The organism is Flavobacterium esculini (assembly GCF_048284325.1).
GTDB lineage: Bacteria > Bacteroidota > Bacteroidia > Flavobacteriales > Flavobacteriaceae > Flavobacterium.
The window spans coordinates 1-101,616 of record NZ_JBLVPI010000018.1 but is presented as its reverse complement, the minus strand read 5'-3'; the positions used below and the strand labels follow the sequence as shown (position 1 = coordinate 101,616).

Below are 101,616 nucleotides of genomic sequence, written 5' to 3'. Positions count from 1 at the left end.
AAATGTCATTTCCAACTGATGATGCTGTGCTAAAATCAGTATTTTTGGCCCTGAGAGAATCAACCAAAAAATGGTCAATGCCTATCAAAAATTGGGGAATTGTTTTAAACCAATTTAACCTTATATTTGAAAAAAGGCTCCGATTATAAAATCGAAGCCTTAACTTTTCAACTTACACACTTTATGGGATAGTGTCGTTTTTATAAAAGGATGAGTAGATAATATTCACTCTTAATTATTAAAAGATTACTTCTATAGTAGTTCCGTTCCCTATATCTGAATTAATTTTCAATTCTCCGTCTAATGATTTGGTCCTGTCTTTGATGTTTTTCAGTCCAATACCGTATTTTACTTTTTCGGGATTAAATCCGATACCGTTATCCCAAATTCGAATGGTTATTTTATTGGCGGTTTTCAATAGCATTATATAACATCTTTCTGCTTTTGAGTATTTATTGATATTCTGAATAGCTTCTTGTATGATGCGGTAAATATGTATTTTATTAGTACTTGAAACCAATGACCAGTCAATGTATTTATCCACTGATACGTCAAACTTTGTATTATATTGGTTTTTTTGGGACTCTACTAAAATTGTTATTATCTCCGGCAAACTTTTGTCTTCAAAAAGTAGGTTTTGCGTTAAATCATGCGAAACTCTTCTAATTTCGTTCTCCGCTTTTTCTAATTCTGTCACTAATTGCTGCTTTTTTTCGGCAGCATTGGGGTCTAATTGAATTAAATTAAAACGAGTCGTAAAAATGCTATTTACTATCCCATCATGCAATTCCATGGCTATTCTGTTTCTTTCCTCATTGCGCGCTTTTTCGGTTTCAGATTGTTGCGCTAACATTAGCTGATATATTCTTTCGTTAGCCGCTTGTTGTTCCTGAATAAAAAGCAGTTCTTTATTTTTTGATTTTAGACGGAATATTACAAAAAAGACTCCTAAAAAAAGAATGACAATTCCGGATCCAATAATAATATTGGTATTCCTCTTTGACAAAATTTCATTATTCTCTTCTATCTGATCCGTCTCATAGGCTATTCTGGCAAATTTATTTCTGGTTTGCCTTTCTACATTTTGAATACTATCATTAACCTTAAAGTATAAATTAGAATAAAAGGTTTTGTTTTTAGAATCATTTTCAGTCAATAATTTCAATGATTGAATAACATCGGAATTACTTTTAATTTTTTTGGATAAAATAAATCCTTCTTTAATGTAAGCTAATGCTTTAACGGTATCTTTTTTATAAAGATAATATTCTCCAATCCTTATTTTACTCGATACTATACCAGATAATATTTGAAGGCTGTCTCTGATTCTTAATGACTCAAACAGTAATTTTTCAATACCTTTGTTGCTTCCTAATTTCATTTTTGAATATCCCAGATTGTTCAGTAACATGGCATACAATTTCGGATAATTTAGCTTTAAATCTTTTGTATGCAATCCTTTGTTATACAAGTAGATTGCCTCTTGATAGTTACCCGATTTTTCATAAACTCTACCCATGTTATTATAACAGGATATTCTTGACTTTATAATTTTTTCTTTAGGATAATTTTCACTTTCCAGTTGTTTCAATTGCTTTAGAGCTAAACCAAAATATTCTAAAGATTTTTTACAGTTATTTAATTCTTTTAATGAAAGAGCCAGTAAATTATAGCTTTCGTAAATTAATCTTGCATTATTGATTTTTGAAAGTAATTTTAAAGCAGTTACAGTTTCTATTTCACTTTCGGTAAAGTTTCCTGCATCGAATAATATCCCCGCTTTATAGAATGCGGTTTTTCCTATATTCAAAGTGTCTTTAATCTTCCTGTACAATTTTTCTGACTGAGAATAGTAACTGAAAGCACTGTCCAATTGCGTTTTGTCATCATAATAATCACCTAAATAGTATAAAGATTTTGCTACGTGAGAGCTATCTTTATCTTTAACGGACAAACGATGAATCTTTCTTGTTATACTTAGATACTTATCAAGTGAATTAAGACCATAATATTTAACGGCAATTTTAAAATATAGATTTCTTGTAACTGAATCATTTTCTTGACTCTGCAATTTTTGTGATAATGTATCCAAATATTTTTCCTCTTCATTTGGTTCTAAAGACTTTGCCTCAACCTTTTTCAAAAAAGCTAAAACATCATTTTTTTTTTCAATCTCAAATTTATTTTTCTGGCAAGAAACCATCAATAGTAAGAAATTAACCAACAGAATTTTCTTGAATTTTGTTTTCAATTTTTAAGAAATTTATTAATCTCATCAAAAATAAAGATTAAAAACCAGACAAACTTATTTTTAAAAGTGATTGTCTGGTTTTATTATTATATTTTTTATGTTTTGGTCTTATCGATATTGTCATCGCCAGCGTCAAGAATAACAGGACTTGGGGTAGCTGTTTTTTGGATGTTATTATTATTTGTGTTTTCTTGTCCTTCAAGACTGTCTGTTGTACAGGATGAAGTTAAGATTACAGCCGCAACGCAGCCCATAGCAATTAATAGCTTTTTCATAAAAAAATGTTTAAAAATTAGAAAATTGTTTAACTGGCACTAATCCATAATGGAGTACCTTTTTTTTAAGAAAAGCTGGGAAATAGCTGTTCTAAAATATTGAGAATGACACTGCTTTAAAAGCAGATTTTCCCCATTCTCAATACTTGTTTAGAAGCTTCTGATGCATTATTATTGAGGCAAATTAACAGGTAAAAATGAGGGTATTTTTAAAACATCAAGAGGTTATAGTGAACGTATTGAGTACAGTAGTTTAAGAAGGAATCTAAATGGTGAAACCCTATATTTTGAATATTGTAAAGAATAGAATCAGGTTAAATATGGACTGGAAGATGGTATTTATGGGAACTAAATATTGATTTTTCGAATTATGGCGTCGATATTATCTCTGTAGGTAAGTGAGAACGGCAAGATTTCATTATAATTGAGATAACATTTTGATTTACTAAAATGGATGCGTGAAACATGATTAATGTTAACAATATAACTTTTATGGATCCTTAAAAAATAGAATGGTAAAGTATCTTCGAAATGCTTTAATGTTTTATAAGCATTCACTGTTTTACCATTGTACAATTGAATGTCTGTTGTGTTGTTATCTGCTTTTAAATAGGCAATGTCTTGTAGGGATACAAATTGATAGTCACTGTAGGATTTAATACAAATCGTTGTAATATTGTTTGGCGGGTTTCTTTTTTCAAATTTAAAAAGGCTTTTTCCTAATTCATGCAAATGCAAGGGAGCCATTGTATAATCGGAAAAACCGGATTGTATTGCCTTCAGCGCATAATCTGGTTCCGAAGCTAATGCTATGAAATAAGGCATAGGATCTACGTATTGAAATAAGTCATTAATCGTTGTGAAAAGAGAAGCTCTCTCATTAGATTTGATAGGAATTCTTATTATTATAAGTTGTGGTTTTAGTTTTATAATTTGATTTATTGCTGTTTGACTATCTTTGGCAATCCCAGCACAAAAATAATTAGGGAAATTTTCGAAGAGCTCTAAAGTTTCCTTAACAGCAGTGCTATTATCATCAATAATGAGAAAAGAAAAACGCATAGTATCATACTAAAAATAAGAGGAGTGCAATCTAGATAAGAGCCAATTTCTTTTGTTGCAGAAAAACTGCCTATTTTGTTAAAGTTAAATAGCCCAATTCATGAATATATTTATAGTAGACGATCATCCCATGACTGTAGAAGGATATGTTAATGCCCTTTTAGCAGCTCCTTTTGGATTATGTCAACCCATTTTCACAAAAGCAAAAAATTGTGAGGAAGCCTATACTGTCTTGTCAAGAGCATCTTCTCCCAAACAACTATTTGATATAGCCATCGTTGATAAAGGCTTACCGGGTTATGAGGTTAAATCTATTTTATCGGGTAGTGACTTAGCTATTTTGATACGAGAAAAGATGCCTAACTGTAAAATTATTATGATTACTGCACATACTGAAGTTATCATCGTGTATGACATCGCTAAGAAAATACGACCTGAAGGACTCATCATAAAAAATGATATTACTCCAGAGAAATTGCAGCAAGCTGTAATGGAGATAATGCAAGGCAACCAATACCAAAGCCCCACGGTAAAAAGCTGTATCAATGAAATATGGAAAAAGGAATTAATGATTGAAGATCACAATCGTCAAATCCTATTGTATTTATCAAAAGGATTTAAAATAAAGGAGTTGGAGGGAATTATTCACCTTACAACAAGCGCTATCCAAAAGCGCATCATCCGAATGAAAAAAGCTTTTGAGGTAACTGATGACTCAGGTCTAGTGAAAGAAGCCATTAAACAAGGATTTATTTAAAACCACTTTCGTAAATTTTAACATATTTTACTCAAAAACAACCTTCTTTGTTAAAGGTTGTTTTTGTTGTATCCCTATTTCATTTCTTCTTTATATGTTTGGTAAAAATTATCTTACATTGTTGTTTTCTAAATAAACTAAGTGCACGTAGTTGATGGAGGAATATGATCGTGATAATAATTTTTAAAATAAATGTTTAATAACTAAATTAAAATTATGAAAAAATTAGAAGATTTCGAATGCGAAAAAGTTGAAGTTAATACAATTTATGGAGGTCTATTGGCGGAGCCATCTTCCCAAACATGGACAGACGTTCCAGATCAATATGAGAATAAATTTGATCAAACTGATAAGTAGAGAATAAAATTGTAATTTAATTTACACCGAATATTTAGGCATATTTTATTGTGCCTAAATATTTTTTTATATAATAATAATATGATACTTATACTGAGTAAACCAGCAGAAAAAGACACCGATAGTGTGATTGAATGGTTAAAACATTACGAAACACCCTTTATTAGAGTTAATGATGATGAGCTCATGCAAGGTATTACGATATTTTCTTACAGCACAAATAGTACTGAAGATTCTTATTTTGAAATACCTTCCCAAAGAGTTTATTTAAAAGATATTACGGTTGTTTGGTATAGAAAATTTGGTTTTTTAACCGAATATGATTTAAAGCTAAATGAAGAGAGAGATTTATTGAATTTTCTTTATGATGAATTTAAAAGCATAAGAGAGTTAATATTAAACCTTTTAAAAGACAAAAAATGGCTATTTGATAGAAGTTTAAAAAAATCCAAATTAGAAGTTTTAGAAATTGCCAGAAAGTGTGGTTTAGAAATCCCAAATACAATTATAACCAGTGAAAAAAAGAAACTGAATCTTTTTTTAAGAGAAAATAATAACAATATAATAACAAAATCAATTGCAGAAGCAATGGTTGTTTATTTGAAAAAAAAATCAGTTGCACTAAGTACTACAAAAATTATAACAGTAAACGGATTGAATAAAAAATTTAGTCCCTCCTTATTTCAACAGTATATTGAAAAAGAGATTGAATTGAGAATTTTTTATATAATGGGCAAATGTTATACAATGGCAATTTTTTCTCAAAGTAATCCCAAAACGCAATTAGATTTTAGGGCATATGATACAGAGAAGCCAAATCGATTTATACCTTATGAGCTTCCTAGCGCATTGGAAAAAACAATTGATATATTCATGAAAACGCTCAAATTAAATACTGGGTCAATTGATATGATTAAATCATCTAAAAATGGAAATTATTATTTTTTAGAAGTAAATCCGTCAGGTCAATTTGGGATGACTGCTTTTCCTTGCAATTACCCTTTGCATAAAATTGTAGCTCAAAATCTTATATCATTAAAAAATGAAAATTAAAACAAGCCTACCAGTTATTGCTGATTTTATAAAAGGAGATTTAAATTTTACTAAGATTAAAAAAAGTAAATTTAAATTTATTGAGTCAACTTATTATCAGACAACAAAATCATTTTATGGAAATTATTATAAACCACTATTTTTAAAAAGGGAGAATGCTAAATAAAGAATTTAAGTTGTTTACAAATTGTATTCCAGTAAAAGGAATCAATAGAGGTATAATAATAGATATACAAAGGGATACTTATCATATTATACCTAATAGTATTATTGATTTAATAAATGAATATTCTGGGAAGAAAGTATATAGCTTATTTCAGGATTTTAAGAATGATAAATATATTCTAAAAAAATATATGAGGTATTTTTTAGCTAATGAATTAGTTATTTTGACAAATTGCAGTAACCAATTTCCATTAATTAGCTTAGATTATGAGAGACCAAATGTAATCGATACTCTAACCATAAATATAGATATGCCATTGCAAAACTTAATGGATATATTGGATGCGAATATAGATTATTTAGGTGTTTGTTGTTTAAGATTAGTTTCGCATAATTTTCAAACCAAAAAATTAATTCAGATATTAAAATTTTTACAATATTCTAAAATTATGTCAATTGTAGTTTATGTTAAATATACTGCAGAATTAGAATTGGAACTAAAAAAAATTAAATCAAAATTGAATAGAATTGAAGTTGTCTTTTTTGATTGTGATAAATTTGGCGTCAATTTCACACCTGTTCTTAACAATTTTTCTTATGAAGAAAAATCATTAGAAAAAATATTATCTATGAAAATTGAAAATTCAAATGATTTTGTGTTTTCAATTGAGGGATTCAGCGAGTCTTTAAAATTTAATAGTGTCTATAATAGAAGCCTCTATATTGATCAAACTGGAGACATTAAACGTTATATAGACGATGACTTAGTTTTTGGTAAAATTTTAGAAAGTAACATTAAAGACGTTATCTTCAATGTGGAAATTTTAAATTTTTGGACAATTTCAAAAGACAAAATTAAAGTATGCAATGATTGCGAGTTTAGATATATTTGCCCAGATGGTTCTATTCCATTTAAAGAGGAGCAAACAGATTTATTATATTCAACGATAACAAAATGTAATTATGACCCTTATAAAAACCTTTGGAATAATGACTAGATATTTTAATTTATTACTGTTGTTCCTACTCATTTCTTGTAGCTCAAATAAAAGTAAATTAGCTAAGGAAAATTATTTTAATAGAAATTATTTTTACAATGCTTCTTTGAAAGTTGGAATTGATTTTGATAAAAATATTCAATTCAGGGAAGGTCCTTTTGCTAAAGAAAAAGAACTAAAAAAATTATTAAAGAGCAATAAATTATCATCAAAAGATCTTTTTTTAGTTGCTGATTCGAAAGAAAATGGGACTGAAATCTATTTTTTCTATAAGAATATAAAAGCATTAAATGGTAATTTAACTAATTCTAAAATCATTGTTAATGACACCGTAAATAATATTTTATTTTTTGAAAAACAAAGAGGCACGAGAAAAATTTTAGGTTTGGTGAAAACCAATAAAACTAATCACAACTCTTCAATATTTGTTACTGATTTGTTGAATAAAATAACTCTTGACTCATTAAATACAAGTAAGATGTCATTCCCTGCCATATTTATCAATAATTTTCCATCTGTCCATCCGAATCCTCTCTATGCTAGCAAAAAAATATCAACTGCCCCTTTAAAATCTGAGGGAGAAAATGATGATAAATTTCAATTGTTATCTACTGTTAATTCTTTTATCTCTAATAATAAACTATATGATTCTTTAATTGTGGGTTACGAAAAACTCCGGAAGGAAGAATTTAAATCCTTGATTGATGATTTATCAAAAAAAGATGAAGTTTCTAAAGGCAATACAGTTTTTATGAAGATTGCCGAAATAGCGAAACAAAACCAAATTATTATGCTTAATGAAGATCACTACTATCCAAAACACAGATTGTTTGCGATGGAATTATTAGAAACTTTAAAAGCAAATGGATATAATTATTTGTCTTTAGAGGGGTTCAATATAAGTAAAAATAAAGAGTTAACTCCAAATTATCGTAATGGGCTATATACAGATGAACCCTATTTTGCACATTTCATCAGAAAGGCAATATCTTTAGGGTTTACTGTTTCAGGGCATGAAAACTTTGATAAAGGGATTGAAAGGGAAATTGGTCAGGCAAAAAATATTATAAATATTTTAGAGAAAGACTATAGTGCAAAAATTTTTGTATATGTTGGGCATTCTCATATAGAAAAGAAAAATGAAAGTAAAAAATGGATGGCTGAATATTTTAAAGAATTATCAGGAATAAACCCAATAACATTCAATCAAACTGTTATTTGTGCAGACACAAAAGAGGACTTAATTTTAGTGCCTCGCAAATATCTAACTGACACAACAAAAATAAAATCTTCTGCCGATTATTTTTTGGTTAATAACCTAAAACCAACTTTAAAAATAATATATCCGAATGCAATATTCAAAAAAACAATCATTAAAGACGCAAAATTTTCGGACTATAAAAGCAAAGAGGTTTTAGTTGAAATAGTTGATTTTAAAGAATTTGATTTAATAAAAAACTTAGCTATTCCAATTCATAGCTATTTAGCAATCCCCAAAAACAAAAAAATTAGTTTTGAACTACCAATTGGCAAATATCACATTTTTGTTAAAACTGACGATAATAAAACAATCTTTGATGATGATATAATTATAAATTAATGACAAGATTTCCATACTATCATCAACCCGACGAAAAAGATTGCGGTCCAACCTGCTTAAAAATAATAGCAAAGTATTACGGTAAAATAGCTAGCATCCAAGTCCTACGTAATTATAGCGAAACTATTAGAAATGGCAGTAATTTGGGGTTAATAAGTGATGCTGCTGAAAAACTTGGTTTTAGAACATTAGGAGTAAAGTTAAATTTAATAAAACTTAGCGAAGTACCTCTCCCGTCAATATTGCATTGGAATAAAAACCATTATGTTGTTTTATATAAAATAAAAAAAGGAAGATACTACATTTCTGATCCAGCATTTGGATTGATAGAATACACTACTGTAGAGTTTTTAAAGTTTTGGATTGGCAATAATGCAAATGAAAATACGGAAGAGGGAATTGCTTTATTATTGGAGCCTACTCCAAAATTTTTTCACAACGAATTTGAAAAGGAAGAGAATAATACATTTGGTTTTTCTCTTTTAGCTCAATATATTTTGCCTTATAAATCTTTTTTAACTCAATTGATTATTGGTTTATTTGCAGGCAGTATTTTACAGCTAATTTTTCCTTTCTTAACTCAAAGTATTGTGGATGTAGGTATACAAAACAGAAATATCCACTTTATTTATCTAGTTCTTTTTGCCCAATTATTTTTGTTTTTTGGAAAAACTGCTCTAGAATTAATACGGAGTTGGATTTTATTGCATCTTTCAGCTCGAATCAATATTTCGTTAATTTCTGATTTCTTTATCAAGTTAATGAACTTACCAATTTCGTTTTTTGATGTGCGAATGACAGGTGACATTATGCAGCGTATTAACGATCATCACCGCATAGAACGTATTTTGACTACATCATCTCTCAATGTTTTGTTTTCACTAATCAATATGGTGATTATGGGAGGGGTTTTGGCGTATTATAATATCCAAATTTTTATGGTTTTCTTTTTAGGAAGTATTTTCTATTTTTTTTGGGTAATACTTTTCTTGAAACGTAGAGAAAAACTCGATTACAAGAGGTTTACTGAGACTAGCCAAGAACAAAGTAAAGTGATGGAACTTATCAATGGAATGCAGGAAATAAAATTGCACAATGCCGAGAAGCAAAAACGTTGGGGTTGGGAGTACGCTCAGGCTCGACTGTTCAAAGTTTCTATGAAAGGATTAGTATTGGAACAAATTCAAACTGTAGGGTCTAATTTCATCAATGAATTAAAGAATATCATCATCATTTTTCTTTCGGCTAAGTTAGTTATTGATGGCGAGATAACTTTGGGTATGATGTTGGCTATAAGTAGTATTGTTGGAAGCTTGAATGGTCCAATTGTTCAATTAATTACTTTTATTCGCGAAGTACAAGATGCAAAAATATCGCTTGCTCGATTGTCTGAAATACATGAAAAAGAAGATGAAACACAACAAGAAGCAAATCAAAGACATGATATTCCCAAAGATTGTGATATCATCATTAGACATTTATCTTTTCGTTATATTGGTTCGGATATTCTAGTTCTTGAAAATTTAAGCCTTATTATTCCAGCACACAAAATAACAGCTATTGTAGGTACAAGCGGTAGTGGTAAAACGACTTTAATGAAATTGTTACTGAAGTTTTATGAACCTAATAGTGGAGAGGTTATCCTCACCCCCAGCCCCTCTCGAGAGGAGAGGGGAGCCAGCGTTGATTTGGGAAATCTTTCTCAAAAAACATGGCGTGCCAATATAGGAGCAGTAATGCAGGAAGGTTTTATTTTTAATGATACGATAGCCAATAATATTGCTCTCGGAGTTGACACTATTGATAAAAAGAGGTTGGCTTATGCTGCGGATGTAGCCAACATTAACGAATATATTAATGGTTTGCCTTTGGGTTATAACACAAAAATAGGAATGGAAGGTCTTGGAATGAGTACAGGACAAAAACAACGATTGCTTATTGCCAGAGCGGTTTATAAAAATCCAGAAATGTTGTTTTTTGATGAAGCTACATCAGCCTTAGATGCCAATAATGAAAAAGTTATTATGGAAAAACTAGATATTTTCTTCAAGAACAAAACCGTTGTGGTTATTGCACATCGATTAAGTACCGTTATGAATGCTGACCAAATTGTAGTTCTTGAGAAAGGTAAAATTATTGAAATAGGCGATCATCAAGAATTAGTAAAACAAAAAGGGAGTTATTATGAATTGGTGCGAAATCAGTTACAGTTAGGTAATTAGGATTATAGATTAACGAATTTAGAATTAAAAAAAATGAACAATGCCTAAAAATAAAGAACTAGAGCTCCGTAGCGAAGAAGTCCAAGAAATTCTTACTCGAATCCCCAATTGGATGATTCGCTGGGGTACGATAGTGGTTTCTGTTGTCATTTTTATGTTACTTTTTTCCACATGGTTCATCAAATATCCTGATATTGTTTCTGCCCCCATTGTAATAACGACCAACATTCCCCCCGAAAAAGTTATAACCAAAACCGCAGGTAAAATTGAAACTATTTTGGTACAGGATAAAGCTATGGTATTAGAAAATACCCCTCTTGCAGTTGTTCAAAATACAGCCAATTACCAGGATGTTTTTTTATTGAAAAAACTGTTGGAAACGCATGCCAATGGTACTAATTTTGATTTTAAACTACTCTCAACTGCCCAACTAGGAGATATTGAAAGTGCCTATGCAGGATTTCATGAAGCATATATCGCTAATGAATTAAACGCTGATTTACAGCCTTACAAGGTAGAGGGAAATGCCCAAAATTCTGAAAGTGTTCAAATCTCAGCTCGTTTAGCTATTTTGCAGCAACAAAAAAGTTTGAATGAAAGCGAATTGCTATTGCAAAAAAGTGATGTCAATCGATACGAAATCTTGTTCAATAAAGGAGTAATTTCAGCTCAGGATTTTGAGAATAAAAAACTAGGTTATCTTCAAGCGGAGAAAAGTTATAGAGGTTTGTTGAGTACTATTTCACAATTGAAATCTACTTTGATTGACAATTCTAAAAATAGTAAAAGCACTAAAATTAACGGAACCAAGGAAGAAATCAATTTGAAAAGTAACAAAACTCAAGCTTTTTATCAGTTGAAAAAAGTAATAAAAGATTGGGAATTAGCATATGTATTGCAATCTTCGGTTACAGGTAAAGTTTCTTTTTTACAAATCTGGACAGCCAATCAAACCATTACTGCAGGTGATGCTATTTTTGCTGTAATTCCAACGTTGGAAAAAGGGTATATTGGAAAGTTGAAAGCGCCAGCGCTGAATTCTGGAAAAATAAAAGTAGGTCAAGAGGTAAATATTCGATTAACTAATTTTCCGGACAGTCAATATGGAATGCTGAATGGTAAAATCAAGAATATATCATTAACACCCGATAAAGACGGGAATTTATGGATTGATGTAGTTTTACCAAAAAAACTGGAAACTTCTTATCATAAAACAATTCCATTTCAACAAGAAATGTCAGGAAGTGCTGAAATTGTTACTGAAGATTTAAGGTTGACTGAACGATTGTTATATCAGTTTCGTGATGTTTTTAGGAGGTAATTCGTTCGATAGTACTTTTTTTATTGGAGTTTAAATCAGAATTTTTAGCATCCAGTTTATATCGCAAAATCTACTTAACCTGACTTATTTTTTTAAGCTTAGTATGGAAATAATTTAAGATATTTGGTACTATCGCAATCCAAATTTTAACATAGTTTGTTGTTAAACTACCTCATTTGTTAAAGGTTGTTGCTGAAGTTTTTTTATTGATAGCTGACGTCCTACTTTCGGATAATTAATTCTCTAAATTAATTATTTGTGAAGAAAATACTCTTGGTGATAGCTATAATTATTGCTTTCCTTTTCGTTGACTTTGTTACACTAAATAAGACACAAACTAAAAAAGTTTCTAAAATTACGGAACAATTGCGTAAAGGAAAAATTGTGTGTTAAGCGATTTAACATCAGCTTACTGTTTCCAAAAAAAAAGGAAAAAAAATTATGTCGTGCCAATCTTATAGCGTATACGGAATATTCAGTTCTATCTAAACAGAGTTAAGGGGTTTTGAAGATGGAAAATTAAGGGAAAAAGAACTATAAAGACATTTGTTTTGAGATTACTTTGTTTTATGAGTTTGGCAATTTTTATAAAAATAATTTAAACAGGAATATGAAAGATTTTTTTAAACAATTGTTCAGATGGTCAGGTGATGAAATAGATAATTACGAATACAATAATGCTGAAGATATAATTTTAAAATGTTCTGAATTAAGAAGCGATAAAAGACATTCTGATGCGATAAGACTCTATGAGAAGTTTACTGATGAAATTATGGAAAGCGACTATGAAATTGTTGGTCTCACAACTATAATAAAAATTTGTCAAGAAAATTTCGACACACCAAGAATGGTTAGTTACGCAAACCGTTTAAAATCGGTAGCTCCCGACCACCCCTGGGTAATTGAATTAAGTAAATATTATTTAGTATAATGCTAAAAAAGAATAGTAGTTTATGAATTTAATATAACAGTAAAATTTTTAATGATTTATTTATGAATAACTTTCTTTAATGATTATTTGATATTGTACTTGCTTAAAGATTTAATCGAATAATAAAGATATTTATAAAATGAACAGGTTTTTTATTATTATCTCTATAGCATTGCAGTATTGTCATTTTTTTTGTTATGAGACTGCTAGAAACTAAATCAAAAGATATCTATTAACTGATATATGAATTTCCAACATTAATTTTGGACTGCTCTTTTTTGAGCTCCTGAATAAAAAAAGAGGTCGGCATCTCAGCTCTGGCAAGAAAAGCATTGGCAAACCGTTGCGTGCTACTAAAACCAGCTTCTTCAGCTAATGCTTTATTGGTATAATTTCTCATCATTTTATCCGTTTTCAATAATGAAATTAGATAATCGATCTTTAAATCATTGATGTACTCTGTAAATTTTTTATCTCTGTAATGGTAGATTATCTGTGACAGATATTTAGTATTAGAATCAAAAGCTACCGTGAGCTTTGCCAATGTTAAATCTTTTTCCAGAAATTTTTTATCCTTTTCAAATTTTTCCAATTGTTTCAAAAGAGAGGCAACGGTATCCTCATTTATGTTTAAAGCTCCTTTGTTTGTGTTTTTGGCTAGAACTTTAGGGACCTCGCTTTTTTTCATAAGCTCCTCAAATTTTTGTCTGTACATATTCTTGTTTCTAATATGGCTGTAGACAAGGAAAAGTATGGAGAAAAATAAAAAAGTGATTACGGTTATAAAAATGAAGTCATTGTATTTTCTTCTATCAAGAAGAGTTTTAATATTGTTTCTTTCTGAAATGATTTCTTTAGTATCATACTCTTTACGAATTCTACCGGATAAATATTCGAATTTAGTATCTAAAATATGGTCCGCTTTAAGTAATTTTTCGATGTAGTGAAGTTGTGCCTTGAGATTATTTTGGGACTTATAATACTTTATTATCAATTCGTAATTTTCCAAGAGATCTGGACGAATGTAACTTTTAGCATCAAAAATCTCATCTACTTTTCTGAAATACGGTAGGGCCATTTTAGGTTGCTTAAGCGCCCAGTAGCTTTTTCCGATATAAAAATACCCTACAGATTCATTTGCGAAATCTTCGTTCTCCCGAATGGCAGGTAGTGAATAGGTTATTTTTTTAATAGCCGTTGCATAATTGTTTTTGAAATACTGATTTATCCCTTCCGAGTGAATAAAGTAGGACTCCATTTCATTATTGGCAAGCCTTTTACCTTCTGTCAGACCCTTTTCGTTTGTTTCTGAACATAAACCGTAGTTACCTATTTTGTTATAGCAAAGACCCATTAAATGGAGTGAATTCAGATACGCTCTGGCATTTTCATCTTTAAAATAAGTAATGCATTCACGGAATAATGATATTGCTTCATCATAAAACCTCAGATAGTATTTTATATTGGCAATATTATATTTCACCTTATAAATTAAATAGTTATCGTTGGTTTTAGAAATGAAATTATTTGCTATTAGGAAATTGTCTAAGGCATAGTTATGTTTTTTCTGAGCATAATATACAATTCCCTTTGAAAGATAAGCGGAACCGATTAAGGCTTTATCCCTCGACTTTTTTGCAGTATAAACCATGCTGTCTGTATAGACCAGTTTTAAATTTTCGGGTGAGTGATGAACATAATTTTTATATCCGTTTATGATCTGTTCCGGATTTTTTTCTGATTTAGCTTTTTGCAAAAAGGATTGAAGATATAGTGACTGTTTTACACTTCCATCTTCTAATTCTTTTATGCGTTCAAACAGATAATCGTACTCCTTACTTCGAAGTGTATCTGGAATTTTAAATGCGCTTTCTTGTGCATAAGCTAGATATCCTAAGAATAGGAATAATAAAAACAGATATTTTTTAATCATAGGTTAAGTAAAAATTGGGAACTTTTCCTCTACAAAATCATTTTTGAGCATAGGGCAATGCTTTACAAAAAGGTCTGTGGGATATTTTGCAAGAAATCACCTCAAATGTAAGTTAAACAATTGATAATGATGAATTTTTAACAAAAAATAGGATGTGGATTTTCAGAAAATCCATAGCATAATTACTGGAAATCCATAGGCAATGTGTTGCAAGGTCGAAATTCGACTTCTAGCTTTGCCTTGAATTCAAAAGCAAAAACATTTGGCATCGTGCCAGATTAAAGTTCTGCTTACCCGGGTGAAATGAACTGAAGAATAAAAGTACTCAGTACCATTTAACACATTTTAATCATGAAAAATATTTCATTAAGATTAGTGATTTTACCATTGCTAATTATTTCCTGTACCTCTGAAACTATTTATACTGCTGACACTGGTGTTAGTAAAGTCAGCGGCAAGAAATCAGAAAAAGGGGCACGTCTGATGCAAACCTTGACCCCTGAAAACCCAGCAAACGTATATGACTACGTCGGTAAGTTACATAATGACCTACTGGAGACTTACTTGGCAGGGAACTATCAGTACACTACAATTTCGCAAATTAGCGAACAGATTGAATCCATCGCAGCTGCAAATAGCGATCTGACGCTTTTAAATTTGGAAAGGAGCATACCTGTTAATCTTGAAGAGATACAAGAGATTGTAAATAATCCGGAGGCTAAACTGGATGAGGCCATTGCAAATTCGTCCATGACAAGTGCTGCAAAAATTAGTCTTTCCAGTTTTATGAACGCTGCACTTTTATGGAATAACGAAGAGTATGGAGCGATCTATGAATCCATAATTTCGTATGAATCGGCTGTGATGACTAATATTAACTTTAGTGATGAGGATAAGAGAATAATCCTCACGACATCATCTATAGCCAGATATTCACTCTACTATGATAAGCAGCCGCCCTATGATGAAGATTGGGGTACATCTGTAGGTAATCGTGTTGGAGGAGTTAGTGGCGCTATCGATAATTCATTTACGGCGGTTAGTAGATCACTTGTAACAGGCATTATGATAAACAATGTTGTAGCTGACAGATGATGTATCGAATCCTATTGACTGAAAAGGAAATAATATATGCGTTTACAGTGTTTTTGATCCTTTTCAATCTAGTTAGCCTTTATTTCATCGTAGACTTATTGAGCTACGATGAAATAATTGGTTATCTCACAAATGGTGAGATAAAAAGTGGTAACCCACGGAATTTAGCATTTCTTTTTTTCGGGACTACTGTTTCAAATTTATTATTTGTTTCAGTCGTATTGTTAGCGAAATTACTTTCTCCTAATCCTGTGAAAACAGATGAAGTAGAGTAAGAGGTAATTCATTCATTCTATAAATTAAAATTGTAGCACAAAATATTATTTTGGGAAACAAGAATTCAAAATATAGTCCTTTAGGTTTGGTAGTCCATGTTTATGAAAATATTTCATCTAATATTTCATTCCATGAACTGGTTAAGGTAGACTGCTTTTCGATACTGATCGTAAACTCAGGTTCTTTAAGTATTCAAATAAAAGATGCAAAGATTTATCTTTCTGCAAATGAAATTATAGTAATTCCAACAAGGTCTTCTTGTGAAATTTTGGATAGGAGTGATAAGCTGCAGATTTCTTTAGTATCATTTCCCTCAGCGTTTATTTTTAAAAACAGTATAAGGAGGCCGTATGTAGGATATTTTGAATTTTTTATTACAAAAGTCCCTTCTAAGGTTTCTCTTAAAGGTAAAGATGCAGTACTACTAATTGATTTATTTAAATTGATAGATAGCAAAAGAAGACGCTCAGACAAGCATATTTTTAAAAATGAGGCAGTGCTCTTTAGTTTTAATCTATTACTATATGAGTTAGCAGGCATATACAGCATGTACTCGCGGCATATTAAAATAAGATACACCAGAAAAGAAACAATTGTTATGCAATTTTTTAGAATTTTAGAAAGTAATTGCAAGACACAACACGGCGTAAAGTTCTATGCTGATGCTTTGTTTATTACTACTGGTCACCTTACCAAAACGGTTAAGGAAGTGACTGAAAAAACAACAAAGCAATTTATTGAAGAAGCACTTATTTTGGAGGTAAAGATCTTACTTCAAAACGAAGATTTGACCATTTTGTATATTATGGAAGAATTACAATTTAGCAATATTTCTTTTTTTAGCAATTTTTTCAAAAAATACACTGCGATGTCTCCATCGGAATATCGCTTAAGGTTAAATACCTATTGAATAATTTAAAGTAAACAGGTTAGAAATATTCTCTAGCAATATTGATCAGAGTGCTTTTGATAATAAGTCAAAAGTACTATTTAGTAAATAAAAGTAAGAAGTATGAATCAGACCTATCTTTTAGAATGGCTAGATTTACTGGTAACTTTCACCCTGAATCCTAGCAAAACTGATGTAAATGAAATAACAACAGTCCAGTCAAAGGCAATTATTGAAAAGACAATAGAGCAAACATTATTTATTCAATCTGAATTTAAGATCAAAGTTTTTTCGCTTAATAAGGAAAAGCAAATTAAGATTATAGTCGGGAATTATCATTCCTCCTTAATAATTTTTTTAGATAATGTTATCGAGAGAAGCCATAATGTCGCGTTTGAAAGATTTGATTTAAAGCAAGTGATAAACACGTTAATCTCGTGTTTTGATGAGCTGTTATCTTTTATAGAAACTCGATTCTCTGATTACTTAAGTTTAGATCTGCGAGTTCCTGCAACCTATTTGGTGATATCAAAAAAGAAACTGAAACAGAAAATTGATAAATTGAAAAATAGCTCAACTTCTACTATAAATGATCAAAAGGTTACTACTATACTTTTTGATAGTTTGTATTCTTTCGTAAACTCCAAAGGAAATGAAAAGGTAACATTCCGACAAGTATTGTACAGGAAGCAATTGATCAAAGAATTAGAATTGCTAAAAGTTATGCAGAATAAAGACCATTCTAACTCAGCATTAGACGAGATCTTAATTTACATGAATTTTAATAGTAGGACATATATAAACTATTTTACAAATTGCGTGGCAGACAAAATAAATTGTTGTGAAAATGCAACTGGTAAGATGGAAACTCTTTTGTTTTATTTTAAAGAATTCAATCAGATTCATTGCAAGGACGGGGTAATCCTAAACCCGCATCATCAAGATTTGAAAACGGTCTTAAGCGATTGGTTTAAACATGAAATGATGTATCTAGAGAAGAAGTTACATTTCTCAGTTATTCCCCTAGTCAATGTTGATAAGAAACAGAATCAAACAACTGTAATTGGTAATATGAACGACAAAGTTTTATGCAAGCTCTCAACAGATCAGACGGCGTTACTATTGCGTGCCTCTGATGAATTAAAAATTCTCATTGCCAAATCAATGAACCATGTCTTTAAAACAATAGTCCCATTCTTATCAACGCCTAACAAAGTCGATCTTTCTTACGATTCAATGCGCAGTAAATCCTACGTCGCAGAAGAAAGAGATAAGAAAATCGTGATTGAAACATTAGAACGGATGATAAAGCAAATAAAAGAATATTAATTGAATGGCAATACATTTAAAATATAACAAATATGAAAAAACTATCTTACATTTTAACGGTTGTAATCATTACTATAACTAGTTGTACTAACAAGACTTTAGACGAGAAAACAGCTATCGAACTCATTAAGAAAGAATATCACTATCCTCGGGTTTTAGATTATGATATTTATCGCAGTGATCCGGAACATGCCCGAAAGGTGCTGAAGTCGGGATTGGAAGAGAAAGGAATGGTAACTGTGCAACGCACCCAAAAGCTAAAGGATATTGGAGAGCCTTTGATACACTTTACAGATGCAGCTAATCCTTATTTCTTACCCACTTCTGAAGATGATAAAAAAAGTAACATTCAAAAAGTAAAGATTGCGGTTGAGGGATTTGGCGCCATTAAGGAGATCATGATTTTGAATTCCGGTAAAATGGCAATTGTTGAATATAGTACAGTGCGAAATAATACTGTTTTTGGATCTTTATTAAGAAAAGGTTCGTCAAGAATAAAGCAACATAAAGCCCATTTTTTACTAATGGAAAACGGATGGCGGATTATGAGCAAGTCAGATGTTGATTTATTGATCCTTCAATAAGGAGCACACTTATTTTTATATGCTCGAACTACCTACTATAATTTTTCTGTTTCGGTTTATATTTTTTTAATTATACTGTTTATCAAGCCTCCTTTTTGGAGGTTTTTTTATTTTTTATATTTTTTTTTTTCTCTTTTTCCATTGGTTTTTCTGGGGTTACAAAGGGAACAACTCGGGTACAACAAAAAGTTGGACTTGTGGAGCTTTGCAGTCCATCGTTTCTTTGCCCTGTAATGATGAACATCCCGGATTTGGAATACTTTTCAATTATCCGTGTTGGAAAAACTAATGTAGAACGATAAAAATGATGAGCGTATGTTTACAAACATTTCATGGGGCAATTATATAGTTGTAGTTGTCCTGCTAGGAGTAAGTTGGTATTTATTTGTTGGGTTGCGATTTTACTTTGCAGATATTAAAGATATTGTATCAGGAAAACGGAAGTTTCAATTTCAAAGTTATCCGCAAATACCATCTGAATTAGCTTATCAGGAATCTCCTGATAATACTCCCTCTCCCTCTTATTTAACAGAATCCGACCAAACTTTTAAGGATGTAGATCATCTGGTAGAAAGATTGAAAAATGTTGTCGCAGATGCGGCTCAAAGAAAACTGGTCCAACAGGAATTTATCGATTATATCGGATTGGTTCTTACTGAATATCCATCTGTAAAAAATTCTCCGTTTCGCTCTTCAGTCAGCGAACTTATTGTCTCTGAATGTGACAAACTTGACTCTATCCATTTAACCCAACAAGAAGCGGAAGGGTTATGGAATAAAAAAAACTAATACAACATTGCGGAGGAAATGCCCCTGTCCGTCTCATGCGGTATGGTTTTATGTGACAGGAAAGAGGTATTGAGACAGCGGCTAAACCTCCGCTTTTTTATCTAATTATTTGAATTTTTAAAATAATGTGTTATGAAAAAGTGTCTCTCGAATTTTAGAAAATTTACTCAACAAAAAAAAGGAATTGTCACTACTGCTCTTATTGTGCTGGCAGTTAATTATCAAGCTTATGCCCAAGACGGTCTTGCCGGAATTAACGAGGCTAATGCGCAGGTGCGAAGCTATTTTGATGCCGGTACCGAACTGATGTATGCAATAGGTGCTCTTTTGGGCTTGATAGGTGCTGTCAAGGTATATCAAAAGTGGAATGCAGGAGACCCTGATACTGGAAAAGTGGCAGCAGCCTGGTTTGGAAGTTGCGTTTTTCTTGTTGTTGTGGCAACTGTAATTCAATCCTTCTTCGGAATTTAACGGTATTCGACATAGTATTATCTCGACTAAATAATAAAATATTTAGAATTCCTTTTGAGAAAGAGTATCGATTCCAATATCGCAATAAACCCTTTATTAAATATTTTAATCCTTTCCGATTGTTCCCCGTTTGATAGTGAGTTTTCGGAAATGTATTCTCAATTCAGGGAAAGTTTGGATTCAGTCATAAGAAGAAATCACTTGAATTATTGCCCCCTTCTTCTATCATCTTTAAAAGTATCAACTCTTAAAAACACTAACCATGGCAAACAGTGTGTATCAAATCAACAAAGGTATTAATCAGAGTATTGAATTCAAGGGGCTTAAAGCGCAGTATATATGGTATTTAGGAGGGGGTGTTATAGTTCTATTATTTCTTTTTTCTTTTATGTATATCATTGGTCTGCCATCACTTGCCTGCATTGGTATCATAGGTACTTCAGGAGCATTATTGGTCATGAAAGCTTATAAAATGAGCCATAAATACGGAGAACATGGCATGATGAAAGCTTTAGCCAAAAGACAAATACCTAAAGCCATTAGAACGCAGAGCAGGAAAATTTTCAAAATGGAAAAATAGCATTTGGCCAAAAATTATAAATATGTAAATAAAGGAAGATGGAAAAGATGATAGATGATATTTTACCGATTATGGATGTGGAACACGACTGCATCCTATCCAAACAAGGTGATGTGACTGTGGTGTTCAAGGTAGAACTTCCTGAGATATTTACCTTGTCGGATCAGGAATACGAAGCATTTCACCAAGCGTGGCTTAAAGCTATAAAATTGCTCCCAAAGTTCAGTGTATTCCATAAACAAGACTGGTTTATTGATAGCAAATTTGAAGCTGATTTCACTAATGAGGACACTAGTTTCCTTACACGAAGTAGCGAGCGTTTTTTTAACGAGCGTCCTTTTTTGGATCATTCCTGTTATATTTTACTGACCAAAAAACCAGCAGGCAGAAAAACATCCAGTTCCTTGTTCTCTAATTTACTTAGGAGTTCAATAGTTCCCGAAGAAGCATTAAATGAACAACTGCGTCAGGAATTTATAGATAGTACCGGGCAATTCAGACGAATATTGGAAGACAGTGGTTTTGTGAAATTAACCCGTCTGGGTAATGACGAACTCAGAAGTCATAGTAGAAAAATGGGTATTATAGAGCGTTACTGCTCGCTTTCTGAAAAAGAAGACTCTTTTATTTTTAAAGATATCGCTTTCAACGACGGCTTGCAGGTTGGAGATAAACATTGTCAAATTTATACGCTGGGTGATGCAGCTGACCTTCCTGCTCTTTGCGGTTCCAGAATCAACTATGACAGGTACTCGACTGATAAGACCAAATTCAGTATAGGCTTCGCATCTACCTTAGGACAGTTGCTTTCCTGCAGTCATATTTATAACCAGTACATTTTCATAGAGGATGCCCAAAAAATGTTACAGAAGCTAGAAAGTAAAAGATTACGATTGCAATCACTATCTGCTTATAGCAGGGCGAATCTAATTGCGCGTGATGCTACCAATGATTTCCTGAACGAAGCGATTAGCCAGCAGCGCTTACCAGTAAAGGCTCATTTTAATGTATTGGCGTGGACAGAAGATAAAGATGAACTGAAAAATATAAAAAACAAGGTTTCTTCAGCACTGGCACAAATGGATGCAGCTGCCAAGCAGGAAACCGTTGGAGCAGCCCAAATTTATTGGGCAGGTATTCCCGGAAATGCCGCAGACTTTCCCATGAATGACACTTTTGATACGTTTGCAGAACAAGCGGTTTGCTTCCTGAATATGGAAACGGGATACCGTTCGTCACTAAGCCCCATTGGAATACGTCTGGGAGACCGCCTGACTGGTAAGCCGGTGCATGTTGATATCAGCGATGAGCCTATAAAAATGGGAATATGTACCAATCGGAACAAGTTTATCCTCGGGCCTTCCGGAAGCGGTAAATCCTTTTTTACCAACCATATGGTGAGAAGCTACTATGAACAAGGGACTCATATTGTACTCGTTGATGTTGGACATAGTTACAAAGGACTCTGTGATATGGTGGGCGGTTATTATTTTACCTATGATGAAAAGAATCCTATTCGGTTTAACCCCTTCTATATCAGCGAAGGGGACAGCTTGGATACAGAGAAAAAGGAAAGCATAAAAACCTTACTGCTGGCGCTTTGGAAAAAAGACAATGAAACATTCAACCGAAGCGAATATGTTGCATTATCCAATGCATTACAGTTGTATTATGAAAAGCTCGAAGCAAACAAAGAACTGTTTCCTTGTTTTGACAGTTTTTACGATTTCCTGAAAGGTGATTTTGTCAGGGTGCTGGAAGGGGATAAGGTAAAGGAAAAGGATTTTGATATCAATAATTTCATGTATGTATTGCGACCCTATTATAAAGGAGGAGAATTTGACTACCTGCTTAATGCCACAGATAATCTTGAATTATTGAAAGAGCGGTTTATTGTATTTGAGTTGGATAATATCAAGGATCACCCGATACTTTTTCCTGTCGTGACGATCATCATTATGGAGGTCTTCATCAGTAAGATGCGTAAGCTCAAAGGGGTCCGGAAAATGATATTAATAGAGGAAGCTTGGAAAGCTATTGCTAAGGAAGGTATGGCAGAATATATAAAGTATTTATTTAAGACAGTGAGAAAGTTTTTTGGAGAGGCAATAGTGGTCACACAAGAAGTGGAGGATATTATTTCATCTCCTGTGGTTAAGCGAGCTATCATCAATAACAGCGATTGTAAAATATTGCTGGATCAGAGTAAATACCAAAATAAATTCGACCAAATTCAGGAATTGCTGGGACTTACGGAAAAGGAAAAAGCATTGGTTTTGTCGGTCAATAAGGCCAATGACCCCGATAAAAAATATAAGGAAGTATTTATCTCCTTGGGAGGAATGTTGTCTAAAGTGTATCGTACAGAAGTATCCCTCGAAGAATATTTGGCCTACACTACAGAAGAAACAGAAAAAGTAAAAGTACAGGCTTACGCCAAAAAATTTGATGGTGACATCAAAAAAGGGATAGCGGCACTGGCAAATGATTTGCGTGCGCAAGCTTGAGGACAAAAATTAAATAACACGCCCGATACATTAGTAATACAAACTAAAATAAACAATTATGAAAGCAAAGAAAAAAATCATGGTCGGCTTGCTATGCCTATTGCTTATAAGTACTCCTGCAAGACCGGCAGCAACTGTTGCGGCTTTTCCAATAATTGGATTGATTAAGGAAGCCGTAAAGAAAGTTATATTGGCAATTGACCTTCGGATCCAAAGGCTACAAAACAAAACAATATGGTTGCAGAATGCCCAGAAAAAATTAGAAAATACCCTCTCCAAATTAAAACTGGATGAGATATCGGAATGGACCCAGAAGCAAAAAGACTTGTATAAAAATTACTATGATGAACTGATGAAGGTCAAATCCATTATTACCTATTACCAGCGCATCAGGGATATCACCCAAAAGCAAGTTCGGCTTGTGAAGGATTACGAAAGGGCTTGGAGCCTATTCCAGCAAGACGGTCATTTTAATGCGGACGAATTAGACTATATGCAAAAAGTATACTCAGGTATACTGAATGAAAGTATGAAAAATATTGACCAAATCTTTTTAGTATTGGACTCTTTTACCACGCAGATGAGCGATGCCAAAAGGCTTGAAATCATCAATGCCGCAGCGGACAAGATTGACTCCAACTATAATGACCTTTCGCTGTTCAACAGGCAGAACATACTATTAAGCCTTCAGAGAGCAAAAACGAAAAAAGATGTGAATGCAGTAAAGAAATTTTACGGAATTCCCAATTAAAAACCCTAAAGTCATGAAAAAAATAGTGCTATTGCTACTCTTTGCAGGATTTTTAAATGGAAATAGTTACGCACAGGCAAAGCAAAGAAAAATGTTGATACAGCAGGTTGCTGCCCTTAAGGTGTATATCGGCTATGCTCAAAAAGGATATTCCATCGCTCAAAAAGGACTCAATACAATAGGTGATTTTAAACGAGGTGAATTTAATCTTCATGAGGATTATTTCAATTCACTAAAAAAGATTAATCCAAAAATAAAAAGCTATACCAGAGTGGGTGAGATTATATCACTTGAAGTAAAGATTTTGCAAAATTATAGCCGGACAATAAGACAAGTCCGGCAAAACGATTTATTTCACGGCGACGAAATAGCTTATATAAAAAGAGTATTGGAACGCTTAATTGAAAATTGTGAAAGTACTTTAGAGGAATTGATTGTAATAGTAACAGAGGGAAATCTTGAAATGAAAGATGACGAGCGAATGAAGCGAATTGATGTGCTGTATCAAAATATGCTGGAGAGTTATACTTTTTGCGAGGATTTTAGCAATCAAACCAGACTGATATCCTTATCAAGAGGGAAGGAGGCTACGGATGTTAAAACCAGCCGTGCGTTGCAGGGCTTTAATAACAATTTACCATGAAAAGGCTACTGATTTTAGGAATTATCCTGATGGGAATGGTATTCCCGCATAAAGTTTCTGCGCAATCACAGGAAATGCAGCAGTTGCTGTTGAATGTCGAAAAGCTAGCACAGTTCAAGCAGATTCTGAAAGATATGAAAAAGGGATATGAAATTCTTAATGGAGGCTACAACACTGTTAAAGATTTATCACAAGGAAATTTTAGCCTTCATGAAATATTCCTTGACGCGCTGATGAAGGTAAGTCCTACGGTAAGAAATTACAAGAGAGTTGGCGATATTGTCCATTATCAGATGCTTTTGGTAAAAGAATACAAGACCGCATTTACCCGTTTCAGAAACAGTGGCAATTTCAATGCGGAGGAAATTACTTATCTCGAAAATGTTTATGCTAAACTGTTTAAGCAAAGCCTAAGAAATCTGGATGAGTTGACCTCGGTGATTTCGGCTAATAAACTGCGAATGTCTGATGATGAAAGACTCGCAGCTATTGACAAGGTTTATGCTGATATGCAGGATAAGCTCTTGTTTCTACGAAGCTTTAATAATAATACGTCAGTATTGGCAATCCAAAGAGCAAAGGAACGCAATGATGTAAATGCAATGCGCAGCATCTACAAAGTAAATAACTAAATACGGAACGACATGATAAAGAGGAGCAAGGCTGCATTATTTGCAACCGCGGGGATGGTATTGCCTATTGTGAGCCGAGCACAGGGTTTGGCGAGTGATATGAACAGTTTGCATGTCGTGCTGGATCAATTATACGACGAGATGATGCCTTTATGCAACAACCTATTGGGAGTTGGGCAGGGAATCGCAGGATTTGGCGCTATCTGGTATACCGCCTCCAGAGTTTGGAGGCATATTGCCAGCGCTGAACCAATCGATTTTTATCCGCTTTTTCGTCCCTTTGTGATTGGATTCTGCATTATTAATTTCCCATTGGTACTGGATATGATTAATGGTGTTATGAAACCCACTGTTACGGCAACTGCCTCGATGGTAGAAGGTTCAAATAAAGCTATTGTACTATTGCTTCAACAAAAGGAAGAAGCGATTAAGGAGACAGATCCATGGAAGATGTATGTTGGTACAGATGGAAGCGGCAACCGGGACGAATGGTATAAGTACACGCATGATGATGCCGATCCTTCAAAAGAGGGCATCTTTGAAGGAATAGGAAATGATGTAAAGTTTGCCATGTCCAAGGCTTCCTACAATTTTCGTAATTCAGTTAAGGAATGGATGAGTGAAGTGTTGATGGTTCTTTTTGAAGCGGCCGCACTTTGTATTGATACCCTTCGGACTTTCCAGCTTGTAGTGCTTTCTATTTTGGGACCGTTGGTTTTCGGTATATCAGTTTTCGATGGTTTTCAACATACACTGACGGTGTGGTTGGCACGCTACATCAATATTTACCTATGGCTTCCGGTTGCCAATATTTTTGGCAGTATCATCGGAAAAATACAAGAAAAGATGCTTCAACTTGACATAGCACAGGCCAATGATTATGGGGATACTTTTTTTAGTAAAACCGATATGGCCTATCTGGTGTTCATGATTATTGGAATCGTAGGGTATTTTACTGTTCCCTCAGTCGCTAACTACATAGTACATGCAGGTGGTGGTGGCGCTTTAGGCCAAAAAGTGACTAGTATCTTCAGCAATTCTACCACTTCGGCTGTTAATACGGCATCTGCCGGTGCAGGGATGGTCGTGGATGCTATGGGCAATGCTGCAGGGCGCATGTCTCAAAGTATGTCTGGATCAGGTAGTTCAGCTCCTTATTTCAAAGACAAGGATAGTTATATGGGTGATAAATTAAAAGGCAATTCTTAACGGCTAAAAAAAACACATTATGTTTGGCAAAATGAAAAATATTGACACCGCCTTTCGGCATGTTCGCGGCTTCACAATGTTGGTGGTTGGAGGAACTATCATCATAAGCTGTTTTGCTCTTTACAAGAGTTTCAGTCTGGTATCGCAAATGCAAGATAAGGTCTATATACTGGCTAATGGTAAAGCATTAGAAGCGTATGCTTCGGACAGAAAAGACAATATACCGGTTGAGGCAAGGGATCATGTGATGACTTTTCACAAATTATTCTTTACTCTTGATCCCGATGATAAAGTGATAAGAAGTAATGTTACTAAGGCACTTTACCTCGCCGACGACAGCGCAAAACGAATTTATGATGACTTGAAAGAGAACGGGTATTATTCGGGTATAATTTCAGGAAATATCAGTCAAACCATAAAGGTGGATAGTGTTTCAGTTGACATCAATAAATATCCATACCATTTCCGATGTTATGCCACTCAAAATATTATCAGAACTACCAGTATTGCATACCGCAGCCTGATAACAGAAGGAAATCTTCGGAATGTTTCCCGCAGTGACAATAATCCGCATGGCTTTTTAGTCGAGCGATGGAATACGATCGAGAATCGGGATTTGAGTACTGAAAACCGTAAATAATTAACCCTACTGATATGCTATTTACATTTAAAAGAAACAATAAAAAAGAGCGCGCTAAAACGGATCGTTTAAAAGTAAATCTATTGCAAAAATTTGATGAAGCTAATCTTCGCTTGCAATACAAGTTCGCCAATTGGCTGAAACTTAAAACGGCACATTTATCACGTAAAAGTTGGATTGTGATCCTGATCTGTTTTATAGTATTTACGAGTGGCTGCAGTATTTACGTGATAGTGGACAGTTTTTCGCAGACCACAACCAGCACTATAACCATTTTACCGATTACAAAACCGGCAAATGCTAAAGAACCCGCGGGTAAAATGGTTAAGATTACTGCTTCTGTAAGTAAAATCGAATATGATAGAATCATTCGCTTTCGCAGGTACATGGATAGTTTGGGTCGCAGCCCTACTGGGAAAAAAACACAGGATAGCATCAGGCAATGCCGTCCTGGATTACTGGACAGTATTACAATAGTAGAAAATCAGTATCACTCACAATTTAAAAATTAATATCATGGAACAAAAAATGAAATCATTGAAAATGCTTAGACAGCGCAAGATACTTCTGGTAATGCCGCTATTGGTACTACCATTTGTCACCATTATGTTTTGGGCATTGGGCGGAGGAAAAATGGATGCTGCTAATGCGTCGTTCGTTGAAAAAGAAGGATTTAATATAAAGCTTCCGGATGCGAACCTGAAGGAAGGTACTGCGTTGGATAAAATGAATTACTATGAACAAGCAGCACTTGACTCTACTAAACTAGAGGAACTAATAAAAAAGGATCCAAACTATCTCAGTCCCTCTTTTCAGGAAGATTCAACAGAAATTGCTACTAGTACTTCTAATAATCGAAGCAGTTCTAGAAAAGGAAGTAGTGGCTTAAACTCGGCTATGTATCGTGATCCAAATGAAGAAAAAGTTCATGAAAAGTTGGAAGCACTTCAAAGAGCTATCAATAAGCCAATTACATCTCGAACACAAAGCCCCGATTTTAGTAACTATGCCAAGGGAAGTACTAACGAGGTACATTCAGAGGATGTTAACAAGTTGGAAGAGATGATGCAGTCTATGAATGTTCGGACTGATGTGCAGGATCCTGAATTAAAGCAGCTTAGCGGGATGCTCGAAAGCATACTGGATATTCAGCATCCCGACAGGGTACAGGAAAAACTGAGAAAGGTTTCCGAAGCGCAGCGAGGTCAGGTGTTTGCCATCACTACTAAAACAAAAGAAGATAATATTTCTTCCCTGCAAATTGCCCCAACAAATCATGCTGTATCTGATGGGCAATCGAAAGGTAATGGATTTTATTCCTTAAATGAGCCTACAATTACAGACCATAATCAAAATGCAACAGCAGCAGTTATCCATGAAACGCAGACTATTGTAAATGGTTCGACAGTAAAAATGAGGCTTGCCAATGCTATTTTTATTAATGGGGTTAAGATTCCAAAGGATAATTTCTTGTTTGGAACGGCTTCCTTAAAAGGGGAACGGCTCATTATCAAGATAAATAGCCTGCGCTATGATAACTCCTTATTCCCAGTTGACCTTTCGGTTTACGATATGGACGGACTCAATGGAATTTATATACCAGGAGCCATTAACCGAGATGTAGCTAAAGAATCTGCTGACCGTTCTATGCAGACTCTCGGTGTAACGTCTCTTGATGATTCATGGGGAGCACAAGCAGCAGGAGTAGGAATTGAGGCGGCTAAAAGCTTGCTCAGTAAGAAAGTGAAGCTTATTAAAGTGGTTGTAAAGGCCGGCTATCAGGTACTGCTTCGCGATGAAAAGCAAAAACAAAATGGTTCTAATTAAAACTAAAAATTATTAACTATGAAAAACTTCAATGTATTGGTTATGGCGTATGTATTACTCTTTACCATCGGTTTATCTGCACAGCAAATAAGTAAAAACAGTTTGTCGGAGATTGAGCCAGATTCTTTGGTGATTGGGTATTCAAAAACTACAAATATTGTATTCCCGTATGCCATTAAAAGTGTAGATCGGGGCAGTCAGGATGTACTCGTTCAGAAAGCTAAAGGACTTGTAAATATATTGCAGATTAAGGCCGCACAACGAGGGTTTATTCAAACCAATCTTACGGTGGTTACTGCTGATGGCAAACTGTATTCTTATGTTCTAAATTATGATGAGCAATCACCACAATTGAATCTCTCCATGAATAAGACAAAAGAGGAAGGGCAGGAAATTTACTTTTCATCTGAAAGCAATAACGAGCAGGAGCTACAGCAATATTCCAAGTTAGCTTTCTATAATAAGAAAAATATACGGGGTGAAAAAGAAAACAAGTATGCCATCAAATTTCACTTAAATGGAATTTTTATCCAAAATAATGTGATGTATTACAGAATATTGGTCTCAAACAACTCTAAAATAAATTATGATGTGGATCAGCTCCGTTTTTTTATTAGAGACAATAAAAAAGTAAAAAGAACCGCTTCACAGGAAATCGAAATTACGCCAATCTATATTCTTAATAATGTAGCTACAATTGACGGGGAATCAGAAAATACATTTGTGTTTGCGGTGCCAAAATTTACGATTCCTGAGAAAAAACACTTATCCATACAGCTAATGGAAAAGAATGGTGGAAGACATGTGGAATTGCATGTGAAGAACAAAAAGCTTGTAAAGGTTACTGTTTTGAACCAACTATAGTTATTAATCATTTAAATTAAATAGTCATGAACGAGAAAAATTTTGAATACTTAAAAGACCAGATTAAGTACACCGGTTTCGGTGAAGGACTGGAAAATGAATTGAAAGTCAAAATGCAAAAAGAGGAACCAAATTTCACTTTGAATCATAATGCTCAGTATGGTAACGATACTGCTGCCGCTACATTAAATTTCAAGAAGTCAAAAGAAAGTGATATGTATTTCTTTAATTCCTATAAAGTGGATTTACAAAAAGATAATTCTAAAGAATCATTGGAGCAGACTTTTTATATCAATAAGGGGAGTAATATTACCATGAAGGAAGCCTATAACCTTATGGAGGGAAGAGCAGTGAATAAGGATTTGACCAATAAAGAAGGAGAAGTATACAATGCCTGGGTGCAGATGGATTTTAAACAAGCCGATACTAACGGAAACTTCAAATTAAACCAGTACCATCAGAATTACGGTTACGATCTGGAAGCTGTATTGTCCAAACATCCAATCAAGGAACTGGAAAATGCCAAATTTAAAGAAGATCTGATGGATTCCATGAAAAAAGGAAACTTACAATCGGCCACTTTCTTAAAAGAGGGCAATGAGGTCAAGCACTATATTGAAGCGAATCCTCAATTCAAAACCATTAATGCATATGATGGTGCTATGAAGCGTATTGACAACCGTCAGTCTAAAGAGGAGAAGCAGTCTGAGGGAGAAAGTAAGTCAATGAAACAGGACAGTAAAAGACAAAGCCAGGGTAATGATGACGATGGGCCTGCAGTCCCACAGGAAGCAAAAAAGAGAAAAAAAAAGCAGTCTAATTCAATGTAGATTCTAATGGAAATATTAAAACCCTTATCCGATTTCTTCAAAGCAATAGAAAATGATTACCGAATTAGCATTACGCATATTGGGATTTATGTTGCGCTATTGCAGTTTAGAGCGGATAAGGGTTTTATTAATCCAATACAAGCTTTCAGGTATGAGATTATGGATATTGCCAAGATTTCTTCACCTAAAACGTATTATAAATGTATGCGAGAATTAAACGAGTACGGCTATATTAAGTACGAGCCAACTCGTAAGAGAAATCAGGGGAGTAAAATTTATTTTCTTGATAAAGGAAGTTAATTATATCTATTTATAATTAGTAAAAGCCCGTTATCGGGCTTTTTTTATTTTAAAATCTTGAAATTATGAAAAATGGAAAAGAAAAATGCAAGGATGTCGATGAATTAATTTCTGAAAATTTTGTGCTTATAGAACAGGAAAAGGAGCAAAAAATTGTAAATTTATTCATTGAAATAATAGTGTCAATGACCTTAAAAGAATATTATGAAAAGAGCGATACGATATCTGAGATACAGTCAATTGGGACAGAGTAATGGCTCCATTGAAAGGCAAGAGCTTTATACTGATCAATGGATAAAAACAAATAACATTGAGCTGGTGGATACTTTTATTGATAGGGGTAAGAGTGCTAAAACATTTGACCGTCCTGATTTTATCAAGCTTCAAGAATTTATTTCTATTCATTTTAAAAATGTAGATTATCTTTTAGTGGATCAGTTGGATAGATTCAGTAGAAACGCGGGTGAAGCAATGAGCATGGTAAAAACACTACAAACGAAATATGGAATACAAGTTGTAAGTGTGACCGAGGGAATTACTTTTGATTACGATACTCCAGGAAGTTTCTTTAGAGCTGGTTTGCAATTACTTCTTGCAGAAGAGGACAATATAAATCGAAGTGTTAAAATTAGAGGCGGACTATATACCGCACGAGCTAAAGAAGGGAGATTTGTTCATAATTCACCACCATTTGGATATCGTAAGGAGGGTGAAAGAAAAGAACGTGGTCTGGTAGTGGAAGAGAAAGAAGCAAAAATCGTAAAATTCATCTTTGATATCTATTTAAGAGATACTCCGCTCTATATGATTAAAGAGAAAGCAAGAGAATTAGGTTTTAACAGGAGTGGTAATAGCGCAATTGAAAGAATACTTGTAAACCCTACTTATGCAGGGCTATTACATGTTACGGCTTTTAAAGAACACCCAGGAGGGCTTTTTCCGGGGATACATGAGCCAATAATTGATATTGCAACGTGGCAAATGGTACAGAGTAAAATGAAAAAGCCTGAAAAAGTGAAAACGGTATTAGATGACCGGATTCCTTTAAGAGGAATATTAAAATGCCATTGTGGTAATATTTTAACTGGTGCTCCTTCTCGCGGTAAATCGGGAAAATATTTCTATTATTATAAATGTAGATGTCCCAAACATAATAATATAAGTGCACTTAAAGCGCATACTCAATTATTAGGTGCTTTGAAATTGATGAGCATTTCAGATAAAATGCTAAAGGACATTAAGAATGGCTGTACTTTATCAGTAGAAAAAGAAATTAAAAGTAATCGAGAAAAGTTGATACTTAAAAAAGAAGAATTAGTAGATACAGAAGCAAAGTTATACACACTTGAAGAAAAGTGGATCAGTAACGAGATTTCAAGAGAAACATACGACAGATGGTACGCTACCTATAATTACTCTTCTTTAAATCTAAAAGGAGCGATTCAACGCCTGACTAGTAATGTAGGGGACGTATATAAAATTTTGCAGAAAAATATGGATTTTCTTACCGACATACCTGATGTTTATTCGAGATCAACAACTCTTCAAAAAAGAGAATTTATAAGTATGGTGTTCGACACGAACTTATACTATGAAAAGGGGGTGTATCGAACACCCACAATGCCGAGTATATTTTCTCATAATCAGCTATTAATGAGGGATAAAGGGTATCTTATTTATGAAAAAAAACGGGATGATTTTTCAATCATCCCGTCGAGTGGAGTCGCCGGGAATCGAACCCGGGTCCAAACAAGCAACTAAAAGGCTTTCTACGCGTTTATTTCCTGATTAGATTTTCGATCTTGCGTTTGACCAGAAACAGTCGCGCAAGACTTATCTTCTTAATTTCGAAATCCACCCGAAGCTCATGGAAATCTAGGTTTAAATTTACGATTCACCTTTATCGACCGCTATAAACCAAAGCTTTCGAGGTAAATCCTGCTTTCCTATCTGATAGGAACGAGGCTAATCTTACTATGATTCAGATTATGCAGCAAGAGCGTAGTTTCCTTCGCCGTGTATGTGTTTTGAAACCTTTTATTAACGAGAATTGTCCCAGTTCTCGACGTGCTTACTTTTCAATTCGACTTGCTGTCAAAACCAGTCGACCCCTTCTATTTTGAGTTTGCAAAGATACAATTTAAAACCTGAATTACTATTGTAAAACTTTTAACTCTATAACAAAAATCATTCCTCTTTTTCACCTTTGTCAAGATGAAATGGATAATCGCCAAATAGCATAGCTAATTTTCTGACTTTGTACGTTTTTGTTGTAAACTTATTCGATAAAGCAATTATTGTAACCTTCTCTTTTGGCAAAGTGACATAAGATGACGTATTACCATGCCACCAACCGTTATGAAAATAGAAATTTTGTCCGGTTTCCCAATTGATCATACGAATGCCAAGACCATAATTTTTTTCTCCTTTACGCTCATTGCTGTATCCTATAAAAACCTTTTGAAACAACTTTGAATTTAAAAAAGCAGTAGAGTTTCTTGCTCTGTCAAACTTTAGTAAATCCCTAGGGGTAGAATAAATATTTTTGTCACCGTAAACAGCATCCAAATAATCTTTGCCGATCTCAACACCATTTCCCTTATAAGAAGGAGCTATGCTATCTTTATCTTTTTCATAATCAAAAACAAAAGTGTTTTTCATACCCAGTGGCTTGAAAATAATTTGTTTCATCGCTTCTTTATAGGAAAGTTTAGTTGTTTTTTCAATTATCAATGCCAACATGGCATAGTTAGTATTGCAGTAGCTAAATCTTGTATCAGTTTTAGATTCTAATCCAATATTTTTAGTTGCCATAATGGTTAATATATCTTGATTGGTTAACCTGTTGTGTCTGTCCCAAACAGTTTTATCCCGATCCGTAAAATAAGCATAATTACGCATGCCACTTCTATGGTTTAGCAGTGTTTTTATAGTAACTTCCGGAAAAGGGAATTCTTTTAGAATAGTATTAACCTTTTGGTCTAAATCTATTCTTTTGGCATTTATTAACTTCAGTACGGCAGTTGCAGTTAATACTTTACTCACAGAGGCCAAATGAAGCGGAGTTGTACTTGTTATTAATCTTTTCTCTCTAAAATTTGCGTAGCCTTCATAATTTTCATAAATGATTTGTCCATTTTGAGCTACTAGAAAACTTCCGTTAGCGCTGTGATTGGGCCAAGTTCTATTATAAAAAGACTCAATGGATCTTTTTTTAGAATCGATGTATTCCGCAGTTAGTTTAGGCCTTTCATTCGTTAAAGGTTTCATTTTAGGCAATGTACTCTTTGGGAGTTGAGCGTCACTTAATGCTATTTTCTTTTTCTCTTTGGTACAGGAACTCAAAACTATTATCAGGACGAGTAATTGTAGTATATTTGCTTTTTTTATAAATATCATTTTCATAGTACTAGAACGACAAATATATAGAATCAATCCCTTTTGATTCCTCTTTTTTCCGAAACCTTAACACTATTTTATCAACGTTTTATAATTGCTGTTTTGTATCATTTTGGACATCAGCTTTTAATTGGTTTTAGACTTGTAAATTTATTTTAAAAAGAAAGTCAATTTATTTAAAAATGTTATATTTGTAACAAATAAATATAAATAAGTTATATTAAATCAATATAAAAACGTAGAAAATGAGATTCGGAATCATAAAAGAAAGAAAAAACCCACCAGATAGAAGAGTCGTTTTTTCTCCAAATGAATTAGCGAGAATAAAACAAATGTATCAAGGCGTATCTATAAAAGTAGAAAGCTCCGATATTCGAATTTTTACAGATGAACAATATAAAAATTTAGGAATCGAAGTTACTAATGACATCAGTGATTGTGATGTTTTATTTGGAGTAAAAGAAGTTCCTGTTGAAGACCTAATTCCTAATAAAGTGTATTTCTTTTTTTCTCATACCATAAAAAAACAACCTTACAACAGAAAACTGCTGCAAGCAATTTTAGAAAAAAATATTGTTTTATATGATCATGAAACTATCGTAGATGCTAATAATCGCAGGTTAATTGGTTTTGGAAAATATGCGGGAATTGTTGGTGTTTACAATAGTATTCGTGCTTTTGGAATAAAATTCGAATTGTTCAAATTGCCAAAAGCAGATACACTTTCCGGTAAAGAGGCACTAATCGCTAATTTAAAGCGATTGGTATTGCCACCTTTGAAATTTGTAATTACTGGTGCAGGAAAAGTGGGTAATGGTGCAAAAGAAGTTTTGGATGCAATGAAAGTTAAGGAAGTTTCCGTCGTAAATTACTTGACAAAGAATTATGCACAGCCCGTTTATACTCAAGTTGATGTATTGGAATACAACAAACGTAAAGACGGAAAAATATTAGATTTTACCGATTTTTATGAAAATCCGCAAGATTATGTATCCGATTTTGAACGATTTACTAAAGTCTCAGATATCTATATTACGGGACATTTTCATGCCAATGAAGCTCCGGTAATTCTTACAAGTGAAATGCTACAGTCGAAAGATTGCAAAATAAAAGTTGTTGCGGATATTTCTTGTGATGTCAATGGTCCAATAGCTTGTACGTTAAGATCATCAACAATTGCGGAGCCTTTATATGGGTATTGGCCAAATGAAAATAAAGAAGTAGATGTTTTTCACCCTGCAGCAATTGTAGTTATGGCAGTGGATAATTTACCTTGCGAATTGCCAAAGGATGCCAGTGAAGGTTTTGGTGAAATGTTTATGGAACATGTAATTCCTGCATTTTTCAACGAAGACAAAGACGGGATTTTACAAAGAGCTAAAATTACTGAAAATGGAAAATTGACCCCAAGATTCAGCTATTTACAGGATTATGTTGATGGTAAATAAAGAATATAATTTTTGAAATTAATAAACCGAGTAAAGAGGCATTGCAATGTTTATCTACTCGGTTTTTTTGTGAAATTTTGTAATTGAAACATGATTTATCTCATAAAACGGATGATTATTTCGACTTATCTTTGTTTTTTCAAAATAATAAATAAAAAAGAGAGTTTTATTTTAGAAATATCAAAAGTAAGGAGAACCAATATTTTTGTAAAAGTTTTTCGTAATATTACTATATAAATGAGTTGGAATGAGAAAAATTAAATACAAGAAAGGCAGGAAACTTCAGCCCTATAACCTTGAATATACAGGAGTTCATAAAACTCAAGAGTCCGAGATGCAATTGTTTGTTTTTGACAATTTTGATTTGGTTGAATACGAAGATTTTAAGGTTTCAGACTTAGATAAATATATCAATCCGCAAAAAACCAATTGGTTGAATTTACACGGTTTAAATAATATCGAATTGGTAAAGTCTATTGGAAACTACTTTAAAATCGATAATTTTATGCTTGCTGATATTTTGAATACGACAAGGAGAACTAAATTAGAGGAGTCGTCAGATGTTCTGTTTTTTAATATAAAGTCATTATTGCCAGCCGGAGATACAGATAACATCAGCGTAGAACAAATTAGTTTTCTGATAAAAGATGGAATCTTGATTTCTTTTCAGGAAAAGCGAAGTGATTTTTTTACTCATATTCGGGAACGTATTCGAACACATTCGGGAATTGTAAGAACAAAAAAAGCCGATTACCTTCTGTATATATTGCTTGACTCCGTTATGCAAAATTTCTATATAACCATAGAGAATGAAGAAGATAAAGTGGAAGAACTGATTAATCTTTCTAAAAATAGTGCCGATCCAATAATTTTGGAAAGAATTGAAAAGCATCGCGATAATTTTAATTTTCTCAAACGATCCATTATTCCGCTACGGGATTCTTTGTATGATATAAAAAGTATAAAAGATGACAATGTCTTTAATGCAATGGAAATGGAAAACTTTAGTTTTTTTACACGATTGCATCAAAAGAGTTTAGAGCTCTTAGAACAAATTGAATCTGATATGGGTTCATTGGAAAGTGCTTCTAATTTCTTTTTTTCGGCACAAACGCATAAGATGAATGAGATAATGAAAACGCTGACCATAGTTTCAGCTATATTTATTCCACTAACATTTATAGTAGGTGTTTACGGAATGAATTTTGAAAATATGCCGGAACTTAAACGTCAATATGGCTATCATAGCGTTATGGGAGCTATGTTTTTAATAGTAATTGGAATGATTATTTATTTTAGAAAGCGTCGTTGGTTTTAAAAATAAAAGCGAGTCTTCTCCAGCGGATAACAAAAAGTACATTCAATTGATATTGGATTAAATATAAAGACAAAAAGATGAATAAAGCCATATACATTGCAACAAGCGAACAAAATAGTGGTAAGTCTATTATAACTTTAGGGTTAATGAGCATGCTTATTGGCAAGACTGCCAAAGTAGGTTATTTTAGACCAATTGTCGAAGATTTTGAAGAAGGTGGATTTGACAATCACATTGAAACGGTGATTGGTCATTTTGGATTAGATATTCAATTCGAAGATGCTTTTGCCATTACAAAAAGTAAATTAATCAAAAAGAAGAATAAAGGAAAAATTGGGGAGGTTCTCGATTTAATTATTGAAAAATATAAGAAATTAGAAGAACGTTTCGATTTTGTTTTGGTTGAAGGAACCAGTTTTACGGGAGAAGGAACTGTTATAGAATTGGATATGAATGTTTTGATTGCCAAAAATCTAGGGATTCCAACCATTATTGTGGGCTCTGGTGTAGGGAAAACATTAGAAGAATTGATTGATAGCCTTTATCTTGCGTACGATTCATTCAAAGTAAAAGATGTGGAAGTTTTGGCTGTAATCGCCAATAAAGTGCAACCAGAAAATATTGAATTAGTAACTACTGGTTTGAAAAAAAGTCTACCAGAAAGTATATTGGTGAATTCAATTCCTTTAATTTCTAATTTGAATAATCCCACAATTCAGGAAATTGTAAATAAATTAGATGCTAAAGTTTTATTTGGCGCCGCTTATTTAAACAATCAAACGGGGAATTTTAGTGTGGGAGCGATGCAGCTTTGTAATTATTTATTGCATTTGAAAGAAAATAGTCTGGTGATAACTCCAGGAGATAGAGCTGATATTATTCTTGGTGCGCTTCAGGCGAATGAATCCGTTAATTATCCAACAATTTCAGGAATACTGCTTACGGGAAATATATTGCCTGAACAGAGTATTCTAAAATTAATTGAAGGACTTTCTCCAGTTGTTCCCATTTTTGCAGTAGAGGAAGGGACGTATTACATTACCAATAAAATAGGTTCCATTAAATCTAAAATTTATGCCAACAACAAACAAAAGATTGAAACTTCGATACATACTTTCGAAAAATACGTTGACTTAGATAATTTGGCTGAAAAGCTGATTACTTTTGAAGCGGAAGGAATGACGCCAAAAATGTTTCAATATAATTTGGTAAAAAGAGCCAGAAAACATAGAAAACACATTGTTTTACCCGAAGGAAATGATGAAAGAATTATTATTGCAGCTTCACGCTTATTAGCGATGGATGTGGTTGATATTTCAATTATTGGAAACAAAAAACAAATAGAAAGCAAAGTTTCGGAATTGGGGTTAGATTTTGATTTTTCTAAAATTAAAATTATTAATCCAATAGAATCCGAAAATTATGAGGACTATGTAAATACCTATTATGAGCTGCGAAAGGCAAAAAACGTAACACTGGGTATGGCTAAAGATTTAATGGAAGATGTTTCTTATTTTGGAACTATGATGGTGTATAAAGGTCATGCTGACGGAATGGTTTCCGGCGCAGCACACACTACCCAACAGACTATTTTACCGGCTTTGCAATTCATTAAAACAAAACCAAACTCATCGGTGGTTTCCTCAATATTTTTCATGTGTCTGGAAGATAGGGTTTCTGTTTTTGGGGATTGTGCCATCAATCCAAATCCTACCGCAGAGCAACTGGCAGAAATAGCCATTTCATCCGCTGATTCCAGTTTAGCTTTTGGAATTGAACCAAAAATTGCGATGCTTTCCTATTCGTCCGGTTCTTCTGGAAAAGGGGATGAAGTAGATAAAGTGAGAACAGCCACAGAAATTGTGAGAAAGAAACGTCCCGACTTAAAAATTGAAGGGCCCATTCAATATGACGCAGCAGTTGATATGGCTGTCGGGAAAAGCAAAATGCCAAATTCGGAAGTGGCAGGACAAGCCAGCGTTTTGATTTTTCCGGATTTAAATACAGGGAATAATACGTATAAAGCGGTGCAAAGGGAAACTGGCGCATTGGCAATTGGTCCCATGTTGCAAGGGTTGAACAAGCCTGTAAATGACTTAAGCCGTGGTTGCACGGTAGATGATATTATAAATACAGTCGTGATTACAGCTATTCAAGCACAAGGATTATAAAAAATTTAAAGGGTTAATCGTTTAATTGGTTAACGGTTTAAAAATTTGAAAAAATTTAAAAAAACAGAAAAAATATATACAACTTATATCTACCTAGTCTCCCTCTCCTTTACAGAGGGTCGTGGAGAGGAAAAATAATAAATAATGAAAATAGTAATTATAAACTCGGGAAGTTCATCCATAAAATACCAATTAATTATTATGCCAGCTAATGAAGTCATTTGTTCGGGGATGATTGACAGAATAGGATTGGAAACTTCAAATCTCACCTATATAACCGATAACACTAAATTAGAAGAAACGTTGCCAATTGCGAACCATAAAATTGGTTTGGAAAAAATTGCCAAATTACTGATGGATGAAAAAGTGGGGGTAATTAAAAGTACGGATGAGATTGAAGCTGTCGGGCATCGCGTGGTACATGGCGGAAGTGCTTTTTCGAATACTGTAATTATTACCAGCGAAGTAAAAGATAAAATCAGGCAGCTTTTTGATCTAGCTCCTTTACACAATCCAGCGAATTTAGAAGGGATAAATGTGGCTGAGGAAATTTTCAATTCGGCAAAACAAGTGGCTGTTTTTGATACTGCTTTTCATCAAACGATTCCCGTGGTGGCGCACAAATATGCGTTGCCAAATTACCTTTTGACACAAAATAAAATACGCGTATACGGTTTTCATGGAACGAGTCATAAATACGTTTCGGAAAATGCGATTCATTATTTGAAAGAAAATTCTATAAATAAAGGCTCGAAAATGATTACGATACATTTAGGAAATGGATGTAGTATGACCGCTATAAAAGATGGGAAAAGTATTGATCATACATTAGGTTTTGGTCCAATGAATGGTTTGATTATGGGAACCCGAAGCGGTGATGTGGATCAATCCGTAATTTTTTATCTGGTTAATTCGTTAGGGTATTCGCTTGAAGCGGTGAATACGATGTTGCAGAAACAAAGCGGAATGTTGGGACTTACCGGCTATAGCGATTTGAGAGATATTGAAGCGAATGCGGAGAAAGGAAATGTTGATTGCCAGTTGGCATTAGCTATGAATGCCTATCGGATTAAAAAATATATTGGTTCGTATACAGCAGTTTTAAACGGACTCGATGCAATTGTTTTTACAGCAGGAATCGGAGAGAATTCCTCTTATATTCGAAAATTAGTTTGTACGGATATGGGCTATTTCGGAATTGAATTAGAGGATTCTAAAAATGAAATCCGTTCGAAGGAAATCCGAGAAATTAATACACCTGATTCCAAAACTAAAATATTGGTTATTCCAACCAATGAAGAAATTGAAATTGCAAATCAGGTATTTGAATTACTGACCAATTAAAAAACGTCCTTTTCTAAAAAAGCTTCTCAATAGGGAAGCTTTTTTTATACTTTTTATTTAAGAAATCTCTTTATATTTGGACATAAAACGCCACATTTTGAAAGCAAGAATTTCATTCATAATCCTATTGTATTTTTTTTCCTTCCACCTTTATTCTCAAGAGTTACTTCCTTTTGTAGAAAACTACAACAAGTCTAATTATCAGGGAGATAACCAGATTTGGAATGTAGCACAAGGAAATGATGATGCCATGTATTTTGCCAATAATTATTATTTGGTACGATATGATGGCGTAAAATGGGAAAAATACACGTTGCCTAACAAGACAATCATTCGTTCCATAATGGTCGACAGCGACAAGATTTATTCTGGTTCTTATAAAGAATTTGGGTATTGGTTTCGAAAAGAAGGAAAGATGCACTATGTTTCGATTTCCAAAGGCAATAAGGTTTTTGATGAAAATAACAATGAAGAAATCTGGAAGATATTTAAGTTCAATAACAACATCTATTTTCAGTCCTTTAATGGGGTTTTTGTATTTGATGGAAAAGTCATAAAAGAAATAAAGTTTCCTTTTCTTATTTCCTATTGTTTTATTGTAGACAATGAACTGTTGATTGCTTCAGTCGAGAAAGGAATTTATAAAATGAATAATGGCCATATAGAAAAAGTAAAGGGATGGGATGTTTTAGAAAACAATGTTATTCATGCCATTCAAAAATACCAAGACAAAACGTATTTTTTTACTAAAAAGAATGGAGTTTATGTTCTGGAAAATGGTGTTTTGGCTCCTTGGAAAAATCCATTAAATGATATTTTAAAAGCCGCAAACATCAATGTTGCCCAGTTTATAAAAAGCAATAAACTCGTAGTAGGAACAGCAAATAAAGGGGTTTATGTTTTAGATTTAAATGATGGTTCTTATAAAAACATCAATAGAAATAACGTCTTGATGAACAATTCTATTCTAAGTATCGGTCAGGACAAAGAGAATGATTTATGGTTGGGATTGGATAATGGGATTGCTCATATTGAAGTTAATTCTCCTATTTCTATATTTTATGACAGCTCAGGAATTTTAGGTTCTGTTTATTCTGTTGCGAGTACTCCAAAAGGCTATTTAATGGCTTCTAATCATGGTATTTTTAAATATGAGGATAAGCAATTTTCATTGATTCCAAATACACAAGGGCAAGCCTGGAATATCAGTAAAATAAATAATAAATACCTTATAGGTCACAACGAAGGAACTTTTATCTATGATAACGGATTGTTCTATAAATTAAGTACTATTAACGGCGGTTGGAATTTGGCAAAAAGCGGCATTAATAATTCTTATTTGCAAGCAACATACAGCGGTGTAATTATTTATAATGATGGTAATGACTTGAAGCAAAACATTGTTATAAAAAAAATTCTGAAACCCATAAAATATGTTGCCCAAAATAGGAGAAATGAGATTTGGGCGGCTGATAATAACAGAGGTTTGTATCGAATTCTTTATAATGATACATATGAAACTATAAGTGTTGATAATGTTACGCAACGCAGTAAAATAAGTAATGATTTTGGCGTGAAAATATTTGAGTTCAGAAATGAAATCCTTTTTTTAATAAATAGATCTTGGTATACCTATAATTCAATCACCAATCAGTTAGAAGGAAATGAATTGTTTAACGCCAATTTCAAAAACGTTTCAGATATTGTTGCTATTGATGAAAATAACTTCATAGTACTTCAAGAAGGACTTTTGTATCATGTTTATGCTAATGATAATAAATTCATTAAGAACAGTATTCAAGAGAAATATTATAAAGGAAAAATAATCAATGATAACTTGAAAGTGTTTAAGAATAATGATAGCTATCTTTTGAATCTGGATGATGGTTTTATTTCACTTCAATTAAAATATAAAAACAAGCAAACAAGCAATATAAAGATTGAAGCTTTCAATGATGGTGTTTTAGTTGAAAATACATCAAAAATTAAGCATAATTCAGAACTTAGAATACATGTAATATCCGGAATTTATGGAGCGACAAAACCGGACTTATTTTATAAAATAGATGGTAAAAAAGAATTCATTCCTATAAATGAAGGATTGATTATTTTGAATAACCTTATTAGTGGTTCTCACGATGTGACTATTTATAGTAACGATGGTTTGCATTATAATAAAGTTTCGAGTTTTCAATTCATAGTGGCAAAGGCATGGTATTTCTCTTTGTGGATGATTTTGGTGTACCTGATTGTTATCGGTCTAATACTATATCTTTATTATAAATGGAATAAGATGAAATATATTCAGAAACTGAAATTGCAGGAAGAAGAGTTAAAGCATCAAAAGAAAATCCTGGAAATGGAATTAAAAGCCGAAAACGAGTTGAATGTTCAAGAATATGAAAAACACATTCTTGAATTGGAATTGCAATCTAAATCATCAGAAGTTGCTGGTAAATCACTTTCTATTGCCAAGCAAAGTGAAATGATAGAGAATATTCAAGGAATTTTAGATTCCGAAAGCGATTTCAACAAACTAAAAAGCGAGATAAAAAAAGCCATAAAAATCAATGCGGTCAACAAGCATGAATGGGAAACATTTGAAACAAATTTGAATCAAATCCATAATGAGTTTATAATTAGCCTTTCTAAAAAATTTCCAATCCTTACTTCAAAGGATATTAAGCTTTGCATTTACCTAAAAATGAATCTTTCCTCCAAAGAAATTGCACCAATGATGAATATTTCTTTTAGAGGTGTTGAATTGCATCGCTATCGATTAAGAAAGAAATTAAATCTTACTCAAGAAGAAAACCTTTCTAAATTTTTATTAACGATATAAAACAAGGTGTATTTTTATAGATACTATATTATTTAAACTATTTTTTTACGAAATTACAATACATCATTACTACATCATACCGATGTAGTACAGTACCTCGTTACCTTTCTTAGGTGCTTTAAAACATAGAATTTTTATCATTTTTAAATATTTTGATGTATTCATGTAGTAACTCCATTATGGTTACTATAACGTTGTAATTATCTAATTTGGTCCCACTAACTTTAACAAATTATTAATATATGAGAAATTTTATTTTTAGCTTTTTAGCACTCATTCTACTTCCGGCGTACATGTCTGGTCAAGTAATTAAGGGAAAAGTATTGGATAAGAGTGGAATTGGAATTCCTGGAGCAATGATTTTTGCTGTTGATTCTAAGACTTCGGCTGATACTGATTTTGACGGTAATTTTAATATCAATGCCAAAGTTGGTGAGGTATTAAAAATAAGTATGGTCGGTTTTGATGCCATATCAGTGAATGCAACGTCAGGTGCTATGGACATCACTTTGAAAGAAGCCAAAGATACTGAACTAAAAGAAGTAGTTGTCATAGGATATGGAACCAGAAAAAAGATTGATAATACTACCGCTATTACGTCATTAAAAGCAGAGGAAATATCTAAAACTAAAGTTTTGAATGCTTCACAAGCCATACAAGGTAAAGCTGCCGGTGTTCAGGTAATTTCTTCAGACCTGCCGGGAAGTACGCCATCAGTAGTTATTAGAGGTTTAGGAACTGCATTAGGAGGAAGAACTCCTTTATTTATTGTGGATGGGATGCCTACAGAGAACATTAACAACATCAATACTAATGATATTACATCATATGAGATATTGAAAGATGCTTCTTCATTAGCAATTTATGGAACAAGAGCTGCAAATGGGGTTATCATTATTACTACCAAAAAAGGTAAAGGAGACAAGGTTTCTGTAGAATTTGAAAGCTTTGCAGGTTTTAGAGAGCCTTTGAAAAAAGTAAAAATGGCGGGAAGTAATAAATATTCCCACTATTCGAATGCAGCCTTACAAACGACTACTTTTTCACAAGATCAACCGGTTAATACGGATTGGTTTGATGCTATTACAAGAAAAGGAGCGTATACTCAAAATAACGTTTCGGTTTCTGGGGCAACGGAGAATATAAAATATTTCTTTAGTATTGGAAATTATCAGGAGAAAGCAATTCTTAATGGTTTAGATTACAGTCGTACTACTTTTAGAAATAATAACGAATACAAAATTTCTAAAAAACTGACTTTAAATCAAAACTTCAGTTTTGGTTCAACAAATTCTACTCCAAAACCATTGAGTGCCTTTACAAATGCGTACAAGCAATCTCCAATAGTTCCTGTTCGTTTTTCTAATGGACAATATGGAGTGTCATATGTTGGGAACGATGGTTTTGCAGGAACAGCAGGTTCTTCCTTTAATAATGTTGGTAATCCTGTTGCTCAATTAGACTATTTTGATGAACAACAACGCAGTATAACATTGCAAGGTGGTTTAAAATTAGATTATGAAATTGTAAAATCGTTAAAATTCACTTCACAGTTTAACGGAGAATATTATACTTGGAAAAATTACAATTTTGAAGATACAAAGGCTATTTGGCAAACTAATAATAATCCAGGTCAGCTAGCTACAATTATGTATCCTGCAGATAAGAATATTAACTTATTGACAAAAGGCAGAAATCAGTATTTCAATTGGAATCTATCCAATTACCTGACTTATAATAAGGTTTTTGCAGATATCCATGATATTGAAGTAACCGGAGGTATTGAAACTTCTATCAAAGGAGCAAGAGAACAATTGACCGTTGCCAGAAAAAATGTAAATGCAAATGCTAATTATTGGTCTTTAAAAGACGTTGATTATGTAGGAACGGTTACTAGTTATAAAGATGAAGTTTTCAATGAAAATAAAATAGCGTCTTATTTCGGTCGTTTCCAATATAAATTAATGGACAGGTACTTGTTTACAGGTACAATTAGACGTGATGGTTCATCAAATTTCGGTAAAGACTATCGTTGGGGAACTTTTCCTGCCTTTGGTTTAGGTTGGGTTGTTACCAAAGAAGATTTTATGGCTAATGTAAAGGGAATCAATTTATTAAAATTAAGAGGAGGTTGGGGTAAATTAGGAAACCAAAATGTTCCACTTAATAATCAAGCGTATAGTTCTGGTCTTAGTTATTATTTAGGAGGTTCTATACTGAATGAAGGTACGACTATCAATTCTCAAGTTGATCCAAGTTTATCATGGGAAATTACCGAGGAAACTTCTGGTGGTATCGATTTTGAATTGTTGAACAACAGATTGAAAGGTTCATTTGACGTGTATGATAAAACAACAACCAATGTTATTTTGAATACAAAACCTTATATGACTTCAGGTATAAGTAATTCTTCACCAGCACATGTTGGGGAGGTATCTAATAAAGGATATGAAATTTCTTTGCGTTGGGATGATAAACTAACTGACAATTTGAGTTACTGGGTTGGAGGTAATTTTTCTAATAACAAAAATGAATTGACAGGTTTGAAAGATGCTACGCTTGCGCCAATTACTGGTGGAGATTTAGCAAATGGGCAATGGACAAAACTATTAGATAATACTTCAGTAGGAAGACCATTAGGCAGTTTTTATATATATGAATATGCTGGTTTTGATGCTGCAAATGGTAAGATGTTATATTATACTGCAACAGGTGCCAAAGTGACTCAAGATGCTTTGGATGCTAATAAAGACAAAAAATATGTTGGTTCAATTTTACCTAATTCTACGTATGGTGTAACTTTAGGATTGAACTATAAAAACTTTGATTTCTCAGTGGACGGATACGGTACTTCTGGTGCTAAAGTATACAATGGTAAAAAAGCACAACGCTTTAGCGGAGAAAATGTGGAAGAATCATTGGCTACCAATTTCTGGACTGCAAATAATACTACGGCAGCAAATCCTGGACCTTTTAATTTAGTTCCTGTAGCTTCTACTTATTATTTAGAATCAGGCGATTTCTTTAGAATTAACAATATTTCGCTTGGATACAAAATTCCATTAAAAGGAGAATTTTTGAATTCTTGCAGAGTATATGTGAATGCAATAAATCCATTTATTACTCAAAAATTCTCAGGTTTTTCTCCTGAATTAAATGGTAATGGCGATCCTTATGGAACACAAGGTATTGAGTTGGATGCATACCCAACATTAAGATCATTCGTTATCGGTGCTAATTTAAAATTTTAATACAATGAAAAAGATATATATATCAATTTTTGCGCTATCCGCATACTTTTTCTCTGGATGTTCAAACGACTATTTAGATGCAGATCAAACAGAATCTATTTCTACAAAAGATATAGCATTGTTCAACAATGATGCAGGAGCAGCCACTTTTGTAACGGCAATCTATAGTAAGTTTTTAGATTGGAACATGACTTCATTTTCTTGGATTGGGTTGTCAAGTATTGCCTCTGATGATGCTGACAAAGGATCTTCTCCGGGGGATACAGGTTCAGATAAAGATTTAATGGACGCCTTAACGTACAATGCTTCAACTCCATCAACAAGTGAGATTTTTGCAGCTAATTATGAGGGGATTAACAGGTGCAATCAAGCATTAAGTATTGTTCCGCAATTAGACCAAGCTAATCCAGCTTTACGCACCAGATTATTAGGTGAAGCTAAATTTTTAAGAGCTTTTATGTATTTTACTTTGGTAAAAACGTACGGTGGTGTGCCAATTGTAGATCATTTGCCAAATCCATCTTCTGATGAAGACAGAATCATGCAATTAACACGTAAAACAAGTGCTGAAGTGTATGCTTTTATTGAAAGTGATTTGACTGATGCTATTGCGGCATTGCCAAACAAATCAGAATATGCTGCTGCTGAAAAAGGTAGAGCTTCAAAAGGAGCTGCTTATGCACTGTTAGCAAAAATAAATTTATACCAAAAAAACTGGCAGAAAGTAGTGGACAACTGTAATTTGATTACAGGATATGCTATTGTTCCAAATTATGCTTCTATGTTTAGACTAGCTGGAGAAAATGATGCCGAATCTATTTTTGAAATTCAAGGTACGGGTTCAGTTCCTGCTAAAGGAATCTCAGGATATTCTAATACACAAGGTGCTCGTGGTAATGGTGGCTGGGGTTGGGGTTTCAATACACCATCTCAAAGTTTAGTAAATGCTTATGAGACTGGTGATGTTAGAAAAAATGCAACAATCATTTTTGCAGGAACCACTTTATACGATGGTAGAGTTGTACCAACAACTGTTGAAAATCCTAGATACAATTTTAAAGCGTATTCTTCTGCTTTCACAGATGGTTGGGAAACTGATGTGAACATCAAATATTTGAGATATGCTGAAGTAATACTAATGAAAGCGGAAGCATTGAACGAATTAAACCAGACTACTGCTGCTATTCCTTTGTTGAACCAAATTAGAGCGAGAGCTGGATTAGGGAATACAACTGCAGTATCTCAAGCAGCTGTTAGAACAGCAATCTGGAAAGAAAGAAGAGTTGAAATGGCATTCGAACATGATAGATTCTTTGATTTAGTAAGAACTGGTCAAGCAGTTGCTGCGTTTGCTATTGATGGTAAAACATTTGTTGCCGGTAAACATGAATTGTTTCCATTACCGCAAGCATTCATTACGCAAGCAAACGGATTATCAATACAAAATCTGGGTTATTAATTTAAAAAAACAGTAAAATGAAAAAAAATAAATATATTTTCTTATTTGCTTTTGTTCTAGCTTCTCAATTTTTTGTGAGCTGTAATGAGGACAGTATAGATAAAGTAAACAGCCCAATTCCCTATGAGTCAATTGGAGGTTATGAAAACTCAGATGATGTTGCTGCCAGTAATTTGATTGCTAAATTTAGTTTTGAGAATACTATTTCGGATTCAAAAAATGGAATAACTGGTGGAGTTGGAACAAATGTGACTTATGGAACTGGAATCAAAGGGCAAGCCTATAAAGGATCTTCAAATTCTTTTATCGCTTATAGTACAGTAGCAAGTTCTTTGGTAGATGTAAAAAGTATTACCGTTTCTATGTGGATTAATACAAATCCGCATACAGGAGGAGCACAATCGTTATTTATGTTACCAAAAACTACAGATTTTTGGGGAAATATTTTCTCATTGATTGAAGGTACAGGTCCGGCAACTACTATGTTAATGAAAAATCATCTTCAAAAAGATGTGACACCTAGTATTGCTTGGTCAGGTCAGTTTATAGAACACAGTGGTACCAACGTTTTAGCTAATATGTTTGGAACCTGGAAACATGTACTATGGACGTACAGTGGAACGAGTTCTACTTACAGTATGTACATTGATGGAAAAAAGCTTGATTTGCCTGCTTCAATAGCAAAACGATATGCAAGCGATCCTCTTACTGGTGGAGTTGGGTATGGTGAACTTGCTAATTCGAATGTTTCTAAATTCATTATTGGTGGATTTCAACAACATTTAGGGACTCCTTGGGGTGCTGCTGATGGTTGGATGCTGAATTATACAGGTTTAATGGACGAGTTTAGAATTTATAAAACGGCACTTTCTGACAATGAAGTTGTTGCTTTATATAAATTGGAAAAAGATAACAGATAAAGATTTATTGACACACCTAGTTTGCATAAAACTAGGTGTGTATTTTTTAACTATTAATCCTATTATTTTTATAAAGATGAAAAACGGTTTATACATAATGTTTTTTTTAATTTTTTTAAATTCTTGTTCGTCTTCATCACCTGGAGGAAATAATGGTACTGGAACGCCATTACCAACGACTCCTACAACTCCTGTAACTGTTTTAACAGATACTGAAGCTATGGATCAGGTTCAAAAAGATGCTATCAAATATTTTTGGGATTATGCTGAAACTAATTCAAAATTAGCAAGAGAGCGTTATTTAACTGATGATCCAAGTTTTGAAGCTAATATAGTTACAACTGGAGGTTCAGGTTTTGGGTTAATGTCAATAGTCGTTGGTGTAGAGCGCGGATTTGTTAATAGAACTGAAGCTGTTTCCAGACTTACAACTGCTTTGACTTTTCTTGAAAATGCGGAACGTTTTCACGGGGCATGGCCACATTGGATAAATGGGACAACAGGTAAAGTAATTCCTTTTGGAACGAAAGACAATGGAGGGGATTTAGTGGAAACCTCTTTTTTATGTCAGGGTTTGTTAACCGTTAGAGAATATTTCAAAAACGGAACTACGGCAGAACAGGCACTTGCCATCAAAGCAGATAATTTATGGAAAGGTGTAGAGTGGGATTGGTATACCAAAGGCGAAAATGCGTTATACTGGCATTGGTCACCTACTTACGGTTGGGAAATGAATTTTAAATTGGAAGGATACAATGAGTGTTTGATTACCTATATAATGGGTGCAGCGTCTCCTACACATCCTATTCCGGCTGCAGCGTATCATCAAGCTTGGGCAAGAAATGGCGCAATTGTAAATGGTAGTTCACAATACGGAATCCCAGTAGTATTTAATTATAATGGAGCAACAGGAAACGTAGGTCCTATGTTTTGGGCACATTATTCTTATTTAGGTTTAGATCCCACTAACTTAACGGATCAATATGCGGATTATTGGGCATTGACTCAAAATCATGCTAAAATCATGAACAAATATTGTATTGCTAATCCACGTCAATGGAAGGATTATTCTGATAAATGTTGGGGATTGACGGCAAGTTATTCTCGTAATACTGATGGATCTACAGGATATTCAGCGCATCAGCCCAATAATGATTTAGGAGTGATTTCACCAACAGCAGCATTATCTTCTTTTCCTTATACGCCAGCAGAATCAATGAAATTTCTACATTATTTATATGATGAGAAAAGGAGTTCTTTAGTTGGAATTGCGGGACCTTATGATGCTTTTTCTCCACATTATAATTGGGTAACACCACGATATTTAGCAATCGATCAAGGTACAATTGCACCAATGGTTGAAAATTATCGTACAGGTTTATTATGGAAATTATTTATGAATGCGCCAGAAGTAAAACAAGGTTTAGTGAAACTTGGTTTTCATTCCGGAAAATATAATTTTTAGGCAAATATGAAACATACAGTTATAGCAATTGCCTTTTTATTTTCATGAAACTCATTTGATGATGTGGGACACAAAAGTTGGTCAAGAGTGTATGACAACCAAGAAATTTATGATTGGATGTTTAAACAAATAAAAACAGATAAAAAATGAAAATTAAATTAATACTACTACTTTTTGGCTTTTCGCTTTTTGGCTACAGCCAAAAAAAGACTGTTAAAAAGACGGTTGAAATTAAACCCAAAACCGAATTTGTATCCGAATTATTGTCTAAAATGACTTTGGACGAGAAAATAGGGCAATTGAATTTGCCTACTTCGGGCGATATTACAACTGGAGCTGCCAATAGTTCTAATGTGGCTAAAAATATTGAAGAAGGTAAAGTTGGCGGTTTATTCAATATCAAGTCTGTTCAGAAAATTAAAGAAGTACAAAAGATTGCCGTCGAAAAAAGCCGATTGAAAATACCGTTGCTTTTTGGAATGGATGTTATTCATGGTTATGAAACGACTTTTCCTATTCCACTTGGATTATCTTGTACTTGGGATATGAAACTAATCGAAAGAAGCGCTCAAATTGCAGCACAAGAAGCCAGCGCCGATGGAATCAACTGGACTTTTTCTCCCATGGTTGATATTTCTCGTGATCCGCGTTGGGGAAGAGTTTCTGAAGGTTCCGGTGAAGATCCGTTTTTGGGAAGCCAAATTGCCAAAGCAATGGTGCATGGATACCAACAAGATGATTTATCAAAGAATAATACCATTTTATCCTGTGTAAAACATTTTGCATTGTATGGTGCGCCGGAAGCAGGACGTGATTACAATACGGTTGATATGAGCAGAATAAAAATGTACAATGATTATTTTCCTCCATACAAAGCGGCTGTTGATGCTGGTGTTGGTTCAGTTATGGCATCGTTTAATGAAATTGATGGAATTCCTGCAACGGGAAACAAATGGTTAATGACCGACGTGTTGAGAAAACAATGGGGGTTTAAAGGTTTTGTGGTTACTGATTTTACAGGAATTCCTGAAATGATAGCGCACGGGATGGGTGATTTGCAAACGGTATCTGCGTTGGCTCTAAATGCCGGAGTTGAGATGGATATGGTGGGCGAAGGTTTCCTTAGCACTTTAAAAAAATCATTGGAGGAGAAAAAGGTAAGCATAGAACAAATCGATAATGCCGTTCGACTTATTTTGAATGCCAAATATGATCTGGGATTATTTAATGATCCTTATAAATATTGTGATGAAAAACGGGCAAAAACAGAAATTTTCACAAGCAGTAATAGAGCTGAAGCCAGAAAAATTGCTGCTCAATCATTGGTTTTACTTAAAAACCAAAACCAGTTGCTTCCTTTGAAAAAATCAGGAACTGTTGCCGTGATTGGGCCATTGGCTGATGCCAAAGAAAATATGGCGGGTACTTGGAGTGTTGCAACTAACATGCAAAAGTCTATTTCATTAGTGGCCGGAATCAATGAAGTTGTGGGAAATTCATCTAAAGTGCTTTATGCCAAAGGAAGTAATCTGGATTATGATGCGGCTTTCGAAGAAAAAGCAACCATGTTTGGTAAAAACTTGCACCGCGACAGTAGAACTAAAGAAGAATTATTGGCAGAAGCTTTAAAAATTGCCAATCAATCCGATGTGATTATTGCAGCACTTGGTGAATCTGCGGAAATGAGTGGAGAAAGCAGTAGCCGAACCAATTTAGAAATTCCACAGGCTCAAAAAGATTTATTACAGGAATTATTGAAAACAGGAAAACCAGTGGTTTTGGTTTTATTCACGGGTCGTCCATTAGTTTTAGTTCAGGAAAATGCAACTGTTCCAGCGATACTGAATACATGGTTTGCAGGAAGTGAAGCTGGAAGTGCTATTGCTGACGTTTTGTTTGGAAATGAAAACCCTTCGGGAAAATTGACGGCTACTTTCCCTAGAAGTGTAGGGCAAGTACCTATTTATTACAATCAAAAAAATACAGGTAGACCATTAGAGAACAAAGAAGGAAAGTTCGAAAAATTCAGATCTAATTACATAGACGAAAGAAATGAGCCTTTATTTCCTTTTGGTTTTGGATTGAGTTATACCACATTCGACTATTCGAACCTGAAAATTTCATCGGATAAAATGAATTTCAACGAAAAAGTAAATGTTACCGTTGATGTTACAAATACCGGAAATTATGATGGTAAGGAAGTTGTCCAGTTGTATATAAGAGATTTAGTGGGGTCTGTTACAAGACCTATAAAAGAGCTGAAAGGGTTTCAAAAAATCGTTGTTAAAAAAGGAGAAAAACAAACGGTAACTTTTGAAATTTCCGTTGAAGAGTTGAAGTTTTATAATTCTGATTTACAATTTATTGCGGAACCGGGTGCGTTTCAAATTTTTGTTGGCACTGATTCTAATGCAGAGAAGAAAGTTAGTTTGGAGTTGATTAAATAAATGTGGTTTGTTTATTTAGTGACGACCCTTCGGTATTTATATCGAAGGGTTTTTTTTAACCAAAATAAAAACATCAAAATCAATTAGGAAAAAGTAATGTTCTCTCAATCTTTAAAAGAAATGGTAAACTTTACACCTTCATTAATTTTGCTTTCCACTTCAATACGACCGCCTAAATTAGTGATGTGATTATAAATTAGGTAAAGTCCTATACCGTTACTATCAATATGATCGTGGAACTTTTGATGTAGTCCAAAAATTTTATCTTTAACTTTTTCCATATCAAAACCCAATCCGTTATCAGAATAAATTAATTGACTGATTCCGTTTACTTTTTTAGAAACAAGAGAAATAGAAGGTACTGTGCTTGGTTTCGAGTATTTTATTGAATTGGTAATTAAGTTTAAAAATATACTTTTCAAGTATTCTTTATTAAAATTAATTTGAGCAAGCTCTGAAAAATCGATATTAATTATGATTTTTGAATTTCCTATTAAAGAATTTATAGAAAGTAGCACTTCATTTAAATTTTCTTTCAAACTTAATTGTTCAATAGGAGCATTTAATTCCTCTTTATGAATTAATTCGTCCACTGATTTTTTTAAAGTTTGTCTTAAACTCTCTGTTGTTGTTTTTAGAATACTTATAAATTCAAGGGTTTCTTCATCATTAATTTTAGAAATATCAATAAGATCGAATACGGATAGTAAATTATTTACCGGAGACTTTAAGTCATGCGAAGTAGTGTATGATAAATGCTTGAGGTCTTTATTGATTTTTGTCAGATTTGCAAGGAGTAAATTCCGTTCTTCTTCAATTCTTTTTTTATGTGTGATGTTTTTAGCAATAGCATACACTAATTTTTCATCTTCAACGGGCATTGATGTCCAAGATAACCATACAATCTCGCCACTTTTAGTTAAATATCGATTTTCAAAATTTAAAAGCGGTTTGTTTTTATATACTTGTTCTCTAGTTTCGATAGTAATTTTAAGGTCTGATGCATAAACAAAACTACTTATAGGGTTAGCATACAATTCCTCGTCTGAATAACCTAATAATTTTGAAACAGCGGGATTTATTCTCTTAAAATAGCCATCAAATCCTGCAATACAAATAAAATCAGCTGAGATCTTAAAAAAATTATCGAAGTGGTATTCCCCATCTGAATCAGGATTTTTTTTCTTTATTGTCATTGAGTTTAACAGTTATTTGTTATTCGGATTTTAGATAAATACAAATTCTATAAATTGTTTAATTTATTGTTTTAAAAGAAACCTTAATATCCAAATTTAGCTAATAATTATTTATAATAAAAGCAATGGTAGGTACAAATTCATAAATTAAAATAAGTGAATTGCCATTATTTAAATAAAGTAGCGGTTAAACAAAACGAGGCTGTCATTTTACAGACAACCTCGTTTTGTATTAGTTAGAAATTACTTATATTTTGAATATTCCTCCAAAAGCAATTATTCTCTGGAGAAAGAAAAAATCTTGAGAGGCACTATCTTCGGTACTTTGAGTAGTTCTAATATCCTGCATGTTGATATAGCCACCTTTTAATTCTCCTTGAACATAAAAATGTTTAAAGAAAGTAATATTCAAACCAGCTTTCAAAGAAGTCCCATAACCAGAAACATGAAAGTCGTCATGACGTGGTTTTCCTAAAAGCGTCGTATTCGTTTTTGGATATAATAGACCAATACCAGCGCCTTCGGTTAAATTAATTTGGATTTTATCTGTATTTCTAATTTTGAATAATGACGAAATGTCATCATGTCTTGAAAATTCAGTATTTACATAATTTAGTCCGTCTGTATGCTCATAAAGCAAGAAGCTTTCAGTCATGACAGTAGATGTATTGTTGTAAATACCGTCATATGGGGCATTTCCTGTAATCGTTCCGGTTATGTTCAGCGTTTGATTTTGTGTCATCACGTATTTCATGTGATCCACTCCAATGGCAATACTGTAATGGTCATTTATAAAATACCCCATTCTAAAATTAGTCTGCGGAATAGTTATTTTTGACGGATTGATATAATCTACATGCCAACCTTTTGGCTTGTCATGAGCAATCATATCATCGAGAGTGAAATTATAGTCTTTACCGCGAAAAGTCACATCAGATTTGGTGTAATTATCTCTGTTTCCTCCCCACGATACAAAGATTTTTCCTTTGTTATGAGCGGTATATTTATCTTGTAATTTAATTTGTTCTTGAGCAGATGCGTTTGTTGAAAAAAATATGATTGAGAATGCGGAATAAAAAAAGAAATGTTTCAATGAATTGGGGGGAACTAAGTTTTAAAATGTATTTATCGTTTTTCTTATGGCGACTAATTTGGTCATTAGACCTTCAAAATAATCTAAATGTAGCATATTAGCTCCATCACTTTTAGCGTTAGCCGGATCAAAATGAGTTTCGATAAAAATTCCATCTACACCTACAACAATTCCTGCTTTGGCAATAGTTTCAATCATATCAGGTCTTCCACCAGTAACTCCAGCCGTTTGGTTGGGTTGTTGTAGCGAATGCGTAACATCAAGAACTGTAGTTGCATATTGTTGCATCGTAGGAATACCTCTAAAATCAACAATCATATCTTGGTAGCCAAACATTGTTCCACGATCCGTTACCATTACGTTTTGATTGTTACAATCCAAAACCTTCTGTACAGCGTGTTTCATGCTTTCGGGACTCATAAATTGTCCTTTCTTCAAGTTTACAACCTTTCCGGTATTGGCAGCAGCCATGACCAAATCAGTTTGGCGAACAAGGAAAGCAGGAATTTGCAACACATCTACATATTGCGCGGCCATTTCGGCATCTTCATTAGTATGGATATCAGTTACGGTAGGGACATCAAAAGTTTCAGAGACTTTTCTAAGGATTTTCAATGCTTTTTCGTCTCCAATTCCTGAGAAACTGTCAATTCTAGAGCGATTGGCTTTCTTAAAAGAACCTTTAAATACAAATGGAATCTCCAGTTTATCTGTAATGCCAATTAATTTTTCGGCAATACGCATTGCCATTTCTTCGCCTTCAATGGCGCAAGGACCGGCAAGAAGAAAGAAATTACCACTTTCAGTATGTTTGATCAGTGGAATATGTTGTATGTTCATAAAAATTTATTTTTTGAAAGTGCAAAGATAATTAGAAATAATGATTTAGTGTTTTTTTGAAGCTATTTCCTGCTATTTGTTACAAAATAAAATTCACTGAACTCCAATAAAAATAAAACTTTGTGAAGTAACTTTTTCTTTTTTGGAAGAAAAAAGAAAAGGATTTTCACTGTTAGCAGAGCTAAGGCAGTCGTGTTTTACTTAATTCTTTTTTAAACTAAGACCAACGGGGATCATTAAAATTCCTTTTTCGTAAATATTCAAATAGAGTTTTACAGGTTTTTTTTGTCCAGCCCATTTTATTTCATATACATCCAGGAAACCAGCACCTAAATCTGTTCTTTTTGTTGGAAAAGGGCAGCAGCTTTCTAATTTTACATAAGTGATTTTTTCTCCTTTAGGTCCAGCCAAAGCATTCAGAAAACGTTCCTGATTGATCATCTCGTTTGCCGTATTTCTATAAAATATATTGATAGGATAATCTTCATTATAACCATATTTTTTGTCTTTGCTGTATGCTGTTATTACAAAAGTATTTTCATTTGTAAGTGAGAGCGCAGGTGCATTGTCGTCTACGTTTTTTAAGGTAGATTTTGTGCTGACACAAGAAGCACTAAGTATTAATAAAGCGATAAAAGAAAGTGTTTTTTTCATGTTTTAATTAATTTTTTGGTAATACTTACAGCAATTATAATACGATTACCCGTTTAAAGCGGTACAAATATAAACAGAACTTTAAAGCCTATTACAATAACAAATATTAATTTATTGCACAGTTTTTTACGATTGTAACTTTTCTCACATAGATTGAATAATTTGCTTTATATATTTGTATAAAATTTATTAACTATGGATATTATTTTTCAAACATGGTCTTGGTATGTTTCCGGGTTTTTGATAGGCATGATTATGCTTTGTCTGATTTATTTTGGAAAAACTTTTGGTATGTCTTCTAATTTGCGCTCGCTATGTTCTATGGCTGGCTTGGGTAACCGAGTGGCATTTTTTGATTTTGATTGGAAAGCACAACGTTGGAATTTAGTTGTGGTTTTAGGTGCAATGTTAGGCGGTTTTGTAGCTGTGCATTATATGAGTGATTCCTCTAATGTGTCAATTAACTCTAAAACTATCGCGCAATTAGCACAATTGGGAATAGATGCACCAAACGGGAAATTAATGCCAGATGCACTTTTTGGCACGCAGATTTGGCACTCTCCCAAAAGTATTTTTAGTCTTATAATAGGTGGGATTTTAATAGGTTTTGGCTCCCGATATGCTGGAGGCTGCACCTCAGGACATGCTATATCGGGTTTAAGTAATTTACAACTTCCATCTTTGAAAGCCGTTATAGGATTTTTTATTGGCGGATTGATTATGGCTCATTTTTTATTACCCTTAATTTTTTAGAATATGAACGTATTAAAATATTTATTAGTTGGATTTGTTTTCGGAATTGTACTTACAAAATCGGAAGCCGTTTCTTGGTATCGCATTTATGAAATGTTTCAATTTCAATCTTTTCACATGTACGGAATTATTGCAGTGGCTGTTTTGACAGGTGTAATTGGGATTCAAATAATAAAAAAGAATAAACTAAAAGATATAAAAGGACAGCCCATAGAAATTCTGGATAAAGAAGCTGGTTCTTTTCGTTACTGGATTGGCGGATTATTTTTTGGATTGGGTTGGGCACTAGTTGGTTCTTGTCCGGGGCCTATATTTATTCTTCTTGGAGCTGGTTTCTGGAGTGTACTTTTAGTTCTTTTTGGAGCTTTGTTAGGTACCTTTATTTATGGATTATTAAAAGCTAAACTGCCTCATTAATTCTATTAAAACTTGAATAGCATTTTCTGAAAAAGGAAATGCTATTTTTTTCTGTTTAATTTCAAAATACCAACTGCAATCAAGTATTGTGCTAGTAGATACGTTGCCATTATCAGAAATGAACTTAATCGGATGGGTTCATAAAATTTATTGAAAGCCAGAATACTGTCCGAACATACAAAAACAACCGCTCCAAGTAATATATACGCCCCAGCAGGTTTACTCCATTTTAAATACCCTTTAATGGCAAATAGAAGCATAGTTGACAGTATTATGGCATAAACAAAAACTGGAATTTTTAAATCACCTAAAGTTGGTAATAATATTGATAACATCAGTATAAGATAGACTATGATAGCTGTGATTCCCACCCAGAAAACAGCTTTGTTTCTGGACGAATTTATCCTTAATTGTTTATTGAATAAAGCAATATAAGCGCAATGAGAAATTAGGAATGCGACCAATCCAATTATGAAATAGATTTCAGCTTTGTAAGTAAAAAGTAAAACGACATCTCCCATCCAAGAAAAAGTCAAGGCTATTAAAAGGAATTTCTTAGAAGGAAAATTTCCGCAGGAATAAACTGCAAGAAAAAGAAAAGGAATTAAAAAAGGTTTTATAAACCATGAAATGTCTTCTCTTCCCAAAATAATAAATAAAAGATAAGCGAAACTGATTCCAATATAGGCTTTAAAAGATAAGGTACTTCTCATGAATTGTATTTAAGATTATGCCGGTGCTACTTTTTCTTTTTCGAAATTTACACTTACAAAGTAGACTGTGGCTATTAAAGATAACGTAAGATATCCAATAATGATATAATTTGCATAAGGGAAAAGTTGATTCATTGAAAACCAGTCCCCAAAATAAGTAATAATGGCTATTCCAAAAACAAATCGGAGGATTTCCCAAAAGAGTGAAATTTTCCGGGTATCCATTAATTCAGTATAGCTATAAATTGTTACAAAAATAAATGCGCCATATACAAATACATTTGGTACACCAATTATTGCAATGGAGTTGTATAAATAGCTGATAAATAATAAAGTGATTATGGCTTGTATAATAGACCAAAACATCAGTTTTTTGGAATGCTGGGTACCATATTTTTCAAAAGCATAAACATCTTTAATCTTGTGTACGGGATATTTTTCTTCGAAATTTTCTGGACGCCATCCTGTTGGTTTAAACCAAATGGTAAATTTATCGTTCCAGTTTTCAGCACGCCAAGCATCTTTTATCAGCAGCCAAAGATGTTGAAAGTTAATACGAATAGGATTCCAAGTTTGTGCGGGTCTTGTAATTCCAAAAACTGGTGGCACTAAAGCTAATTCTTCTTGAAATGTCCCGAAAATTTTATCCCAAATTATAAATATTTGGGAATGGTTTTTATCCATATATTCTGGATTAATAGCATGATGCACCCGGTGATGAGAAGGCGAAACTAAGATGTTTTCCAGAAAACCAATTTTTTTAATGTGCTTGGTATGATACCAAAATTGAAGAAATAAATGAATAGGAAGGGTAATCGCAATGACTTTTGACGGAACTCCTAACAAAGCCGCAGGAATAAGCAAAAAGGTAAATAAATTAACAAAACTGGATATGGGTTGGCGTAAAGCGCAAGCTAAATTAAACTCTTCGCTACTGTGATGAATAGCATACTTGTTCCACAAAAAATTGATTTGGTGCGAAAAACGATGACTCCAATAACCATAAAAATCTATCGCTATAAAACCAATGATATACGCAAGAACGGTGGGTTCTAAATGAAAAATCGCAATTTTTGAAGCGATCCAATCGTAAGAAATAAGGGTAATACTAAGTCCTAAAACATCCTTCACGGAGTTCACCATACCTGAACTTACGCTCGAAACAGAGTCCATATTAGGAGCAGTATCTTCTCCTTTATAATGACCATACATTTTTTCTATTATGATTAATAGTAAAAAAATAGGCATTACAAATATTAATATTTTTCCGTATTCTTCCATAAAAGCCTGTTGTGTTGTTCAAATATATAATAAAAGTATATATTTTTTGAATTATTTGTAATAATTCTATAACAGGCTATTTGATTTAAATACCGCTAAATTATTTCAGCACTTAACCCAGCTTCCAAGAGTTGGCTGCACTGAGGTTTTAGCTTGTTATAAGGGCCTGTCTTTACGGTGCATTTTCCATTGTAATGAACAATCAACGAACATTGTTCAGCTTGTTCAGCAGTGTGATTACAAACACGTATTAAAGTTTCTATGACATGGTCAAAAGTATTCACATCATCATTATAGACAATAATTTCGTTATCAATGGATATAACTTCTTTTACACTGACTCTTTCTCTTACTTTTTCTTTAGTACTCATTTTGTAGGTTTTTTGTACTTGTATTATTAATAAAAAAAATAAAGTTCTAATTTACATATTTTAATGAAACCCAGTTGTTTCTTTCGAATTTTTTAACATAATTTAAACCTTTTTCTGTGCATGAGGCGTCAATAAAAGGGATGTCTTCGACATAGAAACCACTTAATAGCAAGGTTCCTTTTGGATTCAAACAGTCTACATAACTTTGCATATCGTTCAACAAAATGTTTCTATTGATGTTGGCAATTATTAAATCATATTTTTTGTCTTTCAACAAAGCTGCATCACCTTCATAAACTGTAATGTGTTCACAATTATTGCGTTCCGCATTTTCAATAGAATTTAAATAACACCAATTGTCAATATCAATGGCATCAATTGGTTGGGCTCCTTTCATTTCGGCAAGAATAGCCAAAATTGCTGTCCCGCAACCCATATCAAGTGTTTTTAAACCAGTAACATCAATTTCCAGTAAATGTTGAATCATCATATGAGTAGTTTCGTGATGACCAGTTCCAAAACTCATTTTTGGTTCAATTATAATATCAAATTCGGCATCCGTTTTTGGATGAAATGGCGCACGTACATGACAATTTCCATCTACATCAATCGGTTCAAAATTCTTTTCCCATTCTTCATTCCAGTTCACTTGCTCTATTTCTTCGAAACGGTAGTCAATATTAAATTCCTCAGATTGTAAAATTTGAATTTCATCAAGAATCATTTCGTCCCATAAATCTTTTTGTACAAAAGCAGAAATACCCGTTTCAGTTTCAGTAAAACTTTCAAAAGCTTTTTCTCCTAATTGGGCAATTAATATTTCGGACCCTAATTGCTTCGCCTGTTCGCTATCGCTCGAGTCTTTTGGTTCTATGGTAAAATGATATCCGATATAAATGTTTGACATTGTATTTTTTTTTTTGCAAAGGTAAGGAAATATTCAAGTAAATTTTAAATGAGTCATTATAAACCATAAGTCTAAACGCAATAAATTATTACAAATAGCAGGAGAAAAAGACGCTGTTTGATTTTTTTACATGAAATTGTTGATCGCAATTTTAAGGTCATGAATTGGTTTTAAGGAAATCTCTGTTCCACTCTCACCGTTTTGGGAATAATCGAATGGATTATCAAGGTCTTTTATTAACATGAACATATAAGAAATTAAAAATGTAACTACTAATGTAAAAAATAGTGAGGCATAAAAGGGTTCAATTTTTATAATTAGAAGACAGCATCCAATTAAAAAGCCCATTGCTTCAAGAATTGCATAAGCTGAACCAATGAATTCAGTGTCTCTGATGGTATCGATCCTCAATATCATTTTTCGAAGATTATTTTGTTCATTCTTCATTTTGATGATATAACCCGCTTGAACTCCTTCTTGATCAAGCTCAATAAAATAATGATTCATATCGCTTATTTTTTCTAATATTGATACGGTTTTTTCATTTTTGTAAAACCAATCAACAAGCGAATTGTAAAAGGTTTTTTGGGATTCTATAAATTCTAAAGCTGTTGGAGTATTTTTGCTTTTATAAATAGTGTAAGTGTCATCAAACAATGATTTCATAGATGCCGAAAGTTCACTTGGCAATTTTTCACTCTCTTTATAATCGGATAGCACACCGCTAATTAAAAAACCTATAAGGAATATGGTACCAGCCACTAAACTTGTAAAAAGGGCATTTAATTCAATTACTTCTAATCCATAATTATGGGAAAGGATTTTTAATGTTGCTGTTAAAATGAGTAAAGGGATTATTCGGATTGCAATAGACCATTTTTTCCAAATTTTCCTTCCTGATTTTTTAATTAAACCTTCTGATTCCATTTTTTTGTGTTGTATTTTTGAATTATTATTTGTAACTATTCTACAACTAAATAGAAACCATTTTGTTGTTACCAAGTCAAAAAAATGGCTTAGTTATAAAGATAAGATTGGAATAGTTTTGTTATTTCTAAGTGGGATAAAAAGAATCCCCAACTGCATTAGACTGCCCCAAATAGTGTTCAAAATTTTGGGGGCAGTCTAGAATTATTTCTCAGCAGGGATTCTTTAATTGTATAAAGACGATTTAGTCAATCGCTCTTTTTGTAATATCGCCAAAAGCATCAATTCTTCTGTCTCTAAAGAACGGCCAGTTCTGACGCACATTTTCTTGTAAGTCCAAGTCTACTTCGGCAATCAGGATTTCTTCTTTGTCGTGTGAGGCTTGCGCCAAAATTTCGCCTTGTGGTCCCGCAATAAACGAAGATCCCCAAAACTGAATTCCTGCAGTATCAGGTAAATATTGTTCTAGTCCGATTCTGTTTGCTGCTGCAACATATACGCCATTTGCAACTGCATGCCCTTTCATTACACTCATCCAAGCCCCATGTTGGTTTTCACCGTATTGCTCTTTTTCTTGTGGATGCCATCCAATTGCTGTTGGGTAAAACAGCACTTCTGCCCCTTGTAAAGCGGTCAAACGAGCTGCTTCAGGATACCATTGATCCCAACAAATTAAGGTTCCAATTTTTCCTTTTTGAGTCGGAATCGTTTTAAAACCTAAATCACCGGGCGTGAAATAGAATTTTTCATAAAAATGCGGATCATCCGGAATGTGCATTTTACGGTACAATCCCGCTTCTGAGCCATCGGTGTCAATGATGTATGCGCTATTGTGGTAAATTCCTGCCATTCTTTTTTCGAAGAAAGGAACAATAATTACCACGCCTAATTCTTTTGCCAAAGCACTAAAAGCAATAAATGAAGTGCTGTATAACGGTTCTGCCAAGGCAAAATTATCTACATCCTCGCTTTGACAAAAATAATGACTGCTGTATAATTCCGGCAACGAAATAACTTCGGCACCAAGGTTAGCGGCGTCACGAACCCAACTGATACATTTTTTCAGGTTATTTTCGGCAATATCATTAAGATTCAATTGTATGACTGCTATTTTATATTTCTTGTTTGGCATTACTAAAAATTTTAGAGTGCAAAAATAGTGAATTTTATAAAGATTAGAAAATAGCGATATGGTGTTTTTTGGTTATAATTTTACTGCTCCTTTTGGAACGGTATCGCCAATGCTCGTTTTTTTGGAATAATCAAACTTAGGAGAAGAAACCAATTCTATATTCTCAGAAGCAGGTCCATTGATAGTAACTGCTTGTGGTGAAGCCGAATTAAATTCAATATTTTTTAAGGACATGTTTTTACCATTATAAATGTCAAATACAGTACTTTCTTTTATGTCCAGTTTGATATTGTTAAGTTTGATTCCTTTGGCATCAATGATTGAAAAGCCTTTTTCAGCTTTTGCAGTCAAATTAGAGATTTCGATGTTTTCAAGGTTCATTTCAGGCAATCCTTGTAAAAATACGGCTTGATACGCTCCTGCAATGGTTATGTTTTTGATAGAAATATTTTTGAATTGTGGCGTTTTTTCATCAACAGGAACCATTTTGGTACTAATTTTATTTCCTCCTTCAGCCAAAGTTTCTGCAATGGATTTTCCGCCGTAATAAAGGTCGAAAGAAATCGCCTGTGAAGGAATATCGGTCATGAAAATATCCGAGATAAAGATGTTTTCGACAACACCGCCACGTCCACGGTTGCTTTTAAAACGCAATCCAACGTCAGTTCCCATAAAAGAACAATTCGATACGTGCATGTTTTTTACTCCGCTAGACATTTCGCTACCTACCGTAACGCCACCGTGTCCATGATAAACGATATTGTTTCTTATAATAATATTTTCGCAAGGAACCCCACGATCACGACCATCTTTGTCTTTTCCTGATTTGATGCAAATCGCATCGTCGCCCACATCAAAACTTGAATTTTCAATAAGTACATTTTTACACGATTCTACATCAAGACCGTCCCCGTTTTGAGAAAACCAAGGATTACGAACGGATACATTACGAACAATTAAATCTTCCACCATTAAGGGATGAATATTCCAAGCAGGAGAATTTTGAAATACAGGCCCGTCAAATAATACTCTTTTACTGTTTTGAATACTGACCATTACCGGACGAAGAAAATCATGAATGGCTTCAAATTCTTCTTTTGTTTTTAAATCTAGGCGTACATTTTGGTCGGCACCTTTAGAAGCATTCATAAACGTTTCTGAGGGATACCAGCTGTCTTTTTTATCATTGAGTACTCCGCCGGAAGCAACAAATTTTTTCCATTGACTTTCGGTAAGTTTGCTCTTTTTGACTTGTCTCCAAACTTCTCCTGAACCGTCCCAAACTCCTTTTCCAGTAAAAGCTACGTTTTCTAGGTTTTTTCCATAAATAGGGGAGATGCAACGCCACGTATTTAATCCTTCAAAACTGGTTTCGATTAGCGGATATAAACTTTTATCCGTTGAAAATTTTATTAACGCGCCAGTTTCGGCGTGCAATTCGATGTTACTTTTCAAAATGATGGGACCAGTGAGCCAAATTCCGGGAGGGATAATCACTTTTCCACCTCCTTTTTTGGAAACTGCAGCAATGGCATCAGCAAAAGCCTTGGTATTTAAAACAGTTCCTCCATTTACAGCACCGAAATCTTTTATGTTTACGGTATTGTTCGGGATTATGGGTTCTTTGACTTTTGCCATTTTGAATTCAATGCCTTTATACGTTTCATTGGGCTTTGAATTTTGGGCAACGCTATTTTTCGACCAGCTTGTTATTAAAACTGTCAAAGCGATGCATAATAGATTAATTGGTTTCGTTTTCATTCTATTTAATTTGATTTAATAATTCGGTGTCATTTTATAAAAAAAGCGTCTCTTTAAAACTCAAGGACTACAATGTAATCGATTACTCAAATGTATCTAATAAATGAGTATTTACAAATTAATTTCGATTAAAAATAGGTACTATCTGATTTTAAGCGGTATAATCGCACTATTCATAATAAGTTGGCGGTAGAAGCTACCCGTTGGAACATTTCCCAATTGTATAATGACTTTAAGCTGGAGAAAAAATTAATATAAAATTGGCATTAACAAAGTTAACGAGGCTTTATTTTTGTATATAGTATTATAGCTAACAAAATGAGTAAGTTTTTGTTTTGCCAGAATACTATATTTTATAATTCATTAAATTTTAAAATTATGACAGAAGAATTCAAAATCATCGATAAAGAAGACATAGCTCTTCTTAAATTCCCCACAACAGATGTTCTTGACGATGTTGATGAAATAAAAACTAGAATAAGCGATATCAATAGGGCTTTATCATTGGGTAATTTAGAGCATTCAAAAATTAAAATTTTCTTTGAGGATATCGAATCCAAAAAAATAGTAGATACTACAGTTTGGGGTGTTACAGATAAAAATGTTATGTTAAAGCAAGGTGTGATGATTCCAATTCACAGGATATATAAGTTGTTTTAGTGTATCGTATTTTTTAATTATTTGGAGCGGTTCTTTTCACAATTAGCAGTAACGGTAATAGTTGTTTTTTTATGGATTATTTATCCATTTTATTCGCCGAGCCAATTAGCGTAACATCTACAAGTTCCAAACATTTGACCATATCTTTAACAGTCTCCTTGTATTTTTTAAAATGAGTTGTTTCTATGTGTAATTTGTATGCCGTTGTATCAGCATATATTTCAAGTATTGTGATGTGTGATGGTTCGGTTTTGTCCGCAACGGCGTAATACGTTAATACCCCTGATTCAAGACGAACTGCAGTAGTCATTTGTTCTTTTAATGCATTATTATATTTGTCCAATTGCAATGGATCAACTTTAATTTTTGCCAATCTTACCATTTGAATTTTTTCCTGAGCAACAGTATTTGTACTAAAGGCAAGTATAAAGAAAGTGACTATTGCAGTCAGTAATTTATGGGTTGGTTTAAATGTTTTCATATTTACTGTGTTGAAGTTAAAATTATAATAATCAATAGTCCTTTTGATATTTGTCAATAAGTTGCTTGCTTTTGTTTGTTCACGAGCGGTTAGGTTTTTAAATAGTCTGTGGATATTTTTATTTGAGTTTCTCATGACGACTCCGAAGTCAGGAGACTTTGGAGAGTGGGTGTGTGTTATCAGCAGTTTTTGTTTTTAGTTTTCTCTTTTACTTATTAATATATCGTCTTCAATTTTTAGAAGAATTAATATAAAAATTTTCAAAAGTACATTGTAATCATTTTCTTGAACATCTTTTGATTCAGAGTTTGAGCCGTGAATGTATTTATTGCGTAAATCTAAACCGTTGGAAAATTCTTTTTTATTTAAATTATAGTTTAAATAGCGTATTTCTTCTCGAGTAAACAAACAATTTTCAAATATTACTTCATTCTGCTTTTCTAAATCAATTAAAATATTTCTTATTTCTAAAGGAAAATGCCAAAAACTAATAACCTCTTGATAATGAAATGAACTAAAAATAAGAGACATAATTCGATCAACTCTAATAAAGTTTTCGATATCAAAAAAGATGATTTTTTTCTCTAATAGATAATCAATTTCTCGTTGTTGAAAACCTTCAAATAAATCATAAGTGACATTTTCTTTTAAAAGGAGTTCATACAGATGACTATATTTATTCTTAAATGGTTCAATATAGGTTAAAGATGATTGTGTCGAAAACAAACCATTTTTTATGCGATAAATATTTTCGCCTTTAGCATATACATATTTAATCTCTACTTTGCTTTTTAGTTTGCTGAAATAGATAGGAGATGAGTTAAACCGTAATAATTCAAAATCTATCTCTCCGTCTTCTATAAATGCATTATATTGTTTTAGTAGAAATTCTAATTCAGGTGCTAGAATACGTACCTTTTCAAAAAATTCAGTTTCTTTTGAGGGTAGTGATATTTTTAGTTTTCCAATTCCATAGACTTTTTGTAGTGTCTCTACAACTACAAAAGAAATAATATCTTCAATGTCAATATTGTTATTTTTTAAATAATACTTATATATAGCAAATTGTCCATTAGAGAGAAGTTCTTTTTGATTAAATTTTATATATTTTAAATATTCTCCTTTTGAACGCATAAAAATCCTATCCATAGTGTCCATCTCGCAATTTCGTTGGACTAAATTCATACAACCTTGAAAGTTGACATATTCAAATAAGAAAGTGAAGTTTTTGAATATCGAAAAAAAATCTCTTGTGTTATCAAGATGATTTTCACTATAAGTGTAAGCTAATCTATTGTTTTCTTCATTGTATTTTAATGATTTAGGTTCTAATTGTTCTCCAGAAATTCCAATTTTAACACCATATGATATTCCATTGTTTTCCTTGAAAAATGATTTTGTAATTTCACGCTCTTTTTTAGAAGCCCTAAATTTAGTTTTATAATCAAGTTTTAAATTTTGAGAATTTACAATAAGATTAATGTAATTTAAGTTCGGTTCCGAAAGTGAAATATATCGGTTGATCAATATTTCAATTTTATCAATAGAAAATATTTTAGGTATGTAAATTTTTTTCTTCTCATGTAATGAAATTTCCTCGTAGTGAGATAAAATTATTTCAGCAGTTTCGGGATTTTTTTCAAAATGCTCTAGAATTACCTTTGAATAGTAATTTACTAATTCTTGGTTATATAAAACTTCTTGGAATATATATATTTTAGAAGTCAATAAAGCTGCTATTAAACTAGAATCAATTTTTTTAAATATATTTAATTTGTTGAATAATTCCCAAAAATTATGAGTATACTGGAAATTTATTTCTGTAAAAACTTGAGTGAAATTTGAGTTTTCAATTAATAAAAAAAATTTTTTTATTAACTCCCAAAACCCGCTTGCTATAGTTTTATATTTTTGGTATTGTTCATCAGACCAAGTAGGTAAGCGAAGATTATTTTTAAAGTATAATTGAATGTTATACAATTCTAGTAAATCATTTATCGCAAAGGAATTATTCTTATCGAATAATTGAATTATTTTTTCTGCATTTTCTAAATTTATTCCACTACTTAAATCATCATTTGAATAATAAACAACCCTTCTTAAATCATCTGACATTTTCTGCTATTTTGATTATAAATTTACGTTAGATTTTTGATTCTGAGGTAAAATTGCTGGTAACTTGCATATACTCGCTATAAAGTAGCGACTATACAACCGTAATTTGGTAGATTGTCGCTATTATATAGCGATATAGTAAACAAATATATTAAAATTTTCTTACAAATTATTAATCAAATCTTTTATTCCAATATGATTTATAACAGAATCTAACTTTAATAAAACACTTTTTTCGAAAACTTTATTCTGGAAAAAACGCGTTGTCAAATAGCCCCGATGGGAGCAAGTATCCTTTTTATAAATGTAACCCGATAGGGTTGCGTTTATAAAAAGATACTGCGGACAGCGGGACAACTCGTTTTGAAAAAACAAAGTCGTCTGCTCCTAAAAAAAGACATAAAAAAACACCAGCCTTTCGACTGATGTTCTGCTGGTTTTTAAATTATGTATACGGCTAAAATATTCAATTGCTGCTTATTTTTTGCCAATGATCTTTTTGAACAGGGTTACAATTCCCAAAACAATTCCCCCGATTAGAAGTCCGATTAAAAATTCGGTTATGATGGCCGGTAATTGCGGTAACACATGGTGTAAGAAATCAATGTTGTGTACAAATATCCCGCCTGCCACTAATATCAAGGCGATAGTGCCTATAACGGATAAACTTTTGATGACCTTTGGCAACGCTTGTACCAGAATGTTGCCTACCGTTTTTGTAAAACTTCCTTCCTTGGAACTCAGCTGAATCAGTTTTAAACCTGCTTCATCCATTCGGACGATTAAGGCTACAATGCCGTAAACACCCACGGTTGCTATTATTGCAATGATGGAAACAACAAGAATCTGCGATAAAATAGGTTTTCCAATAACGGTGCCCAGCGCAATAATCACGATTTCTACGGATAAAATAAAATCGGTTACGATGGCTGATTTTATTTTTCCTTTTTCGAAAGCTAAAATTTGCTCTTCGGTCATCGGTTCCAACGAAATTTCGTGCTTTGCATGTTCGTGCGGAAAGAAGTATTCGTATATTTTTTCGGCACCTTCATAGGCTAAATAAAGTCCGCCAAGCACTAAGATTATGATTACAGCTACAGGAAAAAAAGCACTCAGCAGAAAGGCGATGGGTAAAATGATTACCTTGTTTATGAAAGAACCTTTTGCAATTGCCCATAATACGGGGAGTTCTCTTGAGGAGATAAATCCGGAAGCTTTCTCGGCATTTACGGCTAAATCATCGCCTAAAATACCAGCCGTTTTTTTGGCTGCAAATTTACTCATTACTGCAACATCATCCATAATTGCTGCGATATCATCTAATAGTGCGAAAAAACCTGATGCCATTTTGATTGTTTTTTTAACTGCGTTGCTTTTGGAATTGCCTTGCCAAAATTTGATTAACGCGTTTTGTTTGTTTATTGATGCGAAGCTAAAACTTTTTTATTTACCCTATTTATAAAACGGGTGAATTTTTAGTTAATATTCACCCAAAACCTTTCGGTATTAGCAGTGCTGTTTTTAATTACTTTTGAAATAAAAATAAGTATGGGATTCAAACATGTATTTAAAGCCAAATTAGATTGGTTTTTTTCTAAAAAGGAAGCGGCGACGTTTACTAAAAGCCATACCATAACGATTGACGGTAAGGCCGTTTTAAATGTTTCGGCTGCTAAAGCTTTCAAAGGAGATGCTGCTTTGTACAATCCAGAAGACCTTTTATTGAGCAGTGTGGTTTCCTGTCACATGATGTCGTATTTATATGTTTGTGAACAAAACGGTGTCGATGTGGTGACTTATACGGACGAAGCGGAGGCAACTCTCGTGGTTTCGGCTGACGGTAGCGGTCGTTTTATTGCAATTAAACTAAATCCTAAAGTGCGTATCAGCAACAAAGAAAAAATTGCGGAGGCACTTAGCTTGCATAAAAAAGCAAACCAACTCTGTTTTATAGCCAATTCGTGTAATTTTCCAATTGTTCATTTTCCAACTTGTGAAATTGCAGCTACAAACTAAAGGGATTCCGCATTTTATTTTTTTGGATTAATTACAAAATAGCAATTAAATCAGCCGGTTGGTTTAATACATATTTTGCTCCATTTGAAAGTAATTCTTCTTCTGGTCTATAGCCCCATGAAACCCCTACGGCACACATATTAGCATTCGTTGCCGTTTGCATATCAATACCGGAATCCCCTATGAAAAGGATTTCTTCGGCTTTTAGTCCAAAGTGTTTACTTATTTCCACTGTTTTAAATGGATTTGGTTTTTTTAGTGATTCTGTCGTCAAACCCAATATTGGATTAAAATAATCAGGAAATAGCGTTGCTGTAATTTCTTTTGTCAGGTCATCTGCTTTATTCGAGAACACGCTTAGTTTTATATTGCGTGATTTTAATTCGTCTAATAATTCGAAAATCCCATCATAGGCTTTTGTTTTATGCGTACAATTATTACGATATACTCCAACCATCAACTGGTAACACTGATCAATTTGTGTTTCATTATTATGGGTTGCCGGCAAGGCTTTACTGACCAAATTTCTAAGGCCGCTGCCAATGAAATATTGATAAGCATCATAACTGTGAGTAGGGAAGTTGAGGCCTTGAAGAACACTGTTCATCGCATCAGCAATGTCTTCCAATGAATTCACTAATGTTCCGTCTAAATCAAAAATAATTCCTTTAAATTTCATTTTTTATTTTTATAGGAATCGAAAAATTCAGCATTTCGATTCTTGTTTGGATATCATGCCCAAAGATAGGGATATTGTTTTTTATCTTAAAAGGTTGAACTGGTTTAACCGTTTTTGTTAAATAGTTTCAATTACACTCTCTTGTAATCTCCTGGATTTTGGTGTTATTTCAATTCGGTTGAAATCATCTTCCGAACCGTAGCCTACTGCCATTGCAAATAATGGTTTGTATGCTGCCATGTTAAGAATGTCCCTGTATTTATCCGATTCGATACCTTCCATGGCTGTCGAATCCAGACCTAACGAAACACTAGCCGTCAAACCAACTCCCAAGGCGATATACACTTGTTTGGACAGCCATATTTTCAAATCGGCTTCGGGCATACTTGCTTTCATTTGATTGTACCAATCCCTCCGGGCTGGCGGTAATTCGTTGTCTACTACTTTTTGAAAAGCATCTAAATCATCCGCTACACTAAATACAACCAATAGTTGCGCTTGATTTATTTTTTCTTCATTATGCATGGAAACCGAAGCTAATTTTGCTTTAATTTCTGGATTTTGTACAAATGTAAATTTCCAAGGTTGAATATTTATGGAAGAAGGAGTGAGCCGTAAAACCTCTTTCAAATCTTCAATTTTTTCTTGAGGTATGGCTTTGTCAGCGTTGTATTTCTTTGCTGTATATCTTTTTTTTATTAATTCTAAAATATTCATGGTTGTGTTTTTTAAACGGTTGTAATAGGATTAAACAGTGATGCAAAGTTAAGCTAATAGTAGGATTATACAATTTGATTGAGTTGGTAGCGAACGGTATTTTGTGATGGGTACTGAGTTTCTGAGGACACCCTTAGAATCCTCCCGACTTCGTACTGGGGCATATCAGATGTTCAAAAATATACCTTTCATCAAACGGCACTTCAAACGTATCTAAAAACGCCAAATATTCCTCTTTGAAGGTTTGTTTCTTATGATGCTCTTCTTGATTGGTAATGTATTTATAAACAGTATCAACTTGGGAATGGCTATACGAAAAAACACCATAACCTTCTTGCCATTCAAATCTTGATTTTGTCAATTGATGGTCATTGATATATTTGGAGGATTTTGCTTTAACGGTTTTCATCAATTCTGAAATAGAAACTACTGGTTTCAATCCCAAGAAACAATGCACGTGATCTTCAACACCATTAATAATAATGGTTTTGCACCCAGTTTCATTAATCAAATTACCAATTACGCCCATTAGGATAGATTTCCATTCCTTACTAATTACGGCTTCTCGATACTTTACTGCAAAAACTGCTTGAATGTAAACTTGATGATAGGTATTTGCCATTTTTATATTTTAGATGAATCTTTATTCGGTTTTATTTAAATCAATGGATTAAAATCCGTTGCTACAATATGTACCGTTCCTGTGGAACTTTTGCATGCGTTTTGTTTTTGATACCAACGGATTAAAATCCGTTGCTACAATATGTGCCGTTCCTATGGAACTTTTACATACGTTTTGTTTTGTTTTGTTTTTAACACCAACGGATTAAAATCCGTTGCTACAATAGGTACCGTTCCTATGGAACTTTTGCATGCGTTTTGTTTTGTTTTTAACACCAACGGATTAAAATCCGTTGCTACAATATGTATCGTTCCTATGGAACTTTTATAGACTTCTCAGAGCCATCGGCTCGATGCATTTTGTAAGGCTGGACTTTAGTCCAGTTGACATAGGAAGTCCAGCATCACAAAGAGCCATCGGCTCGGCACATATCATTACTACACCATAATTAGCTTTTTTATAGTTTCGCTAAGATATAAACAATATACTACAAATTATTACATTACTTCTTGATTCGGAAAGGGTTGATAAAAGATTTAAATGGTTGCCAAAGAGTTTGTTTTTCAAAATATTCTTCTGGAAAAAGGTTGTTATCACTTAGCCCCGATGGAAGCAAGTATCCTTTTTTATAAACGCTTTTAACCTTTCAGAATTCTGAACAATGATAGGGTTGCGTTTAAAAAAAGATATTGCGGACAGCGGGACAACTCGTGATGAAAATCTACAACTGTGCTGCTACTAAAAAAGCAGCATAAAAAAACACCAGCCTTTCGACTAGTGTTTTTATCTGCTTTATCAAAGCTCAAAACTTTGGAATTTTTTTTATAGGAACTATCTAGTTCACCAATTCGCTTTGATTTCTAAAAACCAGTTTTCCATCAAACGCATCGATCAAAACGATGCTGTCTGTAGTTATTTTTCCGGATAGAATTTCTTTGGATAATTCATTGAGAACATCTCTTTGAATCACTCTTTTCACGGGTCTGGCTCCAAATTGCGGATCATATCCCTTCTCGGATAAATAAGCAATAGCTTCCGGAGTCGCGTCCATCGTAATACCTTGTTGCGCCAGCATTTTGGTTACATTTTTCAGTTGTAGCCCTACGATTTGAGCAATATTTTCATTAGTCAATGGCGTGAACATCACGATTTCATCAATACGATTGATGAATTCCGGGCGCACCGTTTGTTTCAATAATCCCAGTACTTCCACTTTGGCGAGTTCGGTTGCGGCTTCCACGCTTCCTTTTATCCCGAAGTCTCGGGATTCGAATTTCTCCTGAATAATCTGGCTCCCCATATTAGAAGTCATGATGATAATCGTGTTTTTAAAATCGGCCAAACGCCCTTTGTTATCTGTCAAACGTCCTTCGTCTAAGACTTGTAGCAAGATATTAAACGTGTCTGGATGCGCTTTTTCAATCTCATCCAATAAAATTACGGAATAGGGTTTTCTACGTACGGCTTCGGTCAATTGTCCGCCTTCATCATAGCCCACATATCCCGGAGGCGCCCCCACCAAACGACTTACGCTGTGGCGTTCTTGGTACTCGCTCATGTCGATACGGGTCATCGCATTTTCATCATCAAACAGGTATTCGGCCAAGGCTTTCGCCAATTCTGTTTTACCAACTCCCGTTGTACCGAGGAAAAGAAAGGTTCCCACCGGTTTTTTCATATCCTGCAATCCGGCACGGCTTCTGCGCACCGCATCGCTCACGGCCTGAATGGCTTCTTCCTGTCCTACCACTCTGTGATGCAATTCATCTTCCAGTTTCAATAGTTTTTCTCGTTCACCCTGAAGCATTTTCATCACTGGAATTCCAGTCCATTTGGCTACGACTTCGGCGATATCTTCGCGGGTAACTTCTTCTTTTATCAACGAAGTTCCCGATTGGTTTTCCTGTAATTCCTTGAGTAAAATGGCTAAACGTTCTTGCGCTTCCTTGATTTTACCATACCGAATTTCGGCTACTTTTCCATAATCACCATCACGTTCGGCACGTTCGGCTTCGTATTTGAAATCCTCTATCTCTGTTTTTACCGCTTGAATGTTATCGACTACATCTTTCTCTGATTTCCATTTGGCGTAGATTTCGTTGCGATCTTCTTTGAGATTGGCCAAATCCATGCCCAAAACTTTGAGTTTGCTTTCGTCTTTTTCTCGTTTAATGGCTTCAATTTCAATTTCCAACTGCATGATTTTTCGATCTAAAACATCGAGTTCCTCTGGTTTTGAATTGATTTCCATACGCAGTTTGGAAGCGGCTTCATCCATTAAATCAATCGCTTTGTCCGGAAGAAAACGGTTCGTGATATACCGTTGCGATAATTCGACAGCGGCAATAATCGCGTCGTCTTTGATTTGAACTTTATGATGCGTTTCGTACTTTTCTTTGATACCACGCAAAATCGAAATGGCACTTTCGGTATCTGGTTCTTCTACCATTATTTTTTGAAAACGTCTTTCGAGTGCTTTGTCTTTTTCGAAATATTTTTGATATTCGTCCAATGTTGTGGCTCCAATAGCACGTAGTTCTCCCCGAGCCAACGCCGGTTTCAGAATATTAGCCGCATCCATAGCACCTTCGCCACCGCCGGCTCCCACAAGCGTATGGATTTCGTCTATGAATAAAACAATATCGCCTTCGGCAGAAGTGACCTCTTTTACGACTGATTTTAATCGTTCTTCAAATTCCCCTTTGTATTTTGCACCGGCAATCAAGGCTCCCATATCAAGGGAATACACGATTTTATCTTTCAAATTATCAGGAACATCTCCATCTACAATTCGGTGGGCTAATCCTTCGGCGATGGCTGTTTTCCCAACACCGGGTTCTCCCACGAGCATTGGGTTATTTTTAGTTCTACGGGTAAGAATTTGTAATACCCTGCGAATTTCCTCGTCACGACCAATTACGGGATCGAGTTTACCGTTACGAGCCAATTCGTTTAGATTTTTCGCATATTTATTCAAGGAATTATAGGTTTCTTCGGCAGAGGCCGAAGTCACTCGTTCTCCTTTTCGTAATTCGTCGATAGCGGCTTTTAGTCCCTTTTCGGTAACGCCTTGGTCTTTCAGGATTTGGGCAACTTTACTTTTGGAACCAAATATGGCTAAAATTAAATGCTCCACAGAAACGAATTCATCATTCATTTTTTTGGCAATAATCTCGGCTTCGTTTAATGTTGAGTTTGCGGTTCTGGAAAGCATAATTTCGCCACCGGAAACTTTTGGAAAGCTTTGAATCGTGCTGTCTATTATTTGTTCCAATAAACTCACATTTACGTTCAGTTTCTTCAATAGAAAAGGTGCCACATTTTCATCTACTTCAAAAATGGCCTTGAAAATATGTTCGTTTTCTATCTGTTGTTGCCCGTTGCTTTGCGCCAATTGTTGGGAAAGCTGAATGGCCTCCTGAGATTTGATGGTAAATTTATTTATGTTCATGATGGTATATTGTTTTGTTGTTATTTGACTAACTTTGCGAATTATATTCAATATATATTCCAATACAATAATACAGACAAATTGACGGAAATTTCATGATTTTTATCATATTATAAAGTCAAAATGTCTTAAAATAAGACAATTATGAGTTTTTTTCAAAATATATTTAATAGTTCAGAAGACAAGGATTTAAAAGAAAACAGAATCAACTGGAATGAACTAACCGATTTAGGACAATTGAATGAAATTATCTTCATTTCGAATGAAAAACCGGTAGCCATTTTTAAACACAGTACCCGATGCAGCGTAAGTAGGATGGCGCTGAAACAGTTTGAAAATGAGTTTAATAGCGCAGATAAAGTTACGCCTTATTTTTTAGATTTAATAGCGCATCGCGATATTTCTAATGCTATTGCGGATCAATTTGGAGTAACCCATCAGTCCCCGCAATTGATAGTAATTAAAGACGGAAAAGCTGTTTACAATGTTTCGCATAGTGATATTGATGCGGAAGAGTTAGGAAAAAAGGTTTAATAGTCAATAGTTTAAATTTAAAATATAAAAAAATCCATTCGCTTCAACGAATGGATTTTTTTGCAACAACTATTTTGGGTTTTGAATTAATAAGAATCCCTCATTTTCCTTTTTATTTCCTTTAAACACAGATTATTAATACTTCCTTCGTGTGTATGTTTGGTTTCTTTTGGTGATTTGAAAGTACCATTTTCTAGTTGTTCTGCCACCGCTTTATACGCATCTCTAAATGGCATCCCTGCAAGAACCATTTCATTCAAGGTATCCACTGTGAACAGATAATTGTATTTGGGATCGTCTAATATGTGTTCTTTTACTTTGATATCTTTTATAGCGAAAATAGCAATATCCAAACAGGCCTTCAGGTTTTGAATGGCCGGAAACAAACCTTCTTTCAATAATTGTAAATCTCTGTGATAGCCACTTGGAAGGTTATTCGTAATTAGCGTAATTTCATAAGGTAATGCCTGAATTTTGTTACATTTTCCACGGATCAGCTCAAAAACATCTGGGTTTTTCTTGTGTGGCATAATGCTGGAACCTGTTGTAAGATGAGCAGGCAAACTGATGAAATCAAAATTCTGGCTCATATACAAACAAACGTCCATAGAAAACTTCGCCAAAGTAGCAGCAACACTACTCATTGCAAAAGCAACCGTTTTTTCCGATTTTCCACGGCTCATTTGTGCCGCAACCGAATTGAATTTTAAGGTTTCAAAACCCAATTCGGCTGTGGTGAATGTTCTGTTGATAGGGAAGGAACTTCCATAACCTGCAGCCGAACCCAAAGGGTTTTGGTCTACTATTTTCAAAGCCGCATTCAACATCGTTATATCATCAATCAAAGTTTCGGCGTAAGCGGAAAACCACATTCCAAAAGAAGACGGCATTGCAATTTGAAGGTGTGTGTATCCGGGCAACAAAATATTTTGATGTTTTTCTGCTGATTCCATCAGCAAATCAAACAATGTTTTTACTTGTTCCTTTAGTTCTTTGACTACGTCTTTAAGATACAAATTAACGTCTACTAAAACTTGGTCGTTACGGGAACGGGCAGTATGGATTTTTTTTCCGGCATCGCCTAATTTTGCCGTTAAAAGATACTCGATTTTTGAATGTACGTCTTCAAAACTGTCTTCGATTTCGAAATGCCCTTTTTCTGCATCAGTAATAATATCTTCTAAAGCTAGCACTAAAGAATCCGTTTCGGAAGTTGTCAAAAGTCCGATTTGATGCAACATTTTGGCGTGAGCTATAGAGCCTAAAGCATCGTATTTGGCCAGAACTAAATCCAGTTCTCTGTCGTTTCCAACGGTGAAATGTTCGATTTGCTTATCTGTTGGTATTCCTTTTTCCCAAAGTTTCATATATGGATAATTAGATTTTTAGACTGTTATATTTTAGCCCCGATAGCAGTGGAAATCCTTTTATTTTTTTCTTTAAAAAATAAAAGATTGCAACGAATAGCGGGATTAGCTCCAAATTATTTTATTGATTGAAAAAATCAGTTAGTATTTTGATATACAATTGAATTCCTTCTTCTATTTCGTTTATAAATATAAATTCGTCCGCCGAGTGTGACCGCAGGGTTTCACCAGGCCCTAATTTTAAGGATTTACAACTCAAAACGGATTGATCCGAAAGGGTAGGCGAGCCGTATGTTGTTCTTCCCAGTGCGATTCCTGCTTGTACTAATCCATGTGCAACGGGAATAGATGACGCATTCAAATGCATGGAACGCGGATTGACTTCGGCGATCAAATGTCTTTTTACGGTTTCTAAAATTTCGGGATTGCTGTAACAATCATTCACGCGAATATCGACAACCAAATGACATTCCGCAGGAACTACATTGTGTTGTTTTCCAGCAGCTACTTGTGTTACAGTCATTTTTACGGGACCTAAAACCTCCGATATTTTTTCGAATTGATAGCTGTTCAACCATTCTATAACAGGTATCGCATTGTAAATGGGATTGTCCGGATTGTTGTGTGCGGCGTGACTGGCTGTACCTTTTACGATGACATCGAGTACCAATAACCCTTTTTCGGCTACGGCCAATTGCATCAAAGTAGGTTCTCCCACAATGGCACATTCCAGTTCCGGTAAATGTTTTAATACGCTGTTTAATCCATTTTTTCCGCTGCTTTCTTCCTCGGCTGAAGCGACCATTACAATATTATAAGGCAGCGTTTCATTCGAATAAAAATGAACAAAAGTGGCTAAAAGCGAAACCAAACAACCACCCGCATCATTACTTCCCAATCCAAATAATTTTCCCTCTTTCACGATCGCTTCAAAAGGATCGTTGGTGTAGCCTTGGTTTGGTTTTACGGTATCGTGGTGTGAATTCAGTAATAGTGTTGGTTTGGTTTTATTAAAATGTTTATTGAAAGCCCAAATGTTATTATTTTCTCTTTCGAAAGGGATATTATTTTGTGTAAACCAATTTTCGATTAAAAGTGCTGTTTGGTCTTCTTCACTTGAAAAGGAAGGTGTTTCAATCAGTGCTTTCAATAGCGTAATCGCTTCTTGTGTAAGGATTTCTATACTCTTCATAGTGTAATTGTAGTGTACAATGCCGTTTTATCTTGTAACATCCTGTGATGGCCAATTTTTATTTTTTGAACTCCTTTGGACAAACTGTTGAAACAATTGTCTAATTTAGGAATCATACCGGAATGTATCGCTTTTTCGGCTTTTAATTTGGAATATAATTCTTGATTTATGTTCTCAATTACGGATGCATCATCTTCGGCATCATATAAAACGCCCGGTTTTTCGAAGCAATAGTTCAAAGTGACATCAAAAACTTCCGATAAAGCAATCGCTAATTCGCTGGCAATGGTATCGGCATTCGTGTTTAATAATTGTCCTTTTCCATCGTGTGTTATTGCGCAAAATACAGGAACTATTCCACTAGAAAGTAACGTTTGTAATAAGTTTGTATTCACTTTTTTTACATCACCAACAAAACCATAATTGATTGTAGGATGGTTTCTTTTATCCGATTGAATTAAATTCCCATCAGCACCGGAAAAACCCATTGCATTGGTTGAATTTGATTGCAATTGAGCAACGATATTTTTGTTGATTTGACCTGCATAAATCATCACAACTACATCAAGCATAGTGGCATCGGTAATGCGTCTTCCATCAATCATTTGAGGAACTAAACCAATACTTTCCGCCATTTTGGTAGCTGATTTTCCACCGCCATGAACGAGTACTTTATAGCCTTCAATCTGAGAAAAATCAATTAAAAATTGTGATAATTCCGTTGGGTTGTCAATAATGTTTCCTCCAATTTTTATTAGCGTTACCGGTTTTTTATTTTCCATTTTCCAATATTTTTTGCAACACTAATTGTGCAGCATAGGTTCTATTGTTGGCTTGTTCGATAACAATTGAATTTTCGCTGTCAATCACTTCATCCGTTACAATTACGTTACGTCTTACTGGCAAACAGTGCATAAATTTCGCATTGTTGGTCAGTTTCATTTTATCTGCAGTTACAGTCCAATTTGGGTCGGAATTTGTAATCTGACCATACTCGTTATAATTACTCCAGTTTTTGGCATAAATAAAATCGGCGTTTTCGAAAGCTTTGTCTTGGTCGTATTCAATCTTGGAGTCTTTCGTTATTTCAGGATTCAATTCGTACCCTTCAGGATGCGTAATGACAAAGTCTGCATCTTGTAACTGCATCATTTCCACAAACGAATTAGGGACTGCTTGAGGTAAAGCTTTAGGGTGTGGCGCCCAAGTCAAAACTACTTTTGGTCTGTGTTTTGTTTTATGCTCAGCCATGGTTATGGCATCAGCTAGGGATTGCAAAGGATGTCCCGTAGCACTTTCCATATTTACAATTGGTACAGTGGCGTATTTTAAGAAACCCATAAGAACGGTTTCTGCATTGTCTTTTTCTTTGTCTAAAAGTCCTGCAAAAGCTCTGATGGCAATAATATCACAATATTGAGAAACGACAGCTGCCGCTTCTTTAATATGTTCCGAAGCACCGGAGTTCATGATGGCACCATCTTCAAATTCTAATGTCCAACCTTCACTGGTAAAATTCATTACCATGACGTTCATTCCTAAATTCAAAGCTGCTTTTTGCGTACTCAAACGCGTTCTCAAACTGGAATTAAAAAACAACATCCCTAAGGTTTTGTTCTTACCCAGTTTTTTGTTTTTAAGGGGTTTTTTCTTGATTTTTAATGCTTCTTTGACCCATTTGTTAAGCGAATCTATGTTTTGTATGGAAATGTAGTTCATTGTCTTAATTATTTAATCGGTTATTTGCTTAATTGATTAACCGAATTAACGATTAACCGAATTAACATTTTATAGAATTTTAGTAAAAGGTATTTCGTTTTTTAAGGCTTTCAAAATAAAATTGTCTTCCAAGCCATTGACAATCCAGGTTTCGATATTGGCGGCTTTGGCAATTGCCGAAGCTTCTATTTTAGATTGCATTCCACCTGTTCCATGAGAAGATTTAGAATCGCCAATTTCTTTTTCCAATAGTTGCAAATCGGTTACCAAAGAAATGGTTTCAGGAATGGCATCATGGATGGATGCTTTGGTGTAAATCCCGTTCGTATTGGTAGCAATAATCAGAATGTCAACATTTAATAAAACGGCAGTTAAAGCAGCTAATTTATCATTGTCTCCAAACTGAATCTCATCCGTTGCCACAGTATCGTTTTCATTGATAATAGGAATATAATTATTTTTGACCAAAACATTGATGGTGTTTACGATATTTACTTTGGCTTGCTCTTTTTCGAAATCAGAATACGAAAGCAAACATTGCGAAATTAAGAGTCCTAAATCGCTGAAATTTTCATGATAAATCCGCATCAAATGAGGCTGACCAATTGATGCCAACGCTTGTTTTACAAAAACATCTTTGTCTTGACTTTCCAGTTTAACAAATTGTTTGGCAGCAGCAATCGCACCAGAACTGACAATTACAAATTCATAATCATCTTTCAGCGCCGCTATTTGCATTCCAATATCTTCAATCTTTCCTCTCGAAATGTGATTGGTTTCTTTGGTTAAGGTATTGCTTCCTAACTTTAATAAAATTCTTTTTTTACCTGATTTGTCCATTTCCGTAAATATACCACTTATTAGTAACTAAATGTTGCAATCCAATTGGTCCACGTTGGTGTAATTTGTCCGTGCTTATTGCCAACTCTCCTCCTAAACCAAATTGTCCTCCATCAGTGAATCGGGTAGAGGCATTTTGATATACCGCTGCAGTATCTACATTTTCCATGAATTCCTGGGCAATTGCATCATTTTTTGTGATTATGGAAGCCGAATGTCCGCCACAATATTTATTTATTTTGTCAATCGCTTCTTGGTCCGAGTTGGTTGTTCCAATAACAATTTTATAATCTAAAAACTCTTCGTACCAAATTAAATCTGATTCGATTTGAGGAACGTTTGTGACTCTGGAAATACTTTCATCTCCTAAAACGGTTACGTTTCTTTGTTGTAATTCCTGAACTATAGTTGCAGCAAAAGCTTCCCAATTTTCAAGATTAGTATCAATTAAAACTTTATCTAAAGCATTGCAAACTGATATGTTTGAGGTTTTTCCGTTAATAATAATATCAAGCGCTTTTTTTAAATCGGCTTCCTTATTTACATATACAAAATTATTCCCTCGGCCACTTATAATCACTGGACAAGTGGCATGTTTTTTTACAAAAGCGATCAGTTTCTCCCCACCACGAGGAACGATTAAATCCACTTTTTGTGTCGGTTTCTCTAAAAATGCCTGCGTTTCTTCCCGATTGTAATTCAAGTATTCCACCCATTCTCTAGCAACATTGTTTGCTTTTAAAGCTTGATGCCACAATTCCACAATTTTCAAGTTGGATAGTGTCGATTCTTTTCCGCCTTTCAATAGAATTTTATTTCCGGATTTAAAAGCGATTCCACCTGCTTCAACAGTAACATCAGGTCTGGATTCATAAATGATCATTATGGTTCCAAAAGCCGCTGTTTTATTGATAATTTTCATTCCGTTTTCATGGTCGAAATTAAAACGCTCCACGCCAATAGGATCTTCTTGACTTGCTAATTGCTGCAGGGATAAAATCATCCCGTCAATTTTGGCATCATCAACCAATAAACGTTTTTCCATGGCCAAATCATCCCCAGAATAATTATTTAAATCCTGTTGATTTATAGTCTTAAGAATGGCTCTTTCTTGTTCAAGAAGTTCGGCCATGCGACTCAAAACTAAATTTCGTTTTTCTATTGGTAATAAGTGGTTCATTAGTTTTTGGTTTTACTATTTTAGAAAAAAATCTAAACATATAAGTCATATAAGTTTAAGAGCTTATATGGCTTATATGTTAAAAAACTATTTTAATTCCGCCAATGTTTCCTTTAAAGCGATAATAAAGGTATCAATTGCTTCCTTATTGATTGTCAATGGAGGAAGAATTCTTAATAAGCTTTTATTATTTGCATTTCCTGTAAAAATATGTTTGTCAAGAATCATTTTTTTACGAAGTGTACTTACGTCAAAATCAAATTCTACACCGAGCATTAATCCTCTTCCTTTTACTTGGATAACTTCAGGAACTTGTTTGATTGCTTCTAAAAAATAGGCGTAAACATCATTTACGTTATCCATTAATTTTTGGCTTTCAATCACATCCAAAACAGCAATTCCAGCAGCACAAGCCAAATGGTTTCCACCGAAAGTAGTTCCCAATAATCCATAACTCGCTGTGAATTTTGGAGAAATCAATATTCCGCCAATAGGAAATCCGTTGCCCATTCCTTTCGCCAGACAAATAATATCTGCTTTGATGTTATGATGTTGGTGTGCAAAAAACTTTCCGCTTCTTCCGTATCCTGATTGCACTTCGTCCAAAATCAAAACGACATCGTATGCTGCACATATTTTTTCTAATGCCTGGAAAAATTCAGTTGTTCCTTGGTCTAAACCGCCAACTCCTTGAATTCCTTCGATGATAACAGAAGAAACATCTCCTTTTTTCAATTCATTTTCTACCAACTCGATGTTATTCAAGGGTAAAAAAGTAACAATTTGTTGTGCATTGATTGGCGCAACAATTTTTTTATTATCTGTAACTGCAACTGCCGCCGAAGTTCTTCCATGAAAGGAATTATCAAAAGCAATTACTCTCGTTTTATTGTTATGAAATGACGCTAATTTCAAAGCATTTTCATTGGCTTCGGCTCCAGAACTGCACAAGAATAAAGTGTAGTCTTCCAATCCGGAGAGTTTCCCTAATTTCTCTGCTAATTCTACTTGTAATGGATTCTGAATCGCATTCGAATAAAAACCAATATTATCCAATTGATTTTTTAATTTGGCAACATAATCCGGTTGGGTGTGTCCAATGGAAATTACTCCATGACCGCCATATAAATCTAAATATTCCACTCCTTTTTCATCTGTAATAGTACAATCCAGTGCTTTTACAGGAGTGATGTTGTATAATGGGTAAACGTCAAATAAATTCATTTTTTTAAAGTTTAATCGGTTAATGGGTTGTTTGTTTAATCGATTAACCGAATTAACGATTAACCAAATAAACATCTAGAACCCGCTTGGTTTCAAATGCAATCCTGTAGTTTCATCCAATCCAAACATTAAATTCATGTTTTGTATGGCTTGTCCTGAGGCTCCTTTTGTTAAATTATCAATTACTGAAGTAATCAATAACCGGTTTCCTTTTTTCATTAAACTAATAATACACTTGTTCGTTTGAACCACTTGTTTCATATTGATTCCAGTGGTCGTAACGGTTACGAAAGGTTGGTCTTTGTAAAAAGCCTTATATTTGGCCACTATATCTTCCAGATTTTCTTCGATTGTTGTGTATAATGTTGCGAAAATTCCTCTTGTAAAATCACCTCTGTTAGGTACAAAAATCAATTCGTTTGTATAATCCGCTTGCAATTGGTTGACACTTTGGTTTATTTCTCCCAAATGTTGGTGCTCAAAAGCTTTGTAATGCGACATATTGTTCGATCTCCAGCTAAAATGCGTCGTTTCCGAAGGGGAAACTCCAGCTCCCGTGCTTCCGGTTGTGGCATTAATATGAACGTCGGTCGTAAGCATTTCATTTTTAGCCAATGGCAATAATGCCAATTGAATCGCTGTTGCAAAACAACCTGGATTAGCGATAAATTGAGCATTTTTGATAACCGTTTTATTCAATTCAGGCAAACCGTAAACGAAAGTTTTGCTGTCAAAATCTTTGTCTTTTGTCAATCTGAAATCATTTCCTAAATCGATGATTTTGGTATGACTCGCAAATTGATTTTGCTCTAAAAACGATTTTGATTTACCATGACCTAAACACAAGAAAACAACATTCACATTTGGATTTACAGTATCGGTAAAATTCATTTCGATATCGCCCATCAAATCATGATGCGCAACCGAAAGTGGTTTTCCAGCGTTTGTCGTACTGTAAACAAAATCAAGTGTAGCATTGGGATGAAACATCAATATTCTGATAAGTTCCCCCGCTGTGTAACCTGAACCGCCAATTATTCCAATATTAATCATGTGTCAGTTTATTTACAGATGAAAATATGTTTTGGGCATTTCCAAGAATTTTAATAAATCCTTTGGCATCGTCAGATGTCCAGGCGTTGTTCATTTCTCCATATTGGCCAAAACCGGTATTCATTAAATCATTTTCAGATTCAATTCCGTCCAATGTAAAGTGATATGGTTTTAGCGAAACGATAACGGTTCCGTTTACAGTCGTTTGAGTGTCTTCCAGGAAAGCCTCGATGTTTCTCATTACAGGATCTAGAAATTGCCCTTCATGAAACAACATTCCGTACCAGTTTCCTAGTTGTTCTTTCCAGTATTGTTGCCATTTACCCAGCGTGTGTTTCTCTAATAAATGGTGTGCTTTGATGATGATTAAAGGTGCAGCGGCTTCAAAACCAACTCTTCCTTTAATTCCGATAATAGTATCGCCAACATGGATATCTCTACCAATTGCATATGCGCTGGCTAATTTTTCAAGCGCAACAATGTTTTTTGTTGGTGTGTCCAATGTCCCGTTGATGCCTACTAATTGTCCTTTTTCAAATTGTAGCGTCACTTTCTCTTCTCCAGTTTTTTGCAATTGAGAAGGGTACGCTTCACTTGGTAAAGATTGATTTGAGGTCAATGTTTCTTTACCACCTACGCTTGTTCCCCACAATCCTTTATTAATGGAATATTGTGCTTTTTCCCAAGAATAATGAACTCCATTTTTAGATAAATAATCCACTTCTTCCTGTCTGGATAATTTTAAATCTCTGATTGGAGTGATGATTTCAATTTCGGGAGCAATGGTTTGGAAAATTAAATCAAAACGAATTTGGTCATTTCCTGCACCGGTACTTCCGTGAGCAATCGCTTCTGCACCAACAGATTTTGCATATTTAATCGCTTCGATAGCTTGAAAAACACGTTCGGCACTTACTGATAATGGGTAGGTATTGTTTTTTAATACATTTCCATAAATCAAATATTTAATGGCTTTGTCATAATATTTATCTACAATAGTAAGATTTGCATGTTGCGCACTTCCTAATTCGTAGGCTCTTTCTTCAATAGCGGCTAGTTCAGCTTCATCAAATCCGCCTGTATTTATAAGAACGGTATGAACTTCATATCCTTTTTCGTTTTTTAAATATTTTAGGCAATATGAGGTATCTAATCCTCCACTATAAGCTAATACAACTTTTTTCATGATATTATTTTTTTAAGAACAATGCTTCTTTAATTGATTTTAATCTGTTTAACACTCTGACATTAAATGGATGTTTAGGTGGATCTTTAGGTTTTTCCTTTGGATCATAAAGCATTCCGGTGCACAAACACATTTTGTTGTCTTTGCTTTTTAGGATTTCATAATTGGTACACGTTTGACATCCTTTCCAAAAACTTGGATCGCTGGTCAATTCTGAAAAAGGAACAGGTTTGTATCCTAAATCTGAATTGATTTTCATAACAGCTAAACCAGTTGTGATTCCAAAAACCTTAGCTTCTGGATATTTTTCCAATGAATAATCAAAAACAAATGATTTGATTTTTTTTGCTAAACCTAAATTTCTGTAATCTGGATGTACAATCAACCCGGAATGTGCTACAAACTTCCCGTGTTGCCAACTTTCGATATAGCAAAAACCAGCAAATTTACCATTGTCTAATGCAATGACAGCATCTTTGCTTTCCATCTTTTTTTGGATGTATTCAGGAGTTCTTTTAGCAATCCCAGTACCTCTCAATAAGGCGGACGATTCAATAGTATCGCATATTTCTTGCGAATACTTATAATGTTCTTCCTGAGTTACAATGATAGAAATGTTCATTTCAAGAGATTATTTTGAGTTAAAAAATGAGTTGGATTCAAGTTTTGAAAAACAAGAGTTATGCCAATCAGTTAAAATAGATACATAAAAAGACATTGATCCTGAACATAGCGTTGTGTGGGCTAATGAACAAGAAAATATAGTTTTTTTAGGATATATTAATCCAATGGTTAACTGGGATAATTTCAAAACGGTATAAATGAGAAATGAATAAAAAACAAAAACAAAACACGTTGTGGGTACTATATTATAGCATCCGTACTTCGGGAGAAGCCGTAGGTCTGTTTGTCCGTGATATAGAAGTTATATGTATACTTGTATTATTCATGGGTGCAAAAATACAATTATTTTTTAAATACACGGGTTGTTTTGTTTTTTGTAACAAAAAATTAATACAATGTTTGTTTTCTGTAAATTAAAAACTCCCTGAAATAATTTATTTTCAGGGAGTCGTTCTTTTTGTATTGATTTAACCAATTAATTTCGAAATCTATTGCGACTGATAATATCTTTTAATTTGGCCTTCAAATCTTCTCCCGTGTCATAAATCATTTGTTCACTGCTAGGAAAAGCGACTGCTCTTTTATCAAAATTAGCGTAATAATTATCATCAGATGCGCGTCGGTCTCCTTTATAGGTTGAATAGATGTTTTCGAAAGTAAACTCACTTGTCACAGGAAAGGACTGTAGGAGTTGATTGTTTCTTAGGTTTACATAATCTACTTTTGCGGTAATTTGGCAGGATTTAAATTGTCTCGATTCATAAATACGGGCATTTACGGTTCTAAGATTATCAACCATAACGACTTTTCCTTTTTCATCTACAACTTCTTTACCATTCGCATCAATCAGTTTTTTTACCCCATCTTTTATGATGCGTTCTTTTACGAATTCTCTTTCTTTGATTTGCTCCGGTGAAATATAAATTTGGCGAAAATTAATCATCATACCATAATCATAATCAATTCCTCTTTGTTTGTTACTGTGATAAACGGTCCATTTATCATTTAATCCATAGGTGCTAAAATCCAATAAATCATTTTGCAGACGAGCCGGAATAATCATATTGGTTTCATTTTTGGTGTAAACTGAAACATAATCAGAGCCTTTGAATTTGGCTTCATCCATAAGTTGCAAAACATTCTTGTAATTTGGATTTATCTGATTCAAGTAATCCAAATCATCATACCCCTTGCGGAAATTCATCTTGTCTGAAGTGAGCATTAACTTTTTTGCATTAGCATACAAATAAGCTGACAGGGCATTTTTGCTGTCGACAATTTGGTCATTATAATTGTCAAACGGGAAAATGGCGTTTCTGCCTTCTTTAATTAATTTTAAAGGAAGCAATGGTTTGATTTTTTCCTGACGGTTATTCAATTGTATGTAGGTGGTGTACATTTTTTCCAATTGCGCCGGATTTGCCTCTTTTGTCAATATGTTTATCGCATTCAAATCACGCTCTTTGGCTTTGGCGAAAGCCTCTTCCAGCAAATAAACATATTCCTGTTTTCCTTTTTTGTCTTTATTGGTTCGCAAATTAGAAATGGCATTGTCAATTGCGGGATCGTAATTTCCGGAGCTTAATAAGTTTTGAGTTTGCTTTACGCCACAAGACGAGATAAATACAAACAGGAATAATAGAAGAGTAATTTTTTTCATAAGCAAAAAGTAAGTAGTTGTTTATTTGAAGCTGTAATCCTATTTTAATATTCAAATTTCAAAAATAATGCCACAAAAAAACCTAACAAAAATAGAATAAATGTTAGGTTTTGAAAAGTATATTGTTAATTTTTATTGTCTCACAAAAGGAGGCAGCAACTTACTGGAAACTTCGCCAAAACCAATGCGAACTTGTCCATTTTGACAAAATCCTTTCATGATTACAGTATCGTTATCATTGATGAATTTACGTTCGGTTCCGTTATTCATTTTTATTGGATTTTTTCCTCCCCAAGTTAATTCTAACATGGAACCAAAACTATCTTCAGTTGGTCCTGAGATTGTTCCTGATCCCATCATGTCACCCGAATTTACGCGACAACCGTTAGAGGTATGATGCGCTAACTGTTGGCACATTGACCAGTATATATATTTAAAATTAGAATGAGAAACAACTGTTTCTTCGGCATTTTCAGGTTGAATTGCCACTTCTAAATTGATGTCGAAAGAATGCTTTCCTTTTTGTTGTAAATAAGGTAGCGGAGTAGGCTCTTGTTTTGGACCTTTGGTTCTAAATGGTTCCAGCGCATCCATAGTTACTATCCAAGGAGAGATTGAAGTGGCAAAGTTTTTTGATAAGAAGGGTCCAAGTGGCACATATTCCCATTTTTGAATATCGCGAGCGCTCCAGTCATTCAATAAAACCATTCCAAAAATATAATCTTCGGCTTCATTTATAGGAATATTTTCTCCCATAATATTGACGTCGGTTGTAATAAAAGCAGTTTCCAGTTCAAAATCGACGGAACGGGAAGGACCAAAGACGGGTGTAGTTTCGCCATTTGGCAACGTTTGTCCCATTGGTCTGTGTACTGGAATCCCAGAAGGAACAATAGTAGAACTTCTTCCATGATACCCTACAGGGATGTGAAGCCAGTTGGGTAATAACGCGTTTTCTGGGTCGCGGAACATTTTTCCTACATTAGTTGCGTGCTCTTTACTGGAATAGAAGTCGGTATAATCGCCTATTAGTACTGGTAATTGCATTTCTACATCTTCCATTTTGAAGATGACAATATCTCTGTCTTTTGTGTTATCTCTTAATTTTGGATTTTTTTCGTCAAAAATTTCGGCGATACGATTTCGAACCAATCGCCATGTTTTTTTGCCATCCGAAATAAAATCATTTAAGGTATCTTGCATGAACATATCATCCGTCAGCTCAATACCTTCAAAATAATTTAATTGTTGTAAAGCTCCCAAATCAATAGCGAAATCTCCAATTCTAGTCCCTACAGTCACTATGTTTTCTTTAGTAAGAAAAACACCAAAAGGAATGTTTTGAATAGGAAAATCGCTGTTTGGAGCTACTTCTAACCATGATTTTCTTTTAGTATTGTTGGCTGTTATAGGCATATTGATGTTAATTATTTTGTTGAAAATTACTCATCAAATATATTATAATCTAACTATTAACCAAACGTTTTTTTGTATTTTTGCAACATATTAACGAAAATCAAAGAAATGCAACGCGACGAACAAATTTTTGACCTTATTCTAGAAGAACAAGAAAGACAAATACACGGATTAGAACTTATCGCTTCGGAAAACTTCGTAAGTGACGAAGTAATGGAAGCAGCTGGTTCTGTTTTAACCAATAAATATGCAGAAGGATATCCTGGCAAAAGATACTACGGCGGTTGCGAAGTAGTTGATGTTATTGAACAAATTGCTATTGATAGAGCCAAAGAATTATTTGGTGCTGCTTACGCAAATGTGCAGCCACACTCTGGTTCACAAGCGAATACTGCAGTTTATCACGCTTGTATCAAACCAGGAGATAAAATTTTAGGTTTTGATTTGTCACATGGTGGACACTTAACGCACGGTTCTCCAGTAAACTTTTCAGGACGTTTATACACACCTTCATTCTATGGTGTAGATAAGGAAACAGGAAGATTAGATTACGATAAAATTCAAGAAATTGCAACAAAAGAACAACCAAAATTAATTATCGCAGGAGCTTCGGCTTATTCTCGTGATATGGATTTTGAGCGTTTCAGAGTAATTGCTGATAGTGTTGGTGCTATTTTACTAGCTGACATTTCTCATCCTGCAGGTCTTATTGCAAAAGGATTGATGAACGATCCATTGCCTCATTGTCATATTGTAACGACTACAACACACAAAACATTACGTGGTCCTCGTGGAGGTTTAATTTTAATGGGTAAAGATTTCGAAAACCCATTTGGTTTAACTACTCCAAAAGGAGAAATCAGAATGATGTCTTCATTATTAGACTTAGCTGTTTTTCCTGGAAATCAAGGTGGTCCATTAATGCACATTATTGCTGCAAAAGCAGTAGCATTTGGTGAAGCATTGAATGATGAATTTTTTACTTATGCTTTGCAATTGCAAAAAAATGCTAACGCAATGGCGGATGCTTTTGTAAAAAGAGGATATGAAATCATTTCTGGGGGTACAGATAACCACATGATGTTGATTGATTTAAGAAACAAAAATATTTCTGGAAAAGATGCTGAAAACGCATTAGTAAAAGCAGAAATTACGGTAAATAAAAACATGGTTCCATTTGATGATAAATCACCATTTGTAACTTCAGGAATTCGTGTAGGAACTGCAGCAATTACCACTCGTGGTCTGGTTGAAGAAGACATGGAAACTATTGTTGCTTTAATTGATAGAGTGTTAGTGGATCATACTAACGAAGATGTTATCGAAGCAGTAGCTGCTGAAGTAAACGAAATGATGAGCGAAAGAGCTATTTTCGTATATTAATTTTTTCAAGTTTAAAGTTTAAAGGTTTAAAGTTTAAAGTTTTGTGTTTCGAAAAGGTATCACAAAATTTTGAACTTTAAACTTTTTTCATTTTTAATGAAACTTTAAACCTTATTTTTTCAAACTTTAAACAAATTTTGTAATGTCTGTACTAAGATTAAAATTGCCAACCGATCCGAGATGGGTGAATATTGTAGAGAAAAATATCGAGGAAATCTTGACGGATCATGCTTGGTGCGAACAAAAAGCTGCTACAAATGCCATAACAATTATCACTAACAACTCGGAACACCAGGATTTAGTGAAGGATTTATTGGCTTTGGCCAAAGAAGAAATTGACCATTTTGAGCAGGTACACAACATTATCATCAAGCGTGGTTTGAAGTTAGGACGCGAACGAAAAGATGATTATGTCAATGAATTGTATTTGTACATGAAAAAAAGTGGAAACGGAAGTAGAGTTTCAAGTTTAGTGGAACGGTTGTTGTTTTCAGCTATGATAGAAGCCAGAAGTTGTGAACGTTTCAAAGTACTTTCGGAAAATATCCAGGACGAAGAATTAGCTGTTTTCTATAGAGATTTGATGGAAAGTGAAGCGGGTCATTATACTACTTTTATAACTTATGCCCGAAAATATGGAGTAGGAATTGATGTGGAAAAACGTTGGAAAGAATGGCTTGAATTTGAGGAAAATATTATAACAAATTACGGTAAAAGTGAAACGATTCATGGATAACTTTAATTGTAGTATTTTTGATTTTTATTTAAAATGCGCCTGATTCATTCAAGAGTATTAATAATCAGGTTTTTATGTTTTTTGTGTTTTAAAGAAATCAATGTTTAACATTTAAATTAAATTATTTGTTATGGATTAATAATTTTTGATTTACTTTTAGCGTTTAATTTTAACTTTAACGATTGTTTATTGCTATGAAGCTCAATTTTAATTATGATGGAAATATTGCTTGCAGGGCGATATTGCAAGATCAATTAGAAAAATTAGATATTAAATATCAACTTTTAGATCTAGGACAAATTGAAATCGGTGATGATGTTTCAGAAGATAGCTTTACAGCGCTTCAGGACAGTTTAAAGAAGTATGCGATTCATATTATAGATAACCCAAAAGGGCAATTAATTCAAAAAATTAAAGATGCAATAATTGAAATTGTCTATGAAAAGGATAAATTTCCTAATATAACAATATCTCAGTATCTATCGGATAAATTGAACTTTAGATATGGTTATATTACAAATGTTTTTTCAGAATATACGCATACGTCAATTGAGAATTTTATTATTATTCAAAAGATTGAAAGAGCAAAGAAATTAATAATTGAAGAGAAGCTCACTTTAACTGAGATTTCTCATGAACTGAATTATAGCAGCGTCGCTTATTTATCAACTCAATTTAAAAAAGTAACAGGATTAACACCTTCCATGTTTAAAAGAATTGTAGGTAAAAGAAGAGAGTTAGCTAATAATGAATAAATAAAAACACAAAATAACCCCCGATATTTTATGATTTCACACCAGGATTCAATGCATATTCTTTTAGCTGACGATGATGAAGATGATCGCACATTTTTTAGTGAAGCTATACAGGAGCTTAAAATGAATAATAAGTTGACTCTATTTAAAGATGGTAAAGATCTAATGGATTATTTAGTACATCCTGATATTAGGTTGCCGCATGTTTTATTTCTCGATTTAAATATGCCAGGAAAAACCGGAATAGATTGTCTGAAAGAAATAAGAGCCAATATTCGTTTTAAAGATGTTTCTATTGCCATATATTCTACTTCTTCATCCGAAAAAGATATTGAGGATACGTTTATAGAGGGCGCTAATATTTATATAAAAAAGCCAAACGATTTTTCAATGTTGAAAAAAGTGATTAAGGAAGTGGTAAATATGAATTGGCAATTTCATACCTCAGGCTTAAATATAGAAACCTTTTTCTTCAGCATATAAAAAAGAGGGTAAATGAAAATTCTAGGACTATATAAAAACGCACAAGTGTTTAAGATAGCTTTAGCTATTGCAATTGTTGTGGTTTGCTATATAGCCTCAATGTTTTATTCCCAAATGAAAAAGCTTGATTCAACGGTTGAGTTAATTGCAAATTCTAATGAAACGCAACTTGAATTAGAAAAATTGTTATCCGTAATCAGTAGTTACGAAACGAATTTGCGAAGTTATATTATCACAAAAGATGAATCGTATATAGAAGACCGGTTTTTGAGCAGAGGTAAAATTGAAGAAAACTTAAATAAATTAAAGAAGTTAACTTCAAATAATCCAGTCAGAAATAAGGATATTGACGGACTTAAAAAAATTATTGATTACAGATTTAAGCTGTTCCGACAAACATTAATTATTGCTAAAAGTAAAAATTCAGGACCTTTATACTTAAACGCTAAGCTACTGGAAAGTAGTGAGGTTACCGATAGGATGAAATCTTTTGTCACTAAAATAATTTTTTCTGAAAGTGCAAAAACAAAATTTCAAAATGACAATCATCAATTTGAATTACGAGATTCCATTATAACCGCCTTTTTATTGGTTATAATTTCTCTTTTAATATTGTTGTTATCATTCAATAAAATGAATGTGGATATTGAAGAGCTCAAAAAAGCAAATGACAAATTAAAATTGCTTAATGAGTCGTATAATACCGCTGAAATGACTGCTGGTTTTGGACATTGGATGGTTAATCTCGAAACGAATATCTATACTTTTTCAGATAATTTGTTTCGTCTAATGGGGGTTGAACCCAATGAATTTGAACCCAATATAAAAAATACAATTAAATATATCCATCCGGATGATTTAGATTATGTAACGAAAGTGCATAAAGATTCTTTAATAAATCACCAGTCCACTTCGATGATATTTAGATTTTTAACTCCAAAAGGAGAGGTGAAATACATTTTGGGTGTAGGAAGTTTTACTAATGATGTAAATGGAAATTTAATTAAAATAGGTGTGAATTGTGATATTACAAACCAATACAAAAAAACACTTGAATTAGAGGAAAATAACAAAGAGCTCAAATATATCAATAAAGAACTCGAAGCTTTCAATAACATAGTGAGTCATGATTTGCAGGAACCGCTTCGTAAGATTCAAATGTTTATTTCCAGATTAGAAGAAAAAGAATTGGATTTGCTTACCCAACAAGGAAAAGATTATTTTTCTAAAATTCGGGTTACGGCTAATAGAATGCAGACCTTATTAATCGATTTAGTAGATTATTCCAGAACAATAAAAGGAGATAAAGTTTTTGTAGAAACAGATTTAAATAAAGTGGTAGGTGAAACGCTTCAAGATTTAGCCTCTAATATAGAAGAGAAAAAAGCAACCATTCAAATTGGAAATTTACCAACGATCAAAGTGATCCCGTTTCAGATGAAGCAGCTTTTTATAAACTTAATTTCTAATTCTCTTAAATACAGTAAAGACGATATGCCTCCTCAAATAAGTATCACTTCTAAAGAGATTACTGAAAAAGAAGCAGAGGATTATAAAATAGCGAATGCAGCAGATTATTATAAAATTGCCATTGAAGATAACGGAATTGGTTTCAAACAGGAGTATGCCGAAAAAATATTTCTGTTGTTTAAACGTTTAGAAACAGATCCTAAATACACGGGAACTGGTCTTGGCCTTGCCATTTGCAATAGAATTGTAGAGAACCACAAAGGTTTCATAAAAGTAAAAGGAGAACCTGGAACAGGGGCTACATTCTATGTTTTTATTCCCAAGGGAAATTTACTTTAATTTCGATAAATAAACTACAATGATTACAATAAAAGAAGCTTCAATAGCTGACTTAAATATAATTCAGGAAATTGCTTATAAATCTTGGCCCGATACATATGGCCCGATACTTTCACAAGAGTAAATCGATTTCATGCTTAATTTATGGTATTCCTCAGCTGTTTTGATTGATAACATAACCAATAAAGCACATTTCTTTTTATTGGCTTTTGATGGAGCTGTTTGCCTTGGTTTTGCTTCTTATGAGCACAATTACTTAAACAAAAATGTTACCCGCCTGCATAAAATCTATTTACTTCCTGAAGCACAAGGAAAAGGAGCAGGAAAATTATTGATTGATACCATCGAAAATTTGGCAAAAGAAAATCATTCTGTTGCTATTTCATTAAATGTAAATAAATTTAATAAAGCATCTTCCTTTTATCAAAAAATAGGTTTTGAAATCGTAGATGAGTATGATACTGAAATTGGCAATGGCTATTTGATGGAAGATTATATTATGCAAAAAGACTTGTAATTATCACTGCATATCACTCATGTTTATTATTAAGCATTTTATAATAATTGGACAGCTCAATTTCTTAGGTGTATTCGTGGTTGTAGATATCATTCTGGTATAAATAATTATATTAAGACAATATCATGTTTGTAAAGCAATCCTTTTAATCCTTCTAAAGCAAAGGTTGCTTTTTTTAACTTTGTTACTTTTGGATCGATAGTGTAGTTGTAACTGGTCTTGAAATTAGCTTTATTGGCAATTGCTTTTGCAAATTCAGAACGGTATAAATCGCAATTTTCAAAAATGACCTCGGTCAAATCAGTAGCCATAAAATCTACTGCAATCAAACTGCAATTGGTAAAGGATGTTCCCTTGATTTTTAAGGTGTAAAACTTGGAAAAATCCAAAATACAATCGGTAAAAGCAATTTCGAAAATTAATTTATCGCACATGGAAAAATTTACTTCTTTGATTTCACAACGATTGAAAGTCACGGTTCTAAAGGCGACATAATTGATTTTTGCATTGCTAAAAGTACAATCGTTGAAAGTGCAGTCAATAAAAGTTACCGCCAGAAATATACATTGGGAGAAATTACAATTCGTAAAAGTACAACACTCAAATTCCTTAAAATTGACTTCTTCTTCGCTATAAATGATGTTATTGTATTCAATGTCTAAAAAATATTCCGGCATTTATGGCTTTTAAATTCAGGTTTAAGGTAATTATTTTGCCCAGCAAAGAAACAAAATTCTATAGCTATACAATTCAGAATTTGAAATAATTATTTTTTAAATTTTAAACTCTGTCCAAATCCGCTTTCCAATTAATAATCGCTTTTTTTATTGTTGCACCCGAAAGATTTTCATTCAACGTTCTTTCTATGAGAGTAGGAAGTTCTTTATCTGGCGCAAATCGCAAGGCAAACAATTGGTCGTCATTTAATTGGTGTTCAAAATCCTCCAATCTTTTACCTGTAATAGAAAAATAGCGGTACCGAAGCTCTAATCGTACAATTCGGTTTTGCAAAGTCAATGCATAATGTTGGCGCAACATGAAAGCCAGACAAAACAGAACAACAAAAATAACACTGATAAAAGCCCAAATCAATTTATCTTCGCAGGTGCAAGTAAAATACACGCTGAAGACCAAAAATGTTATTATAATTGGATAATAAGCAAAATGATGGGGTGGGTAATACCGAATATGATTTTTATAAGATTGTGTTTTCATGATTTTATTTAAAGTTTTTTAAAGATAGTCAAAACAACTTATTTGAAAGCAAACGGGATTTTTAATTGCCAGAATACCAAAATTATATAAGTTTTGAATTTCGTAAATACTTTAAGATATGTCTATAATAAAACATAGGATACAGCAACTCCACCATAAAAATTTTTAGGATTTCCGGGGTAATAATACCTTGGAGGTACGCTTCCGAAACCAACGGCATTGGGTAAAATGCTAGCCGCATAATGGGTATTCGTTGCATTATTAATTCCAGTACTCAATTCTGCTTTTAGGAATTTTTGTATTTTAAAAGTATAAGCCGCTTTAATATCCAATAGTTTATAACCATCACTATATTTTGAATTTGTATCGTTCATTGGAATTTTACCCACACTTCTAAAAGACGTATTCAAACTAAAACCGCTTTCTGTACTCAAATCCACGCCTAAATTCCATTGCACATTAGGAACGCCTGTTAGTTTGTTACCCGAATAATCTGCGTTTCCATCTACAAAATCCTTAAATTTAAAATTGTTAATCGTTCCCGAAAAATAGGGACTAACTTGCCATTTGGACGTTTTTAGAAGCATATAATTCACAGAAAATTCAATTCCAACATGGGAGCTCTCTCCCGCATTAATCCCCACATACTGGTCTTCGGCTGTGCGTCTGGCCACCAATAAGTTTGTGATTTGTGTACTGTAAAGTGCAATTTCAGTATATAATGTATTGCCCAACCAATTTCCTTTGAATCCCAATTCATAATTCCATCCCAGTTCTGGTTTTAAACTGGTATTGATTTGTCCTTCGGGAGTCAATGTTTCGGCAACTGAAGGTACTGAGAATCCTTTGCTAATGGAAGAATATAGGTTTCTACCTTCAGTTACTTTATACGAAAGTCCAATTCTAGGAGACAAAACATTTCCAAAAGTATAAGGTGGTTCTTGATTTACCGTGTTGTGTTTAAAAACATCTTCTAAAGAATACTTGGTTGTATTCAATGCCAACCCGCTTTCTAAAAGCAGCTCTTTTGAGAGTTGCAATTCTATTTGTAAAAAATAATTAACGTAATTCCGTTTCTGGTTTATAGCACTGAATTTCGCTCCAGTAATGCTTCCTTGACCGGGTTGTGATAAGTATAAATTTTTGAAAAGAGAAAAATCATATTTTTCAGATAAGAATTCTGTTCCAAGGCTTGCTTCCAAGGGCAGAGAAAATAAAATGGCTTTGTAATTTATTACAGACCGAAATCCTAAGGAGTTTGTTTTTTCTTCTAAAATATCAAAAGGTCTGTCTTCATTTGCCTTTTTTAAATTGGCAAAAACACTCATTTTTGCAGACCATTTTTTAGAAAATTGATGGTTGTATCCAATTCCGATCAGGAATTTATCAGAGGATTCATTTCCTTTGGCCGCAGCCCAAGTAGTTGCAGCTTTTTCGGGATGATTTGTAAAATCGCTCTCATTTATTGAACTGGGGATAAAAGCTTTTAGACGGGTGAAAATCCCTAAATAAGACAAACTACCTTTTGCAGTTATTTTTTGTTTCCCATGTACGTTAAATGATTTTCGATCGTAGGCACTATTAGCTCTAAAGCCTTCACTTTGTAGATGCGTATAACTGGAAAACAGATTTGATTTGGCATCGCTATAGCCCTCTGAAAGACTTTGTTTTACCAATCCAAAACTACCGTATGTGGTTACCGATTTTCCAAAGGATTCCCGAAAAGGAGTTTCTCGTGCAAACAAATGAATCACACCGCCTAATCCGGAACCAAAGCTAGTGGAATTAGGACCTTTAATTATTTCGATACTTCCTATGGATTCGATGTCAATATCCTCAATTACCGTTTCGCCTTCGCCACTGGTTAATGGCACATCCTCAAAATAGGCCTTTACTTTATTGGTTCCATATTGCGAACGAGCTCCAATTCCCCGAATCGTAATTCTATTGGTATTCAAAGATCCTTGTTGCATATAGACTCCCGGAATTTTATTTAAAACAGAGGTGAGTATCACACCATCACTTTTATTGAGGTCTTTTTTCCCAATAAACGATACAGATGCCGCAGTATTTTGAATCGAAGTCTTAATAGGTGAGGCCTGAAGAATAATTTCAGAAAGTGCTGTGGTGTCTTTTTGTACCTGACTCAAAATAGGAGTAGCACAAATAAATAATAATAAAAAAGAAATAAGGTAAGAAGTATTTTTGTTCAATGCTTTGTGAATTTATAAGAAAATAAAAATTTTACAAATTTACTGTTTACTTTTAAATTAATGAAAGATAATATTGGGCTAAAATAAAAAACGCAATTATGAAATAGTATAATAATTGCGTTTGCTTTCGTGATTTTGATGGGGCAATTTTCAAACTATTTTTTGGCTAGTTTTGGTCTTTACGTCATCTCTGCTCAAATAGGTTATCTCTGAAAAGGAATAACAAGTTAAAAAGTACCATCCTTCAGAGGGCAATTTTTACGTGCTGAGCGTACCTGAATAGCACACCACTCTGGGTTTTTTGTTGAGGTTTCATCTATCCCCTTCGAGGAGTTTTTAACTTTGTAGAGAATAAAACTGCAACAATAGCGTTCTTAAAAGCAAAACTATATTATGGGCTTATTTGATTTTATGATAGTGGAAATAGCTATGGATTTAGGGACGGCTAATACTTTAATAATTTATGACGGAAAAATAGTAGTGGATAGTCCTTCTATGGTAGCCAGGGATATTAGAAATGGGAAAATTATTGCGGTAGGTAAAGAGGCCAGTTTAATGCAGGGGAAGACACACGAGAATATTAAAACAATCCGACCACTTAAAGACGGGGTTATTGCAGATTTTGATGCCTCAGAGAAAATGATCAGCTGGTTTATAAAAAATATACCTGAAATAAAGAAAAATTTCTTTACTCCCGCACTGCGAATGGTTGTATGTATTCCCAGTGGTATTACGGAGGTAGAAATGAGAGCCGTAAAGGAGTCTTGTGAACGGGTAAACGGGAAAGAAGTTTATTTAATTCATGAGCCTATGGCTGCCGCTATTGGAATGGGTTTAGATGTGATGGAGCCCAAGGGAATTATCGTCGTTGATATTGGAGGAGGGACTACGGAAATCGCGGTTATTGCCCTTGGAGGAATAGTTTGTGACAAATCCATAAAAATTGCTGGGGATGTTTTTACCAATGATATATTGTTTTATATGAGAACGCAGCATAATTTGTATGTTGGAGACGCTTCTGCTGAGAGAATAAAAATTGATGTTGGCGCTGCAATGGAAGAACTTGAGGAGGCTCCTGATGATATAACGGTTCGTGGAAGGGATTTGCTTACCGGAAAACCTAAGGAGATCAGAGTTACCTTTAGGGAAATTGCAAGAGCTTTGGATAAATCCATACAGAGAATTGAAGATGCGATTATGGTAACGCTTTCATTGACACCACCAGAACTGGCTGCTGACATTTATAATACGGGCTTGTATCTCGCAGGGGGAGGGGCAATGCTACGCGGTCTTGATAAAAGGATTTCGCAGAAGACGGATTTGCCGGTTTATATTGCAGAAGATCCTTTAAAAGCCGTGGTTAGAGGTACTGGTATTGTCTTAAAGGATATACCTAAATATAAAAGAGTACTGATAAAATAAGTTCGTTTTTACATCTGTACAATTGAGCTTTTGCACTGATTCAACCAAAGATTGTTAAATATACTTAAAAAGACATAAAAAAATCCCATTTCGTTAGAAATGGGATTTTAGTTTTGTGACCTTGACTGGATTCAAACCAGTAACCTCTTGAGCCGTAATCAAGTGCGCTATTCAGTTGCGCCACAAGGCCTTTTTTGCTATTTGAGCGTTTATAAAAGCGCCTTATTGCGGGTGCAAATATAGGGATAATTGTGTAATTTGCAAGTCTAAATTTATAAAAAAATAAAAAAATATGCCACTTAATAATTACATACGTGATATTCAGGGTTTTCCAAAAGAAGGAATTTTGTTTAAAGACATTACTCCTTTACTAATTGACCCAGAAGTAAGGAATAAATGCCTTGAAATATTGGTTTCATCACTTAAAAATAAAAAAATAGACAAGGTAATGGGGTTGAGAGTCGAGGTTTTTTCTTGGAATGTTAATCGCACAAGAATTAAATGTTGGTTTTATTCCAGTTCGAAAGCCTAACAAGCAGCCTTACGAATCCATTTCAGCAACCTATGATTTAGAATATGAAACGGATACTTTAGGAATTCATGTTGACGCGATTCAAAAAGGTGACCGAATTTTAATTCACGACGATGTTTTGGCAACCGGAGGAACGGCAAAAGCGGTATACGAATTGGTAGAAAGATTGGGTAGTGAAATTGTACAATGCAATTTCTTGATGGAATTGGCTTTTCTTAATGGAAGAGCAAAAATTAAAGGGAATGACATTTTTGCAGTAATAACATACTAATCTAAAGCGCGGGTTGTTACATAATATCTATACCCAATAATTGCTATTTGCCATTTCTTGGCTTTCGCCAAATCCAATCGCTGTTTGGTGAAACTTGGAAGGATGACTTTGTTAATTTGAGCTAAAATTTTAAACATAAATGATTTTTTTCAAAGATATAAAAAAGACGGTCTTAATTGAACTGCCCCCAAATAATTAGACATTATCTGGGGGTATTTTTATGGAAAGAAAAGTCAGTTACAATTATGAATTTAAACTTCGCTGTGTAAATGAAGTTTTAAAAAATCGTCAATC

The 101,616-nt window shown here is 33.8% G+C and carries 90 protein-coding genes, 1 tRNA gene, 1 other RNA gene and 2 pseudogenes; 53 read left to right on the top strand and 41 right to left on the bottom strand.

The window, feature by feature from the left end:
- Positions 1-149: pseudogene (locus tag ACNQGG_RS15040) on the top strand (IS256 family transposase); the annotation flags it as partial.
- An 89-nt stretch (positions 150-238) separates the two neighbouring features.
- Here ACNQGG_RS15040 and ACNQGG_RS15035 read toward each other — a convergent pair.
- From ACNQGG_RS15035 to ACNQGG_RS15025, 3 genes are all read right to left on the bottom strand, one after another.
- Entirely contained in the window at positions 239-2,251 is a 2,013-nt protein-coding gene (locus ACNQGG_RS15035) for a tetratricopeptide repeat-containing sensor histidine kinase (RefSeq protein ID WP_417965308.1), read from the bottom strand.
- 95 nt (positions 2,252-2,346) lie between these two features.
- On the bottom strand, positions 2,347-2,526 hold the full coding sequence (locus tag ACNQGG_RS15030) for a hypothetical protein (RefSeq protein ID WP_417965306.1): 180 nt from the start codon (positions 2,524-2,526) through the stop codon (positions 2,347-2,349).
- Positions 2,527-2,874: 348 nt separating this feature from the next.
- Positions 2,875-3,588, bottom strand: a complete 714-nt coding sequence (locus ACNQGG_RS15025) for a LytR/AlgR family response regulator transcription factor (RefSeq protein WP_417965304.1) — start codon at positions 3,586-3,588, stop codon at positions 2,875-2,877.
- 100 nt (positions 3,589-3,688) lie between these two features.
- On the opposite strand from ACNQGG_RS15025, the gene ACNQGG_RS15020 reads away from it, so the two are divergent.
- From ACNQGG_RS15020 to ACNQGG_RS14980, 9 genes are all read left to right on the top strand, one after another.
- Positions 3,689-4,345: a response regulator gene (locus tag ACNQGG_RS15020; RefSeq protein ID WP_417965302.1), complete on the top strand. Its 657-nt coding sequence runs from the start codon at positions 3,689-3,691 to the stop codon at positions 4,343-4,345.
- Positions 4,346-4,561: 216 nt separating this feature from the next.
- Positions 4,562-4,702 (top strand): hypothetical protein, encoded by a 141-nt coding sequence (locus ACNQGG_RS15015; RefSeq protein ID WP_417965300.1) that lies wholly within the window; start codon positions 4,562-4,564, stop codon positions 4,700-4,702.
- An 81-nt stretch (positions 4,703-4,783) separates the two neighbouring features.
- Positions 4,784-5,755, top strand: a complete 972-nt coding sequence (gene gwsG, locus ACNQGG_RS15010) for a grasp-with-spasm system ATP-grasp peptide maturase (RefSeq protein WP_417965298.1) — start codon at positions 4,784-4,786, stop codon at positions 5,753-5,755.
- Positions 5,745-5,921, top strand: coding sequence for a hypothetical protein (locus tag ACNQGG_RS15005; RefSeq protein ID WP_417965296.1), 177 nt, complete (start codon positions 5,745-5,747; stop codon positions 5,919-5,921). The genes gwsG and ACNQGG_RS15005 overlap by 11 nt, the downstream gene beginning before the upstream one ends.
- Positions 5,911-6,918 carry a hypothetical protein gene (locus ACNQGG_RS15000; RefSeq protein WP_417965295.1) on the top strand — a complete coding sequence of 336 codons (1,008 nt, stop codon included), beginning with the start codon at positions 5,911-5,913 and terminating at the stop codon, positions 6,916-6,918. Before ACNQGG_RS15005 ends, ACNQGG_RS15000 begins: the two co-directional genes overlap by 11 nt.
- Positions 6,884-8,518: a hypothetical protein gene (locus tag ACNQGG_RS14995; protein WP_417965293.1), complete on the top strand. Its 1,635-nt coding sequence runs from the start codon at positions 6,884-6,886 to the stop codon at positions 8,516-8,518. Before ACNQGG_RS15000 ends, ACNQGG_RS14995 begins: the two co-directional genes overlap by 35 nt.
- Positions 8,518-10,740: a peptidase domain-containing ABC transporter gene (locus ACNQGG_RS14990; protein ID WP_417965291.1), complete on the top strand. Its 2,223-nt coding sequence runs from the start codon at positions 8,518-8,520 to the stop codon at positions 10,738-10,740. The genes ACNQGG_RS14995 and ACNQGG_RS14990 overlap by 1 nt, the downstream gene beginning before the upstream one ends.
- 40 nt (positions 10,741-10,780) lie before the next feature.
- On the top strand, positions 10,781-12,061 hold the full coding sequence (locus ACNQGG_RS14985) for an HlyD family secretion protein (protein WP_417965289.1): 1,281 nt from the start codon (positions 10,781-10,783) through the stop codon (positions 12,059-12,061).
- A gap of 610 nt (positions 12,062-12,671) precedes the next feature.
- Entirely contained in the window at positions 12,672-12,992 is a 321-nt protein-coding gene (locus ACNQGG_RS14980) for a hypothetical protein (protein ID WP_417965287.1), read from the top strand.
- A gap of 232 nt (positions 12,993-13,224) precedes the next feature.
- Here the strand turns inward: ACNQGG_RS14980 and ACNQGG_RS14975 are convergent, their stop codons facing one another.
- Entirely contained in the window at positions 13,225-14,925 is a 1,701-nt protein-coding gene (locus ACNQGG_RS14975; RefSeq protein ID WP_417965285.1) for an AraC family transcriptional regulator, read from the bottom strand.
- A gap of 351 nt (positions 14,926-15,276) precedes the next feature.
- On the opposite strand from ACNQGG_RS14975, the gene ACNQGG_RS14970 reads away from it, so the two are divergent.
- From ACNQGG_RS14970 to ACNQGG_RS14875, 20 genes are all read left to right on the top strand, one after another.
- Positions 15,277-16,020, top strand: a complete 744-nt coding sequence (locus ACNQGG_RS14970) for a hypothetical protein (protein WP_417965284.1) — start codon at positions 15,277-15,279, stop codon at positions 16,018-16,020.
- A gap of 325 nt (positions 16,021-16,345) precedes the next feature.
- Positions 16,346-17,206: a helix-turn-helix domain-containing protein gene (locus ACNQGG_RS14965; RefSeq protein WP_417965282.1), complete on the top strand. Its 861-nt coding sequence runs from the start codon at positions 16,346-16,348 to the stop codon at positions 17,204-17,206.
- 102 nt (positions 17,207-17,308) lie between these two features.
- Complete coding sequence (locus ACNQGG_RS14960; RefSeq protein WP_417965280.1) at positions 17,309-18,514, top strand: hypothetical protein; 1,206 nt, start codon at positions 17,309-17,311, stop codon at positions 18,512-18,514.
- A 32-nt stretch (positions 18,515-18,546) separates the two neighbouring features.
- Complete coding sequence (locus tag ACNQGG_RS14955) at positions 18,547-19,098, top strand: hypothetical protein (RefSeq protein WP_417965278.1); 552 nt, start codon at positions 18,547-18,549, stop codon at positions 19,096-19,098.
- 315 nt (positions 19,099-19,413) lie between these two features.
- The gene (locus tag ACNQGG_RS14950; RefSeq protein WP_417965276.1) at positions 19,414-19,887 is read left to right on the top strand and encodes a hypothetical protein; all 474 of its coding nucleotides are present in this window, start codon (positions 19,414-19,416) and stop codon (positions 19,885-19,887) included.
- Positions 19,888-20,019: 132 nt separating this feature from the next.
- Positions 20,020-20,358, top strand: coding sequence for a DUF4134 domain-containing protein (locus ACNQGG_RS14945; RefSeq protein WP_417965274.1), 339 nt, complete (start codon positions 20,020-20,022; stop codon positions 20,356-20,358).
- A gap of 262 nt (positions 20,359-20,620) precedes the next feature.
- Entirely contained in the window at positions 20,621-20,938 is a 318-nt protein-coding gene (locus ACNQGG_RS14940) for a DUF4133 domain-containing protein (protein WP_417965272.1), read from the top strand.
- Positions 20,939-20,976: 38 nt separating this feature from the next.
- Entirely contained in the window at positions 20,977-23,445 is a 2,469-nt protein-coding gene (locus ACNQGG_RS14935) for a TraG family conjugative transposon ATPase (protein WP_417965270.1), read from the top strand.
- Positions 23,446-23,503: 58 nt separating this feature from the next.
- Complete coding sequence (locus ACNQGG_RS14930) at positions 23,504-24,196, top strand: conjugal transfer protein TraI (RefSeq protein WP_417965268.1); 693 nt, start codon at positions 23,504-23,506, stop codon at positions 24,194-24,196.
- A 13-nt stretch (positions 24,197-24,209) separates the two neighbouring features.
- A complete protein-coding gene (locus tag ACNQGG_RS14925; RefSeq protein ID WP_417965266.1) occupies positions 24,210-24,839 on the top strand; it encodes a hypothetical protein in 630 nt (209 codons plus the stop codon).
- Entirely contained in the window at positions 24,836-25,471 is a 636-nt protein-coding gene (locus ACNQGG_RS14920) for a TerB family tellurite resistance protein (RefSeq protein WP_417965264.1), read from the top strand. Before ACNQGG_RS14925 ends, ACNQGG_RS14920 begins: the two co-directional genes overlap by 4 nt.
- 12 nt (positions 25,472-25,483) lie before the next feature.
- On the top strand, positions 25,484-26,680 hold the full coding sequence (gene traJ / locus ACNQGG_RS14915) for a conjugative transposon protein TraJ (protein WP_417965262.1): 1,197 nt from the start codon (positions 25,484-25,486) through the stop codon (positions 26,678-26,680).
- A 19-nt stretch (positions 26,681-26,699) separates the two neighbouring features.
- The gene (gene traK / locus ACNQGG_RS14910) at positions 26,700-27,320 is read left to right on the top strand and encodes a conjugative transposon protein TraK (RefSeq protein WP_417965260.1); all 621 of its coding nucleotides are present in this window, start codon (positions 26,700-26,702) and stop codon (positions 27,318-27,320) included.
- Positions 27,321-27,334: 14 nt separating this feature from the next.
- Positions 27,335-27,832: a hypothetical protein gene (locus ACNQGG_RS14905; protein ID WP_417965259.1), complete on the top strand. Its 498-nt coding sequence runs from the start codon at positions 27,335-27,337 to the stop codon at positions 27,830-27,832.
- Between the two features lie 4 nt (positions 27,833-27,836).
- On the top strand, positions 27,837-29,147 hold the full coding sequence (gene traM, locus ACNQGG_RS14900) for a conjugative transposon protein TraM (RefSeq protein WP_417965257.1): 1,311 nt from the start codon (positions 27,837-27,839) through the stop codon (positions 29,145-29,147).
- An 18-nt stretch (positions 29,148-29,165) separates the two neighbouring features.
- Positions 29,166-30,011 carry a conjugative transposon protein TraN gene (gene traN, locus ACNQGG_RS14895; RefSeq protein WP_417965255.1) on the top strand — a complete coding sequence of 282 codons (846 nt, stop codon included), beginning with the start codon at positions 29,166-29,168 and terminating at the stop codon, positions 30,009-30,011.
- A gap of 26 nt (positions 30,012-30,037) precedes the next feature.
- Positions 30,038-30,841 carry a hypothetical protein gene (locus ACNQGG_RS14890; protein WP_417965253.1) on the top strand — a complete coding sequence of 268 codons (804 nt, stop codon included), beginning with the start codon at positions 30,038-30,040 and terminating at the stop codon, positions 30,839-30,841.
- A gap of 6 nt (positions 30,842-30,847) precedes the next feature.
- Positions 30,848-31,141: a hypothetical protein gene (locus ACNQGG_RS14885; protein WP_417965252.1), complete on the top strand. Its 294-nt coding sequence runs from the start codon at positions 30,848-30,850 to the stop codon at positions 31,139-31,141.
- A 65-nt stretch (positions 31,142-31,206) separates the two neighbouring features.
- Positions 31,207-31,395 carry a hypothetical protein gene (locus ACNQGG_RS14880; protein ID WP_417965250.1) on the top strand — a complete coding sequence of 63 codons (189 nt, stop codon included), beginning with the start codon at positions 31,207-31,209 and terminating at the stop codon, positions 31,393-31,395.
- On the top strand, positions 31,346-32,902 hold the full coding sequence (locus tag ACNQGG_RS14875; RefSeq protein ID WP_417965248.1) for a recombinase family protein: 1,557 nt from the start codon (positions 31,346-31,348) through the stop codon (positions 32,900-32,902). Before ACNQGG_RS14880 ends, ACNQGG_RS14875 begins: the two co-directional genes overlap by 50 nt.
- Here ACNQGG_RS14875 and ssrA read toward each other — a convergent pair.
- Both ssrA and ACNQGG_RS14865 read right to left on the bottom strand, forming a co-directional pair.
- Positions 32,857-33,253, bottom strand: a transfer-messenger RNA (tmRNA) gene (ssrA, locus tag ACNQGG_RS14870). The genes ACNQGG_RS14875 and ssrA overlap by 46 nt on opposite strands.
- 75 nt (positions 33,254-33,328) lie before the next feature.
- Positions 33,329-34,546 (bottom strand): serine hydrolase domain-containing protein, encoded by a 1,218-nt coding sequence (locus tag ACNQGG_RS14865; protein ID WP_417965246.1) that lies wholly within the window; start codon positions 34,544-34,546, stop codon positions 33,329-33,331.
- 239 nt (positions 34,547-34,785) lie between these two features.
- Between ACNQGG_RS14865 and ACNQGG_RS14860 the strand changes: the two genes are divergently transcribed.
- From ACNQGG_RS14860 to bglX, 10 genes are all read left to right on the top strand, one after another.
- A complete protein-coding gene (locus ACNQGG_RS14860; protein WP_417965244.1) occupies positions 34,786-35,988 on the top strand; it encodes an NAD(P)-dependent oxidoreductase in 1,203 nt (400 codons plus the stop codon).
- 247 nt (positions 35,989-36,235) lie between these two features.
- Entirely contained in the window at positions 36,236-37,306 is a 1,071-nt protein-coding gene (corA, locus tag ACNQGG_RS14855; protein ID WP_417965242.1) for a magnesium/cobalt transporter CorA, read from the top strand.
- Positions 37,307-37,383: 77 nt separating this feature from the next.
- Positions 37,384-39,477: a phosphate acetyltransferase gene (gene pta, locus ACNQGG_RS14850; RefSeq protein ID WP_417965240.1), complete on the top strand. Its 2,094-nt coding sequence runs from the start codon at positions 37,384-37,386 to the stop codon at positions 39,475-39,477.
- 144 nt (positions 39,478-39,621) lie between these two features.
- Positions 39,622-40,821, top strand: coding sequence for an acetate/propionate family kinase (locus ACNQGG_RS14845; RefSeq protein ID WP_417965238.1), 1,200 nt, complete (start codon positions 39,622-39,624; stop codon positions 40,819-40,821).
- Positions 40,822-40,918: 97 nt separating this feature from the next.
- A complete protein-coding gene (locus ACNQGG_RS14840) occupies positions 40,919-43,663 on the top strand; it encodes a helix-turn-helix and ligand-binding sensor domain-containing protein (protein ID WP_417965236.1) in 2,745 nt (914 codons plus the stop codon).
- 242 nt (positions 43,664-43,905) lie between these two features.
- Positions 43,906-46,914: a SusC/RagA family TonB-linked outer membrane protein gene (locus ACNQGG_RS14835; protein ID WP_417965234.1), complete on the top strand. Its 3,009-nt coding sequence runs from the start codon at positions 43,906-43,908 to the stop codon at positions 46,912-46,914.
- Positions 46,915-46,918: 4 nt separating this feature from the next.
- Positions 46,919-48,373 (top strand): RagB/SusD family nutrient uptake outer membrane protein, encoded by a 1,455-nt coding sequence (locus ACNQGG_RS14830; RefSeq protein ID WP_417965232.1) that lies wholly within the window; start codon positions 46,919-46,921, stop codon positions 48,371-48,373.
- A gap of 17 nt (positions 48,374-48,390) precedes the next feature.
- The gene (locus ACNQGG_RS14825) at positions 48,391-49,293 is read left to right on the top strand and encodes a LamG-like jellyroll fold domain-containing protein (RefSeq protein WP_417965230.1); all 903 of its coding nucleotides are present in this window, start codon (positions 48,391-48,393) and stop codon (positions 49,291-49,293) included.
- 97 nt (positions 49,294-49,390) lie between these two features.
- Positions 49,391-50,758 (top strand): glucoamylase family protein, encoded by a 1,368-nt coding sequence (locus ACNQGG_RS14820; RefSeq protein WP_417965228.1) that lies wholly within the window; start codon positions 49,391-49,393, stop codon positions 50,756-50,758.
- A 146-nt stretch (positions 50,759-50,904) separates the two neighbouring features.
- A complete protein-coding gene (gene bglX / locus ACNQGG_RS14815; protein ID WP_417965226.1) occupies positions 50,905-53,205 on the top strand; it encodes a beta-glucosidase BglX in 2,301 nt (766 codons plus the stop codon).
- A gap of 104 nt (positions 53,206-53,309) precedes the next feature.
- Here the strand turns inward: bglX and ACNQGG_RS14810 are convergent, their stop codons facing one another.
- From ACNQGG_RS14810 to ACNQGG_RS14795, 4 genes are all read right to left on the bottom strand, one after another.
- Positions 53,310-54,401 carry a PAS domain-containing sensor histidine kinase gene (locus ACNQGG_RS14810; protein WP_417965224.1) on the bottom strand — a complete coding sequence of 364 codons (1,092 nt, stop codon included), beginning with the start codon at positions 54,399-54,401 and terminating at the stop codon, positions 53,310-53,312.
- Between the two features lie 247 nt (positions 54,402-54,648).
- Positions 54,649-55,494: a hypothetical protein gene (locus ACNQGG_RS14805; RefSeq protein WP_417965222.1), complete on the bottom strand. Its 846-nt coding sequence runs from the start codon at positions 55,492-55,494 to the stop codon at positions 54,649-54,651.
- Positions 55,495-55,515: 21 nt separating this feature from the next.
- The gene (gene kdsA / locus ACNQGG_RS14800; RefSeq protein ID WP_417965220.1) at positions 55,516-56,334 is read right to left on the bottom strand and encodes a 3-deoxy-8-phosphooctulonate synthase; all 819 of its coding nucleotides are present in this window, start codon (positions 56,332-56,334) and stop codon (positions 55,516-55,518) included.
- A gap of 201 nt (positions 56,335-56,535) precedes the next feature.
- Entirely contained in the window at positions 56,536-56,988 is a 453-nt protein-coding gene (locus ACNQGG_RS14795; protein ID WP_417965218.1) for a 2-dehydro-3-deoxyphosphooctonate aldolase, read from the bottom strand.
- 195 nt (positions 56,989-57,183) lie between these two features.
- On the opposite strand from ACNQGG_RS14795, the gene ACNQGG_RS14790 reads away from it, so the two are divergent.
- Positions 57,184-57,741 (top strand): YeeE/YedE family protein, encoded by a 558-nt coding sequence (locus ACNQGG_RS14790; RefSeq protein ID WP_417965216.1) that lies wholly within the window; start codon positions 57,184-57,186, stop codon positions 57,739-57,741.
- Between the two features lie 3 nt (positions 57,742-57,744).
- Complete coding sequence (locus ACNQGG_RS14785; protein WP_417965214.1) at positions 57,745-58,158, top strand: DUF6691 family protein; 414 nt, start codon at positions 57,745-57,747, stop codon at positions 58,156-58,158.
- Between the two features lie 41 nt (positions 58,159-58,199).
- Here ACNQGG_RS14785 and ACNQGG_RS14780 read toward each other — a convergent pair whose 3' ends face one another.
- The 7 genes from ACNQGG_RS14780 to ACNQGG_RS14750 form a co-directional block, all read right to left on the bottom strand.
- Positions 58,200-58,871, bottom strand: coding sequence for a lysoplasmalogenase (locus ACNQGG_RS14780; protein WP_417965212.1), 672 nt, complete (start codon positions 58,869-58,871; stop codon positions 58,200-58,202).
- 15 nt (positions 58,872-58,886) lie between these two features.
- On the bottom strand, positions 58,887-60,152 hold the full coding sequence (locus ACNQGG_RS14775; protein WP_417965210.1) for a sterol desaturase family protein: 1,266 nt from the start codon (positions 60,150-60,152) through the stop codon (positions 58,887-58,889).
- Between the two features lie 95 nt (positions 60,153-60,247).
- Positions 60,248-60,523 carry an ATP-dependent Clp protease adaptor ClpS gene (locus ACNQGG_RS14770; RefSeq protein WP_417965208.1) on the bottom strand — a complete coding sequence of 92 codons (276 nt, stop codon included), beginning with the start codon at positions 60,521-60,523 and terminating at the stop codon, positions 60,248-60,250.
- A 46-nt stretch (positions 60,524-60,569) separates the two neighbouring features.
- Positions 60,570-61,430: a 50S ribosomal protein L11 methyltransferase gene (gene prmA, locus ACNQGG_RS14765; RefSeq protein WP_417965206.1), complete on the bottom strand. Its 861-nt coding sequence runs from the start codon at positions 61,428-61,430 to the stop codon at positions 60,570-60,572.
- A 126-nt stretch (positions 61,431-61,556) separates the two neighbouring features.
- A complete protein-coding gene (locus ACNQGG_RS14760) occupies positions 61,557-62,357 on the bottom strand; it encodes a hypothetical protein (protein WP_417965204.1) in 801 nt (266 codons plus the stop codon).
- Positions 62,358-62,601: 244 nt separating this feature from the next.
- Positions 62,602-63,489, bottom strand: a complete 888-nt coding sequence (locus ACNQGG_RS14755; protein ID WP_291248957.1) for a carbon-nitrogen hydrolase — start codon at positions 63,487-63,489, stop codon at positions 62,602-62,604.
- Between the two features lie 72 nt (positions 63,490-63,561).
- Positions 63,562-65,250: a glycoside hydrolase family 28 protein gene (locus ACNQGG_RS14750; protein ID WP_417965202.1), complete on the bottom strand. Its 1,689-nt coding sequence runs from the start codon at positions 65,248-65,250 to the stop codon at positions 63,562-63,564.
- A gap of 378 nt (positions 65,251-65,628) precedes the next feature.
- Here ACNQGG_RS14750 and ACNQGG_RS14745 point away from each other — a divergent pair, with 378 nt between their 5' ends.
- Positions 65,629-65,910: a hypothetical protein gene (locus ACNQGG_RS14745; RefSeq protein ID WP_417965200.1), complete on the top strand. Its 282-nt coding sequence runs from the start codon at positions 65,629-65,631 to the stop codon at positions 65,908-65,910.
- Positions 65,911-65,986: 76 nt separating this feature from the next.
- Here ACNQGG_RS14745 and ACNQGG_RS14740 read toward each other — a convergent pair whose 3' ends face one another.
- The 3 genes from ACNQGG_RS14740 to ACNQGG_RS14730 form a co-directional block, all read right to left on the bottom strand.
- On the bottom strand, positions 65,987-66,391 hold the full coding sequence (locus ACNQGG_RS14740) for a putative quinol monooxygenase (RefSeq protein WP_417965198.1): 405 nt from the start codon (positions 66,389-66,391) through the stop codon (positions 65,987-65,989).
- A 195-nt stretch (positions 66,392-66,586) separates the two neighbouring features.
- On the bottom strand, positions 66,587-68,506 hold the full coding sequence (locus ACNQGG_RS14735) for a hypothetical protein (protein WP_417965196.1): 1,920 nt from the start codon (positions 68,504-68,506) through the stop codon (positions 66,587-66,589).
- Positions 68,507-68,983: 477 nt separating this feature from the next.
- Positions 68,984-69,853 (bottom strand): DUF808 domain-containing protein, encoded by an 870-nt coding sequence (locus tag ACNQGG_RS14730; RefSeq protein WP_417965194.1) that lies wholly within the window; start codon positions 69,851-69,853, stop codon positions 68,984-68,986.
- A gap of 201 nt (positions 69,854-70,054) precedes the next feature.
- Between ACNQGG_RS14730 and ACNQGG_RS14725 the strand changes: the two genes are divergently transcribed.
- Positions 70,055-70,522, top strand: a complete 468-nt coding sequence (locus ACNQGG_RS14725; protein ID WP_417965192.1) for an OsmC family protein — start codon at positions 70,055-70,057, stop codon at positions 70,520-70,522.
- Positions 70,523-70,553: 31 nt separating this feature from the next.
- Here the strand turns inward: ACNQGG_RS14725 and ACNQGG_RS14720 are convergent, their stop codons facing one another.
- From ACNQGG_RS14720 to clpB, 4 genes are all read right to left on the bottom strand, one after another.
- The gene (locus ACNQGG_RS14720) at positions 70,554-71,201 is read right to left on the bottom strand and encodes an HAD family hydrolase (RefSeq protein ID WP_417965190.1); all 648 of its coding nucleotides are present in this window, start codon (positions 71,199-71,201) and stop codon (positions 70,554-70,556) included.
- 117 nt (positions 71,202-71,318) lie between these two features.
- Positions 71,319-71,918, bottom strand: coding sequence for a nitroreductase family protein (locus ACNQGG_RS14715; protein WP_417965188.1), 600 nt, complete (start codon positions 71,916-71,918; stop codon positions 71,319-71,321).
- A gap of 133 nt (positions 71,919-72,051) precedes the next feature.
- On the bottom strand, positions 72,052-72,540 hold the full coding sequence (gene tnpA, locus ACNQGG_RS14710; protein WP_417965186.1) for an IS200/IS605 family transposase: 489 nt from the start codon (positions 72,538-72,540) through the stop codon (positions 72,052-72,054).
- Positions 72,541-73,375: 835 nt separating this feature from the next.
- Positions 73,376-75,991: an ATP-dependent chaperone ClpB gene (clpB, locus tag ACNQGG_RS14705; RefSeq protein WP_417965184.1), complete on the bottom strand. Its 2,616-nt coding sequence runs from the start codon at positions 75,989-75,991 to the stop codon at positions 73,376-73,378.
- Between the two features lie 144 nt (positions 75,992-76,135).
- On the opposite strand from clpB, the gene ytxJ reads away from it, so the two are divergent.
- The gene (gene ytxJ, locus ACNQGG_RS14700) at positions 76,136-76,525 is read left to right on the top strand and encodes a bacillithiol system redox-active protein YtxJ (RefSeq protein ID WP_417965182.1); all 390 of its coding nucleotides are present in this window, start codon (positions 76,136-76,138) and stop codon (positions 76,523-76,525) included.
- Positions 76,526-76,611: 86 nt separating this feature from the next.
- Here the strand turns inward: ytxJ and argH are convergent, their stop codons facing one another.
- From argH to fahA, 12 genes are all read right to left on the bottom strand, one after another.
- Positions 76,612-77,892 carry an argininosuccinate lyase gene (gene argH / locus ACNQGG_RS14695; RefSeq protein ID WP_417965180.1) on the bottom strand — a complete coding sequence of 427 codons (1,281 nt, stop codon included), beginning with the start codon at positions 77,890-77,892 and terminating at the stop codon, positions 76,612-76,614.
- Between the two features lie 121 nt (positions 77,893-78,013).
- A complete protein-coding gene (locus ACNQGG_RS14690) occupies positions 78,014-79,084 on the bottom strand; it encodes a M20 family metallo-hydrolase (protein WP_417965178.1) in 1,071 nt (356 codons plus the stop codon).
- The gene (gene argB, locus ACNQGG_RS14685; RefSeq protein WP_417965176.1) at positions 79,081-79,866 is read right to left on the bottom strand and encodes an acetylglutamate kinase; all 786 of its coding nucleotides are present in this window, start codon (positions 79,864-79,866) and stop codon (positions 79,081-79,083) included. Before argB ends, ACNQGG_RS14690 begins: the two co-directional genes overlap by 4 nt.
- Entirely contained in the window at positions 79,856-80,803 is a 948-nt protein-coding gene (locus tag ACNQGG_RS14680; protein WP_417965174.1) for an N-acetylornithine carbamoyltransferase, read from the bottom strand. The genes argB and ACNQGG_RS14680 overlap by 11 nt, the downstream gene beginning before the upstream one ends.
- Before the next feature lie 69 nt (positions 80,804-80,872).
- Complete coding sequence (proB, locus tag ACNQGG_RS14675) at positions 80,873-81,643, bottom strand: glutamate 5-kinase (RefSeq protein WP_417965172.1); 771 nt, start codon at positions 81,641-81,643, stop codon at positions 80,873-80,875.
- Complete coding sequence (locus tag ACNQGG_RS14670; protein WP_417965170.1) at positions 81,627-82,823, bottom strand: glutamate-5-semialdehyde dehydrogenase; 1,197 nt, start codon at positions 82,821-82,823, stop codon at positions 81,627-81,629. Before ACNQGG_RS14670 ends, proB begins: the two co-directional genes overlap by 17 nt.
- 87 nt (positions 82,824-82,910) lie before the next feature.
- Positions 82,911-84,047, bottom strand: coding sequence for an aspartate aminotransferase family protein (locus tag ACNQGG_RS14665; protein WP_417965168.1), 1,137 nt, complete (start codon positions 84,045-84,047; stop codon positions 82,911-82,913).
- A 75-nt stretch (positions 84,048-84,122) separates the two neighbouring features.
- Positions 84,123-85,100, bottom strand: coding sequence for an N-acetyl-gamma-glutamyl-phosphate reductase (argC, locus tag ACNQGG_RS14660; RefSeq protein WP_417965166.1), 978 nt, complete (start codon positions 85,098-85,100; stop codon positions 84,123-84,125).
- Entirely contained in the window at positions 85,093-86,286 is a 1,194-nt protein-coding gene (locus tag ACNQGG_RS14655) for an argininosuccinate synthase (RefSeq protein WP_417951449.1), read from the bottom strand. The genes argC and ACNQGG_RS14655 overlap by 8 nt, the downstream gene beginning before the upstream one ends.
- Positions 86,287-86,290: 4 nt before the next feature.
- A complete protein-coding gene (locus ACNQGG_RS14650; RefSeq protein ID WP_039110646.1) occupies positions 86,291-86,908 on the bottom strand; it encodes a GNAT family N-acetyltransferase in 618 nt (205 codons plus the stop codon).
- A gap of 477 nt (positions 86,909-87,385) precedes the next feature.
- Positions 87,386-88,570: a hypothetical protein gene (locus tag ACNQGG_RS14645; protein WP_416858321.1), complete on the bottom strand. Its 1,185-nt coding sequence runs from the start codon at positions 88,568-88,570 to the stop codon at positions 87,386-87,388.
- Positions 88,571-88,702: 132 nt separating this feature from the next.
- Positions 88,703-89,986, bottom strand: coding sequence for a fumarylacetoacetase (gene fahA / locus ACNQGG_RS14640; RefSeq protein WP_417965163.1), 1,284 nt, complete (start codon positions 89,984-89,986; stop codon positions 88,703-88,705).
- A 108-nt stretch (positions 89,987-90,094) separates the two neighbouring features.
- Here fahA and glyA point away from each other — a divergent pair, with 108 nt between their 5' ends.
- From glyA to ACNQGG_RS14610, 6 genes are all read left to right on the top strand, one after another.
- A complete protein-coding gene (glyA, locus tag ACNQGG_RS14635; RefSeq protein ID WP_416851300.1) occupies positions 90,095-91,369 on the top strand; it encodes a serine hydroxymethyltransferase in 1,275 nt (424 codons plus the stop codon).
- A gap of 142 nt (positions 91,370-91,511) precedes the next feature.
- On the top strand, positions 91,512-92,105 hold the full coding sequence (locus ACNQGG_RS14630; RefSeq protein ID WP_416858318.1) for a MiaE family protein: 594 nt from the start codon (positions 91,512-91,514) through the stop codon (positions 92,103-92,105).
- Between the two features lie 194 nt (positions 92,106-92,299).
- Positions 92,300-92,860 (top strand): helix-turn-helix domain-containing protein, encoded by a 561-nt coding sequence (locus ACNQGG_RS14625; protein ID WP_416858317.1) that lies wholly within the window; start codon positions 92,300-92,302, stop codon positions 92,858-92,860.
- Positions 92,861-92,890: 30 nt separating this feature from the next.
- Positions 92,891-93,343, top strand: coding sequence for a response regulator (locus tag ACNQGG_RS14620; RefSeq protein WP_231557114.1), 453 nt, complete (start codon positions 92,891-92,893; stop codon positions 93,341-93,343).
- A gap of 12 nt (positions 93,344-93,355) precedes the next feature.
- Complete coding sequence (locus tag ACNQGG_RS14615) at positions 93,356-95,152, top strand: ATP-binding protein (protein ID WP_417965160.1); 1,797 nt, start codon at positions 93,356-93,358, stop codon at positions 95,150-95,152.
- Positions 95,153-95,285: 133 nt separating this feature from the next.
- A complete protein-coding gene (locus tag ACNQGG_RS14610) occupies positions 95,286-95,669 on the top strand; it encodes a GNAT family N-acetyltransferase (RefSeq protein ID WP_417965158.1) in 384 nt (127 codons plus the stop codon).
- A gap of 107 nt (positions 95,670-95,776) precedes the next feature.
- Here ACNQGG_RS14610 and ACNQGG_RS14605 read toward each other — a convergent pair whose 3' ends face one another.
- The 3 genes from ACNQGG_RS14605 to ACNQGG_RS14595 all read right to left on the bottom strand — a co-directional run bounded on the left by ACNQGG_RS14605 (position 95,777) and on the right by ACNQGG_RS14595 (position 99,097).
- The gene (locus tag ACNQGG_RS14605; protein WP_417965156.1) at positions 95,777-96,346 is read right to left on the bottom strand and encodes a pentapeptide repeat-containing protein; all 570 of its coding nucleotides are present in this window, start codon (positions 96,344-96,346) and stop codon (positions 95,777-95,779) included.
- 103 nt (positions 96,347-96,449) lie between these two features.
- Positions 96,450-96,884 carry a DUF6526 family protein gene (locus tag ACNQGG_RS14600; RefSeq protein ID WP_417965155.1) on the bottom strand — a complete coding sequence of 145 codons (435 nt, stop codon included), beginning with the start codon at positions 96,882-96,884 and terminating at the stop codon, positions 96,450-96,452.
- Between the two features lie 122 nt (positions 96,885-97,006).
- Positions 97,007-99,097: a TonB-dependent receptor family protein gene (locus ACNQGG_RS14595; protein WP_417965153.1), complete on the bottom strand. Its 2,091-nt coding sequence runs from the start codon at positions 99,095-99,097 to the stop codon at positions 97,007-97,009.
- Positions 99,098-99,490: 393 nt separating this feature from the next.
- Between ACNQGG_RS14595 and ACNQGG_RS14590 the strand changes: the two genes are divergently transcribed.
- Positions 99,491-100,519 (top strand): rod shape-determining protein, encoded by a 1,029-nt coding sequence (locus ACNQGG_RS14590; RefSeq protein WP_417965151.1) that lies wholly within the window; start codon positions 99,491-99,493, stop codon positions 100,517-100,519.
- A 116-nt stretch (positions 100,520-100,635) separates the two neighbouring features.
- Here ACNQGG_RS14590 and ACNQGG_RS14585 read toward each other — a convergent pair.
- A tRNA-Arg gene (locus tag ACNQGG_RS14585) sits at positions 100,636-100,709 on the bottom strand.
- A 102-nt stretch (positions 100,710-100,811) separates the two neighbouring features.
- Between ACNQGG_RS14585 and ACNQGG_RS14580 the strand changes: the two are divergent.
- Positions 100,812-101,322 (top strand): annotated as a pseudogene (locus ACNQGG_RS14580) (adenine phosphoribosyltransferase).
- Here the strand turns inward: ACNQGG_RS14580 and ACNQGG_RS14575 are convergent.
- Positions 101,319-101,459: an SsrA-binding protein gene (locus ACNQGG_RS14575; protein WP_417965149.1), complete on the bottom strand. Its 141-nt coding sequence runs from the start codon at positions 101,457-101,459 to the stop codon at positions 101,319-101,321. The pseudogene ACNQGG_RS14580 and the gene ACNQGG_RS14575 sit on opposite strands and share 4 nt — an antisense overlap.
- Between the last annotated feature and the right edge of the window lie 157 nt (positions 101,460-101,616).

Excerpts from the sequence above, each read along its gene's own strand:
- ACNQGG_RS14820 (WP_417965228.1), top strand. The coding sequence starts at position 49,391 with ATGTTTTTTTTAATTTTTTTAAATTCTTGTTCGTCTTCATCACCTGGA.
- tnpA (WP_417965186.1), bottom strand. The coding sequence starts at position 72,540 with ATGGCAAATACCTATCATCAAGTTTACATTCAAGCAGTTTTTGCAGTA.
- ACNQGG_RS14945 (WP_417965274.1), top strand. The coding sequence starts at position 20,020 with ATGAAAAAGTGTCTCTCGAATTTTAGAAAATTTACTCAACAAAAAAAA.
- ACNQGG_RS14925 (WP_417965266.1), top strand. The coding sequence starts at position 24,210 with ATGAAAAAAATAGTGCTATTGCTACTCTTTGCAGGATTTTTAAATGGA.
- ACNQGG_RS14795 (WP_417965218.1), bottom strand. The coding sequence starts at position 56,988 with ATGAAAAAAACACTTTCTTTTATCGCTTTATTAATACTTAGTGCTTCT.
- ACNQGG_RS15030 (WP_417965306.1), bottom strand. The coding sequence starts at position 2,526 with ATGAAAAAGCTATTAATTGCTATGGGCTGCGTTGCGGCTGTAATCTTA.
- ACNQGG_RS14955 (WP_417965278.1), top strand. The coding sequence starts at position 18,547 with ATGAAAAAACTATCTTACATTTTAACGGTTGTAATCATTACTATAACT.
- ACNQGG_RS14835 (WP_417965234.1), top strand. The coding sequence starts at position 43,906 with ATGAGAAATTTTATTTTTAGCTTTTTAGCACTCATTCTACTTCCGGCG.
- ACNQGG_RS14745 (WP_417965200.1), top strand. The coding sequence starts at position 65,629 with ATGACAGAAGAATTCAAAATCATCGATAAAGAAGACATAGCTCTTCTT.
- ACNQGG_RS14890 (WP_417965253.1), top strand. The coding sequence starts at position 30,038 with ATGAACGAGAAAAATTTTGAATACTTAAAAGACCAGATTAAGTACACC.
- ACNQGG_RS14865 (WP_417965246.1), bottom strand. The coding sequence starts at position 34,546 with ATGAAAATGATATTTATAAAAAAAGCAAATATACTACAATTACTCGTC.
- corA (WP_417965242.1), top strand. The coding sequence starts at position 36,236 with ATGAGAAAAATTAAATACAAGAAAGGCAGGAAACTTCAGCCCTATAAC.
- ACNQGG_RS14625 (WP_416858317.1), top strand. The coding sequence starts at position 92,300 with ATGAAGCTCAATTTTAATTATGATGGAAATATTGCTTGCAGGGCGATA.
- ACNQGG_RS14960 (WP_417965280.1), top strand. The coding sequence starts at position 17,309 with ATGAATCAGACCTATCTTTTAGAATGGCTAGATTTACTGGTAACTTTC.
- ACNQGG_RS14690 (WP_417965178.1), bottom strand. The coding sequence starts at position 79,084 with ATGAAGAGTATAGAAATCCTTACACAAGAAGCGATTACGCTATTGAAA.
- ACNQGG_RS14725 (WP_417965192.1), top strand. The coding sequence starts at position 70,055 with ATGGGATTCAAACATGTATTTAAAGCCAAATTAGATTGGTTTTTTTCT.
- ACNQGG_RS15015 (WP_417965300.1), top strand. The coding sequence starts at position 4,562 with ATGAAAAAATTAGAAGATTTCGAATGCGAAAAAGTTGAAGTTAATACA.
- ACNQGG_RS14645 (WP_416858321.1), bottom strand. The coding sequence starts at position 88,570 with ATGAAAAAAATTACTCTTCTATTATTCCTGTTTGTATTTATCTCGTCT.
- clpB (WP_417965184.1), bottom strand. The coding sequence starts at position 75,991 with ATGAACATAAATAAATTTACCATCAAATCTCAGGAGGCCATTCAGCTT.
- ACNQGG_RS14810 (WP_417965224.1), bottom strand. The coding sequence starts at position 54,401 with ATGACAATAAAGAAAAAAAATCCTGATTCAGATGGGGAATACCACTTC.
- ACNQGG_RS14770 (WP_417965208.1), bottom strand. The coding sequence starts at position 60,523 with ATGAGTACTAAAGAAAAAGTAAGAGAAAGAGTCAGTGTAAAAGAAGTT.
- ACNQGG_RS14845 (WP_417965238.1), top strand. The coding sequence starts at position 39,622 with ATGAAAATAGTAATTATAAACTCGGGAAGTTCATCCATAAAATACCAA.
- traK (WP_417965260.1), top strand. The coding sequence starts at position 26,700 with ATGTTTGGCAAAATGAAAAATATTGACACCGCCTTTCGGCATGTTCGC.
- traN (WP_417965255.1), top strand. The coding sequence starts at position 29,166 with ATGAAAAACTTCAATGTATTGGTTATGGCGTATGTATTACTCTTTACC.
- ACNQGG_RS14600 (WP_417965155.1), bottom strand. The coding sequence starts at position 96,884 with ATGAAAACACAATCTTATAAAAATCATATTCGGTATTACCCACCCCAT.
- ACNQGG_RS14950 (WP_417965276.1), top strand. The coding sequence starts at position 19,414 with ATGTTTACAAACATTTCATGGGGCAATTATATAGTTGTAGTTGTCCTG.
- ACNQGG_RS14990 (WP_417965291.1), top strand. The coding sequence starts at position 8,518 with ATGACAAGATTTCCATACTATCATCAACCCGACGAAAAAGATTGCGGT.
- ACNQGG_RS14995 (WP_417965293.1), top strand. The coding sequence starts at position 6,884 with ATGACCCTTATAAAAACCTTTGGAATAATGACTAGATATTTTAATTTA.
- ACNQGG_RS14875 (WP_417965248.1), top strand. The coding sequence starts at position 31,346 with ATGAAAAGAGCGATACGATATCTGAGATACAGTCAATTGGGACAGAGT.
- pta (WP_417965240.1), top strand. The coding sequence starts at position 37,384 with ATGAATAAAGCCATATACATTGCAACAAGCGAACAAAATAGTGGTAAG.
- ACNQGG_RS14935 (WP_417965270.1), top strand. The coding sequence starts at position 20,977 with ATGGAAAAGATGATAGATGATATTTTACCGATTATGGATGTGGAACAC.
- ACNQGG_RS15000 (WP_417965295.1), top strand. The coding sequence starts at position 5,911 with ATGCTAAATAAAGAATTTAAGTTGTTTACAAATTGTATTCCAGTAAAA.
- traJ (WP_417965262.1), top strand. The coding sequence starts at position 25,484 with ATGATAAAGAGGAGCAAGGCTGCATTATTTGCAACCGCGGGGATGGTA.
- argH (WP_417965180.1), bottom strand. The coding sequence starts at position 77,892 with ATGAAACTTTGGGAAAAAGGAATACCAACAGATAAGCAAATCGAACAT.
- gwsG (WP_417965298.1), top strand. The coding sequence starts at position 4,784 with ATGATACTTATACTGAGTAAACCAGCAGAAAAAGACACCGATAGTGTG.
- ACNQGG_RS14715 (WP_417965188.1), bottom strand. The coding sequence starts at position 71,918 with ATGAATATTTTAGAATTAATAAAAAAAAGATATACAGCAAAGAAATAC.
- ACNQGG_RS14760 (WP_417965204.1), bottom strand. The coding sequence starts at position 62,357 with ATGGAATCAGAAGGTTTAATTAAAAAATCAGGAAGGAAAATTTGGAAA.
- fahA (WP_417965163.1), bottom strand. The coding sequence starts at position 89,986 with ATGCCTATAACAGCCAACAATACTAAAAGAAAATCATGGTTAGAAGTA.
- ACNQGG_RS14860 (WP_417965244.1), top strand. The coding sequence starts at position 34,786 with ATGAGATTCGGAATCATAAAAGAAAGAAAAAACCCACCAGATAGAAGA.
- ACNQGG_RS14620 (WP_231557114.1), top strand. The coding sequence starts at position 92,891 with ATGATTTCACACCAGGATTCAATGCATATTCTTTTAGCTGACGATGAT.
- ACNQGG_RS14885 (WP_417965252.1), top strand. The coding sequence starts at position 30,848 with ATGGAAATATTAAAACCCTTATCCGATTTCTTCAAAGCAATAGAAAAT.
- traM (WP_417965257.1), top strand. The coding sequence starts at position 27,837 with ATGGAACAAAAAATGAAATCATTGAAAATGCTTAGACAGCGCAAGATA.
- ACNQGG_RS14785 (WP_417965214.1), top strand. The coding sequence starts at position 57,745 with ATGAACGTATTAAAATATTTATTAGTTGGATTTGTTTTCGGAATTGTA.
- ACNQGG_RS15025 (WP_417965304.1), bottom strand. The coding sequence starts at position 3,588 with ATGCGTTTTTCTTTTCTCATTATTGATGATAATAGCACTGCTGTTAAG.
- ACNQGG_RS15020 (WP_417965302.1), top strand. The coding sequence starts at position 3,689 with ATGAATATATTTATAGTAGACGATCATCCCATGACTGTAGAAGGATAT.
- ACNQGG_RS15005 (WP_417965296.1), top strand. The coding sequence starts at position 5,745 with ATGAAAATTAAAACAAGCCTACCAGTTATTGCTGATTTTATAAAAGGA.
- ytxJ (WP_417965182.1), top strand. The coding sequence starts at position 76,136 with ATGAGTTTTTTTCAAAATATATTTAATAGTTCAGAAGACAAGGATTTA.
- ACNQGG_RS14680 (WP_417965174.1), bottom strand. The coding sequence starts at position 80,803 with ATGAACTACATTTCCATACAAAACATAGATTCGCTTAACAAATGGGTC.
- ACNQGG_RS14730 (WP_417965194.1), bottom strand. The coding sequence starts at position 69,853 with ATGGCATCAGGTTTTTTCGCACTATTAGATGATATCGCAGCAATTATG.
- ACNQGG_RS14830 (WP_417965232.1), top strand. The coding sequence starts at position 46,919 with ATGAAAAAGATATATATATCAATTTTTGCGCTATCCGCATACTTTTTC.
- ACNQGG_RS14735 (WP_417965196.1), bottom strand. The coding sequence starts at position 68,506 with ATGTCAGATGATTTAAGAAGGGTTGTTTATTATTCAAATGATGATTTA.
- prmA (WP_417965206.1), bottom strand. The coding sequence starts at position 61,430 with ATGTCAAACATTTATATCGGATATCATTTTACCATAGAACCAAAAGAC.
- ACNQGG_RS14755 (WP_291248957.1), bottom strand. The coding sequence starts at position 63,489 with ATGCCAAACAAGAAATATAAAATAGCAGTCATACAATTGAATCTTAAT.
- ACNQGG_RS14605 (WP_417965156.1), bottom strand. The coding sequence starts at position 96,346 with ATGCCGGAATATTTTTTAGACATTGAATACAATAACATCATTTATAGC.
- ACNQGG_RS14905 (WP_417965259.1), top strand. The coding sequence starts at position 27,335 with ATGCTATTTACATTTAAAAGAAACAATAAAAAAGAGCGCGCTAAAACG.
- ACNQGG_RS14740 (WP_417965198.1), bottom strand. The coding sequence starts at position 66,391 with ATGAAAACATTTAAACCAACCCATAAATTACTGACTGCAATAGTCACT.
- ACNQGG_RS14825 (WP_417965230.1), top strand. The coding sequence starts at position 48,391 with ATGAAAAAAAATAAATATATTTTCTTATTTGCTTTTGTTCTAGCTTCT.
- proB (WP_417965172.1), bottom strand. The coding sequence starts at position 81,643 with ATGGACAAATCAGGTAAAAAAAGAATTTTATTAAAGTTAGGAAGCAAT.
- ACNQGG_RS14575 (WP_417965149.1), bottom strand. The coding sequence starts at position 101,459 with ATGTTTAAAATTTTAGCTCAAATTAACAAAGTCATCCTTCCAAGTTTC.
- argC (WP_417965166.1), bottom strand. The coding sequence starts at position 85,100 with ATGATTAATATTGGAATAATTGGCGGTTCAGGTTACACAGCGGGGGAA.
- bglX (WP_417965226.1), top strand. The coding sequence starts at position 50,905 with ATGAAAATTAAATTAATACTACTACTTTTTGGCTTTTCGCTTTTTGGC.
- ACNQGG_RS14610 (WP_417965158.1), top strand. The coding sequence starts at position 95,286 with ATGCTTAATTTATGGTATTCCTCAGCTGTTTTGATTGATAACATAACC.
- argB (WP_417965176.1), bottom strand. The coding sequence starts at position 79,866 with ATGGAAAATAAAAAACCGGTAACGCTAATAAAAATTGGAGGAAACATT.
- ACNQGG_RS14980 (WP_417965287.1), top strand. The coding sequence starts at position 12,672 with ATGAAAGATTTTTTTAAACAATTGTTCAGATGGTCAGGTGATGAAATA.
- ACNQGG_RS14655 (WP_417951449.1), bottom strand. The coding sequence starts at position 86,286 with ATGAAAAAAGTTGTATTAGCTTATAGTGGAGGATTAGATACCTCATAT.
- ACNQGG_RS14880 (WP_417965250.1), top strand. The coding sequence starts at position 31,207 with ATGAAAAATGGAAAAGAAAAATGCAAGGATGTCGATGAATTAATTTCT.
- ACNQGG_RS14630 (WP_416858318.1), top strand. The coding sequence starts at position 91,512 with ATGTCTGTACTAAGATTAAAATTGCCAACCGATCCGAGATGGGTGAAT.
- ACNQGG_RS14720 (WP_417965190.1), bottom strand. The coding sequence starts at position 71,201 with ATGAAATTTAAAGGAATTATTTTTGATTTAGACGGAACATTAGTGAAT.
- ACNQGG_RS14920 (WP_417965264.1), top strand. The coding sequence starts at position 24,836 with ATGAAAAGGCTACTGATTTTAGGAATTATCCTGATGGGAATGGTATTC.
- ACNQGG_RS14930 (WP_417965268.1), top strand. The coding sequence starts at position 23,504 with ATGAAAGCAAAGAAAAAAATCATGGTCGGCTTGCTATGCCTATTGCTT.
- ACNQGG_RS14970 (WP_417965284.1), top strand. The coding sequence starts at position 15,277 with ATGAAAAATATTTCATTAAGATTAGTGATTTTACCATTGCTAATTATT.
- ACNQGG_RS14670 (WP_417965170.1), bottom strand. The coding sequence starts at position 82,823 with ATGAACCACTTATTACCAATAGAAAAACGAAATTTAGTTTTGAGTCGC.
- ACNQGG_RS14790 (WP_417965216.1), top strand. The coding sequence starts at position 57,184 with ATGGATATTATTTTTCAAACATGGTCTTGGTATGTTTCCGGGTTTTTG.
- ACNQGG_RS14775 (WP_417965210.1), bottom strand. The coding sequence starts at position 60,152 with ATGGAAGAATACGGAAAAATATTAATATTTGTAATGCCTATTTTTTTA.
- ACNQGG_RS14985 (WP_417965289.1), top strand. The coding sequence starts at position 10,781 with ATGCCTAAAAATAAAGAACTAGAGCTCCGTAGCGAAGAAGTCCAAGAA.
- ACNQGG_RS14615 (WP_417965160.1), top strand. The coding sequence starts at position 93,356 with ATGAAAATTCTAGGACTATATAAAAACGCACAAGTGTTTAAGATAGCT.
- ACNQGG_RS14590 (WP_417965151.1), top strand. The coding sequence starts at position 99,491 with ATGGGCTTATTTGATTTTATGATAGTGGAAATAGCTATGGATTTAGGG.
- ACNQGG_RS14975 (WP_417965285.1), bottom strand. The coding sequence starts at position 14,925 with ATGATTAAAAAATATCTGTTTTTATTATTCCTATTCTTAGGATATCTA.
- kdsA (WP_417965220.1), bottom strand. The coding sequence starts at position 56,334 with ATGAACATACAACATATTCCACTGATCAAACATACTGAAAGTGGTAAT.
- ACNQGG_RS14650 (WP_039110646.1), bottom strand. The coding sequence starts at position 86,908 with ATGAACATTTCTATCATTGTAACTCAGGAAGAACATTATAAGTATTCG.
- glyA (WP_416851300.1), top strand. The coding sequence starts at position 90,095 with ATGCAACGCGACGAACAAATTTTTGACCTTATTCTAGAAGAACAAGAA.
- ACNQGG_RS14665 (WP_417965168.1), bottom strand. The coding sequence starts at position 84,047 with ATGAATTTATTTGACGTTTACCCATTATACAACATCACTCCTGTAAAA.
- ACNQGG_RS14940 (WP_417965272.1), top strand. The coding sequence starts at position 20,621 with ATGGCAAACAGTGTGTATCAAATCAACAAAGGTATTAATCAGAGTATT.
- ACNQGG_RS14780 (WP_417965212.1), bottom strand. The coding sequence starts at position 58,871 with ATGAGAAGTACCTTATCTTTTAAAGCCTATATTGGAATCAGTTTCGCT.
- ACNQGG_RS14750 (WP_417965202.1), bottom strand. The coding sequence starts at position 65,250 with ATGAAAACGAAACCAATTAATCTATTATGCATCGCTTTGACAGTTTTA.